Annotated in this window: 101 protein-coding genes, 1 pseudogene and 1 riboswitch (2 of these 103 cut by a window edge); of the genes and pseudogenes, 39 read left to right on the forward strand and 63 right to left on the reverse strand. The window is 39.4% G+C overall.

The window, feature by feature from the left end; genetic code table 11:
• From F968_RS02830 to prfB, 3 genes are all read right to left on the reverse strand, one after another.
• Positions 1-609: the 5' portion of an alkene reductase gene (locus F968_RS02830; RefSeq protein ID WP_004790031.1), read on the reverse strand. The gene continues 450 nt to the left of window position 1, outside the view; only the first 609 of its 1,059 coding nucleotides appear in the window; it begins with the start codon at positions 607-609; its stop codon lies off the left edge, out of view.
• Positions 610-637: 28 nt separating this feature from the next.
• Positions 638-940, reverse strand: coding sequence for an ArsR/SmtB family transcription factor (locus F968_RS02835; RefSeq protein WP_002121891.1), 303 nt, complete (start codon positions 938-940; stop codon positions 638-640).
• A 221-nt stretch (positions 941-1,161) separates the two neighbouring features.
• A protein-coding gene (gene prfB / locus F968_RS02840; protein ID WP_107880456.1) for a peptide chain release factor 2 occupies positions 1,162-2,257 on the reverse strand; the annotation gives its coding sequence in 2 pieces (ribosomal slippage) (positions 1,162-2,184 and positions 2,186-2,257; 1,095 coding nt in all).
• Positions 2,258-2,649: 392 nt separating this feature from the next.
• Here prfB and F968_RS02845 point away from each other — a divergent pair.
• The gene (locus F968_RS02845; RefSeq protein WP_004790036.1) at positions 2,650-3,417 is read left to right on the forward strand and encodes a putative porin; all 768 of its coding nucleotides are present in this window, start codon (positions 2,650-2,652) and stop codon (positions 3,415-3,417) included.
• Positions 3,418-3,466: 49 nt separating this feature from the next.
• On the opposite strand, the gene recJ is transcribed toward F968_RS02845, so the two are convergent.
• The 5 genes from recJ to F968_RS02870 all read right to left on the reverse strand — a co-directional run bounded on the left by recJ (position 3,467) and on the right by F968_RS02870 (position 9,779).
• Positions 3,467-5,167 (reverse strand): single-stranded-DNA-specific exonuclease RecJ, encoded by a 1,701-nt coding sequence (gene recJ / locus F968_RS02850; RefSeq protein WP_004790037.1) that lies wholly within the window; start codon positions 5,165-5,167, stop codon positions 3,467-3,469.
• Positions 5,168-5,824, reverse strand: a complete 657-nt coding sequence (gene pdxH / locus F968_RS02855; protein ID WP_004790039.1) for a pyridoxamine 5'-phosphate oxidase — start codon at positions 5,822-5,824, stop codon at positions 5,168-5,170. It lies immediately after the preceding gene.
• Between the two features lie 10 nt (positions 5,825-5,834).
• Positions 5,835-7,172 (reverse strand): phosphoglucosamine mutase, encoded by a 1,338-nt coding sequence (glmM, locus tag F968_RS02860; RefSeq protein WP_004790041.1) that lies wholly within the window; start codon positions 7,170-7,172, stop codon positions 5,835-5,837.
• Positions 7,173-7,320: 148 nt separating this feature from the next.
• Positions 7,321-8,787, reverse strand: a complete 1,467-nt coding sequence (gene guaB / locus F968_RS02865) for an IMP dehydrogenase (RefSeq protein ID WP_004790042.1) — start codon at positions 8,785-8,787, stop codon at positions 7,321-7,323.
• Positions 8,788-8,981: 194 nt separating this feature from the next.
• Positions 8,982-9,779 carry an oxygen-binding di-iron domain-containing protein gene (locus tag F968_RS02870; protein ID WP_004790044.1) on the reverse strand — a complete coding sequence of 266 codons (798 nt, stop codon included), beginning with the start codon at positions 9,777-9,779 and terminating at the stop codon, positions 8,982-8,984.
• Between the two features lie 227 nt (positions 9,780-10,006).
• On the opposite strand from F968_RS02870, the gene F968_RS02875 reads away from it, so the two are divergent.
• On the forward strand, positions 10,007-12,145 hold the full coding sequence (locus F968_RS02875) for a TonB-dependent siderophore receptor (RefSeq protein ID WP_004790047.1): 2,139 nt from the start codon (positions 10,007-10,009) through the stop codon (positions 12,143-12,145).
• Positions 12,146-12,205: 60 nt separating this feature from the next.
• Here the strand turns inward: F968_RS02875 and F968_RS02880 are convergent, their stop codons facing one another.
• From F968_RS02880 to F968_RS02900, 5 genes are all read right to left on the reverse strand, one after another.
• A complete protein-coding gene (locus tag F968_RS02880; protein WP_003654075.1) occupies positions 12,206-12,781 on the reverse strand; it encodes a TMEM165/GDT1 family protein in 576 nt (191 codons plus the stop codon).
• A gap of 15 nt (positions 12,782-12,796) precedes the next feature.
• Positions 12,797-12,982, reverse strand: a riboswitch (yybP-ykoY riboswitch).
• 28 nt (positions 12,983-13,010) lie between these two features.
• A complete protein-coding gene (locus F968_RS02885) occupies positions 13,011-13,289 on the reverse strand; it encodes a hypothetical protein (protein WP_004790051.1) in 279 nt (92 codons plus the stop codon).
• A 149-nt stretch (positions 13,290-13,438) separates the two neighbouring features.
• On the reverse strand, positions 13,439-15,415 hold the full coding sequence (locus F968_RS02890; RefSeq protein WP_004790053.1) for a 2-oxo acid dehydrogenase subunit E2: 1,977 nt from the start codon (positions 15,413-15,415) through the stop codon (positions 13,439-13,441).
• Between the two features lie 2 nt (positions 15,416-15,417).
• Positions 15,418-18,135, reverse strand: a complete 2,718-nt coding sequence (gene aceE, locus F968_RS02895) for a pyruvate dehydrogenase (acetyl-transferring), homodimeric type (RefSeq protein ID WP_004790055.1) — start codon at positions 18,133-18,135, stop codon at positions 15,418-15,420.
• Positions 18,136-18,384: 249 nt separating this feature from the next.
• Positions 18,385-19,077, reverse strand: a complete 693-nt coding sequence (locus tag F968_RS02900) for a M23 family metallopeptidase (protein ID WP_004790057.1) — start codon at positions 19,075-19,077, stop codon at positions 18,385-18,387.
• Positions 19,078-19,184: 107 nt separating this feature from the next.
• Between F968_RS02900 and F968_RS02905 the strand changes: the two genes are divergently transcribed.
• Positions 19,185-19,625: a DciA family protein gene (locus F968_RS02905; protein ID WP_004790058.1), complete on the forward strand. Its 441-nt coding sequence runs from the start codon at positions 19,185-19,187 to the stop codon at positions 19,623-19,625.
• 97 nt (positions 19,626-19,722) lie between these two features.
• Here F968_RS02905 and lpxC read toward each other — a convergent pair whose 3' ends face one another.
• The 8 genes from lpxC to gshB all read right to left on the reverse strand — a co-directional run bounded on the left by lpxC (position 19,723) and on the right by gshB (position 28,958).
• Positions 19,723-20,625: a UDP-3-O-acyl-N-acetylglucosamine deacetylase gene (gene lpxC / locus F968_RS02910; RefSeq protein WP_004790060.1), complete on the reverse strand. Its 903-nt coding sequence runs from the start codon at positions 20,623-20,625 to the stop codon at positions 19,723-19,725.
• Between the two features lie 110 nt (positions 20,626-20,735).
• Positions 20,736-21,911 (reverse strand): cell division protein FtsZ, encoded by a 1,176-nt coding sequence (gene ftsZ / locus F968_RS02915; protein ID WP_004790062.1) that lies wholly within the window; start codon positions 21,909-21,911, stop codon positions 20,736-20,738.
• Positions 21,912-22,075: 164 nt separating this feature from the next.
• Positions 22,076-23,338, reverse strand: coding sequence for a cell division protein FtsA (gene ftsA, locus F968_RS02920; RefSeq protein ID WP_004790064.1), 1,263 nt, complete (start codon positions 23,336-23,338; stop codon positions 22,076-22,078).
• A gap of 60 nt (positions 23,339-23,398) precedes the next feature.
• Positions 23,399-24,253 (reverse strand): cell division protein FtsQ/DivIB, encoded by an 855-nt coding sequence (locus tag F968_RS02925; RefSeq protein ID WP_004790066.1) that lies wholly within the window; start codon positions 24,251-24,253, stop codon positions 23,399-23,401.
• Between the two features lie 2 nt (positions 24,254-24,255).
• Positions 24,256-25,182: a D-alanine--D-alanine ligase gene (locus F968_RS02930; RefSeq protein WP_004790068.1), complete on the reverse strand. Its 927-nt coding sequence runs from the start codon at positions 25,180-25,182 to the stop codon at positions 24,256-24,258.
• Between the two features lie 36 nt (positions 25,183-25,218).
• Positions 25,219-26,667, reverse strand: a complete 1,449-nt coding sequence (murC, locus tag F968_RS02935) for a UDP-N-acetylmuramate--L-alanine ligase (protein ID WP_004790070.1) — start codon at positions 26,665-26,667, stop codon at positions 25,219-25,221.
• An 11-nt stretch (positions 26,668-26,678) separates the two neighbouring features.
• Positions 26,679-27,776 carry an undecaprenyldiphospho-muramoylpentapeptide beta-N-acetylglucosaminyltransferase gene (gene murG, locus F968_RS02940; RefSeq protein WP_004790073.1) on the reverse strand — a complete coding sequence of 366 codons (1,098 nt, stop codon included), beginning with the start codon at positions 27,774-27,776 and terminating at the stop codon, positions 26,679-26,681.
• A gap of 237 nt (positions 27,777-28,013) precedes the next feature.
• The gene (gene gshB / locus F968_RS02945) at positions 28,014-28,958 is read right to left on the reverse strand and encodes a glutathione synthase (RefSeq protein ID WP_004790074.1); all 945 of its coding nucleotides are present in this window, start codon (positions 28,956-28,958) and stop codon (positions 28,014-28,016) included.
• 160 nt (positions 28,959-29,118) lie between these two features.
• On the opposite strand from gshB, the gene F968_RS02950 reads away from it, so the two are divergent.
• Positions 29,119-29,331, forward strand: a complete 213-nt coding sequence (locus tag F968_RS02950; protein WP_002122004.1) for a DUF1737 domain-containing protein — start codon at positions 29,119-29,121, stop codon at positions 29,329-29,331.
• 229 nt (positions 29,332-29,560) lie between these two features.
• Complete coding sequence (locus F968_RS02955) at positions 29,561-31,750, forward strand: TonB-dependent receptor (protein ID WP_004790076.1); 2,190 nt, start codon at positions 29,561-29,563, stop codon at positions 31,748-31,750.
• Between the two features lie 226 nt (positions 31,751-31,976).
• Here the strand turns inward: F968_RS02955 and F968_RS02960 are convergent, their stop codons facing one another.
• Positions 31,977-32,171: a hypothetical protein gene (locus F968_RS02960; RefSeq protein ID WP_004790078.1), complete on the reverse strand. Its 195-nt coding sequence runs from the start codon at positions 32,169-32,171 to the stop codon at positions 31,977-31,979.
• 232 nt (positions 32,172-32,403) lie between these two features.
• A complete protein-coding gene (gene pyrE, locus F968_RS02965; RefSeq protein ID WP_004790081.1) occupies positions 32,404-33,054 on the reverse strand; it encodes an orotate phosphoribosyltransferase in 651 nt (216 codons plus the stop codon).
• Between the two features lie 38 nt (positions 33,055-33,092).
• Here pyrE and F968_RS02970 point away from each other — a divergent pair, with 38 nt between their 5' ends.
• Entirely contained in the window at positions 33,093-33,917 is an 825-nt protein-coding gene (locus F968_RS02970) for an exodeoxyribonuclease III (RefSeq protein ID WP_004790082.1), read from the forward strand.
• Positions 33,918-34,372: 455 nt separating this feature from the next.
• Positions 34,373-34,723: an arsenate reductase gene (locus F968_RS02975; protein WP_004790084.1), complete on the forward strand. Its 351-nt coding sequence runs from the start codon at positions 34,373-34,375 to the stop codon at positions 34,721-34,723.
• Positions 34,724-34,761: 38 nt separating this feature from the next.
• Here F968_RS02975 and F968_RS02980 read toward each other — a convergent pair whose 3' ends face one another.
• Positions 34,762-35,199, reverse strand: coding sequence for a DUF2147 domain-containing protein (locus F968_RS02980; RefSeq protein WP_002121971.1), 438 nt, complete (start codon positions 35,197-35,199; stop codon positions 34,762-34,764).
• Positions 35,200-35,351: 152 nt separating this feature from the next.
• Here F968_RS02980 and F968_RS02985 point away from each other — a divergent pair, with 152 nt between their 5' ends.
• A complete protein-coding gene (locus tag F968_RS02985; RefSeq protein WP_004790086.1) occupies positions 35,352-36,263 on the forward strand; it encodes an alpha/beta hydrolase in 912 nt (303 codons plus the stop codon).
• A gap of 174 nt (positions 36,264-36,437) precedes the next feature.
• Positions 36,438-37,631 carry a GGDEF domain-containing protein gene (locus F968_RS02990; protein ID WP_004790088.1) on the forward strand — a complete coding sequence of 398 codons (1,194 nt, stop codon included), beginning with the start codon at positions 36,438-36,440 and terminating at the stop codon, positions 37,629-37,631.
• Here F968_RS02990 and dsbD read toward each other — a convergent pair.
• From dsbD to F968_RS03010, 4 genes are all read right to left on the reverse strand, one after another.
• Positions 37,626-39,452: a protein-disulfide reductase DsbD gene (dsbD, locus tag F968_RS02995; protein ID WP_004790090.1), complete on the reverse strand. Its 1,827-nt coding sequence runs from the start codon at positions 39,450-39,452 to the stop codon at positions 37,626-37,628. The genes F968_RS02990 and dsbD overlap by 6 nt on opposite strands.
• An 18-nt stretch (positions 39,453-39,470) precedes the next feature.
• Positions 39,471-40,238, reverse strand: a complete 768-nt coding sequence (locus tag F968_RS03000) for a transporter (protein ID WP_004790091.1) — start codon at positions 40,236-40,238, stop codon at positions 39,471-39,473.
• A gap of 12 nt (positions 40,239-40,250) precedes the next feature.
• Positions 40,251-40,796 carry an ankyrin repeat domain-containing protein gene (locus tag F968_RS03005; protein ID WP_004790092.1) on the reverse strand — a complete coding sequence of 182 codons (546 nt, stop codon included), beginning with the start codon at positions 40,794-40,796 and terminating at the stop codon, positions 40,251-40,253.
• A 153-nt stretch (positions 40,797-40,949) separates the two neighbouring features.
• On the reverse strand, positions 40,950-41,300 hold the full coding sequence (locus F968_RS03010) for an HPF/RaiA family ribosome-associated protein (protein ID WP_001019316.1): 351 nt from the start codon (positions 41,298-41,300) through the stop codon (positions 40,950-40,952).
• Between the two features lie 252 nt (positions 41,301-41,552).
• Here F968_RS03010 and puuE point away from each other — a divergent pair, with 252 nt between their 5' ends.
• The 5 genes from puuE (at position 41,553) to F968_RS03035 (ending at position 45,680) form a co-directional block, all read left to right on the forward strand.
• Positions 41,553-42,518, forward strand: coding sequence for an allantoinase PuuE (gene puuE / locus F968_RS03015; protein ID WP_004790093.1), 966 nt, complete (start codon positions 41,553-41,555; stop codon positions 42,516-42,518).
• A gap of 100 nt (positions 42,519-42,618) precedes the next feature.
• Entirely contained in the window at positions 42,619-43,122 is a 504-nt protein-coding gene (gene uraD / locus F968_RS03020) for a 2-oxo-4-hydroxy-4-carboxy-5-ureidoimidazoline decarboxylase (protein WP_004790094.1), read from the forward strand.
• Positions 43,119-43,442: a hydroxyisourate hydrolase gene (uraH, locus tag F968_RS03025; RefSeq protein WP_004790095.1), complete on the forward strand. Its 324-nt coding sequence runs from the start codon at positions 43,119-43,121 to the stop codon at positions 43,440-43,442. The genes uraD and uraH overlap by 4 nt, the downstream gene beginning before the upstream one ends.
• A gap of 24 nt (positions 43,443-43,466) precedes the next feature.
• On the forward strand, positions 43,467-44,834 hold the full coding sequence (locus F968_RS03030) for a nucleobase:cation symporter-2 family protein (RefSeq protein WP_004790096.1): 1,368 nt from the start codon (positions 43,467-43,469) through the stop codon (positions 44,832-44,834).
• A gap of 120 nt (positions 44,835-44,954) precedes the next feature.
• A complete protein-coding gene (locus tag F968_RS03035) occupies positions 44,955-45,680 on the forward strand; it encodes an outer membrane protein OmpK (protein WP_004790097.1) in 726 nt (241 codons plus the stop codon).
• Positions 45,681-45,732: 52 nt separating this feature from the next.
• Here the strand turns inward: F968_RS03035 and hpxO are convergent, their stop codons facing one another.
• Positions 45,733-46,890: an FAD-dependent urate hydroxylase HpxO gene (gene hpxO, locus F968_RS03040; RefSeq protein WP_004790098.1), complete on the reverse strand. Its 1,158-nt coding sequence runs from the start codon at positions 46,888-46,890 to the stop codon at positions 45,733-45,735.
• Positions 46,891-47,089: 199 nt separating this feature from the next.
• On the opposite strand from hpxO, the gene alc reads away from it, so the two are divergent.
• The gene (alc, locus tag F968_RS03045; protein WP_004790099.1) at positions 47,090-48,100 is read left to right on the forward strand and encodes an allantoicase; all 1,011 of its coding nucleotides are present in this window, start codon (positions 47,090-47,092) and stop codon (positions 48,098-48,100) included.
• Complete coding sequence (locus F968_RS03050) at positions 48,097-48,600, forward strand: ureidoglycolate lyase (protein ID WP_004790100.1); 504 nt, start codon at positions 48,097-48,099, stop codon at positions 48,598-48,600. The genes alc and F968_RS03050 overlap by 4 nt, the downstream gene beginning before the upstream one ends.
• 103 nt (positions 48,601-48,703) lie before the next feature.
• Here F968_RS03050 and F968_RS03055 read toward each other — a convergent pair whose 3' ends face one another.
• From F968_RS03055 to F968_RS03065, 3 genes are all read right to left on the reverse strand, one after another.
• Complete coding sequence (locus F968_RS03055) at positions 48,704-49,498, reverse strand: SDR family NAD(P)-dependent oxidoreductase (RefSeq protein ID WP_004790101.1); 795 nt, start codon at positions 49,496-49,498, stop codon at positions 48,704-48,706.
• 458 nt (positions 49,499-49,956) lie between these two features.
• Entirely contained in the window at positions 49,957-51,840 is a 1,884-nt protein-coding gene (gene parE, locus F968_RS03060; protein ID WP_004790102.1) for a DNA topoisomerase IV subunit B, read from the reverse strand.
• Between the two features lie 14 nt (positions 51,841-51,854).
• Positions 51,855-52,436, reverse strand: a complete 582-nt coding sequence (locus F968_RS03065; RefSeq protein WP_004790103.1) for a YqiA/YcfP family alpha/beta fold hydrolase — start codon at positions 52,434-52,436, stop codon at positions 51,855-51,857.
• Between the two features lie 210 nt (positions 52,437-52,646).
• Between F968_RS03065 and F968_RS03070 the strand changes: the two genes are divergently transcribed.
• Positions 52,647-53,990: an alpha/beta fold hydrolase gene (locus F968_RS03070; RefSeq protein ID WP_004790104.1), complete on the forward strand. Its 1,344-nt coding sequence runs from the start codon at positions 52,647-52,649 to the stop codon at positions 53,988-53,990.
• 32 nt (positions 53,991-54,022) lie between these two features.
• Here F968_RS03070 and F968_RS03075 read toward each other — a convergent pair whose 3' ends face one another.
• Positions 54,023-54,706 (reverse strand): hypothetical protein, encoded by a 684-nt coding sequence (locus F968_RS03075; RefSeq protein ID WP_004790105.1) that lies wholly within the window; start codon positions 54,704-54,706, stop codon positions 54,023-54,025.
• 139 nt (positions 54,707-54,845) lie between these two features.
• Between F968_RS03075 and F968_RS03080 the strand changes: the two genes are divergently transcribed.
• Positions 54,846-55,502 carry a haloacid dehalogenase-like hydrolase gene (locus F968_RS03080; RefSeq protein ID WP_004790106.1) on the forward strand — a complete coding sequence of 219 codons (657 nt, stop codon included), beginning with the start codon at positions 54,846-54,848 and terminating at the stop codon, positions 55,500-55,502.
• A 135-nt stretch (positions 55,503-55,637) separates the two neighbouring features.
• Here the strand turns inward: F968_RS03080 and F968_RS19525 are convergent, their stop codons facing one another.
• The 6 genes from F968_RS19525 to gshA all read right to left on the reverse strand — a co-directional run bounded on the left by F968_RS19525 (position 55,638) and on the right by gshA (position 64,867).
• Positions 55,638-56,324, reverse strand: coding sequence for a hypothetical protein (locus tag F968_RS19525; protein WP_004790107.1), 687 nt, complete (start codon positions 56,322-56,324; stop codon positions 55,638-55,640).
• 6 nt (positions 56,325-56,330) lie between these two features.
• Entirely contained in the window at positions 56,331-58,691 is a 2,361-nt protein-coding gene (locus F968_RS03095; protein ID WP_004790108.1) for a hypothetical protein, read from the reverse strand.
• Complete coding sequence (locus tag F968_RS03100; protein WP_034596125.1) at positions 58,688-59,251, reverse strand: hypothetical protein; 564 nt, start codon at positions 59,249-59,251, stop codon at positions 58,688-58,690. Before F968_RS03100 ends, F968_RS03095 begins: the two co-directional genes overlap by 4 nt.
• A gap of 11 nt (positions 59,252-59,262) precedes the next feature.
• The gene (locus F968_RS03105; protein ID WP_004790110.1) at positions 59,263-62,592 is read right to left on the reverse strand and encodes a type VI secretion system Vgr family protein; all 3,330 of its coding nucleotides are present in this window, start codon (positions 62,590-62,592) and stop codon (positions 59,263-59,265) included.
• Between the two features lie 165 nt (positions 62,593-62,757).
• Positions 62,758-63,273, reverse strand: coding sequence for a disulfide bond formation protein B (locus F968_RS03110; RefSeq protein ID WP_004790111.1), 516 nt, complete (start codon positions 63,271-63,273; stop codon positions 62,758-62,760).
• Positions 63,274-63,289: 16 nt separating this feature from the next.
• Positions 63,290-64,867: a glutamate--cysteine ligase gene (gshA, locus tag F968_RS03115; protein WP_004790112.1), complete on the reverse strand. Its 1,578-nt coding sequence runs from the start codon at positions 64,865-64,867 to the stop codon at positions 63,290-63,292.
• Positions 64,868-65,035: 168 nt separating this feature from the next.
• Here gshA and F968_RS03120 point away from each other — a divergent pair, with 168 nt between their 5' ends.
• The 5 genes from F968_RS03120 to F968_RS03140 all read left to right on the forward strand — a co-directional run bounded on the left by F968_RS03120 (position 65,036) and on the right by F968_RS03140 (position 70,178).
• Positions 65,036-65,575 (forward strand): DUF924 family protein, encoded by a 540-nt coding sequence (locus F968_RS03120; RefSeq protein ID WP_004790113.1) that lies wholly within the window; start codon positions 65,036-65,038, stop codon positions 65,573-65,575.
• A 59-nt stretch (positions 65,576-65,634) separates the two neighbouring features.
• Positions 65,635-66,198, forward strand: a complete 564-nt coding sequence (locus tag F968_RS03125; RefSeq protein WP_004790114.1) for a CC0125/CC1285 family lipoprotein — start codon at positions 65,635-65,637, stop codon at positions 66,196-66,198.
• A gap of 13 nt (positions 66,199-66,211) precedes the next feature.
• Positions 66,212-67,522, forward strand: coding sequence for a DUF445 domain-containing protein (locus tag F968_RS03130; protein WP_004790115.1), 1,311 nt, complete (start codon positions 66,212-66,214; stop codon positions 67,520-67,522).
• 28 nt (positions 67,523-67,550) lie between these two features.
• Positions 67,551-68,705, forward strand: a complete 1,155-nt coding sequence (locus F968_RS03135; RefSeq protein ID WP_004790116.1) for a pyridoxal phosphate-dependent aminotransferase — start codon at positions 67,551-67,553, stop codon at positions 68,703-68,705.
• A 105-nt stretch (positions 68,706-68,810) separates the two neighbouring features.
• Positions 68,811-70,178 carry an MATE family efflux transporter gene (locus F968_RS03140; protein WP_004790117.1) on the forward strand — a complete coding sequence of 456 codons (1,368 nt, stop codon included), beginning with the start codon at positions 68,811-68,813 and terminating at the stop codon, positions 70,176-70,178.
• A 56-nt stretch (positions 70,179-70,234) separates the two neighbouring features.
• On the opposite strand, the gene F968_RS03145 is transcribed toward F968_RS03140, so the two are convergent.
• Positions 70,235-71,068, reverse strand: a complete 834-nt coding sequence (locus tag F968_RS03145; RefSeq protein WP_004790118.1) for an SDR family NAD(P)-dependent oxidoreductase — start codon at positions 71,066-71,068, stop codon at positions 70,235-70,237.
• A 212-nt stretch (positions 71,069-71,280) separates the two neighbouring features.
• Between F968_RS03145 and F968_RS03150 the strand changes: the two genes are divergently transcribed.
• The 3 genes from F968_RS03150 to phoR all read left to right on the forward strand — a co-directional run bounded on the left by F968_RS03150 (position 71,281) and on the right by phoR (position 74,285).
• The gene (locus F968_RS03150) at positions 71,281-71,952 is read left to right on the forward strand and encodes a TetR/AcrR family transcriptional regulator (RefSeq protein WP_004790119.1); all 672 of its coding nucleotides are present in this window, start codon (positions 71,281-71,283) and stop codon (positions 71,950-71,952) included.
• A 254-nt stretch (positions 71,953-72,206) separates the two neighbouring features.
• Positions 72,207-72,917 (forward strand): phosphate regulon transcriptional regulator PhoB, encoded by a 711-nt coding sequence (gene phoB / locus F968_RS03155; protein WP_000650776.1) that lies wholly within the window; start codon positions 72,207-72,209, stop codon positions 72,915-72,917.
• Positions 72,918-72,926: 9 nt separating this feature from the next.
• Positions 72,927-74,285 (forward strand): phosphate regulon sensor histidine kinase PhoR, encoded by a 1,359-nt coding sequence (gene phoR, locus F968_RS03160; protein WP_004790120.1) that lies wholly within the window; start codon positions 72,927-72,929, stop codon positions 74,283-74,285.
• A gap of 68 nt (positions 74,286-74,353) precedes the next feature.
• On the opposite strand, the gene F968_RS03165 is transcribed toward phoR, so the two are convergent.
• Positions 74,354-75,550, reverse strand: coding sequence for an alpha/beta fold hydrolase (locus F968_RS03165; RefSeq protein WP_004790121.1), 1,197 nt, complete (start codon positions 75,548-75,550; stop codon positions 74,354-74,356).
• A gap of 243 nt (positions 75,551-75,793) precedes the next feature.
• Here F968_RS03165 and F968_RS03170 point away from each other — a divergent pair, with 243 nt between their 5' ends.
• A complete protein-coding gene (locus tag F968_RS03170; protein WP_004790122.1) occupies positions 75,794-76,555 on the forward strand; it encodes an AcfC family putative adhesin in 762 nt (253 codons plus the stop codon).
• Positions 76,556-76,627: 72 nt separating this feature from the next.
• Here F968_RS03170 and F968_RS03175 read toward each other — a convergent pair whose 3' ends face one another.
• The 5 genes from F968_RS03175 to pncB all read right to left on the reverse strand — a co-directional run bounded on the left by F968_RS03175 (position 76,628) and on the right by pncB (position 81,878).
• Positions 76,628-77,047: a hypothetical protein gene (locus tag F968_RS03175; RefSeq protein WP_004790123.1), complete on the reverse strand. Its 420-nt coding sequence runs from the start codon at positions 77,045-77,047 to the stop codon at positions 76,628-76,630.
• Positions 77,048-77,177: 130 nt separating this feature from the next.
• Positions 77,178-78,398, reverse strand: a complete 1,221-nt coding sequence (locus F968_RS03180) for an acetamidase/formamidase family protein (RefSeq protein WP_004790124.1) — start codon at positions 78,396-78,398, stop codon at positions 77,178-77,180.
• Positions 78,399-78,818: 420 nt separating this feature from the next.
• Positions 78,819-79,670, reverse strand: a complete 852-nt coding sequence (gene asd / locus F968_RS03185) for an archaetidylserine decarboxylase (protein ID WP_004790127.1) — start codon at positions 79,668-79,670, stop codon at positions 78,819-78,821.
• A complete protein-coding gene (locus F968_RS03190) occupies positions 79,667-80,515 on the reverse strand; it encodes a sulfurtransferase (protein ID WP_034596127.1) in 849 nt (282 codons plus the stop codon). Before F968_RS03190 ends, asd begins: the two co-directional genes overlap by 4 nt.
• A 148-nt stretch (positions 80,516-80,663) precedes the next feature.
• Positions 80,664-81,878 carry a nicotinate phosphoribosyltransferase gene (gene pncB / locus F968_RS03195; RefSeq protein WP_004790131.1) on the reverse strand — a complete coding sequence of 405 codons (1,215 nt, stop codon included), beginning with the start codon at positions 81,876-81,878 and terminating at the stop codon, positions 80,664-80,666.
• Positions 81,879-82,046: 168 nt separating this feature from the next.
• Here pncB and dtd point away from each other — a divergent pair, with 168 nt between their 5' ends.
• Positions 82,047-82,490: a D-aminoacyl-tRNA deacylase gene (gene dtd, locus F968_RS03200; RefSeq protein ID WP_004790134.1), complete on the forward strand. Its 444-nt coding sequence runs from the start codon at positions 82,047-82,049 to the stop codon at positions 82,488-82,490.
• Between the two features lie 43 nt (positions 82,491-82,533).
• Here dtd and F968_RS03205 read toward each other — a convergent pair whose 3' ends face one another.
• From F968_RS03205 to serB, 3 genes are all read right to left on the reverse strand, one after another.
• Positions 82,534-83,013 carry a hypothetical protein gene (locus F968_RS03205; protein ID WP_034596105.1) on the reverse strand — a complete coding sequence of 160 codons (480 nt, stop codon included), beginning with the start codon at positions 83,011-83,013 and terminating at the stop codon, positions 82,534-82,536.
• Between the two features lie 251 nt (positions 83,014-83,264).
• Complete coding sequence (gene aciT / locus F968_RS03210) at positions 83,265-83,600, reverse strand: ciprofloxacin tolerance protein AciT (protein WP_004704819.1); 336 nt, start codon at positions 83,598-83,600, stop codon at positions 83,265-83,267.
• A gap of 409 nt (positions 83,601-84,009) precedes the next feature.
• On the reverse strand, positions 84,010-85,233 hold the full coding sequence (serB, locus tag F968_RS03220) for a phosphoserine phosphatase SerB (RefSeq protein ID WP_004790139.1): 1,224 nt from the start codon (positions 85,231-85,233) through the stop codon (positions 84,010-84,012).
• A 59-nt stretch (positions 85,234-85,292) separates the two neighbouring features.
• Here serB and F968_RS03225 point away from each other — a divergent pair, with 59 nt between their 5' ends.
• From F968_RS03225 to glmS, 8 genes are all read left to right on the forward strand, one after another.
• The gene (locus tag F968_RS03225) at positions 85,293-86,600 is read left to right on the forward strand and encodes a hypothetical protein (RefSeq protein WP_081399455.1); all 1,308 of its coding nucleotides are present in this window, start codon (positions 85,293-85,295) and stop codon (positions 86,598-86,600) included.
• Positions 86,601-86,838: 238 nt separating this feature from the next.
• Positions 86,839-87,960 carry a bifunctional 3,4-dihydroxy-2-butanone-4-phosphate synthase/GTP cyclohydrolase II gene (gene ribBA / locus F968_RS03230; protein ID WP_003654193.1) on the forward strand — a complete coding sequence of 374 codons (1,122 nt, stop codon included), beginning with the start codon at positions 86,839-86,841 and terminating at the stop codon, positions 87,958-87,960.
• A gap of 11 nt (positions 87,961-87,971) precedes the next feature.
• Positions 87,972-88,442, forward strand: a complete 471-nt coding sequence (gene ribE, locus F968_RS03235; RefSeq protein ID WP_002119264.1) for a 6,7-dimethyl-8-ribityllumazine synthase — start codon at positions 87,972-87,974, stop codon at positions 88,440-88,442.
• 3 nt (positions 88,443-88,445) lie between these two features.
• Positions 88,446-88,895: a transcription antitermination factor NusB gene (gene nusB / locus F968_RS03240; protein ID WP_004790142.1), complete on the forward strand. Its 450-nt coding sequence runs from the start codon at positions 88,446-88,448 to the stop codon at positions 88,893-88,895.
• A gap of 16 nt (positions 88,896-88,911) precedes the next feature.
• On the forward strand, positions 88,912-89,829 hold the full coding sequence (gene thiL, locus F968_RS03245) for a thiamine-phosphate kinase (RefSeq protein WP_004790143.1): 918 nt from the start codon (positions 88,912-88,914) through the stop codon (positions 89,827-89,829).
• The gene (locus F968_RS03250; RefSeq protein ID WP_004790146.1) at positions 89,807-90,322 is read left to right on the forward strand and encodes a phosphatidylglycerophosphatase A family protein; all 516 of its coding nucleotides are present in this window, start codon (positions 89,807-89,809) and stop codon (positions 90,320-90,322) included. The genes thiL and F968_RS03250 overlap by 23 nt, the downstream gene beginning before the upstream one ends.
• 15 nt (positions 90,323-90,337) lie before the next feature.
• Positions 90,338-91,702, forward strand: coding sequence for a bifunctional UDP-N-acetylglucosamine diphosphorylase/glucosamine-1-phosphate N-acetyltransferase GlmU (gene glmU / locus F968_RS03255; protein ID WP_004790147.1), 1,365 nt, complete (start codon positions 90,338-90,340; stop codon positions 91,700-91,702).
• Positions 91,703-91,714: 12 nt separating this feature from the next.
• Positions 91,715-93,553 carry a glutamine--fructose-6-phosphate transaminase (isomerizing) gene (glmS, locus tag F968_RS03260; RefSeq protein WP_004790149.1) on the forward strand — a complete coding sequence of 613 codons (1,839 nt, stop codon included), beginning with the start codon at positions 91,715-91,717 and terminating at the stop codon, positions 93,551-93,553.
• A gap of 243 nt (positions 93,554-93,796) precedes the next feature.
• Here the strand turns inward: glmS and F968_RS03265 are convergent.
• Positions 93,797-94,091 (reverse strand): annotated as a pseudogene (locus F968_RS03265) (hypothetical protein).
• A gap of 1,034 nt (positions 94,092-95,125) precedes the next feature.
• Between F968_RS03265 and F968_RS03270 the strand changes: the two are divergent.
• Positions 95,126-96,337, forward strand: coding sequence for a hypothetical protein (locus F968_RS03270; RefSeq protein WP_004790153.1), 1,212 nt, complete (start codon positions 95,126-95,128; stop codon positions 96,335-96,337).
• Positions 96,338-96,398: 61 nt separating this feature from the next.
• Here F968_RS03270 and murI read toward each other — a convergent pair whose 3' ends face one another.
• The 10 genes from murI to hutC form a co-directional block, all read right to left on the reverse strand.
• Positions 96,399-97,199, reverse strand: coding sequence for a glutamate racemase (gene murI / locus F968_RS03275; protein ID WP_004790155.1), 801 nt, complete (start codon positions 97,197-97,199; stop codon positions 96,399-96,401).
• A gap of 23 nt (positions 97,200-97,222) precedes the next feature.
• Positions 97,223-97,861, reverse strand: a complete 639-nt coding sequence (locus F968_RS03280) for an HAD family hydrolase (RefSeq protein ID WP_004790157.1) — start codon at positions 97,859-97,861, stop codon at positions 97,223-97,225.
• A gap of 98 nt (positions 97,862-97,959) precedes the next feature.
• The gene (locus F968_RS03285; RefSeq protein WP_004790158.1) at positions 97,960-99,786 is read right to left on the reverse strand and encodes a DUF885 domain-containing protein; all 1,827 of its coding nucleotides are present in this window, start codon (positions 99,784-99,786) and stop codon (positions 97,960-97,962) included.
• Positions 99,787-100,038: 252 nt separating this feature from the next.
• Positions 100,039-100,959: a formimidoylglutamase gene (gene hutG, locus F968_RS03290; RefSeq protein WP_004790160.1), complete on the reverse strand. Its 921-nt coding sequence runs from the start codon at positions 100,957-100,959 to the stop codon at positions 100,039-100,041.
• Positions 100,956-102,176, reverse strand: coding sequence for an imidazolonepropionase (gene hutI / locus F968_RS03295; protein ID WP_004790161.1), 1,221 nt, complete (start codon positions 102,174-102,176; stop codon positions 100,956-100,958). The genes hutG and hutI overlap by 4 nt, the downstream gene beginning before the upstream one ends.
• Before the next feature lie 51 nt (positions 102,177-102,227).
• Positions 102,228-103,640 carry an amino acid permease gene (locus F968_RS03300; RefSeq protein WP_004790163.1) on the reverse strand — a complete coding sequence of 471 codons (1,413 nt, stop codon included), beginning with the start codon at positions 103,638-103,640 and terminating at the stop codon, positions 102,228-102,230.
• Positions 103,641-103,704: 64 nt separating this feature from the next.
• The gene (gene hutH / locus F968_RS03305; protein ID WP_004790166.1) at positions 103,705-105,243 is read right to left on the reverse strand and encodes a histidine ammonia-lyase; all 1,539 of its coding nucleotides are present in this window, start codon (positions 105,241-105,243) and stop codon (positions 103,705-103,707) included.
• An 87-nt stretch (positions 105,244-105,330) separates the two neighbouring features.
• Entirely contained in the window at positions 105,331-106,998 is a 1,668-nt protein-coding gene (gene hutU / locus F968_RS03310; RefSeq protein WP_081399456.1) for a urocanate hydratase, read from the reverse strand.
• Positions 106,999-107,258: 260 nt separating this feature from the next.
• Positions 107,259-107,834 carry a HutD/Ves family protein gene (locus F968_RS03315; RefSeq protein ID WP_004790169.1) on the reverse strand — a complete coding sequence of 192 codons (576 nt, stop codon included), beginning with the start codon at positions 107,832-107,834 and terminating at the stop codon, positions 107,259-107,261.
• Positions 107,831-108,583 (reverse strand): histidine utilization repressor, encoded by a 753-nt coding sequence (gene hutC, locus F968_RS03320; protein ID WP_004790171.1) that lies wholly within the window; start codon positions 108,581-108,583, stop codon positions 107,831-107,833. Before hutC ends, F968_RS03315 begins: the two co-directional genes overlap by 4 nt.
• 353 nt (positions 108,584-108,936) lie before the next feature.
• Between hutC and F968_RS03325 the strand changes: the two genes are divergently transcribed.
• Entirely contained in the window at positions 108,937-110,049 is a 1,113-nt protein-coding gene (locus F968_RS03325) for an acyltransferase family protein (protein ID WP_004790172.1), read from the forward strand.
• Between the two features lie 32 nt (positions 110,050-110,081).
• Here the strand turns inward: F968_RS03325 and zigA are convergent, their stop codons facing one another.
• The 3 genes from zigA to F968_RS03340 form a co-directional block, all read right to left on the reverse strand.
• Positions 110,082-111,347, reverse strand: a complete 1,266-nt coding sequence (gene zigA / locus F968_RS03330) for a zinc metallochaperone GTPase ZigA (protein WP_081399457.1) — start codon at positions 111,345-111,347, stop codon at positions 110,082-110,084.
• 148 nt (positions 111,348-111,495) lie between these two features.
• A complete protein-coding gene (locus F968_RS03335; RefSeq protein WP_004790177.1) occupies positions 111,496-112,173 on the reverse strand; it encodes a D-Ala-D-Ala carboxypeptidase ZrlA in 678 nt (225 codons plus the stop codon).
• 165 nt (positions 112,174-112,338) lie between these two features.
• Positions 112,339-113,727 carry an amino acid permease gene (locus F968_RS03340; protein WP_004790179.1) on the reverse strand — a complete coding sequence of 463 codons (1,389 nt, stop codon included), beginning with the start codon at positions 113,725-113,727 and terminating at the stop codon, positions 112,339-112,341.
• Positions 113,728-114,084: 357 nt separating this feature from the next.
• Here F968_RS03340 and fahA point away from each other — a divergent pair, with 357 nt between their 5' ends.
• A protein-coding gene (gene fahA, locus F968_RS03345; protein ID WP_004790181.1) for a fumarylacetoacetase crosses the window boundary here: on the forward strand, positions 114,085-115,343 show its 5' portion. Its footprint extends 49 nt past the window's final position; the window shows 1,259 of its 1,308 coding nt (coding positions 1-1,259); the start codon lies at positions 114,085-114,087; the stop codon falls past the right edge of the window.

Consider the following 115,343-nt stretch of genomic DNA (forward strand, 5'->3'; position numbering starts at 1 on the left):
TGCACGGTTTTCAACAGGACCACCGTATTCGTCATCACGTTGATTCGTATTACTTTGAAGGAACTGGTCAATTAAGTAACCATTCGCTGCGTGTAATTCAACACCATCAAAACCAGCTGCTTTAGCTAATTCTGCTGAATGTTTATATTGAGCAATAACCTCTTTCACTTCTTCAAGTGAAAGTGCGCGTGGCGTTACATACGGACGTTTAGGACGTAATAAACTCACTTCACCCGCAGGTTGAATTGCACTTGGTGCAACAGGAATATCACCATCTAAAAGTTCAGGATGCGAAATACGGCCAACATGCCAAAGTTGAGCTACAATTTTTGAACCTTGAGCATGAACTGCCTCAATAATTTTATTCCAAGCTTGTGCTTGCTCTTGTGACCACAATCCTGGAGTTTCTGCATAACCCACAGTTTTTGAACCAATCACTGTTGCTTCAGTCAAAATAAGACCAGCATTTGCACGCTGTTGATAATATTCAACCATTAAATCATTCGGTACTCGGCTTTCACCACTACGCGCACGCGTTAATGGAGCCATTACCAATCGATTTTTGATTTCAAAATCACCAACCGTTAAGGGAGTATTGAGTTCAGCCATAGTCGCCTCGACTTACACTTTAATATCGTTAAAGTGTTTGTTTTAAATGTTCGATATATTGCTGAATCAAAGCTTCGTTACGTGAAAAATAAGACCATTGACCATATTTTTGGACCTGAATCAGACCCGCCTGTTGTAAAACAGACAAATGATTCGACATTGTAGACTGTGCTACTTTGCCCAATCGTTCAATATGACCTGCACAAACACCCTTCTCAAAACTACCACCACACTCTTCCACTGGTAAATAATGCGCAGGTTCTTTCAACCATTGCAAAATCTGCCGACGTAGCGGATTGGAAAGGGCTTTGCTAATTGCATCAATATCCATAGGCTCAACACGTCTTTTAAACGAACAAAGCTTTATTCAGCATTTCGAAAACATCATATCGCATTTTTGCGATATTCATATCTATTTTTTTCGATATTCATATCGCATTTTTTCGATTAAGATTCGAAGGCTGAATTGCTTTGCCGTTTTAATCGCTAAAAATCCAAGAGTTCTACATATTCATAGATGAACTGTATTTAAACTAAAAGTTCAGCAGACTCTTATAAACCTTGTTTTAAGCTCGCCTCAATAAAGCGATCAAGGTCACCATCAAGAACAGCACCTGTATTAGAATTTTCAACGCCCGTACGTAAATCTTTAATACGTGAATCATCTAATACATATGAACGAATTTGGCTTCCCCAACCAATATCAGACTTCGAGTCTTCTAGAGCTTGAGCCGCTTCATTACGTTTTTGCATTTCCAATTCATACAAACGTGCACGTAACTGTTTCCATGCATGGTCACGGTTAGCATGTTGCGAACGCTGGTTCTGACACGCCACCACAATACCTGTTGGAGTGTGGGTCAAACGTACTGCCGAATCGGTTTTGTTAATATGCTGACCACCTGCCCCAGATGCACGGTAAGTATCGGTACGAACATCAGAAGGATTAATATCAATTTCAATATTGTCATCAACTTCTGGTGAAATAAATACCGCAGAGAATGAAGTATGACGGCGGTTACCACTGTCAAATGGTGATTTACGAACTAAACGGTGGACACCTGATTCTGTGCGTAACCAACCGTAGGCATATTCACCTTCAACACGAATTGTTGCAGATTTAATACCAGCGACATCGCCATCAGATACTTCCATAAGCTCTGCTTTGAAGCCATGACGTTCAATCCAGCGCATATACATACGTAAAAGCATAGATGCCCAGTCTTGTGCTTCGGTACCGCCTGAACCTGATTGAATCTCGACATAGCAAGGATTAGGGTCCATTGGGTTACTAAACATACGACGGAATTCAAGTTTAGCCAGTTCATCTTCAGCAGCACTAAGCTCTGACTGAACATCTTCAAGCAAGCTTTCATCATCAGCTTCTACAGCCAAATCTAACATCGCTTTTGCATCTTCAAGTTGTGTTGACAACCCATCCAATACATTAATAACGTTTTCTAGTTCGCCCTTTTCCTTCGCCATCGCCTGAGCACGGCTTTGATCATTCCAAATCGCAGGGTCTTCTAACTCACGTAAAACTTCTTCTAAACGCTCTTTTTTCAGATCGTAGTCAAAGATACCCCCGTAGTGTTTGGCTACGATCAGTTAAGTCTTTCAATTGGTTTAGATAAGGATTAATTTCCACGCGAGTGTTCCCATAAAAGCAGATAAACAGTCGATTATTTTAGCATAGCTGCGGTTATCTTCGAACCTGCTTTGTATTTCTCATTATATTTCGCTCATCTAATTTCTAAATTTTCTTCAGTTCATTTTAAGCTTAACCGGTAACATCCTCATACAAAATTGGGTACTTTTACAGCATTTTTTATGATCTACACAAAATATCCTCAATTTTAATAAAATTAAACATTCTATATTTATATTTTAAAATCAAATATTTAAGTTAAACATATTTACAAAAAAAGCACATAGTTACAGTGCGGTTACTTGTGCAAGATTGACGCTACCCGATTTTCCTCTAGACTAAAAGTTGTAACAAAACATTTATAAAATCGCTTTTTAGAGGGGAGAGATTCCATGAAAAAACTAGCAATTGCATCAGCTCTTTTATCTGCACTCGCAGTAAGTGGCGCAGCAAACGCTTACCAAGCTGAAGTTGGTGGTTCTTACAATTATCTTGATCCAGACAACGGTAGCAGCGTAAGTAAATTCGGTGTTGACGGGACTTATTACTTTAATCCTGTTCAAACTCGTAACGCTCCACTTGCAGAAGCAGCATTTTTAAGCCGTGCAAGTAATGTTAACGCACTTATCAACTATGGCGATAACAGCGGTACTAAAGATACTCAGTATGGCGTAGGTGTTGAATACTATGTTCCTAACTCAGATTTCTACCTTAGCGGTGATGTAGGCCGTAATGAGCGTGAAATTGATAACACCAATATTGATAGCAAAGTAACTACTTATGCAGCTGAAGTAGGTTATTTACCAGCTCCAGGTTTATTACTTGCACTAGGTGTTAAAGGTTACGACGAGAAAGACGGTAAAGACGGCGCTGATCCAACAGTTCGTGCTAAATACGTAACTCAAGTAGGTCAACATGACGTAAACCTTGAAGCGTTCGGTGCGTTTGGTGACCTAGACGAATATAAAGTTCGTGGTGACTACTACATCGATAAAACTTTAAGTCTTGGTGTGGATTACTACAATAACGACTTAACTGATAAAGATGAATTTGGTATTAATGCTAAAAAATTCTTGAATCAACAAGTAAGTCTTGAAGGTCGTATTGGTTTCGGTGACAACGATAACACTTATGGTGTTCGTGCAGGCTACCGCTTCTAATCTTAACCAGAAGTTTATAAAAAAATCCGCTCAAATGAGCGGATTTTTTTTATTGGTTTAAATGCACAATACGCAATTGTAAATTTACATTACCCTTAAATACATTACGGTCAATCTCATAGACCAAATGAACTTCATCTTGCATAGGATTAAATTCAAATCGTCCAGCGGCATTAAAAGCAATCGCATCAAAAGTATATTGATCAAGAGCCAATCTAAGTTTTAAATGTGTTTCTTTAAGCCAGCGATAATCGACAACTTTAAAATGTCCTTCAAACTGAGGAAAAGGGAATTTTTGCCCCCATGGCCCAAGCTGCTCTATCCAATCCAATGTGTCTAGTTGCAAAGCCGAAGCTGGTAATTCCCCATCTGTCCATAAAGTAGCTTGAAACAAAGATTCTTCCATAGCTGCAACACAGGTAGTGAACACTGTTTTAAAAGCATCAAAATTTTCTTTACGTATCGTTAAACCTGCCGCTGCTGCATGTCCACCAAAATGGCTCACCAATTCGGGATGTTGTTCAGCAACCTGTTCAATCGTATCTCGAATATGCACCCCATCAATTGAACGCGCAGATCCTTTAATATGGACACCATCTTCATCTGGTGCAAAGACAATAGCTGGTCGATGAAACTGTTCTTTTAAACGCCCTGCCACGATCCCAATCACGCCTTGATGCCAGTTTTCTTCGAAGAGCACCAGAGCTGGGGGAATATCTTCTTTTGAGAGCTGCAAATTATCTAAAGCAGATAAAGCTTGTTGCTTCATCTCTCCTTCAATTTGTCGCCGCTCTATATTCAACTGATTTAATTGTTGAGCAATCGGGTAAGCTGTTTCCATAGAGTCTGCTAATAAACACTCTATACCGATTCGCATGCTCTCCATACGCCCAGCAGCATTAATACGTGGACCTAAAACAAAACCTAGATCTTGTGCACGCAAAGACGACGCCTCTCGGCCAGCAATATCCAACAGTGCCAATATTCCAACTCGACATTGATGTTGCTGAATCCGCTTCACGCCTGCATCCACTAAAATGCGGTTGTTATAATCTAATACAGCAACATCCGCATAAGTTCCCAAAGCAACCAAATCTAGATATTGAGTGACTTTGCTTGTGCTTTTACCTTGTCTAGTACGTAAACTTGCCAAATTAGCCAGCACATAAAATGCAACACCAACACCAGCAAGCGCCTTACTCGGAAAATCACAGCCTAATTGATTTGGATTCACCACCGCCTCTGCTAGAGGCGTTTCTTTTGTTGTTAAGTGATGATCGGTAATAATAACTTGCATGCCGAGAGCATGGGCTGTATCAACTCCAGCATGGCTGGAAATTCCATTATCAACTGTAATTAATAAATCAGGTTGATAAGTTTGATGTGCAAGCTCTGCAATTGCAGGGGTAAGCCCATAACCGTATTTAAATCGGTCTGGAACTAAATAGTCGACTTGTGCTCCCATATCACGAAGCACCAATACCATTAACGCTGTGCTGGTTGCACCGTCAGCATCATAGTCGCCAACAATAACAATCTTTTTCTGTGCATCAATAGCTTGATCTATTAATGCCACAGCTGTCTCTAATCCCTTGAGCTGTGGGGCCAATAAATTCTTAAGCTTTAATTCTAATTCCTGTTCAGATTCTACTCCACGCCTTGCCAAAATTTCGGCAATAAACGGCGGCACGCCCTGAAATTGTTCAGGGCGTGTCAATAAAGGTCTTTGTTTAATTTGTATTTTTGTCATTTAAGGCATCAGTCGGTGCAGCGTCCATTGACCGTCGATTTTTTCATAACTTAAGCGGTCATGTAAACGATTTGGTCGTCCTTGCCAGAATTCATAATAATCTGGTTGTAGACGATAACCGCCCCAGAATTCCGGCTTGTCAAGCACTTCACGGCTTTCAACTTGCTGTTGTAAGTCTTGAAAACGTTGCTGTAACAGCTCTCGGCTTTCAATTTTACCACTTTGGGGGGTACTGATATGCGCTGCAATCTGGCTATCACGTGGTCGTTTAAGGTAGTATTCTGTAGATTCTTGCTCAGCAATTTTAACTACGCGACCACCCACTCGCACCTGACGTTCTAGACTTGGCCAGTAAAATAATAATTCGGCATATGGATTTTCTGCCAAATCAATACCTTTTTGACTGTCATAATTCGTATAAAAATCATAACCAGCTTCTGTGGCCCCACGTAACAAAACTGTTCTAACATGAGGTCTGCCCTTTGCACTTGCAGTTGCTAATGACATTGCATAGGGTTCATGCAAATTGGCTGCTAGAGCATGATTAAACCAACCAAGAAACTGCTGATGAGGGTTAGATTCAACCTGCCCCTCATGCAACTCACCTTGCTCATAACTTAAGCGTAATTCACTTAAATCTTTAATGACATCACTCATGTCATGCACCTTATGCGACTTGTGCTTGTGAACGAACTGAATCAGCTAAATGCTGAGCTAAAGCTTTCACCTCTTGCTCATCATCACCTTCAACCATGACACGAATCACCGGCTCTGTTCCAGACTTACGAATCAAGATACGTCCACGGCCTTTGAGCTGTGCTTCCGCTTTATCAAATTCAGTAACCAATGCCGGAATAGAATACGGATCAAGCATTTGTTCTAAACGTACGTTCAAAAGAACTTGTGGAAATAATTTAAAGTCTTGAACCAATTCATGAAGAGCCTTATTTTGCTCGACCATTACTGTCAATACTTGAAGTGCGGCGATAATGGCATCACCAGTCGTACTCTTGTCTAAAGTTAGAATATGACCAGAAGGTTCACCACCTATCACCCAAGCATTTTCTTCTAAAGCCTGTAATACATAGCGGTCACCGACTTTTGCACGAACAAAGTTAACGTTTGCTTTTTCAAGTGCAACTTCAAGTGCCATATTACTCATGACAGTACCAACAATACCCGCTGGCTTATTTTGAGCTTGAGTCGCCAAAATATATAAAATATGGTCGCCATCAATTAAGTTACCAAACTTATCCACCATCACAACGCGGTCAGCATCACCATCAAAGGCAATACCTAAATCTGCTTCGTGCTCAACTACTGCTTTTTGTAAGTGTTCAGGATGTGTTGAACCACAGCTCTCATTAATATTTAAGCCATCTGGTTCATTATATAAAGCAACAACTTTTGCCCCTAACTCACGGAAAACTGAAGGCCCGACGCTATATGCAGCACCATGAGCACAGTCCAACACAATCTTTAAATTATTTAAATCAAAGTGGTAAGGGAAAGTAGATTTACAGAATTCAATATAGCGACCATTTGCATCATTTACACGAACACTTTTACCTAAGTTTGCAGTGTCCTCAATGAATAAATCTTTTTCTAATTCCTGATTAATCTCTTCTTGCAATGAGTCTGGTAACTTTTTACCTTCGCTTGAGAAGAATTTAATCCCATTATCATAATATGGATTATGCGATGCAGAAATAACGATGCCTGCATGCGCATGTAAAGCACGGGTAAGATGTGCAATTGCTGGTGTTGGTAATGGACCAAGTAGATGAACATATACGCCAGCAGCGTTTAAGCCTGCCTGCAAAGCAGATTCTAAAATGTAACCAGATAAACGAGTGTCTTTTCCTAATACAACGAGTGGTTTATTTTTTGGACTCGTTCGTTTTAATACCTTCCCTGCAGCAAATCCGAGTTTTAAAGCAAACTCTGGAGTAATAGGCATTTGCCCAAATTTTCCACGAATACCATCCGTTCCAAAATAACTCATAGCTTATCTCATTCTTACGCCACTTCAGGGTGGCTCACTTCATATATGGCAATTCCGCCATATTTCTTTTCGTTAGATTTACTTTACACCAAAAACAAAAAGCCGTCAGTGTAATGACGGCTTTCTTCATTGTTTTGGTTACCAAAATCTAACCAACACGATAGTTTGGAGCTTCTTTAGTAATCGTTACATCATGAACATGTGACTCAGACATACCAGCTGAAGTAATTTTCACAAATTTCGCATTTTGGCGAAGATCTTCAATCACAGCAGAACCGGTATAACCCATCGATGAACGTAAACCACCCATCATTTGATGAACGATGTTACCCATTGGGCCTTTATATGGAACACGGCCTTCGATTCCTTCTGGTACTAATTTCTCAGCACCCGCTTTTGAATCTTGGAAATAACGATCAGCAGAACCAGTTGCTCCCGCCATTGCACCTAATGAGCCCATACCACGATATGCTTTGTAGTAACGACCTTGGAAAAACTCAACTTCGCCCGGCGCTTCTTCAGTACCTGCAAGTAATGAACCAACCATAATCGTACTTGCACCCGCACCGATCGCTTTTGCCATATCGCCAGAGAAGCGGATACCACCATCTGCAATTAAAGGAATTTGATCTTTTAGTGCGCTAGCAACGCTGTCAATCGCAGAAATTTGTGGCATACCAATACCTGCCACAATACGTGTTGTACAGATAGAACCAGGACCAATACCTACTTTTACAGCATCTGCACCTGCATCTAATAATGCTAATGCAGCATCACCAGTTGCAATGTTTCCACCAATCACTTGTACTTGAGGGAAGTTTTGTTTCACCCAACGTACACGTTCAATTACACCAGCTGAGTGACCATGTGCTGTATCAACAACAATTACGTCAACACCAGCTTCAACCAATGCTTCCACACGACTCGGTGTATCAGCACCTGTACCTACCGCAGCACCAACACGTAAACGACCAAGGTCATCTTTACAACTGTTTGGATAGCTTTCAGCTTTGCGGAAGTCAGTCACTGTAATTAAGCCTTTAAGTTCGTTGCTCTCACCAACGACCAAGACTTTTTCAATACGGTGTTTTTGCAATAATGCTTGAATATTTTCTTTAGATTCGCCTTCACGTACAGTGACTAAACGATCTTGACCTGTCATGATGTTGCTAACAGGTTGTTCTAAATTAGTTTCAAAACGCGTATCACGGCCTGTCACAATACCAACAACCTTGCCGTCTTTAACAACAGGTACACCGCTAATGTTATTAGCAGTGGTAATTGCAATCAGTTCACGTACTGTAGTTTCAGGCGTTACAGTGATAGGGTCTTTCACCATACCCGCTTCGAATTTCTTTACACGGCGTACTTCTGCAGCTTGAGCAGCAATATCCATGTTTTTGTGCAAAATCCCGATACCACCATTTTGTGACATCGCAATCGCCATACGTGACTCAGTCACTGTATCCATTGCAGCTGAAACTAATGGGATATTTAAATGAATGCCGCGAGTTAATCGTGTCTTTAAAGAGACATCTTTTGGGAGAACAGTAGAGTAGGCAGGAAGTAATAAGACATCATCGAAGGTTAGCGCTTCTTGAACGATGGTCAGCATAACAATCTCACTGGTAAATTCCGTGAGCTATTATAAACAAATTTCAATGCAATTTTCATATTATCTTTGCCTTTTTCAGCAATAGATGTAGAGCTGCTCTAAATAATTCCCACTTATTATAGTTTTAACGTTATTTTTTAACCCATGTTTTTGCAACCCAGAATTTTATCTGGGTTGATCATTAGACATCATATTTAGGCAGGACAACTAAAAACTTGTTCTGTCATCAAGTCAACACCACAAGGTAAAACCTCAATCCAGTCCAAAAACTGATTAATCATTACTTTGCCAATAAATGGACTGCCATGCTGTGGAACAATCATTTCAATGTCCATCTGGCGGACCATGTTTACCCATAAACGGATAACCTTATTTGAACACATATAGCGTTGGTGAAAAGCTTTCATTTTCAGAACATGCGTATCGAAATCTGTTAAAGGTTGATTAGCATCCTCAACAATCGAAGCGCCCATATCACCAGAAAATAAAATTTTGGCGACTGGATCATAAAACTGAAAATTACCGACCGAATGTAGAAAATGTGCAGGAACCACCACAAGCTTTGACTCCCCCAATTGAATAACTTGGCCACGGTCAGGCAATTCAATAAGACGGTCTTCCCAATTCCCTTTCATACGTTCACTCATAAATGAGGAATTTAGGTGCGGTAGAAAACGTGCCCATAATTTTGACGCCACAACTTTAGCATCGGTATAGACCAACCAGCGTGGCATTGAGGTAATAATGTCCGGATCCTGATGCGAAGCCATCACATAGTCCAGATTTTTCAAACGCGTATATTTATTTAATTCCATCGTTAATGGAACATAGGTTAAATCGCCACCCGGATCGATTACAGCAGCGCGCTCATGATCAATAATTAAAAATTGATTGGCTTGGATACCTTCCCCTTTGACCAAACTGGTAAAACTAATACATTTATGTACGCCATTATCAAATAATATCTGCGATGTTGTTTTTTCAAACCCCATACAACTCCCCAAAAAAACTTTAAATATTAGATATTTTTATATCCATACTAAAATAAAGGGATTCTATAACTCTTGCAATGAATTGCTTTATTTTTCTCATAATATTTTAAAATAGCTTTTGCTTTTCTTATTTTATAAATGAATCATAATGTTATTTAAAATTAACCCACAATAAATTAAAATAATTCTCATTATCAGTTTTATCTTTTGCGCTGTCTAGGCCTCCCATGAACCAAGCACCTTATTTTTCAAGCTCCAAAATATTGTTAGCAGTTGCTATTTTTAGTTCGATGACAGCAAGTCATGCTGATGAAACAGCAGAACAACAAAATTCAACCAGTGTGCTACCCACAATTTCTATTCAGGCACAAAAAGAACCCACCTCTCCCTATGTCGCAATAAAAGCAGCCTCTGCCTTAAAATCAGATGCCCCCTTATTTAAAACTGCTCAGTCGGTTTCGGTAGTGACCCGCGAACAGCTCGACCAAAAACAAGCAAAGACTCTTGCAGATGCAATTGAAGGTGTTGCAGGTGTCGGTGCGGGAAAACTTGGTCGTCGTGGTTGGGATGATTTCATTATCCGTGGACAAACTTCTTCTGATCAAATTTTTATAGATGGTTTACGCCAAGCTCAGCAAAACACCTTTGTTGCCGCAGAAATATCAGGTATGGATCAGGTCCAAATTTTAAAAGGCCCAGCTTCGGTTAATTTTGGATTAGTACAGCCAGGTGGTATGGTCAACTTAGTGACTAAACGCCCTCAAGCTGAAAGCTTTGCTCGGGCCACTATGACTTATGGCAGTTATAATCTTAAGGAAGGGACATTCGATTTAAACTATAGTCCAAATAATACTGAAAAAGGCGCATTTCGTTTAAATGGTCGTATCTCTGACCAAGATGACCCAACAGATTATGTGTATTTTAAAAATTACTACATCTCCCCCTCTTATAATTTCGACTTAGGAGATAACACTGACCTCTCTGTCATCGCAAGTTATCAGCACCGCGAATATATTCGTCAGCAAGGCTTGCCTGTGATTGGAACATTAAAAGACAATCCTAATGGAAGTTTGCCTAAAGACTTATTTATTGGTGAACCGAGTTATGGAGCTTATGATGCTGATGTCTTCCGTACAGGTTATAACTTTAGGCACGCTTTTGATAACGGTTGGGAATTTAAGCAAAATTTTGCAATTCAAAAAACAGAAATGATTGGTCCTGCGGTATTTTATAACGGTTGGACCGATAAAAACTATACAACACTTAAACGTCAAGCTCGCTATCAGGATGTTAGTAACCTAAGTTTCTCAATCGATAATAATGTCCAAAAGACTTTTCAGATTGCTGATATGGCACATCAGATAACGATTGGACTAGATGGTCTACAAGACAAAAATGATTATCTAAATAATCGCTGTACTGCCACAAATTTAAATCTCTATTCACCACAATACGGCACTACAGTTACTTGTCCGGAAAAAGCCACAAACCATGATATTAACCGCCTAAAGTATATGGGGTTATATTTACGTGACCGTATTGAGATTAATGACCAACTTGTTTTAAATCTCGCAGGTCGCCAAGATTGGGCTCAAACACAAACTGTAGATTTAGTTAAAAATACCAATACAAAAAAATCAGAAGAGGCTTTCACGGGTAACGCCTCATTGTTATATACAATTAATGATATAGTGGCGCCTTATGTCAGCTATGCCACCTCGTTCTTCCCAACTAGCGGCTCAGACTCTGCCGGAAAGACTTTTGATCCTGAAAAAGGTAAACAAGTTGAAGTTGGAATGAAACTACAAAGTCCTGATCAGCGGATACAAGGTAGCATTGCCTTGTATGATTTAAAACGTCAAAATGTTTTAGTCAACGATCCAACTACTACTAATACTACTTTCAAAATACAGCGCGGTGAACAGTTAACTCGCGGTATTGAGACTGAGTTAAATGCAGATGTATTAGAAGGCTTAAAATTAACGGCTGCATATACCTACACCATTGATGCTGAAATTAGTAAAGATGCAAACTCAAGCAATGTAGGAAAAGCACTCGATAATATTCCTGAGCATGCTTATAGCTTGTCAGCACGTTATAAATTTGACCCAGAATCAAAACTTGGTTGGTATGTTGGCGGTGGATTCCGTGGCGAAACATATAAAACTGTCGATGGCTTAGATATCCACATTCCGGGCTATACAGTCTTTGACACTGAAGCTGGCTATGACGCTGGACATTGGGGTGCTCAACTTGCGATTCGTAATTTATTTGATAAAGATTACTATGCAGGTGCCTTAAATGAAAATATGGTGACTTTAGGTAATCCACGTCAAATTAACTTCACAGTGAAATTTAACTATTAAAATAATTCACAAAAAAACGCACTCAATTCGAGTGCGTTTTTTATGGTAGCTTTAAATGCTTTAGAAGAAATAATGCTGCACTAAAGTAGAGACACCTACAATTAAGAAAATAGCAGCACCAATTTTATGGATAAGTGAGATAGATAAACGTTCAGCTAATTTATTACCAATAAATACAGCTGGTGCATTGGCAATCATCATACCTAAGGTTGTACCTAACATCACCCAGAAAATGCTGTCATAACGTGCAGCTAAAGCAACTGTCGCAATCTGAGTTTTATCACCAATTTCTGCTAAGAAAAACAGGATAAAGGTTGCACCAAAAACACCAAATTTTTGCCATCTATTAATGCTATCTGTTTCATCATCTAGCTTATCTGGAATAAGCATCCAGAACGCCATACCTATAAAACCACCCGCAAGTACCCAAACTAAAATTTCGGGACTCAAAACGGTTGTAATCCACTGCCCAAGCACAGCAGAGATACCATGGTTAATTAAAGTTGCTAAAAGAATCGCAATGAGAATAGGGATTGGCTTACGGAAACGTGCAGACAGTAAAAGGGCCAACAATTGAGTTTTATCACCCATTTCAGCTAGGGCAACAATCGAGGTAGAAATCAGAAATTCTTGCATATCGTTTCTCTGGCTAGCATAAATGCCCATGACCTACCGCTCCTGCTAGCCAAATATCTGCAGAGTGGTAAATCAAAGGTCTTGCCAACTCGGAAACGATGAGACGTTTAAGCTATGATGACCATGTTCTGTTGAACAATTATGTTGATCATCACCTATTCATTCAGAAATGAATAGCGGCTACTCCCCAATGAAGTATGTGTTTATTATATTCGAGCAGTTCTATTTTTCAAACAAAAAATTTTATCCATGCCCACACTAACAACCGACCTAAGCCCAATAGTAAGGCTAAACAAATACTTAAGTTAATAAACCCAAAATTGTTAATGCCTGCTACATGCTGTGATTGAAATTCAAATGGCAAAATAAGCATTGCTACAAATACTTCCAACCCCATTGCAACATAGGTCATCCATTCCCAAGGAAAGTGTAAAACACTGATCCATACCCCCATTAATAAAAATACAATCAATAGGATTGGTACCATGATTTTTAAAAAACCCGCCATTTATTATTTCTCCTTTACCTAATAACGAGAAATTTCTCCCCTCTCTCGATAATTCATATCTAATCTTTAGATTAACCTAAAACCAATTAAATTAAATACCAAAATAAAAACCCCGCCGAAGCGAGGTTTTAATGATTCATTTCAAAATATTAGATTAATAAAGTACGAATATCTTTAAGAAGTTTCGTAAGTTTATTGGTAAAGCGAGCAGCATCTGCACCATTAATTACACGGTGGTCATAAGACAACGACAACGGCAACATTAAGCGTGGATCAAAGTCTTTACCATTCCAAACCGGTTGCATCGTTGCAGGTGAAATACCCAAAATCGCAACTTGCGGCCAGTTTACAAGTGGTGTAAATGCTGTACCACCAATTGCCCCTAAACTTGAAATGGTAAAATTCGCACCTTGCAAGTCTTTCGGTGTTAATTTCTTATCACGTGCTTTTTGACCTAACACACCCAATTCAACTGCAATTTGCTTAATTGATTTTTGGTCTGGGTTACGAAGTACTGGCACAGTTAAACCATCAGGTGTTGCTACCGCAATTCCCATATGGATTTCATTGCGCAAGAGCACTGATTTACCGTCATCAGATAGATGACCTGCGAACTCACGCTCTTCTTTCAACAAATACGCAACCGCTTTGATAATGAATGCCATAATCGTCAGGCTGATACCTTCTTTTTTGAAGTTGCCTTTCAGCTCATTACGCCAATCTTCTAACTCAGTAATGTCAGCCAAATCAAACTGGGTGACTTGCGGAATAAAGTTGTTCAATGACAATTGCGGAATTGATACTTGCTGCAAACGCGTCAGTACTTTTTCTTCCACGCCACCAAACGCAGTGAAGTCAGGAAGCTTTGGCAAACCTGAAACTGCTGGTGCAGCCGCAGCTACTGGAGCCGCTTGTGGTGCAGTTAAACGAGTCTTCACATAAGCAAAGATATCTTCTTTAATCACACGACCATGTTCACCAGAAGTTTTAACTTGTGATAAAACCACACCAAGTTCACGAGCAAGCTTACGAACAGCAGGGCCAGCATAAACTTTAGCGTTTTCAGCTTCTTGCTCTTTCGTTAACTTATCACTACCAGAAACTGGAGCAGATACAGCCTGAGTCGGAGCAGGAGCTACCGCTTTAGGTGCTGAAGCTTGTGCTGCCAGAGCCGCTACTTCTGCTTTTGGCGCTGGAGCTGCCGCAGGCGCTTGGCCTTCAGCTTCAATTGTTGCAAGTAATATACCTTGTGAAACCTGTTGGCCTACTTGCAAGTGAATCGCTTTCACAACGCCAGCAACAGTACTTGGAACTTCAACAGTCGCTTTATCTGACTCAACCACAACAAGGCTTTGGTCTACATCAACTTTATCGCCAACTTGTACCAAAATTTCAGCAACAACTGCTTTATCTACACCCAGATCAGGAACGTTAATATCAACTGGACCAGATTGAGTAGCAGCTGCAGCTACAGTTTCTTGTTGAACTGGTGCAGGCGCTGCCGCTGGGGCTGCTGTAGAAGCAGGAGCTTCAACTGGCGCACTTGATGCAGATGTTGTTTTCACTTTAATGAGCACAACACCTTCTTTAACTGTATCGCCTTCTTTAACTTGAATGCTTTCTACAGTACCAGCAACACTGCTTGGCACTTCTACAGTTGCTTTGTCAGATTCAACAACAACGATGCTTTGCTCAACATCGATTTGCTCGCCAACTTTTACTAAAATTTCACCAACTAGTGCTTTTTCAACACCAATATCTGGAACTTGAACTTCAACCACTTGGCTAGTGGTTGCAGCTGCTGGTTGTGCAGCAACTTGTGGAGCTGTAGCAGGTACTTCTTTTTCAGCTGCTGGTATAGGTTTTGCAACTTCTTCTGCTTGAGCTACAGGTGCAGCACCCTCAGCTTCAAGTTCAAACAATACCGTACCTTCAGTTACGCTATCGCCTTCTTTGATCAAGATGCTTTTCACTACACCTGCTGAAGTGCTAGGCACTTCAACAGAGGCTTTATCTGACTCAAGCAAAACAAGGCTGTCATTTTCAGCAATGCTATCGCCAACTTTTACCAAAATTTCAGCAACAACTGCTTTATCTACGCCAATATCAGGGGTCTTAATTTGCATGCTTAGTTCCCCTCACCTGTTTGCGCTTCATGGTATTCAGCAACTGCTTGAACTTCTGGATGTGCTTGTGGAGCCCATGCCACTGGACGATCAGTATCTAACTCAAAGTTAGAAATTGCATCTTTAACTAAACGTGCATCGACCTCACCTTCGTCAGCTAATTTTTTTAAAGTAGCAACAACGATATGTGCAGCGTCAACACCAAAGAAACTACGTAAGTTAGCACGTGTATCTGAGCGACCATAACCATCTGTACCCAACGCAACAAATGGACGACCATCTGGCAGATAAGCACGGATTTGTTCGCTATAAGCACGCATATGGTCTGTTGCTGAAACAACAATACCTTCTGTACCACGTAACTGTTTAGATACCCAAGACTCTTTTACTTCTTCAGTAAGTGGGTGTAAGCGGTTGTATTCTTCACATGCCATACCATCACGCGACAATTCATTGAAGCTTGTTACACTCCAAACGTTTGAATGGATTTGATATTCATCACGTAAGATTTTCGCAGCTTTGATCACTTCACGAAGAATTACACCTGAACCAAGTAATTGAACAGTTGCTTTTTCATCTTTTTCGAACAAGTACATACCACGTTTAATGCCTTCCTCAGCGCCTTCAGGCATTGCAGGATGCTCGTAGTTTTCATTCATTACAGTTAGATAATAGAACACACGCTCTTGGTTCACATACATACGTTGTAAACCGTCATGTACGATTACAGCTAATTCGTAACCGAAACATGGGTCATAAGATACACAGTTTGGAATCGTGTTCGCCAAGATATGTGAATGACCATCTTGGTGCTGTAAACCTTCACCGTTCAATGTAGTACGACCAGCAGTTGCACCTAACAAGAAACCTTGAGCTTGTGCATCGCCCGCAGCCCACGCAATGTCACCAATACGTTGGAAACCAAACATTGAGTAGTACATGTACATTGGAATCATTGGCAAGTTATTCGTTGAATAACTTGTTGCCAACGCAGCCCATGCGCTCATGGCACCAGCTTCGTTAATCCCTTCTTGAAGCATGTGACCATCACTTGCTTCACGGTAATGCATTAACTGTTCTTGGTCTTCTGGGGTATATTTTTGACCGTGAGCAGCATAAATACCAAGCTGACGGAACATACCTTCTAAACCAAATGTACGTGCTTCATCTGGAACGATTGGCACTACGCGGTCTTTAATTGCTTTTTCTTTAAGTAAAGCAGCAATTAAACGAACCATCACCATAGTGGTAGATTGCTCTTTACCACCTGAACCGTTTAATACTGCATCAAATACAGATAATTCAGGAATCGCTAAAATTTCACTCTCTTTACGACGTGCAGGTAGGTAACCACCTAATGCTTCACGACGCGCCTTCATGTACTTCATTTCTGGAGAGTTTTCACTTGGGCGATAGAATGGAAGCTCTTCTAATTTATCATCTGTAAATGGTAGGTTAAAACGGTCACGTACATATTTTAGAGAGTCGATCTGCATTTTTTTGATTTGGTGAGTTTTATTCACCGCTTCAATTTCTTCAGACAAACCATAACCTTTAACAGTTTTCGCAAGAATAACTGTTGGTTGACCTTTGGCTTTCATTGCTTCTGCGTAAGCAGCAAAAACTTTATAAGGGTCATGACCACCACGGTTAAGATTATCGATGTCTTCATCGCTTAAATCTTTTACAAGTTCCGCAGCTTCTGGATACTTGCCAAAGAATTTTTCACGTGTATATGCACCACCTTTCACTTGATAGCGTTGGTATTCACCATCAACAGTTTCTTCCATTACCGCTTTTAAAGCGCCTGTGTTGTCTTTTGCAAGTAGCGGATCCCAATGACGGCCCCATACCACTTTAATGACACGCCAGCCCGCACCACGGAATAAAGATTCCAATTCTTGAATGATTTTACCGTTACCACGTACAGGACCATCTAGACGCTGTAAGTTACAGTTAACAACCCAGATCAAGTTATCAAGTTTTTCACGACCAGCAAGTGAAATTGCACCAGTACTTTCTGGCTCATCCATCTCACCATCGCCAAGATAAGCCCAGACTTTACGATTTTCTTCTTTGATCAAGCCACGGTTCATCAAATACTTTTGAATGTGTGCTTGATAAATTGACATAATTGGACCAAGACCCATTGATACAGTTGGGAATTGCCAATAGTCTGGCATTAAATATGGATGTGGATAGCTTGGTAAACCGTTACCGCCAACTTCACGGCGGAAATTACTTAACTGTTCTTCAGTTAAACGCCCTTCAAGGAATGAACGTGCATAAATACCAGGAGCACAGTGTCCTTGGTAATAAATCATATCTCCGCCAAAGTTATCACTGTTTGCACGGAAGAAATGGTTAAAACCTACGTCATATAATGTTGCACTTGATGCGAAGCTCGCCAAGTGTCCACCTAAATCATCACCTGTTTTATTCGCACGAAGTACCATTGCTAAGGCATTCCAACGAATCAATGCACGAATACGGCGTTCCATATCTTGGTCGCCTGGCATTGCAGGTTGTTCTTCAACAGAAATTGTATTTAAGTAAGGTGTATTGAGACGTTGAATTGGAACATGCTTAGCAATTGCTTGTTGGTAAAGTTTTTCCAATAAGAATGCTGCGCGCTCAGTTCCCATATGTTGTAAAACTGAATCGAATGCATCTTGCCACTCTTGGGTTTCTTGTGCATCGGAGTCACCGTAAAACGCCATAATTCACCTGTTCCTTGTTCTTTAATCTACTTTGTATTTTTACCACGTTTTACCCCTCTCTAGTTATTGCCACGGGTGAATGTGAGGGGGGTCTATTATTTTCTGAATGAATAGTCATTGACCGAGCATTAAACAAAATAACAAAAAAACGCCAATAATGGCGTTTTTTTATACAATCTTTACGTTAAAAAAGGTTTAGGCTAATTTCGGATTCATAAATTTAATAACCTTAACTTTTTAACTATGCTTTTAAGGAAGCATCGCCAAGTAAGTAGTTGGATTCTTACGTTGACCATCTTTTACTACTTCGTAGTGCAAATGTGGGCCAGTACAGCGACCAGTACAACCTACATTAGCAATATGCTCACCAGCAGATACTTGGTCGCCTACACGTACCATTAAGCGCGAAGCATGAGCATAGCGTGTTAAGTAACCATTCCCATGGTTAATTTCAACATATTGACCATAGCCAGTACCCCAGCCAGATTTCGTTACAATACCTGGGCCTGTTGCATAAATTGGCGTGCCACTCGGAGCAGCCATATCTAAACCACCATGATGTTCTGCACGACCACCCATGGTGCGACCACCGAAGTTTGAAGAAACTCGTACAGTATCAGGAAGAGGATGAGAAACTAACCAAGAGTAAGCATTTGAAGAAGAGGTATTAAAAGAATTCTTTGCGCTCGCATTGCCATATTTTTTTGCGAGCGATTCATTGTTGAGCTCAACCGGTTTTTGGCGTAAGGTCACTGAAACTTTCGCACTTGCCGGAAGATCTAAATCATCAGGATGGGTGTATGAACCTTGAGATAATGTTTTTGATAGTTGTTCCAATCGATCTGAATCAGTAGATTGGTTAATTGTTTGATAATCTGCAAAAGCAACTGATGCTGCCGAAGCGGCAAGTGAAAACGCTAATAAAATACGACGCGTGTGCATAAAAACCTCTTGAAACTGTTCTTACTCAAGTTCCTTATGATCTCTTCCTTGATATCAATCGAAATGAACGCTTAAGATGAAGACAAGAATCTATCAGAGAATGATCCATGTCTAAACCCGATAACGTTTTTCAACAAACCGGAAAACACATAAAAACAGGAAACCTTACGTTTCTAACAACGCAAGTCGCGCAATGGCAAAGACTTACGAAAATAATCCAACCCTTATTGCCCCAACCGGAACAATGGCAGGTCGTGTGTTATCAAAATGGTTCTTTAATCATTACTGGTGAAAATCAGGCGATGATTAGTCAACTCAGTTATTTACAGAACCAATATGTATCTAAATTATCTCAACTTGAAGGGTTAAAAGACTTACAAAGAATTCAGGTTCGCTTGAGAAATAAAAATACTCCAAATCCACCCTCATCTGAGCCCTCTAAACCCATCCCCCCGGAAACACAAGAAATGTTACGTAGTGCAGCCGACTTTGTGAGCGACCCTAAGCTTAGCCAAGCTTTACTACGTTTGGCAAGCAATAAAAAATAATGAGCTTTCTATTTCTTAATTAGAATCGTTCTTGTTATGTGATAATAATCACACTTTGCAATGTTACAATATAACGTAGCCAAGTAAAGACAATGACTTATGTCACACTGACATATGGAATTGGACATTCATTCTCGTCATTAAATGTTACAATTTCATAATTACTCGGATCACTTTGAACATTGCGTAACAACTGATTATTTAAAGCATGTCCCGATTTATAGCCATCAAACTTGGCAATAATTTGATGACCAAGTAAATACAAATCACCTACTGCATCCAAAATCTTATGTCTCACAAATTCGTCAGCGAAACGTAAGCCTTCTTCGTTCACAACCCCTGTATCATCTACACCAATGGCATTATCTAAACTTGCACCTAAGGCTAAGTTATTTGCTTTGAGGTAATCTAGATCTTTCATAAAACCAAAAGTACGAGCTTCACTGACCTCATATACAAAAGTTTCAGTAGAAAAGTCGATAGTGGCAGATTGATATTCTTTAGCAAATGCCGGATGGTCAAAATCAATTGTAAAATTTAACTGGAAACCATTATGTGGGCTAAAAATCGCTTTTTTATCATCTATTAGTGCTTCAACTGGTTTTAATATTCTTATAAATTTTTTCGGCGCATCCAGCTCACGCAATCCACCCTGCATTAACAGGTAAATAAATGGACCGGCGCTTCCATCCATAATCGGAACTTCGGACGCAGATACCTCAACAATAAGGTTATCAATTCCTAAACCTGCAATTGCGCTCATTACATGCTCAATCGTTCCAACTTTTATATCTCCAATCACTAAATTGGAGCACATAAAAGCTTCTTGAATGAGCAATGCATTTGCATGGATTTCAACGGGTGGGTCTAAATCGATACGACGAAATACAATACCTCCATCCGCGGTATGTGGAATGAAATTGATCATCACTTTTTGACCGCTATGAAGACCTATTCCACTCGCTTTTACCACACGATTGAGAGTACGTTGTTTCACCATGCTTTGTAACTTCTTTTTTAAAACCGCTATACGTTAGCATATTTAGTCATTGATCAAAAACAAAAAAAGGCAGTGTTTAAACACTGCCTTTTTTAAAATTTAATAATTTTTTACTTACGTTGCTGATTTTTCAAGTAATCTTGAATACTCATCGGAGAAGAACGCGGAGAAGAACTTGCGTTGCTGCTCACTTCATTGTCTGCATTTTGACGCTTATTAATAGCAGGAACGTCATCTTCATCAACAGATTGAGCTGCTTGAGACGTTGCATGACTTACTGTATTACGTTTTCTCGGTTCTGCATCTGCTGCATTACGAGTTAAACCAGTTGCAATTACTGTTACACGTAATTCATCACGCGCATCCGGATCAAATACTGTACCGTAGAAAATTTCACCTTCATCAAGGTCAACAATCTGGTTCACAACATCAGTAATGATTTCAGTTTCGCGTAGAGTAATATCATCACCACCAGTAATGTTAATCAACACACCTTTAGCATTAATAATATTTACGTTATCAAGCAATGGGCTACGAATAGCCTGTTCAGCTGCTTGACGTGCACGATCTTCACCACGACCTAAACCAGCACCCATCATTGCGTAACCACGAGTACTCATTGCAGTTTTCAAATCGGCGAAGTCAAGGTTAATGTGACCACGGTTTACAACAAGGTCAAAGATACTACGTACAGCGTTTAACAATACATCATCAGCTTTTTTATAAGCATCTTTCATTGAAATATCGCCATATACGCTAAGTAAGCGTTGGTTCGGGATAATAATCAATGAATCAACATGGGCTTCAAGCGCTTCAATACCGCGTTCAGCAGATTTTAAACGGCGGCGGCCTTCAAAGTTAAATGGAGTTGTTACAACACCAACAGTCAAAATACCCATTTCTTTGGCAACTTCAGCCACCACAGGAGCCGCGCCTGTACCCGTACCACCACCCATACCAGCGGTAACGAATACCATATCCGTACCTTCAAGATGGTGACGAATAATTTCACGGCTTTCTTCTGCTGCAACTTGCCCAACTTCAGGGTTAGCACCAGCACCTAAACCACGTGTACTTTGCTCGCCTAACTGAATTTTGAAAGGTGCATTCATACAGTCTAGTGCTTGTTTGTCTGTATTGGCACAAACGAATTTAACACCTTGAATATCAGACTGCACCATATGTTGAACGGCATTACCGCCACCACCACCTACACCAAATACAGTGAAACGGGCTTGACCGTTGCCATCGTTTAGTTCATCTTCTATAAATTCAAATGAGGCCATGACCTTTAGGGTTCCTAATACATTATGGCAGTCACTTCAGCCCGTATACTGCCTTGATTTTCAAAAATAACTAATTTTAAGAATGCTGTGCAATACAAACCTTGTCAAGTACAGTGGTTTTCTCTTACAACTTCCTAACAATTCTACCAATAAATCCATACATCCTAAAAAATGGCTTTTAGCTTGCTATTAAATGCATTCCAGCCATTTACCATTCGCTCCCATACCGAACGGTCATTTGCCTCTTCAGGCTCTTCAACAGCTTCTTGCAACTCACTTTGGCTAAACATGAGCAAACCAGCTGCTGTTGCATACATCGAACGACGTAATGCTGCCTGATGTTGATCATCAGCATAAACCTGTAACGGCGGATTACCCAAATGGGCAGATACCCCCAACATACGGCGAGCTAAACTCACCATACCTTCGATTTGACAAGCATCCCCTGTCAACACTACACCATGGTATAAACCATGAATTGCACCGCTGTTTTCGAGCTCATCGCGAATCTGGCTAAAGATCTCTTCATAGCGGGCAATAATAATTTCTGACAACTCAATTCGACTAATAGTTTGAGGGCCATCAATTCCTTCTACCTGAATCATGTGATCTGGCTTAACAGCACTTAAATCAACACAACCATACAGAATTTTAATACGCTCAGCTTCTTCTGTTGTAGTTTGCAATACAGCAGCAATATCACGCGTAACGTGCTCACCACCGCGTTGCAATGTACGTGCCAGAGCCAAACGTCCATCTAGATAAACCGCAAGATTGGTAATGCCTGCGCCAATATCGACCAGACAAACCCCATACTCTTTTTCATCTTTAAGCAAGCTTGCCTCAGCGGTTGCCAGACAAGATACCACCATTTTTTCAACCCCGATATTTGCACCTTTCATAGCGCGATCAAGGTTTTGCATAGTCGCAATCGGCATCATCATTAACTGATAATGTCCGGTCATACTATGGGCAGTCATATTAATTGGATTCTGCACCCATTCAGCAGAATCACCTAATTCAAAGCCTAACGGCACTGCACTTGCTAAATAGTAATCAGAAGTCACATGACTTGCTTTTGCCAATTCTAACGCGCGCACGACTTCATTTGTTGTAATAACATGTGCAGGATTAGCAACTGGTGTGCGGCCAGAGGCATAAAAACTTTGCAACTCGGTACTCGGAATCGATACCCATGCGCTATGAATGCGACATTCGGCCATATTTTCCGCTTCAGCGACAGCATTTTTAATCGCAGCGATAACTTTATCGAGGCTTACGATTTTTCCTTTATTCATGCCACGATTGCGAGCAGTTGCCATACCGATAACTTGAATGTTATCCGGCGCATGAATTTTTCCAATCAAAACTGAAACTTTATGCGTCCCAATGTCAATCGCAACAACTGAGGGAACAGCTTCATTCATCACTCATACCATTTCTTTGTTGTTTAATACCAGGCAAATTGCCTATTTTAAAGCCACGTATTATGGCTTTGCTTTTGTTCCACCTGCAATGCTTGTGTCATCAATCGTTACAACAAACTGACCATTCACAATTTTAGGTGGTGTTGCGTTCTTCCATTGAATAGATAATCCATTACGATATCGCAAATCAATGGCTGAGATTTTCGGCCACACTTGTTTTAAGTCAGATTGTGCCAGATGGCTTAAACGTTGCAACTTATTCATTGTTTGATCTTGGTCAACAATAATTCGTAAACCTGAGTCAAACTGCATAAACCAAGTCATTCGCTCCGTCAGATATAACTCTTTTAGACGCAAATTGGCAGGATGGAATAATTGATTGATTTCATTATAGCGTCGCATCATCATTTTCGACTGGCTTACCGGACCATGGAGTAACGGAAGCTCAGGATGAATAGTCGGCTCTGCCTCACTGAATACATCGCCTCCATCGCTTAACAAGCGACCTGTTCCCCAACGGGCGATGGCATGTCGAGGCATGACACGAACACGAATACCATTGGGCCAAGCACGAGAAACGACAACTCGGTCTACCCACGAAATTTCTAATGTTTTATCTCGAATCTGTTCTAAATCAGATGTGAAATAATTCGCTTTTATAATTGGAGCAACATGCTGCATCACTTGTTGGGTTTCAACTGAAGACGTCGATCCCACAACCTCTAGCTTTGCAACTGTTGCATCTGTAATAACTTTATATAGCCCATAAATTCCGACTGCCAGCACTACAAAAGCAATAACCAACAGCACCCATCCACCAGCATTTGCAAGCTTCTGCTTACGTGTAGGTGGTTTATCATGAATAGAGGTGATGGCCGCACGTTTACGGCGCATGGAAGCCGGAAGTTGTGCCATATTTAAGCCGTACCTTCCAATGTTTGCTCAAGAATGGCAACACACAATTCATCAAAACTATAGCCAACAGCTTTCGCAGCTTTTGGAACTAAAGAATGGCTGGTCATACCTGGCACAGTGTTTACTTCTAAAAGCCAAAAATTACCCTGCTCATCCTGCATCGCATCAATACGACCCCAGCTTTCTGCACCAACTGCCTGAAAAGCGCGTAAGCACAATGCTTGAAGGCTCTTCTCTTCTGTCTCACTGAGACCACAAGGAATACCATACTCTACATCATTACGTTGATATTTCGCTTCATAGTCGTAGAAAGCAACGTCTGCTGGTGGTTGTAAACGAATAACCGGTAAAGGCTGACCATTTAGGAATGAGATTGTAAATTCACGACCTGTGATCCACTTTTCTGCCATCACAACAGCATCGTGCTGAGTCGCCTTCTCAATTGCAGCAGCAAAGTCTTCTGCTTTCTCAACCTTACTCATGCCGACACTTGAGCCTTCATGCACAGGTTTGATAATTACCGGTAAGCCTAACTCAGCAATCACCGCATCTAAATCTGTTTCTTTAGTAATAATGCGATATGGCGCTGTAGGTAAATCACTACCTTGCCAGATTTGCTTGGTTTTGACTTTATCCATGCCAATCGCAGAACCTTGCACACCTGTTCCTGTATAAGGCAGATTTAACCATTCAAGCACGCCTTGAATCTGGCCATCTTCACCACCACGACCATGTAATACAATAAATGCACGATCATAATTTACAAGGTCAGTCACACTGCGGTCTTGCGGATCAAATGCTTCAGCCTGAACACCTGAACGCAATAAAGCGTCCAGAACTGCCTGACCACTATCTAAAGACACAGCACGCTCAGCCGATTTCCCACCAAATAGCACGGCAACTTTGCCGAATTTTGTAGCATTTGACACGTTTAAATCCTTAACCCGATAATTCAATATTTTTGTTTATTTCACATATAAATGGTGTTGTGCAAGTTCTACAGAAATTGCTCCCACGTTACCCGCACCTTGCGTTAATAACAAGTCATTTGGTTGTAACACATTTTGCATGATGTTTTGCAAATTACCTTCAACCGGATCAACCAAAATCGGTTCTACCTGTCCACGTAAACGAATACTACGCGCTAGAGTCCGACTGTCTGCACCTACAATAGGTTTTTCACCGGCAGGATAAACTTCCAATAATAATAATTGATCGACCTGAGAAAGCACTTCAATAAAGTCATCAAAACAATCGCGCGTACGAGAGTAACGGTGTGGCTGGAATAACATTACCAAACGACGATCCGGATGGCTCTGACGAGCCGCTTTAATAGTTGCTTCTACTTCTTTCGGATGGTGTCCATAGTCATCAACTAACTTAACGTTACCATCAGCAAGTTCGAATTCACCTTGCACTTGGAAGCGACGACCAACACCACTAAATCCTGCTAAAGCACGGCTAATTGCGTCATCGGAAACACCTTCATCAGTCGCAACACCAATCGCAGCCAAAGCATTTAAAATATTATGCAAACCTGGTTGATTAATCGTTAAACGTAGCGGCTCACGACCTTTACGCAACACAGTGAAGTGTGAACGCATACCATCTTGTTCAACATCAATTGCTCGAATGTCGTTGTCTTCATTAAAACCATAGGTAATGACCGGACGGCCTACACGCGGCATAATTTCACGAATGTTGGCGTCATCACCACAAACAACAGCCAAACCATAAAATGGTAAGTTATGAAGGAACTGTACGAACGTATCTTTTAATTTATCAAAGCTACCTTCATAGGTATCCATATGATCAGCATCGATATTCGTTACAATCGCTGCCATTGGTTGCAAATAAAGGAAAGATGCATCTGATTCATCAGCTTCAGCTACGATGAAACGGCTTTCACCTAATGCAGCATTTACGCCTGTACTGTTAAGTAAACCACCAATGACATAAGTTGGATCAAGGTTTTCTTCAGCCAACATAGTCGTTAAAAGACTTGTAGTTGTCGTTTTGCCATGTGTACCAGCTACAGCAATACCATGACGGTAACGCATAAGCTCACCTAGCATCTCTGCACGGCGTACGATTGGAGTACGTTGCTCAATCGCTGCTTTAATTTCCGGATTTTCTGGATCAATCGCTGTAGAAACTACAAGCACATTGGCATTTTTAATATTTTCCGCTTGATGGCCGATATAAACCTTGATGCCATTTTGCTCTAATTGTTCTGTAGTTTTAGATGCTTTAATGTCTGAACCGGAAATTTTATAACCTTGGTTACCCAATACCTCTGCAATGCCACACATCCCAGCACCGCCGATCCCCACAAAATGAATGTGTTTGATACGGCGCATTTCAGGCACTTTAATCAGTTTTTTTGCTTGGTTCGCAGCTGTTGATGGAGACATAGTAAATCCGATTACATTTTTTGGATAAGATCAACCACATGCTGAGTCGCATTTGGTTGGGCATGTTGACGCGCTTTCACTGCCATTTCTGTAAGTAACTGGCGGTTCATCAGCGAAGTGAACAATTCATTTAGAACATCTGGTGTCATAGTCGATTGCTGACAAATTTTTGCAGCACCGAAATCCGCCAGAAATTTGGCATTTGCAGTTTGATGGTCATCAACTGCTATAGGAAGTGGCACAAAAACTGCGGCCACACCTGCTGTTGCAACTTCTGTTACCGTGAGTGCTCCAGCTCGGCAAATAATTAAATCTGCCTCACTATAAGCCTTTGCCATATCTTCAATAAACGGCAAAACGTGTACAGTTAAATTGGCTGGCGCATCTGCATAGAGTGCTTGAGTTGCCTCAACTTGTTGCTGACCGCACTGATGAAAAATATTAAGTGGAACTTGTAATTTTTTTAATGCTGGAGGTAAGCGTTCATTGAGTGCTTTGGCACCTAAAGAACCACCAACAATGAGAATATTTAGAGGTTGCCCTGCTTGCGCGCGCTCATCATAACGCCACTTTGGGCTTAAAATATCTGTGATTTCATGACGTACAGGATTTCCTGTTGTAACGACTTTTCCACCAGCAGGAAATGTATTTGGAAATGCTTCACACACGACTTTAGCAACACGAGACAACTGCGCATTGGTAAAACCAGCAACCGCATTTTGCTCATGAATAAGTACAGGAATACCTAACAAACGTGCGGCTAAACCACCCGGACCCGCAACATAACCGCCAAAGCCTGCAACTGCATCAACTTTAAGCTGTTTCATATAACGCATTGCGCTTAAAGTGGCTTTTAAAATTTTAAAAGGTGCAGCAATTTTACGGACTAATCCATTGCCACGAACACCTTGAATATCAATTTGATATATTGGAATATTTTGATCTTTTAATAATCGGTTTTCCATACCTGTTGGCGTGGCTAACCATGAAACCTGACAACCTTGTTGTTGAAGTTTTTTGGCTACGGCGAGGGCTGGAAAAACATGTCCACCTGTACCGGCAGCCATCATCATGACATGTTTAGGTTTGCTTTGCTGTGAATCGGTCACGGTCTAATTCTTCAACTCAAAAAACAATGGAAATTGTCATCTATTTTTGTAGCCGTTTATTTTAATCCTAAAGCTTCATTAACGAAAAGCTAATTTCACTCGTTTATAACAGAAAGATGTGCTTTTTTGAAAATATGCCTACAAAGCTGTGGTGTATTTAGTATTGTTATTTTATTAATTCATATATTTTCAGGTGATTTCCCATAAATACCGCGGAAAACCACCTGAAATAACTCATTAAGCTGAACGTCCAGCTTCTACTACATCAAATAGATCGTCTGCAATTGATGTACCAAATTGAGCATCAATTTCGCGGATACAGGTTGGGCTAGTAACATTAATTTCAGTGACATAATTACCAATTACATCTAAGCCCACAAAAACTAAACCTTTTTCGCGTAAGAAAGGGCCAATTTTAGCAGCAATCAGCTTATCGTTTTCAGTAAGCGGACGCGCTTGGCCTAAACCACCTGCTGCCAAGTTACCGCGCACTTCACCATTTTGTGGAATACGAGCTAGACAGTAAGGAATAGGTTCGCCATTCACCATTAAAATACGCTTATCCCCTTCTACAATTTCAGGAATATAGCGCTGGGCCATAATTGGACGATTGCCTAGCTCTGTCAGCATTTCTAAGGTAGAACCAATATTTACACCGTCTTGGTATAAACGAAAAATTCCCATGCCACCCATACCGTCAAGCGGCTTAACAATCACATCACCATGTTCTTTAATAAATTCACGAATTAAACTTTGTTGTGATGTCACAAGTGTAGGTACTTGTAGCTCTGGAAATTGCGTTGCAAAAAGTTTTTCGTTGCAATCACGCAATGATTGAGGCTTATTAATAATCCATGAACCTTCACGCTCAGCTTGCTCAAGCACATAAGTCGTGTAGACAAAATTCATGTCAAATGGCGGATCTTTACGCATGAGTACTACATCATACGCCGCAATAGATTCTTTTTTCTTTTCGCCAAGCTCATAGTAATGATTGTAATCTTCAAAAACTTTTAATGGTGAAATTAGACCGTAAGCCTTACCTTGATCGATATATAAATCTTGCTGTAATGCATAACCTAATTCATGTCCACGACGGCTCGCCGCCCACAACATTGCCATGGTTGAATCCTTTTTAAGGTTTACGGTTTCAATCGGATCCATGACGACAAGTACACGCATGCTCAAGCTCTTCTTAAAATTTAAATTAGCATGAGTATAACTGAGATTTTTCACTGGTTTTTCTTAATTTCAGTAAAACATTATCCGTTATTTCTTGATCTGGAATTTAAGTAAATTCGGTTAAACTATATTCATAAAATATTATTTTTAAAGGCTAAAGATGAAACTTTATCGCTATTTAACTGGCCCTGATGACTCTGCTTTTTGTGCACGTGTGACTAAAGCACTGAATCATGGCTGGGAGTTATATGAGGCACCAACCATGACCTTTAATGGAACGCATGTCATTGTGGGACAAGCAATTTGCAAAACAATTGACGAGAATTATGATCCAGAAATGGATATTTTAGATGTTCTGAAAAATAACGCTTAATTCCAAGGGGGAGTTTTTATTGGTAAAAGCCCCTCTCCAAAACTCAATTAACAAGAAAAACTAATGAGTTAATTCATATTATCCGTTTAATTCCCCAATCATCTTTCTAAAAATCAGTTACTAAACAATAAATATGTCATTTTTAAAGGCAATATTACTTTTATTCTAAACAATTAAATGATTATAATTATCATTTATACTTTTATTTTTGTTAATTGATTTTATTTTTATGTTAAGAATTTCTATATCATCTCCCCAAATTAAGCGTCTTTTCCCGCTGAGCTTACTCAGTCTAATGATCTTGAATATTCAAGGTGCTTACGCAGAAGACTTGATTGACTCATCATCGAAAGTGGCAGCCACCATGCCTACCATAAAAATTGAGGCCATGAGTGAACTCGACCCAATTAAAAGTTATATCGACTATGACAAGGCCAATGTCACACGCAATGGTTTAGACAAAAAAGATATTCCTCAAACCGTTGATACCATTGATGTACAGAAATATAAAATTTATGGATCAAATGATTTAAGCGTTATGCTGCAAGGCACCCCTGGCGTATCAACCAGTTATGATATGCGCGGTGATGGCATCACGATTCGTGGTTTTGGTGCCGATACAGGTGATATTTACCGCGATGGCATACGTGAAAGCGGACAAGTACGTCGTAGTACAGCCAATATTGAACGTATTGAAATTTTAAAAGGCCCCGCTTCTGTTTTATATGGTCGTAGTGCTGGTGGCGGGGTTGTGAATATGGTGAGTAAGTTCGCCAATTTTGACTCTAAAAGTTCAGTTGGTGCGTACGCAGGTTCTTACGACAACTACGGAACAACCGCTGACATCAACCAAGTTATTAATGACAATTTAGCAATACGTTTAACGGGAGAATATGGCGAGACAGGCAGCTTCCGCTCTGGTATTGAAAATAAGATTGAAATGTTTTCACCAAGTTTCACTTATAAAAATGACGATGGAACACTCACTTGGACCACGCAATATACTTATGACAAATTAGGTCGTATACCTGATCGCGGACCATCACATGACATTCTGCCTGCGGGAACTTCAATTAAAATGGGATTTGCCCAAGACGGCGATTATGTTGATGATATTTTGCAAGTGGTCCGTACCGATGTGAATTATCAATATGCGCCTGATTGGAACTTTCACTGGGCGGCAAGTTACCGACAAGCAGAACAGAACTTTGACCACTTTTATTTTGGAACTTATTGTGGGTTAGATGGAAAAAACTCAAAGGATGAGTCTTGTACTAAAAAAGGTTACATCGACCAAATTTACTACTGGCAACAAACCAACAATAAGACCACCACCAATACATTTGATATTAAGGGCAAGTTCAAAACAGGCCAGCTTGAACACCAAATTATGGTAGGTACAGACTGGACTTATGAACAGCGAGAGCCACGTCTAGCCAATAAAACTCAAAATGGGTCAGCCATTTATGGTTACGTTAATCCAATCACTGGTGAACGAGAGTACAGCCGTGGCAATGGCCCATTAAAAATTAGTCAGCATAACTATAATGAAGGCACAACTTACGGCATATTTATTCAGGATTTAATTGGTCTAAATGACCAACTTAAACTGATGATGGGTGTCCGCTACGACTACTTCGATTTTTCAACCACCAACAAGTTAACTAATGAACACCGTAACGTAAAAGATGGTAGCTTTAGCCCAAATGTTGGTTTGGTATGGCAACCGCTTCCTGAACATAGTTTTTACACGTCTTACTCTAAGAGCTTTGCACCATTTGGCGGACAAATGGGTGTTAACCAAGTCACTGGAAGCACCGATGTCACAAAAATGGATAAAGAACCTCAATATAACGAGCAATACGAAGTTGGGGTAAAAAGTGAATGGTTAGATAATCGTTTAAATACTCAATTTTCTGTCTTTGATATTCGTAAGAATAATATCCGCTATAAACCAAATCCTAATGAGCAACCAGAAGTATGGGCAACTGCGGGTCAGCATCAATCTCGTGGTCTCGAATTTAGTTTTATTGGCCGTGTACTTGATAATGTCTTTGTCCGTGGTGGTTATGGCTACACAGATGCAAAAGTAAAAGAAGATAAACAAAAGCCTGAGCAAGAAGGCAACTATTTAGCCAACACATCTAAAAATACGGGTAATTTATTTGTTCGTTATTTACCAACCGAACAGTGGTATACAGAGGTGGGGGTAACCTATGTCGGGTCTTATTATCCAAATCTTAATAATCAAGTCAAAATGGAAGGCTTCAACCGTGTCGATGCGGCGATTGGCTATAGTGCAGACCCTTGGAATGTCACTATTGCAGTGAATAACCTAACCAATAAAGAGTACTGGCGCTCAGACAGCATGCCAGGCACGCCACGTAATGTGTTATTGCGTTTGAATTATCAGTTTTAAGTAAGTATTAAAAAGGCATACCCCTATTTAGAGGTATGCCTTTTTATTTTTTAGATACCGTATTTCTCACGATAAGCTTGCATATTTGCTAGGGCTTCTGTTTCGCAATTGGTGATGACTAAACAAGATCAACAAGACAAATTGGGCATGACGTGGGATGTAAAAGATTTTAAATAAATAAAATTATAGGATTTCGCATAAGGTCCCATTATATTAAATGGAAAACTTAATCCGTTGAGTTTTCACAGTTCAGTAACATACATTTTCCATCAATTTTACTAACTAAGCTTATAGGTTTAGATGTTTCTCCATCATCAAAAGATAGCTCAACTAATAAATTTTGATCCTCGAAAGATTCTAATTCTTTAATTAATTGTTTGATACTTTTGCCCTGTATTATCCACTCTGGCTGTTTAGTCATATTATTCCCATCAATTAAATATTTCTAAAATTAACATAAGACAGCTTATACAAAATACTTTAAATTTTCATTTTAACATCAAAATCTTAGTCTAATCCGTTCTAGGTTTCAGCGCATTGGAACAGTTTTTTTATGATTGTTCACGCTCCACCACCATTATTTAACCAACTCAATAATTTGATTAAATTATAAAAAAAGGAAGCCATCGCTTCCTTTTTTAAATTATTAAAAATTAGATTCCATACTTTTCGCGATAAGCTTGCATATTTGCTAGCGCTTCTTTTTCGCCTTTTGCCTCTAAATAATCCATTAAATCTCTCATGGTAATCAGTGCGTGCACAGGAATTTCTAATTCTTTTTGAACTTCTTGAATCGCAGAAAGCTCACCTTGGCCACGTTCTTGACGATCTAATGCCACCAAAACACCCGCAATAGTTGCGCCAGCATTTTTCAAAATCGTTACAACTTCACGAATCGCTGTACCTGCGGTAATTACGTCATCAATAATCCAGACTTTTTTACCTTCAACAGCAGCACCAACTAAAACGCCACCTTCACCATGATCTTTTGCTTCTTTACGGTTAAAGCCCCATGGCACACTTTTGTTATGGACTTGCGACAGAGCAACAGCAGTCGCGGCTACAAATGGGATCCCTTTGTAAGCTGGTCCAAAAATCACATCAACATTTTGGCATTGTGTTAATTTATCAGCATAGCCTTGCGCTAAAAGAGATAAAGCTTCACCATCGTTGAGTAGGCCTGCATTAAAAAAATAAGGACTCACGCGTCCAGATTTTAAAGTAAACTCACCAAATTTAAGCACACCGCGTGATAATGCGAGTTCGATAAATGCTTGCGGGTGAAATGACACAGGCGTTGTCATGAGGTGCTCCAAATTCACAATTGAGGTTAAATTTTCGCATGATACCAAAGGATCAGTATCCAAGTGATGTAAAAATTCTTCGAGTCGTTTCCATTAACGTAAATGGCTTACGTTCTTCAGTAACGAAAGGCTTACTTGAATGGTTAGAACAATCAGATGCCGATGTCGTATGCATGCAGGAAAGCCGCATTACCCATGAACAATGGACTGAAAAATTTAGACCCGAAGGATGGCATACCCATCTCTTTCCAGCAGAGCGTGCAGGTTATGCGGGGACTGCGATATATAGCCGCCTACCCTTCGTCTCGGTTAAAGATGGTTTAGGGTTTGAGCTGGCTGACAGTCAAGGCCGCTTTATTTCTGCTGAATTCGATTTAGGTTTGTCACATCCGGTACATATTGCGTCATTATACTTACCTTCGGGCTCAAGTGGTGAAGAAGCGCAAGCACGTAAAGATTTATTTTTAGGTGAATACGCAAAAATCTTGAAACAATGGCGTGATGAGAATAAGTCAGTCATCATTTGTGGTGACTACAACATTGTTCATAAACGAATTGATATCAAAAACTGGTCAGGTAACCAAAAATCATCTGGTTGTTTACCACATGAGCGTGCATGGCTTGACCATATTTATGATGAACTTGGCTATGTTGATACATTCCGTATCGTTCGCCCAGAAGCAGAACTTTATTCATGGTGGTCAAATCGCGGCCAAGCTCGTGCAAAAAATGTAGGATGGCGTATTGACTATCATGCATGCTCACCAGACTGGAAAGCACGCACAACCAACGCTTGGGTCTTTAAAGATCAATGGTTTAGCGATCATGCACCTGTCATTATTGACTATAAAATTCAAGAGTAAGTGAACGAGTGTTCACTTGCATTGTCGTTTTCGCTTACAGCATATGTCGTTTTTGAGTATTTTTCTTACACAGCTTTAACGGCATTATAGCCCCACGGCACAAGGACGCAGTCAGGATGACGCAAAAGGATAGGACGCCGTAGGAAGATAAAATAAACTTATGATAAGTTTATTTGCAAGGATGTGACATTGGACGTTGAAATGAGACCCGCATGATCAGGATGATTAAATGCGGGTTTTCTCTTTTTTAGTCTCTTATTTTTTGCGCTAAGTTCTTTTAGTTTTAACTTCTTCTTATTAAGCTCATTATTACCTTGTCTTATGACAATAACATGACATTTCTTTTTCGATTAATCATTAATTTTCATTTGTTTTAAAAGTATGGGTATAAAGTAGTGCTTAAAAGCTTTTTGGGTTAGGCTGTGTGCTCTCTCTTTTTGACATGGTCCGATAAAATGTTAAAAATTTATGGAATTAAAAACTGTAATTCAATGAAAAAAGCATTTGATGCTTTGCAAGCCAAAGGTTTGAGCTACGATTTTCATGATTATAAAAAACAAGGCATTGATGTAGATACTCTAAAGATCTGGTTAAAAGAAATTGGAAAAGATACAGTTCTCAATAAAAAAGGCACGACTTGGCGTAAGCTATCAGAAGAAGAACAAAATCGTGCTTTAAGCAGTGAGGATCACCTTATTGAAGCACTTATTGCTCAACCAAGTTTGATTAAAAGACCTGTTTTACAAACCGCTCAAGGCTTCATTGTAGGTTTCGATGAAACCATCTATCAAAATATTCAAGCATAAAAAAACGAGCCATACGGCTCGTTTTTTTATTAAAACTTTTAGTTCGCGCGAATCCATGTTTGGTTACGACCAAGTGCAGAAACGCCAATATAACCACGTAATTTAAGCTTTTTACCGCCATCGGTTAACTCACCTTTCAGTTTGTAAGTTTTACCAGATTTTGGGTCTAAAATCGTACCGTTTTCATAACTGTTACCACCTACATTTTTTAAATTATGTACAATGGTGACACCTTTAAGTGGTTTGTTTTTATACGGACCTTCACATTTTGTACAAGCGTTTTCTTCGCCCGGTGTCAAAATGTTTTGAATGGTTGCAGTTAAGGTTCCGTCCTTCTGTTCCGTAAATTTCACTACGGCTTTTGGCTTGTTGGTCTGATCATCAATCGTTTTCCATACCGTTCCATTGAGTGAATCAGCCGCATTGGCAAATGCAGCCATACCAATGAGTCCTAAAGCTAAAGCAATCTTTTTCATTTTTGTAATATCCTTGGGTCTTTCAAGATTTTTAGTATTCAGAAGTCGCAAAGATATTGCAATTTTTGAATGTGACTGTTTCGTGTAACCTTGTAATCTTGCAAAATAAAATTTACAAGAAAACAAGAAACTAGCATAAAAATGGATGCTCTATGAATATATCAAATGTTTGGAAATATTATTTTACAGAAACTTTTCTTAAAACAACAATTCGCAAGCCAAGTCAGCTAAATTTGCCGGCTACCGCCTTACGTCCCGTTCTAGATCAGATGTGTCGTGCTTTCCCACGACAAAAAAATGTTTCTGTACGCCCAATTCGGTTAGCAGGCATTAAAGGTGAAGAAATCAAACCACAAGATTCTGCCACTCAACTGATTTTTCACATTCACGGCGGCGCTTTTTTTCTTGGCAGTGTCAAAACACACCATGCTTTCATGACGGATTTAGCTGCCCGTACTCAAATGCAGATTATTCATGTGGACTATCCACTTGCACCAGAGCATCCTTATCCTGAGGCAACTGAAGCTCTATATGACATCTATCAATCTTTAGTGGTACAAGGTATTCAGCCTAAAGATATTATTTTATCGGGTGATTCATGCGGAGCGAATTTAGCGCTAGCACTTTGCTTACGTTTAAAAGAACAACCTGAGCTCATGCCAAGTGGTCTTATTTTATTATCTCCATTTTTGGATTTAACACTCACGAGTGAATCTCTCAGATTTAATAAAAAACATGATGCCTTACTCTCTATTGAAGCGCTGCAAACAGGAACTCAATACTATATAGGCAATCATATTGCAGCTGATGACCCACGTGTTTCGCCTATTTTCGATGACTTGCATGGCCTACCGCCTACTTTGGTTCAAGTCGGGTCTAAAGAAATCTTATTAGACGATGCCAAGCGTTTTAGAGAAAAAGCTGAAGATGCTGGTGTTAAAGTGCAATTCAAACTTTATACAGGCATGTGGCATAACTTCCAGATGTTTAATGCATGGTTTGATGAGGCAAAACAAGCATTGGCAGATATTGCTGAATTTGCTCACGAACTTGATAAAACTTAATTTATCTATAAATGATGTGGAGAGTGAACAAAACTTTTCGCATCATCTTCTTTATAAAAAGTCATCATCTATAAAATGAAAATCATGGTATGTTTAAAATATAAATTATTTAAACAATCCAATTTTAGGATGGTCTAACAAAGAGGCATCTATATTTAGGAGCCCTTACATATTATGAAAAGTCGTTTAATCACTCATCCCATACATAGAATAAAACAGGTGATAATCGATTTCATTCACCATAATCACATCATTAACTGGACGCCGCTACAAAAAAGCGCACTGATGCTGACACTTGCCGGTGCAATGAATTTCAGTTGGATTTTATGGAAAGGCTATATTTTAATTACACCAAGTGTCTGGCAATGGACTCATTTACCCTTGGTTGAATCACAGATTTGGCTTAATTTATTTACCTTATTTTTATTAATTATTTTAATTATTCCCTGTTATCGCTACAAAAATGATGAATGGGCTCAAAGAGTTATTCCTTTCATTAGCGTTCAGTTCTTTGCACTCATGCTATGTCACGATGGATATTTAATTGGCAGTATTAGCCCGGCCACTATGGTCGGTTATGTGGGTACGATTGGGGTAGGCCTAGTGTTATTTAACCGTAAAATCGTTTATAGCGCCCTTGTGCCTGCGACAATCATTTTAACGGTATGTACGTATTTAGGTATGATAGGTACTTTGCCTTATGCTCCTCTATTTAATTTTGATGCCATGGACCATGCTCAAACCAATTCATTTTGGTTGGGAAGTATGGCTTTTTTTATTATGCCGATCTTACTGGCTTGTTTTATTTTATTTGAAATATTACTTACACAATGGCGTCAGCGGGAAACCTACATTCAACGTTTAAGTCAAATTGATCCATTAACTAATGTATTAAATAGGCGTAGTTTAAATACGTATTTAGAGTCCTTACATCAACAGCAATTTGATTATGCAGTGGTACTTCTCGATATCGATCATTTTAAAAAAATTAATGATATATACGGGCATCACCAGGGTGATCAAGTCTTAATTGAAATTGCTCAATGTCTTTCTGAGAACTTGCGTAACGAGGATATTATTGGTCGATTTGGTGGAGAGGAGTTTATTTTATTACTCCCCCACACCGATATTATTCAAGCAGAGAAAATTGCTGAGCGTTGTCGTCTTGCTCTGCAAGAACTACCTGTTTGTAGCGCTCAAAACAATCCTATTCATATTAGTGCAAGTTTTGGAATCAGCAGTTCAGCTTTTGCAGAAGATCCTTATCTTGTTATTCGACAGGCTGACCAAGCACTTTACGCTGTAAAAGCTTCAGGACGTAATCAGGTACGTACATTTCATCAGAATGAAGCTGCTAATACACTATGATTCTTTTAGTTTTGCCAAACTCGCAAGTTGCTGTAAAAGCTCTTGCTGACTAAAAGCACCAGTTAAACGTAAAGCACGAATCTCTTTTTGCTCTGGGTTTAAAAATAAGTAGGTCGGTGGTCCTAAAATATTCCATTGTTTGAGTAACGCTTCATGCGACTGATCATAGTGACTCAAATCAAGCTTAATTAAATAATAAGGTGCGAGAGCAGACTGAACCTCAGGTGCTTTTAAAATACGGTGCTCAATCGGTTGGCAAGCAACACACCAATCTGCATATACATCAACCACAATAGCCCGATCAGTAGGCGCTGCTGCTAAAATCTTTTGGAAGTCTGCCGCGCTAGTCGCAACATGCCACTCGGTCATGTGGTCAGAACTTTGCAAAGTTCGATTTTGAATATGTTGATATTGATTATAGGCTACAAAAGGGGTAACGATTAATAATAAGATCGCATAGAGCCACTGTAGCTGCCCTTTTTTCCAGAAAAACTGATAAACAGCATAGGCTATAAAAGAGAGACCTAGCACTAGACTAAGTACTTGCATCCCCCAATCTGGCAATAAAGGACGAATAAAGTAGAGACTTAAACCCAACATCAGAAAAGCAAAAATTACTTTAATCTGATGCATCCAATCTCCCGCTTTAGGTAAGAATTTTGCACCTAAAATGCTCACAAGCAATAAGGGAATTCCCATTCCAAAACCTAAACAGAATAAAAGCAAAGCGCCTTGCCATTGGTTTTGTGTTTGAGAAATAAATAATAAAGTTCCAGCGAGAGGTGCAGTCATACAAGGACCGACCAAGAGTGCAGAAACCACACCCATGACTCCAGCACCGACTAAAGTGCCGCCTTGTTGCATTGACTGAATACGATCAAGTCGGTTTAACCATGTTTGCGGTAAACGAATTTCAAACAAGCCAAATAGGTTCAGAGCAAATACGATAAACAACAAACTAAAAGCAATTAAAGTCGCAGGCTGTTGTAACCAGCGCTGGAAATTTAAGCCTGCTGAAGAAGCAATTAAACCCAAGCCTGCATAGACCAATGCCATGCTACACACAAAAGTAAGTGCAATGGTCCAAGCCTTTAAACCTTTATGTTCTCGAATAATCAGCGAAGTTAAAATAGGCAACATCGGTAAAGAACATGGTGTAAATGCGAGCAACATGCCTAAACCGAGAAATAACAAAACCCCATACCAAAGTGAGTGTTCAATTAGCTTAGCAGACCAAATCTGATCTTGCGCAATTTGTGGCGTGGCTGGATCAATTACTGCCTCTGTGCCCTGCTCTTTTTCTAAAAGTTTTGAATCTGAGGAAGTGTCGGATTGAGTATTTGCCAAATCGAGCAATCGTTTTGGTGCTGTTCCTGCTTGGTTTTGTACACCGACCAAGCCATCTGCATCAGTTTGAAATTCAATAGTTTGTGGCGGATAACAAATACGATCTTTGGCACAGCCCTGCCAAGTCACACTATAGTGCTCTGAAGGTTTTGTTTTAATTTTGAAATTAACTTGATGGTAGTAAACCTGACTTTGCCCATAATTTTCATCATATTGGGCAATTGCTTTAGGTAACTTTAAAGCTAAAGGTTGAGTACCTTGTTGTACGGTAAATTTATGCTGATATAGATAGTAATTTGGCTGAATCTGCCAAGATAAACTCGCAGTATGCGGCTCAGAAGATTCAACCGAAAATGAAAAAGCTTGTTCGGGCGAGAGCAGCTTATCTTGTGCGGAAACCAACTGGCTAAACACACAAACAGCAACGGTTAGAAAATAAAGAATTCCCTGATGAATAAGCTTTTTCATTAACATAAATTTAAATTGCTTCGATTAGAACAAGAACGCCACGCCTAAGCCACCATTGTAGCTCTTGTCTTGACCCTCTAAATCGACCCCGATACTTGCGTCAAGCTGAGTACGATTATTTACAGCGTAGACTAAACCTGTACCTAAACCGTATTCATAGTCTTGGCTTTCAGCTTTACGGTAAATGAATTCAGAATATCCAGAAAGTTTACCGGCAATCTTATAATTGATTGCTGGAATTGCAGTCACAGCCCAGTCACTATTTTGCACTTCGTAACGCATAGTAATTGAGGTATCAATCAAGTCATTATATTTATAAGCTACTGCTGAGCTTAGGCTATAAATATCATCATGCGCAGTAAATTCATCATTACCAGTTGCAATGACAGCTTGAGCTAACACAGCCATTGATAAGTTTTCATCATCTAGATCAATTGCTTTTTTCAAACCGATGCTTACATCACCAAAGCCTGAATTGTCAGTTTTTTTACCAACACGTTTGGTTTGAGTCCATGCTGGACCTTGCCAACCTAATTGTAACTCTAAGCCATCAGCCAAACCTGTACGGAATAGCATATCTTCACTTACAGTTACGGTCTTTTCTTTAACGCCATCAACAGTCGACTCTGTATAAGTCGCGCTAGGTAAACCCTGTTCCCAAGCTAACTTACCCACTGGTGTAATACCTGTTCCGAAGCCTGCTCCAGGACGGTCAAAGGAAAATTCTGCTGCGAAAGTACTTCCAGCAGCAACAGTTGTAAGGGCAAAAGTTAAAATTTGTACTATTTTCATTTTAATGTCCAATCAAGTAGTTAATTCTTTTGTCATTTTAGCCCCATGACGGCGCAATAATTCTAATGTTTCACGCTCTTCTTCAAGTGATTCTGACCAATCTATTTCATCAAAATCACAATCAAAGAACAACTGACTGATTGAAGATAAAACGGTGAGTCCTTCTTCATCACGTGAGTTTGGATCAACTTTTTCATCGAGTAAACGTTGAACAGCTGGAGCACATGCCGAGCTTGCTGCATCCCATAATGGACCATAAAACTCTTCTGCATCCCAAAGGTGTACATTTGCTTTGGCTTGAATTAGGGCTTCAAGAATATCGAGATAAACTTGTAACGCTTGTTGCTTCTCTTCTTTTGATAATGGTGTACCTGCTTCATAAGCTTCCGATACATTTTCCCACCATTTAAAAATTCCGTCACAGATAATTGATACAGGTGGCCCTTGCTCCGGATCAATAAAGTTCGGATCAAGTCCGTCAGCAAGTAATTTCTGCACTTGCGCGAGTTCTAATTCTTCTATGGCTTTAATTAAAGCTTGCTGCTGGGTGGTTAACATGACCATCTCTCAAAAATATATTAGGGCTATTATGCCTAATCTCTTCTCCAGATTTTAGAGGTTGATTGCATCGCATTGCAAACCTAATGTTGTGAATAGTTTTATTTTCATCAAATATAAAAAAAGCCCCGAAGGGCTTTTTAGCATTTTCAATTAAACTTCATCATCAATGAATTCTGGTTGCCCACCTCTCGGGTGTTCTTTTTTCTCAAAAGTATGTTCGAGGCTACGTTTTAATTTTTCAATCGCGCCATGAATTGAAGCGTCAATATTTCCTGCTTTATGGTGCACTGCAACCGGTTTTAAACCTGAAGGACGCGCTTCAATCATACAGTGGATATCTTTGTCACCACCTTTGTCCCCATTTTCATCACTAAAATGAACCGAAAAATGCGTAATACGTTCGCTATGACGTTGGAATTCTTGAGTAAGTTCTGCACGTACATAAGTAATTAAACGTTCGCTGTTATGGATGTTTTTATCTGTGCGGATTTCAATATTCATAAATACCATCCTCTCTTTCTTACTGTGGATCTTTTCTATGCAAAACTTTTTTATGTTGGCATGTTTTAAGCATGCATGAACTGACTTCAATTGTACATTTTGATGGTGTAATGGTTTGTTATCTCCTGACTTAAACGTACTGGTTTTAATTTATTTTGAAGATCTTCATATCTTCAATATCAGTCCATCTATAAAAATATGCAAGCTGATTTTTTAAATTTTTATGAAAAATTGAACAAAAGGAGAGCAATCGTGTCCAAATCTTATCTATCTGGAGCCGAGCTCATTGAGCAAATTCAAAAGTCTCCTTATTCACGTGATTTGATCGGTTATCACGGACAGCCTCCACAAGTTAAATGGCCTAATAATGCCAAGATTGCAGTGCAATTTGTTCTTAATTATGAAGAAGGTGGCGAAAAACATATTGAGCACGGCGATGAAGGCTCAGAACAGTTTTTATCGGAGATTATTGGCGCTGCAAGTTACCCAGCTAAACATATGTCGATGGACTCGATGTACGAATATGGTTCACGTGCTGGTTTTTGGCGCATTCATAATGAGTTCCAAAAGCGCAAACTTCCAATGACTATTTTTGGAGTTGCAATGGCACTCGTCCGCAATCCTTATATTGTAGAGGCGATTAAGCAAGCTGATTATGATGTGGTTTCTCATGGTTACCGTTGGCTTCACTATCAAGATACTGATATTGAGTTAGAAAAACAGCATATAGAACAAGCGTTATCTGTTTTAGAAAACTTGTTTGGAAATAAAGTGATCGGTTGGTACACCGGACGTGATAGCCCTAATACACGTCAATTACTTGCAGAATTCCCGCAAATTCAATACGACTCTGATTATTATGGCGATGATCTGCCTTTTTGGACGACTCTCACCAATGCTGCGGGTGCGGCACGCCCTCATCTGATTATTCCGTATACTCTGGAATGTAACGATATGAAATTCTGCTCTCCGGGTGGATTTAATAGTTCAGAACAATTTTTTCAATATTTAAAAGATAGTTTTGATGTGCTGTATGCAGAGGGAGAAAATGCACCAAAAATGATGTCGATTGGAATGCATTGCCGTATTTTAGGGCGCCCAGGTCGTTTTAAAGCACTACAAAAGTTTCTCGACTACATTCAAATGCACGATCGAGTCTGGATATGTAGTCGTCAAGACATTGCTGAACATTGGTATAAAAATCACATAACTAAATAATTGATTTTTTAATTTTCCAAATTCATAAGCCAATCATGAACGCCTCTTGGCACTGTTATTGCTAAAACTCTATATCACGACAACGAGTTTAGGAATAACAGTGTTTTTAGCCGAGTTTAATCAAGCCCCACCCGAACAACTTAAAACTTTGTTAAAAAACTGTGTCCACATTCCAGCATGGGCCGAGAAAATCACTTCAAGACGTCCCTATTCATCAAAAGCATCTCTTTTAGAGCATGCAGAAAATTTAAGTCAAATGTGGTCATGGCAAGACATTGAAACTGCTTTAGCAACCCATCCAAAAATTGGTGAACGACAAGCAAAAAAACAACTCAATGCAAAAGAGCAACATTTTTCAAATCAGGAACAAGCTGGCATTTCTTTAGATGAACAAACGCAACAAGCGCTGATACAAGGCAACCTTGATTATGAACAAAAGTTTGGCTTTATTTTTCTAATTAAAGCAGCGGGCCTCAGTAGCGATGAGATTTTAAAAAAGCTACGCGAACGTTTACAACATGACTTAGCTATCGAAAAAGTAATTGTACATGAGCAACTCTCAGCGATTGCTCTATTACGTCTATCTCAGGAAATACAAGCATGATCAGCACTCATATTTTAGATACGAATTTAGGCAAACCAGCTGCACACGTAGAAGTGAAGTTGTTTCATGCAGAAACCCACGAGCTGATTGCAACCGCAACCACTAATCCAGACGGTCGAGTGGCTGATTTTGGAATAACAGACTTTGCAAAAGGTGCTTATCAACTTGAATTTGAAATTGCACCTTATTTTTCATCTCAGCAAATAAAAACTTTTTTCCCACGTGTTTGTATTCAGTTTTTTGTAGAAGACGTCAATCAGCATTATCACATTCCATTACTGATCAGCCCGTTTGCTTACTCCACTTATCGCGGTAGTTAATTCAAATATAAATAGGAGAAAAATATGAATCATCAGCAAAAAAATGCGATTTCTCCAGAGCATGAATATTTAGGAATTTCCAAAAGTTTTGCTTACGGCTTACAGCATGTGCTGACCATGTATGGTGGCATTGTAGCCCCGCCACTCATTATTGGAACAGCCGCTGGCTTAAGCTCAGCACAAGTCGGAATGCTCATTGCAGCTGCCCTATTTGTCGGGGGATTGGCAACACTGATACAAACAATCGGAACCAAATATCTAGGCGCAAAACTACCTCTGGTACAGGGTGTGTCTTTTGCGGGCGTGGCAACTATGGTTGCCATTATCACCACTGGTGGCGGCTTACCTGCTGTCTACGGTGCGGTGATTGTCGCATCTCTGATTGGACTGTGCCTTGCACCTTACTTTTCAAAAATTATTCGGTTTTTCCCACCCGTTGTGACCGGATGCGTCATCACGATTATTGGGCTATCTCTGTTACCCGTTGCGATTCGTTGGATGATGGGTGGCAACAACAAAGCACCTGACTGGGGTAGCGTAGAAAATATCTCTTTAGCCTTACTAACCTTAGGTATTGTGATTGTTCTAAATATGCTGCCGCAAGCAAGCATTCGCCGCCTATCGATTTTATTGGCTATTGTTGCTGGTACCACCCTCGCTTACTTTATGGGTTTTGGTGATTTTAGTCAGGTGAGCTCAGGCGCATGGCTCCAATTCCCACACTTATTTGCATTCGGTTTACCGACTTTCGAGCTCAGTGCAATTTTATCGATGCTAATCGTTACCTTAGTAATTATGACGGAAACCACAGCCGATATTATTGCTGTCGGAGACATTGTAGGAACTGAAGTCGATTCAAAACGTATCGCCAATGGTGTTCGTGCAGATATGTTCTCAAGTGCTTTTGCACCTATCTTTGGTTCTTTCATGCAAAGCGCTTTTGCCCAAAATGTTGGACTGGTTGCCATTACAGGTATCAAAAGCCGCTTTGTCGTGGCAGCAGGTGGTGTCATTCTGATTATTTTAGGTCTACTACCTATTATGGGTCGTTTGATTGCAGCGATTCCAATGCCCGTACTTGGTGGTGCAGGTTTGGTCTTGTTTGGGTCGGTTGCAGCGAGTGGAATTCGCACTTTGGCAAAAATAGATTATAACGATCAGAAAAATTTAATTATTGTTGCAACCGCTTTATCAGCTGGGATGATCCCAATTATTAACCATGAGTTTTATGCTCATTTCCCAGTTTGGGTACAAACTTTGTTCCATTCGGGCATTAGTTCAACTTGTATCTTTGCTATCTTGTTGAATTTATTATTTAATCATTTACCTTCATTTCCTAGCTCGCGCACCCCACATTTAAGCCAAACAATAAACACAAGAAATACTCATTAAAGATTTAGTTTTTAGCGCCCCACTTCGGTGGGCTTTTTTTAACCGTTGATCAAATTTGGCTTCATTTTTGCTTAAGACCCTGTATCCTTAGCGTGCTTTATTTGGGGGGAGATCATTTAAATGCAATTAAAGCAACTTGCGGCGACTTGTGCCTTGTTATCTGCAACTGCCATGGTTCAGGCAAAACCAATTTGGCAAGATTTTAGCGTGACTGGACTTTATGGTGAAAACTATGAAGTTGTAGATGACAAAGAAACCACGATTACTTTGGAATATGCAGCGAAAGTTAAATACGCTGATGTATTTTTCTTCATGGACCACATGCGTGGTGAAGACGATCATAAAAGTACATATTTTGAGTTATCACCACGTTTAAGCTTAGGCGAAGTGTCAGGCAAAAAACTGGCGTATGGTCCGATCAAAGATGTACTTATTAGTACTACTTGGGAAGGCAATAGAGAAAACGGTAACAACTTCAACAATTTCTTGTATGGTTTTGCAGTTGACTTAAATATCCCATATTTCCAATATGCGAATTTAAACTTCTACCGTGCGGATAATGATAAAACCGATGACGATTATCAAATGACATTCGTTTACGGCGTTCCATTAAAATTAGGATCTGAAGATTTCTTGGTAGATGGTTTCCTTGACTGGTCAACTGCTGAAGGCGACCATGCCAGCGAGTTGAACTGGACAACACAATGGAAATGGAATGTAGGTAAACACATTTCTCCTGACACACGCCTATATCTCGGTATTGAGCACTCTGTGTGGAATAATAAATTCGGTATTAAAGGTGCAGACGAAAATAACGTCAGCGCATTGGTTAAATACCACTTCTAAAATTATGATTTAGAAGATAAAACAGCAAGGAAAATTCCTTGCTGTTTTTGTTTTAATCGAGTGGATTACCCACAATATTGCTAATAATCCCCTGCATAATATGTCCACCTTGTTCACGGCGTAATTCTGCATACCACGCTTGTGTAACGCTTTCATCTTTCATATGGGTCACATCACAGCGTTTACGCGCACGAAGTACCAACTCATTTGCACGTTCATTGCGCTTATTTTGATAGCGACGTAAAGCATCTTCGACACCTAAAGTGTTTATTTGCAGAGAACGCGCTAAATAAATCGCATCTTCCATCGCTTGGCAACCGCCTTGACCAATATCAGGTGTCGTGCTGTGTGCAGCATCACCTAAAATCACTACACGACCTTTATAAAATTGTGTAAACGGTTCAATGTCATGGATTTCGACCCGATTCGTTTTTTGTGGGTCTAAGCGTTCAATGAGCTGCTGCACAGGTTGACACCAATCAGCAAAATATTGTTTTAAAAGTTTTTTATAGTCATCTCGATTATTGTCTAAACCTGCTGGCAAAGGCACATCTAAAAAGAAATAAAACTTACCATCCGCAACGGGCATTAAAGAGGCGCGTTTACCTTCCCCCACATAAGTCGTCCATTGCTCGGCTGGCGCTAAATCTTCAGATATTTCAACTAGGCCATTCCAGTTCACATAACCCGCATAACGGCGCTGTACTTGTTGTCCCAACACATAGGTCCGTGTAAGTGAGTGAGTACCGTCAGCCCCAATTAATAGATCAGCTTGCGTTGAACTGCCATCTGCAAAATGAACCTCAACATAATCAGCTTTGTCTTGAAGGCTAACCATTTTTTTGCCTAAATAAATCTGCTCTCTGCCAAATTCATCCATCAGCATATTTTGTAAATCAGCACGTGCAACTGGATAAGGTCTTTGCCCTACTTCTTCAATTAATGGCAGTAAACTGAATTGTGTCATCACATCTCCAGTTAGACCATCCACATAGGCCAAATCATCCATTTGTCCACCAAGTTTGGCGATTTTGTCAGTTAATCCCAGATAGTTTAGACATTTCACACCATTCGACCACAGCGAAATTGCAGCTCCGACTGGAAGAATCTTTTCAGTTTGCTCAAAAATACGAACTTGGTGACCAAATTTTTTTAATGCAATGCCTGTGGTTAGACCTCCCATTCCCGCACCAATAATCACCACATTCATAACATGCTCCTATAGATATTCACCTATAGAGTGCTTATGCTAAAAACATGCCATCCTTCAAAATTTATTTAGCTTTTCCACAAAACTGGCATGTACCATGCTTATATATTTACGTGTAAAACTCGTTTCAGCACGCTCCGTGTTGGCGCAGTTTTAAATGAAAAATCATGTTTTTAACAAGAAATACGGATACTCCATTATGGCAATATTGCACGCTCCAGCATTTGAACTTCCTGAAATTTTGAATACGAAAACCAATTTGGCCGACGCCCGAATTGGTGCACAAATCATTGAGTGTTCAGATGATTTCTTTGCAGAAGCAAAGCGTATGCTGCAATTTGAAGCACCTATTTTTGTTGAAGATAAATTTGATGACAACGGCAAATGGATGGACGGTTGGGAAACACGCCGAAAGCGTCACGCAGGCTATGACTGGTGCATTGTGAAGCTTGGTGTGACTGGAAAAATCAGTGCACTTGATATTGATACCAGCTTTTTCACAGGAAATTATCCAGCATCTGCATCATTAGAAGCATGTTATGCACCAAATGGTGACCTTACAGGGGCAAAATGGGAGAGTCTTTTAGGAAATACAGAACTCGGCCCAAGCCAGCATCATATTTTTATGGTCAATAATGATGCACTTTTCACTCATATACGCCTCAATATTTTCCCAGATGGTGGTATTGCTCGTTTACGTGTCTATGGAGACGTTCATATTCAGGTGACTGATAGCGAGCAAACTCTTGATTTATTGGCCCTAGAAAATGGTGGGCGTGTAGTTGCCTATAGCGATGCTCATTTCGGACATCCACGTAATTTGATTAACCCAGGCCGTGGCATCAACATGGGCGATGGATGGGAAACCAAACGCCGTCGAGCTCCGGGTTATGACTGGTGTATTCTTGCACTCGGTAAAAGCGGGAAAATTGAGAAACTTGAAATTGATACGGCTCACTTTAAAGGGAACTTCCCTGCTGAGGTTTCTATTCAGGCGGTTTACCTTGAAAATGCAACCGATGCACAGCTAATTCCACAAAGTATGTTCTGGTCTTACTTACTAGAAACTCAACCAATGCAAATGGACCATATTCATGAATATGTAAATGAGATTTTACAGCATGAAAAAATCTCTCATATTCGTATTAACATGATTCCAGATGGTGGTATTAGTCGTGTTCGTTTATGGGGAAAAATTGCCAAGTCATGATCATGAATAATGTCCAAATTCAGCCCTTAACGATTGAGAGTTTTCAGCCCTTCGGAGAAGTTATTTGTTGTGACGGGCATAACTTTTTTCATATTAATGATGCTCACACCGAGCGCTACCACGCGCTCGTTGAAACTGAAGTTGAAGGGGAAGCAAAGGCAGGAATTAGTATTTTCCGTAATATTAAGGCCAGTATACTACCTCTGGAAATTTCAATGCTAGAGCGCCATCCAAAGGGGTCTCAGGCATTTATTCCATTACAGCAACAAAAGTTTTTAATTATTGTCGCGCCCGCTTTAGACGAGAATACTCCTGATATTTCAAAGCTATGTGCTTTTATCTCAGACGGTAAGCAAAGTATCAATTATCGGGCAGGCACATGGCATCATCCGTTGCTTACCTTTGAGGCACCAAGTGATTTTGCAGTGGTCGATCGAATTGGAAGTGGAGCGAATTGTGATGTTTTTCAATTTCCACAGGCTATAAAAATTACGACCTAAATTAAAATAGACAAATCTGTCTATTTTAATTTAGTGATCAAAATGCCAATGGTCACATAAGAACAGAATAATACACTTCACATGCCAATCTAAATTTTGAGTATTACAGAATGGAACGGAAGGTTCCGCCTTCAACACGAACTGCTGCACCATTAGATGCTGATCCCAAGGGACTTGCTAATAACGCAACCATTGATGCGATTTCATCAGCTTCAATCATTCTTGCAATCAATGAGCTTGGACGATATGTCTCGAAAAAATGTGCTTCAATTTGTTGATCTGTCATGTCGGGACGAGGAGCAGTTTGACGCAAATAGTCCATGATACCTTCGGAACGTGTTGCAGAAGGAAGTACGCTGTTCACCGTAACTCCTGTGCCTTTTGTTAACTCGGCCATTCCACGTGATACAGCCAATAGAGCAGATTTACTTACGCCATAATGCACCATATCTGGTGGTGTGAATGCTCCTACCTCACTCGACATAAAAATCACTCTTCCCCAATTATTTTCTAACATTTTTGGAAAGTAGTGACGAGATAAGCGCACACCTGACATAACATTCACATTAAGCATATGCCACCAGTCTTCGTCTGTAATCTCAGTAAATGGTTTAGCTTCATAATATCCTAAGTTATTTACCAAAATATCGGTGTAAGGATGTTGTGAAATTAATGTCTCAACTCCCTCTGATGTACTAAGATCAGCTAAAAACCCACTTACTTTGCCCAAGGGAGCATTTGCTTCAATCTCGGCTACCGCTGCCGCCAATTTGTCTTGGGTACGGCCCGTAATGATGACATCAGTTCCTTCTTTAGCCAGAGTTTTGGCAATTGCTAGTCCGATGCCTGCTGTTGCCGCAGTTACAATAGCTGTTTTACCTTTCAGTTGGAGATCCATAGCTTTTTCCTTTTCATATTTAAAGATGGTGTGCAGGCGCTTTAATCATTCTTTGGCTATACCAGATCCAGCCAATTTCTGATCAAGGACCTATTAGCGATGAGTCACCACATAAGATGTAAAGAGAGCTAAAGTATTACTAAATTCCCTTTCATCCTGTTCCAATACGTTTTGCAAATTAATTACATAAATCCATGGAAAAACTGAGATGACTTAAACACCATAACGATGATTTATATGAAGTGTATGGTTAGCAGCAGAGGGGATAAACAACCGACAAAGGAAAACATTTGTTCTTTAAAGAACAGAATAAGACAGCTTTTTTAGAAGTATGGCCATCAAAAGATAAAGGACATAGCTAAAACTAGAAAAACACTTATAAATTAGTTATTTGAAATAAAGTATATTAGTTGTCAGGTGCAGGATAATTTTATAAAAAATTATCCTGCACACTTTAATTAAACAGTGATATCAGCTAGGTTACCCTTCTGCTCAAGCCACTGCTTACGATCTGCCGAACGTTTTTTCGCAAGTAATTTGTCGAGTAAACCTGCTGTAAAATGGGCATCATCAAGATCTAATTGAACCAAGCGGCGTGTATTAGGATCCATCGTCGTTTCACGTAGCTGAATCGCGTTCATCTCACCCAACCCTTTGAATCGGGTAATTTGCGGATTACGATTACCTTTAATATTTTTCAAAATAGTTTCAAGTTCATCATCATCAAGCGCGTAATGGACATCTTTGCCAATGTCGATACGGAACAATGGTGGCATTGCCACATACAAATGTCCTTCTTCAACCAATGCTGGAAAGTGTTTAACAAATAAAGCGCAAAGCAAAGTCGCAATGTGTAAGCCGTCCGAGTCCGCATCGGCCAAAATACAGATTTTTCCGTAACGTAGTTCAGATAAATCATCACTGCCAGGGTCTACACCAATGGCAATCGCAATATCGTGAACTTCTTGAGAAGCTAATACTTCATCTGAAGAAACTTCCCATGTGTTTAAGATTTTTCCACGAATTGGCATGATAGCCTGAAAGTTTTTATCACGGGCTTGCTTGGCACTACCGCCCGCAGAGTCACCCTCGACAATGAATAGCTCACTGTCTTCACGCGTTTGACCAACACAGTCTGCCAATTTACCCGGCAATGCAGGGCCAGAAACAATCTTTTTACGTTCGACTTTCTTCGCTGCTTTTAAACGACGACCAGCTTTAGAAATCGCCATTTCTGCCAATTGCATGGCAATTTCAGCATGTTGGTTTAGCCAGAGTGCGAAAGCATCTTTCGCAATATTTAAAACAATATTAGATGCTTCCCGACTCGAAAGACGCTCTTTGGTTTGACCTGAAAACTGCGGTTCTTGGAACTTGAGTGATAAAATATAGTTCACACCATCCCAAACATCTTCTGCCGAAAGTTTAAGGTTACGCGGTAACAAGTTACGTAGCTCACAGAACTCACGTAATGCCTCGGTTACACCTGAACGTAAACCATTCACATGAGTACCGCCTTGCGCGGTTGGAATCAGGTTGACGTAACTTTCTTGAACCTGCTCACCGCCTTCTACATTCCAACAAATTGCAAATTCACACGCCGCACGGTCTGCCTGACCATTACTCACAAAAGCGGGATTTGGCAAAATTTCGCGGTCTTGTAATTCATCCATCAAATAATCGACGAGGCCATTTTCAAATTGCCATTCGATTTTTTCATCGTTAATTTGATCGATATAGATAATTTTTAAACCAGCCGCTAAAACAGCTTTGGCTTTTAAGTTGTGTTTAAGTGCTTTTAAAGCAAATTTTGGACTATCAAAATATTTCGCTTCAGGCCAAAAATGTACCGTTGTACCTGTCGCGCGCTTTGGTGCCTTGCCTTCTAGCACGGCTAAAGGTGCTACGGGTTCACCTTGCTCAAAGGCCATTTGATATAGGTTACCCTGACGTTGAACTTCGACCTCAACACGTGTTGATAAAGCGTTTACAACTGAAATTCCCACACCATGCAAACCACCTGAAAACTGATAGTTATCGGTACTAAATTTACCGCCCGCATGCAGCTTGGTCAGAATGATTTCGATACCACTTTGGCCATATTCAGGATGAATATCGACTGGCATACCACGGCCGTTATCTTCAACAGACAATGAACCATCTTTATAAACTGTGACACATATTTTGTCGGCATGACCCGCTAATGCTTCATCAACAGCATTATCAATAACTTCTTGGGCTAAATGGTTAGGTCGAGTCGTATCGGTATACATCCCTGGACGACGACGAACAGGGTCTAAACCAGAAAGGACTTCAAGCGATTGAGCCGTATATTGTGTCACGTTGTACGTTTTCCTTATTTGATGGTGTGCGCAAAGAATTCGATCACTAACGGTAATTTTTCTTCAAAATCTTCCATAGCATGATTGCCATGAGCATCCGTCAAAATCAATGAGGATGGCGTTGCAGCACTATAATAGCGTTGTGCTTGACGATAATCCAAAATTTCGTCGCCTTGTTGCAACAAGACGAGTATTTTGTCAGCATTTTCAGGTTGTTTCAGTTCCAGTTGTTGTAATTGTCGCAACTGAATATGGTCAATTGACCATTGATCATTCACCACATAGGGCATGCTTTCAACTTGAAAGAGCTCATCAAACAACTTCCATGGTTGCATAGCAGGATTAATCAGTACAGCCGGAATATTATATTTCGCGACAAAATATGTCGCAAAAAAACCGCCGAGACTACTACCGACTAAAGCTACGTCTTGCAACGATTCAATCAGCGCTGAAACTTGCTCTACCACTAGATTAGGAGATCTGTTTAGGTCTGGCAAATGCACATTTATGCCTAATTCGCTACAATACTGCTTCAGGCTTAGCCCTTTAATTGAAAGAGAGCTACTATTAAAGCCATGGAGGTAGATAATATTCATATATTTCCCTCTAAATTGAGAATAAACTCACATTTTTGTTCTCAGTTTGTATATAAAAACACTATTGTCAGACAAGAAAAACCACTCAACTAACCATTCATCAGTATTTTAAAAACATGTGTTATTTAAACTACTAAGATGGAAACGTTTACTGCCGTTGATAAAAAGTACAGCTTAAAACGTCGGTTATAACGTATATGGGGAAAAGATATGCCGAGCTTAACACCACTACATGAAACTTATTGTAAATGGGATCGTACGCCACCGAGTCAGGCGGACGTACTAGAAGGTTTAGCTCAACTGTTCAGTACCAGCTTAAATGGTGTACATGAATTAATACAAGTTATTAATATTGAAGTATTAAAAAATGCTTTTGGTGTAAGCACACAAAATGCAAAAAACTTTCAAAAAAGACCATTTGTGCAAAAAGCATATCAATTTTCTTATGGCGCTTTACAAAAATACGGTAGCTGTTTTTTAGCGCCAAGCTTACGTCATATTATTGAAAAATATCCTACACTTCACGAAAAACCACTCACCCCAAGCCTACATTTTTTAGTCGGAATTTTGAATGGGATTTTTGGGGATTATCTACTTAAACAGCATAGCCCCCTCGCCTTACCCATGGTGCTATACGATCACTACGGTGCAATCCAGCAAGGAGAGCTTGCAGGTCGTATTGTGATTTTGGCTCATGGTTTATGTATGAACCACCTTACTTGGTCAAATGCACATTATGGCGGTATTGGGGAGCGTCTGTTAGCCCAGCGTGACCATAACACGATGCTGTATTTAAACTACAATACAGGTCGACGCATTTCAGCCAATGGACGCAGTTTTTCAAATTTATTAGAAGATTTGGTACAACGTAATCCAAGAATTACCAGTATTGATATTATTGGCCATAGCATGGGAGGACTAGTTGCTCGTAGTGCCCTTTTTTATGGCAAACAAAATATGTATCAATGGATTCATATGGTCGAAAATCTAGTATGTATTGGTTCTCCACATCATGGCGCAGTCTTAGAGCGTTTTGGCTTTACCATACAAGATAAACTTGGGGCCTTCCCTTTTGTAGGTTTACTCGGTCAACTGGTTAATATTCGTAGTAATGGCATTTTAGACTTACGCCATGGTAGCGTTCGTGATGACGACTGGGAATATATGGATGCCCGAATTGGCATGATGGATGATAACCGCGCTCCTGCTCCACTGCCTTCCCATATCAATACCTTTTTAGTAGCAGGGACCTTAGAATTTGAAAAAGTACGCAACAAAGCGTTGACCGTAATTGGCGATTACTTGGTGAGTGTGAAAAGCGCGCTAGGTGAACACCCTAATCCACGTTTTCAGCTCAAAGTTCCAGACTCACATAAAGCCGTGTTTTATGGATTAAATCACTTTGAAATTCAGTATCACTCGAGTGTCGCGGAGCAGATTACTCGCTGGCTATATCCTAATGTTAATGATTATGTGCAAGAAGGTATTCAAACCCATATTATTGATATGCCGAACTATACGCTCGAAGATTTAGAAGGAATTGTAGAGACGTAAAAAAAAGCCCAACTTAAGTTGGGCTTTTTTAATTAATTAGCTTTTGTAGCAGGAAGAGCCCCTATTGTTTCGCATCCTAAAGTAGAAGAAATACATTTTAAGTTACTATTAAAAATAGTTTTGACAGATTGTATTTTCCCTGTTTTATAAGATTTTATATTTGCTAAATAAATATATTGTCCTTTTTTTGAATCATAAGTTAACTGATCTCCTTGTAAGATATCTGTCGCCTTACTTTTATCCTCACTATCTGAATTTAAAACGGGTAGTTCAATAAATTTATTATTTATAAAATTATAAAAATATGCATTTGCAGTGAAATTTTTATATGGTTCTTTGACATAGTCTATATTACTACTTTCCCGAGTTCTAAAAGCCACAATATTTTTATCATTATATAATAAAGTAAAATTAACATTTGACTTTAGGGGAACTTTACTTTCAAAAACATTATACACTTCTCTCTTGTTTAAAATTTGAACTCCGTACTTTTTTAAAGAATATTTAATCTCTTTTTTGGTTTTTTCAATATCACCGAAATCTGTTAATTTAATTTTTAAATTAGGATTGATAACCGTATATTTGTTATAAGTATCTATATACTCTATAGGTGAATTTATTTGTGTAGAATCTTGCAAATAATCATTGAAATTATCTACATTTGCAAATGTGTTACTCGAAAGAACCAACAATAATAAAAAGCAAAAATTTTTCATTAGATGAGTTTATAAATAATAAAATCAAAACATTATAACAAAATTACAATAAAATATTTTATAAATTTATAAAGTGAATATTAAAATATTTCTTTTAAAAAACTAATTCTTATCACTATCACTAAATTTAGAGAAATATATGAAGGAAATCGTTGTTTTTGACTTGGATGGGACATTACTTTCGGGTGACTCTACAAAGGCATGGTTAACAGATAAATTGAAATCTAATCTTCTCAGATTTATCGCTGCAATTATTGTTAGTCCGATTGCTTTACCTCTTATGAAATTCAAGAAATATAAATCTAAAGGTGCTTCATTGTATTTGTGGATTGCAACGTATGGTGTGAATGAAGAAGAATTAGAATACAGTTTTAAAAATTTTTCCAATAATATCAAAGATATTTCTTCTGATTCATTATATTGGTTTGAGCAAGGAATAACTGAAGTTAAAGATCATTTAGCACATGGAAGGATTGTGTTTATTGCCACGGCTGCACCAGAAAAGTTAGCGAATGTTTTACTAGAGTCCATCAATCTAGATGTACAAATTATTGGTACTCCTTTGCAAAAGAAACTAGGAGGATGGATAAGTGGGATACATTGTAGGTCTGAAGAAAAAGTAAGAAGATTGAATAAGCTTGATATCAAACAACCTTGGTTTGCTACATATAGTGATGATATTGAAGATGACTTACCTATTTTGATGGGCGCCAAACTCCCCTATTTAATTAACGGGGATAGCAATAATATTAAAAATATGAAAATTAACAATTTAAAACCATTAAATTGGGTCTAAACTATGATATGAATATTGTTTATATCAGCTTTCTAAAGACTAAATAAAGATAGTATAGGCACTTTTAGTAATAAAAGTGCCTATACTATTTAAATTAAATTTTCATTTATTACGAATATTATCAGATAATTTTCATTAATTTTCTCTATATTTATTTCTTAAATCCAACAAACCTTTACTATATATTTCTTCATTTTCAGTGCATGATGCTTGTAAGTTCATATCTAGGTAAGTATAACGATGTAACAACTTTTCTTCATTATTGTGCCCTCCAAAAATATTAAAATGTGCACCTTCACTTGAAAAACATTCAGTTATAATGTTAGGAATTCCATCGCCGATCAAATCAACTCCTCTAATTTTATTATTTTTATATAAAATCTGATCCTTATTTAATTCAAAGCCATAGCCTCGAACTAAATCCTTACTTCTTATATTAATATTATAAAAATAGTTAGGCTCATCTGTAACAATAGTTAATTTTGAAACACAATCAGAATCATCATTTTTCAATACTGGTGTTACGATATCATATTTAATTTTTTCATCATCTTTATAAATAATTACTATATCTTTATTAAGAGGTTTTTCACTTATAATACATCCTTCATCAGGATCTAATAATAAATAAATTTTATTGTCTAGTTTTTCCTTAATATCCTTACTAATCTTCAATTTCTCTACTGTAGGTAGATTTTCTTGTGACTTCTCTTCTATTTTTTGCGGTTCAATAGGTTTAGCATGAGTAATATCACTCAAATGTTTAGTATCACAAGCACTTAAGCCCAATAAACACATACCTATTAATATTTTGTAAATCACTTTTACCTACCTACCTGTGTGTGACCAATGAGGTGTATCTTTGCTGCCATACCAAATAACACCATGTTTTTTGCCTAATTGCGTTAATGTTGCCCAACTTGTAATTTTTATACTTTCACCATCAATAACAACAACCTTTCCAATATAATTAGATATTCTCATATCTACCGCCATTTTACTGTTATGGTTTGAGGATCCTGGTTTGCCCACAGGATTCTTACCTATACCATATTTTTGATACATTGCTTTTGCGGCTTTTACTGCTTCAGTTTTATTTCCATTATGTGTCCAATCAATATTTACTCCAGGGAAACGAGGTACTTTATCTACAGCAATTTCTCCCCTAGCTATCGCTGTAGAGTAATACATTAAATAACTTCTTTTATCAGGACGCCAAGTTGTATTAATCACAACACCAATACCAGCATTTTTCATACCATTAATAAATTTTGTGGCGTTTGTTCTGAAAGGCTCAGCTAAATCACTTAAGCTATTACTTTGTAAGAACAAGCTACACCAATCCACTCCACTAAATTTTAGTTGAGATGAATCTGATTTATTAACATTAATAGATATAGGTTTCATATCTTTTTGTAATACTACTTGGGTCAATAGGTTAGTATTTTCAAATATTTTTATTGTTTGTCCGGCTTGACCCTTATGTATTTTTGTACCTAGACCGCTAACACCGCTTATATGAGAGTTTTTATTTCCTTTATACTCAATTATATATTCACAATTACTAACTAATTGCTTAGTTATTTTGTCATAAGTTAAAATTTTAAACTCTATATCACTATTATCTATAACAATAGTTTTAGGATGGCCTTCTGTACTGGTTTTTACTTTTTCATCTCTCTTAGGGGTAGAGTCATGAGTTTCAACTGGCTTATCAACTGGTCGCTTATGTTTAGCTGAAGGAATTGGTTGTTTAGATTGAGATATTTCTACAACTTTAGTCCCTGTCTTTATATTTTTTGATGCTTGCTCTATTGCTGAGGAATCAACATCGATAACACGAAGTGATTTATTTTTATCAACTTTGATAGTTAATAAATTCCGTTCATCTCTTAATTTATAATTTAGTTCGAATCCTGGCATTGCACTAACAGTTATCTTTCCATTACCATCAGTCTTTTTTTGCTTTATCTGGTTTCTATATTTTTGAATTAAATTCAAATTTGTTATAGGTTTTTTTGTATCGCTATGTCTGAACAAAATATTAAAAGTATGTAAATTAAGCTTTACAGTCTTTTCTCCCATACCTTCTTGTGCTGTAAAACGAATAATTTCTTGTTTTGAGTCCAGCCCACTAATTAAGACTACAATTTCTTCACCACTTAATGCTGCTAAGTTATTTTCAATACCATTAGCGCCCACATTATGCTGCTTTTCAGCATTTTTATATTTCAGAAAGTAAGAAAAATTTGGAATTACCTTATTTTCGCTATCTATGATCTTAATACTAAAATTAACGTTTTTTTGTTTAGTATCCTTCTCTCCGACTTCTGTGTTTTTTTCATTATTTACTTCAGCTTGAGTATCTTTTTTTATAGATTCTTGCTTTTGACTAGGTGATGCCTGTTGGTTATGTATATCAGTTTGAGATTTTACTCCACTACTACCACTTGCAACGACTATAACCGAAGAATGATTTTTCCCATCAGCAATTAATAAAACTTCTTTATTGTTATTATCAACTACTTGAATACCATCAATAGTAAATCTTGCTCCCCAACCATCTTGCACAAGAAATGATCTAATTTTACCTTGATTATTAGTAACCAAATTACTTAACGCTGGTACTGCTTTTGTTTTCTTGTACCCAATACTTACACTAGACTTAACAAGTACATTCGCACTTCTATCAACAAATTGGACATAGAAACGTGATGTGCCTTTATATCTATACCAACGCATATCATCATTTTCTGTTCCTTTTAGTTTTACTTCTTCAGTCAAGGGACTTTTAGCAAAATCTGGAACTAGTGAAGTATATTTTTCTGGATTTTTCTTATGTAAAGCTGCTTGAGCTTTAGGGCTAAAATATAATACAACTCCATTTGTTATATCCTCCTCCTGTCCCTGATAAATTGCTGATATTGCTTCAATAATATCTTGCGTATGATCAGATATATTCCCAGAATGCATTTCTGTCACAGCTTTTTTAAAAGGTGGATTTTTATCAGTAATAGCATCGAAATTCTTTTTTAAAATATCACTGACATTTCTTGCATTAATCCATTCTCCAAAACCAATCCTATTTTTTATACAGTGTGCCACAACTTTCCAAGTGGTTGGACTACATCCTCCAGCCTCTCCTGCCACCGTCCCAACGAACTTTATAAATTCTTCTGAATAACTCATTTACTGTTACTTCCACAAGGATTTTGGATTTTCTTTTTAAACAGAATTTCACCATAATCATTTGCAATTAAATTAAGATCTCCAGCATTATCAAATTTAGACATCTCACTAAAATCACTGTAATAATTAAATTTTGATGGAAGAATATTGAATTTCTTATCACTTAGGTCTATTAAAATTTTTCTATTATTAGTGAACATCTTTTTTGCATATATTTTCTTTTTACGACTATCACTTTCTATAATACATTTAGACTTAATATCAAAACTAATCAACTCCTCAGTATAGTCTTCCTCATGTTTTCCAATAAAGTAATGCCCTACACAAGGTGAGCCACATGAACTTACTACATGAAAGATGTCTTCACTAACTTTTTCAATATTTGGTGATTTTATATTACGTAATAAAATACTTTTTTTACCATTTACTGTTAGCACAACATTACAACTTGTCTCATATTCGTCTGTACACTGCGAAATAAGATTAAAATCTTCTTTTGCATAACTTTTCAGTGAAAATAAAACCAAAAAGAGGCAAGCTATATTTTGTTTATTAAACATCATTAATTCTCCTAATCATTATGTGTATGTTCATGGTCAATTCCACACCCACAGCCATTGATCTCGTCACCATCTAGTGGTTCAGCTTCCTGTTCAGGAATTAGCTCTTTAATTTCTGTTAAATAAGCTCCTGGTACTAAAGCGAGTTCTACATTATCAATAGAGTCACTATAAACTCTCGCACTGCTTTCTTGATCAAATTCATATACAGCTTCGATTTTCTTAGAGTGATTAATCAGTTTATATTTCATATTTTTTAATATCTTAGTATCAAATATCTCACTTAAATCAAATCTCATACTGTACATCCCTGTTGCCGGCATTTTCGGCAACTCAGCATTTACTGTTGCCCCACCCATAAACAAATGCTGCCCAGCTTTACTTTTAAACTTACCGCCTGTTGTTGAAAATACGCCATCCGCATTAATTTTGAGCTGCGACCCACCTGCTGTTAATACAATTTCTTTTGGACTGGTAAGCTCGATTTTTTCTTCTGTAGAAATGAGCTTAATGACCTTCTTGGCAATCGCTTCAATAGCATCATCTTGCGCTTGTAGTTCGAGCTTTCCTTTTGCTGCATAAGCGCGGAAACCCTTTTGCGCGGCAAACAAACTAATTTTGTCTTGTGCATGCCCAATAATATTTTTCTGTGCGCTTAAATTAATTGAACCGCTGGCACTTTCAGCAATATCTTGTGAAGCTTGCAAAATAATATTTTCAGGTGTCGTCAAGGCAATGCCATTTGGCGATGCTAATAACATAAGCGCTTGTCTAAAAATTTTGCCTTGTTCTTGCTGTTGAGTATCGGAACTGCTTTCTAAACCTTGGGTATAACCTTCCATAAAGCCTTGCAAAGAACTTAATGCTTTAGAAGGTGATACTTCTAATTTACTGCCTTTACTAAACGTTCCACATACACTCATCATGTCAAAGTCTTTGGTCTCAACATTGGCTAAGACTTTTCCGACCTCTTGAATACTCTCAAATGGTTTTTTATGAATGCGATCTTTAATGCTGGCAAGTTTACCTTTAACGATGTCAGCTCCATGTTCTTCAATGTTTTCGATGAACGCTTTTAAATTTTCTACTGCATCTTTGGCATCGGTAAAGAAAGCATTAAATTCATCTACAACGCCTTTTGCATTGCCGCCTAGTGCGCCAATATCTTGGATAAAGCCGCCACAGTCTTTTAATGCGTGAATAGGGTCGTTATTAATGCCTTCCTTAAATAGGTTTACCGTACTATTTAATGCCTGCCCTGTGGTTTTTAGCTCAAGAGACTGGATAAATTTGGGTAATCGATTAATCACATTCAAAGCATCAGTTTGTTGCTTGGCCGCAACCTCACTGAGCATTTTCATGCTGTCATAACCTTGTGAAAGTAAAGATTGTGCTTGTGCTGCCTCTAAATGGTCTGCAATCGCCTGCTCTTGTGCATAGGTACTAATGAGCATGCCTTTACCCGCACGCACAGCTCCCCAAGCGTCTGTTCTCAACTCAAAGCCTTCCCCTCGACCTTGGCTCGCCTCTTGTTCTTTCGGATGGCTTAAATTACCCAAATTCAGCTGTGTTGCCGCATGACTACTTTGTAGTTGAGTACTGATTTGTCCGGTTGTGTCATCAAAGCGTAATTGGTTAAAACCACTACCGCTGATTTCCTGACTGCGAATCCCGCTTAGTTTTTTAGTATCAGGAAGCTGCCCTTTTACATCGAACTTGGTTGGCGAACGCTGCGCTTCATGGATACGCCCTGTCACGAATGGACGGTCAATATTGCCATCAAAGAAGTCTATGACAACCACTTCACCAATACGTGGTAAAAACCGTGCTCCATAACCTTCGCCAGCCCAAGGAGTCAGTACATCAACCCAAGCCGAGTCAGTGTCGTTGTCATTGCTACCTGCACCACCGTCATGTCCATGATCATCACTACGGGTAAATAGAAAACGTACTTTGATACGCCCCCATTCATCGACATGAATAGTCTCTCCCTCTGGCCCCACGACTTTCGCTCTTTGTGGGTAAACAATTGGTCGGTGCTGTTCTGGATTATATTCAGGTGCAGTTTTAATTTGACGGCGTATTAAGGTCAGCTCATTACCTTGACGCTCAATATCATCATAACCATGTTTATCCCAACGACTTTGGGTTAACAACTGGCTAACATGCTGATGCAAATCTTTCGGTAGGTTATTTTGGTTATAGAAATTTTTAGCAATAATCAGGAACTCTTGATCAGCCCCATCATGCTGATCAATTTCAGGATGCTCCTGTAGATTAAACCAATAACCAACTTGGCTATCACGGACACTACTATAGGCCTTAAAGTATTTGGCCTGACTCGCATACATATTCGTGAAGTGCTGATTTAATTTCTCTAGCTGATTACCACTTGAAGCAGTAGCCTGATCTTCCCCTTTTAAATCTTGCATCCAAGCTGGGCTCATGTGCCATGCTTGTTCAAGGCTCAAACTCGCTGAATCAAACTGCTCTGAATGTATGTGTGTAGTAATAACTGAACCTACACCTTCTTCTTGTGCAAGGGCATCGGGTTGCCAGCGCTGTACATGTACCGCTGTCGGTTGCAAACTTCGTACTGCAACAAAACCAGTAATGCTATCTTGATATTCAGTTGCGCTACTTCTGTGATAGCGAATACTACGACGCGCTAAAGCCTGATACTGGCTATTGTCATCAATTAATCTTAGTTTTTGAGCTTGTATTGGCGCAGTAAAATGCGGAACAAAAAGCTCTAACTCATCAATGAGCCAACTAACACCTTCACTTCGCCATAAGCGCGTAAGAAAATCATAGTCAGTCTCATTGTGTTGCATGGTGAAAGGTCGAATATCATAGTTTTGACTTAACCCACCCAAGTCAAGACTTAAACTCGCAGCAAACAGTGAACTTTTTTCTTGCCACTCTTTAAATAGAACTTCGGTAATTTCTACGATACTTTTATTCATAAAAACACGACTATTACGGCGCTTGTACCATAAATTTGTCGCATCTTTTAAGGTCAGTTTATAAAGCGTTAATGCGCCATCACTCTGACCATAACTAGCTTCGGTCACAATACCTGTAGTTCGAAATAATTGACCTGCATCAGTGACCTGATCAACAGCAACCTGTACCCCTATAAACTGCTTCAATGCAATTTGGGCACTCGTCGAAAGACAAATTAACTCAGCTTCAATTCCCCCATTTAGCTGGTGTTGGCCTTCGATACGCTGTAAAAAAATTTGGTTATTGAGTAGTTCATTAGAAAATTGCACGTGAATCGCGCGTTTCTGTGCACTTAACCCTATTTTTTCTAAAACATTAAAGATATTAAAAAACATTTTTTATAATCATAAGGATATATAAACGGCTGCACTTTATAAAAAACAGACCTATCTGTCTATATCATTATTCTTTTTTTCAATTTGTTTTTTTATAGTTTGATTAATTCTAAAACAATAAAAAAAGCCCAACATAATATTGAGCTTTTTTTAATCTGTTTAAACTTACTTTTTAGCAGTCTTAAACACTGGATAAAAACGGAATAACTGCCATAAACAGACCAGTAAGAGTAAAAGGAAATAAACCAACGACCAAACTGGTAAAGACTGACCTAAAAAGGTCCAGTCAATAGCTGCACACTCACCTGAACCAGAAAGCACTTCTTGCAAAACTGCTTTCATAGGTAAAGCATCAATTAAATAATTTAAACCCGGTCCACAACTCGGTACTTGATCTGCTGGTAGATGCTGTATCCACACATGACGCCCTGCCACGCCGACTGACCATAAAATTGCGATGCCAGCCAAAAAAGCATAAAAGCGTTTAATCGCATTGGAAACTGGGTTATGCAAAAAAGCGACGAGCGCCACAAAACCCATCGCCATTAAGCCAACACGTTGAAAAATACAGAGCGGACATGGCTCTAAACCTTTTACATGTTCCAGATACAACGCAAAAGACATGCCGACAATACTTGCTAAAACAAGTAATCCACTCACCAAACGGTAACTTAATCGCATGTAAAACCTCGTTTTATTATCGATATTGTTCAAGATATTGATCAAAACTGACCTGAGTATCTTGCTCAAGTTGTTCTTGCTGCTGTAACGACTGTGCAGCCAATTGTTCAAAATGTTTCAAGGTTTCCACACTAAGCTCATGCTCTTCATAACTTTCAGCATGTAATTGCGCCATGTGGCTACCAAAACTCCAAGTTCCACCATGTTTTAACGTATCGTCAATAACATGGGCAGATAAAGTCTCATCAACTTCATCAATTCGTGCTTGCATGATCGCTAATGCTGAACCATACAAGTCCGTTGCGTAGGTCTGATCGAGTAGCTGTGCACAATCTTGCATTTTTGCAATATATAAACGTGCCCAATCTTCGATATGATATGACCCTGTTAAATCAGTAATGGTTGCGTTCGGCGCTCGACCTCGGTTTACCACCTCGGTCTGATTTTTCTCAACCAAGTCTTGCTCAGGGCCTAATAGCTCTGGGCTATCACTTAGCAAACAATAAAGTGCTAACACTTCAAGGAAGCCTGCCGTTGTTTCATCAACACCAATTGCCGAATATGGGTTTACATCAACAGCACGTAACTCAACATATCCCACCCCTCGATTTTTCAAGGCTTGAGACGGTGTTTCACCTTTTTGAGGCACCTGTTTTGGACGTACAAGACTGTAATATTCATTCTCAATTTGCAAAACATGATCATTGATTTGCAACGGCTCACCAGAGGCATCATTTAACCCTAAACGGCTAAATGGCGGGTAAGGAGAATGAACGGCTTTTTGTAAACCATCCAGATAACCAGTCAAATTGTTGTAGTGAATACCTAAACTTTTTTGGGCTGAGTTTTGATAGCCCAATCGTCCCATGCGCAAAGCTGTAGCATACGGTAAATAGTATGAACCTTTGATTAAAGGCAACAACTGATGTTTATGTCCAGTTAAGAAACAACGACATACTGTTGGGCTGGCACCCACTAAAAACATAACTAACGGTGTTAAACGGATAAAATTACGAATAAGACCAAAATAACGATGGCTACGATAATCCTGCAAACTTAATGATTTTAATTGTTCGTCAGTTTCATGAGCTTGTAGCTCAGCAAAAAGTGTATCTGGAAAAGATAAATTGTAATGCACACCTGAAATGGTTTGCATACGGCGACCATATCGAATTCCCAGCCCACGGCGGTATAGTGTTTTAAAACGACCAATATTAGAGGTGCCGTATTGTGCTAGACGAATCCGTTCTTCATTGTCATCTAACATACATGGCATAGACAGCGGCCAGAGTTTCTCACCATTTTCTAAATGACGATGCACAACCGCATGAATATCGGTAAGCTCATTCAAAGCTTCACCAATGGTTGGCTTAGGTGATGTAATAAACTCCATTAATGCTTCTGAATAATCAGTCGTAATTTGTGGATGTGTTAAAGCCGAACCCAATGCCTTTGGATGTAACTCTTGTGATAAGAACCCATTACTTTGCATACGTAGGCTTTCACGCTCTATTCCACGTAACATGCCTTGTAGTAGCGACGAATCCACCCAAGCAGGAATAACTGATTGAGAGGGTGTAGTGGGTTGACTCATGCATTTGCTCGCTTATTAAAGATCACTATATACAAAATCGTGAGATGATACGGCTATTTATATACTCACATCATTCCAGTTTGGCAATTTTTATCACAATCTTGTTATTTAAGACACGAAAGAATTGTGATTTTATTGAAGAATAATTGCTAAAGAGTTGTCAATATCATGAACGAACAAGACATTTTAAACTTTTGGTTTTCTCCTGAACACCGTTCACTTTGGTTTGCAAAAAGTGATGATTTTGACAAAAAAATTCGTGAAACTTTTTCTGACGTTCATCGACAGGCAACTCAAGCAGAACTCTGGTCTTGGCGAAAAACAGCTGAAGGCCGTCTGGCAGAGATTATTGTACTAGACCAGTTTTCTCGCAACATTTATCGTGATCAACCCCAATCTTTTGCCTACGACAGCTTGGCATTAGCTTTGGCACAAGAAACGATTAGCTTGCAACTCGATGCACAGCTTAATCCAGAGCAACGTTCTTTTTTATATATGCCGTTTATGCATAGTGAATCAAAATTGATTCATGAGTTTGCCTTGAAACTCTTTCAACGCCTTGGCAATGAAATTAATTTAAGTTTTGAGAAAAAGCATAAAGTTATTATTGATCGCTTTGGACGCTATCCTCATCGAAATACTATTCTCGGACGTGTTTCCACGCCAGAGGAAACCGAATTTTTATTAGAACCGAACAGTAGTTTTTAAAACTTCTTAATTTTTAATGCTGAGTCATCTATTTTTTAATGCTCAGCTGGGAGTTCATCATGAAATATCTCTCTCTTTGTTTAGCCTTAGGCACTGCCTTAACTTTAACTGCGTGTGCAACGACTCCAAGTAAACCAAGAACCTTTGATCAGCTTGGCCAGTTTTCAGCATATCCTCTAAATGCCCAAACGTTCCGTATTAGTTTTCAAGCCGACCCCAATATGAGTTATGGCAGAGCTGAAGAAATTACCTTAGTGAAAGCGGCACAAACGACGATACAAAAAGGTTTCCGCTTTTTTAAAGTGCAAAATGATCCAAGTAATCAGAGCCAGAAACCGCCACGTCAGGCTGTGGTTTATCCATCAGCTCCAAGCTTTTACCCATATGGTTATGGTCGTCGCTACCCAGGTTTCTGGCATGATCCGTTCTATGATTACCCACAAGTGGTCAATATCGACCCTGTTCAAGTGTCGTATACTATTGAATGTTATCGGGATCAAAAGCAGGCTCCACAGGATGCTTTTGATGCAACCTTGATCTTGAAATCAATCGGACAAAAATATGGATTGAGTCCGACAGGAGAGCTGTTGCCACCGCCTGAGCCTCCAGTAAAACAAAAATGAATAGGATAAATTTATGAACATGGCAGAAGAAGTTCACCACGTGCCCAGTCTTAAACGTAGTAAATATTTTGCTACTCTGGCGCTTATTATTGTCGTTGTGCTGTGGATTGCACTGATGGTGGCTGATCGTTTTCTGCCAGAGTACACAGGTTTTATTCATATTTTAATGTTAGGGGCAGAAGCCGGTGTAGTCGGTGGTTTAGCCGACTGGTACGCGATTACGGTTCTGTTTCGGAACCCATTTGGTAAGTTACCCATTCCTAAGTTTTTACGCGACCACACCGAAATTATTCCGCGCAACAAAGCTCGCATTGCAGAGTCAATGGGCCGTTTTGTACAAGAAAATTTTCTTTCACCTCAAGTAGTCGAACGAAGCTTAGAAAAAACTGACTTAAGCCTTGCAATTGGTCAATGGTTAGCAAGCCCACAAAACAATACCCAAGTGGTGCAGCTCATTCAGCAAACCGTACCGAAAATTTTTGAGTTTGTTAGCCAAGATCAAATTGCCAATTTTGTGCAAAACAATAGTGTGCAATGGGTGCGTAATACTGAGGTCAATAAACTCGCAAGTGAAATGCTACGCGCGGTATTGGAAAATGATTTCCACCAAGACGTCTTACAGCGTGGACTCGATATCGCTCATGAATGGGTGGTACAAAACCCAGATAAAACCCGTGAATTAACCCGAAAAATGTTTAAAGCACTTGGTGTCTGGTCACTTGCAAAAGGCGCAAGCTGGATTGGTATTGATGTTCAACAACGTACCATCGATTCACTGGTTGAAAAAGTAGAATCGATGCTGGCAGACCCTGAACACCCATGGCGACAAGAAATTGAAACCATTGCCCACTCTCTCATGCTTGAGCTGGCAAAACCAGACAGCGTTGCTAGCCAACGTCTCAACAGCGGTAAAGATGCCCTTCTAGATAGCCCTCAAGTTCTCAATTTTATCAGTGGCGCTGTTACGATTTTATGTAATGCCATTAAAGAAGATTTAATGAAAAAAGACTCTGGCATTGCAATGAACCTAAGAGCTGCTATTCAGCAACTGGGTGAAAATCTTGTTCAAAATGCCAAAGTACGTGAAGTGTTGAACAAAGAAATGACAGGACTTGCGCTGACTTTTACAGATCAATATAGCCATAAAATTATCCGTTATGTGAGCGAGCGTATTCATGAATGGGATTCACGTGAAATGATCGGAAAAATTGAAAATGAAGTCGGTGGCGACCTACATATGATCCGAGTAAATGGCGTTGTAGTCGGTGCATTTATTGGTTTAACCCTCGGTGTAATTCGGGCAGTGATCGAATCAATTTTATAACTTTAAATATTTTTAATAAGAGAACAATATGCTACAGCTACAGTCAAAATTAGCCACTCAAGGTGTGACTATTTTTAGTACCATGACGGCAATGGCACATCGTTTAGGTGCTCTTAACCTGTCGCAAGGCTTTCCAGATTTTCCGGCGCCACAAGCCTTACTGGAAGCTTTATCTCAGGCGACTTTAGCTGGGCATAATCAATATCCACCCGGCGATGGTATTCTCGGTTTACGGGAACAGCTCGCTTTACAATTTCAGCAACGTGACCAACTTCAACTTGATCCTGTAACGCAAATCACGATTACTCCCGGCGCAACCATTGCAATTTTTTGTGCCATACAGGCCTGCATCAATGCAGGTGATGAAGTCATTATTTTTGACCCAAGTTACGACAGCTACGGCCCTTCTGTGCAGTTAGCAGGGGGTAAAGCAGTTCATATTGCACTTGAGGCACCTGACTTTAAGGTGAACTGGCAGCAAGTTAAAGATTTGATTAATGACAAAACCCGTATGATTGTGGTGAATACTCCCCATAATCCAACAGGTACCATCTGGGCAAAACAGGATTGGTTAGAGCTTATTGCACTGATTCAAGATAAAAACATTGTGGTTTTATCCGATGAAGTCTATGAACATTTAGTCTTTGATGGTCAACAACACTTCAGTGCTTTGCATTTTCCAGAACTCAGAGAGCGTAGTTTTGTGATTGGGTCTTTTTGCAAAACCTTTCATGTGACGGGCTGGAAAACAGGTTATTGTGTTGCTTCACCTGAGCTAATGCGTTTATTTCGCCAGATTTACCAATATGCGAATTTCTGTGGCACGACACCTTGTCAGATTGCCCTAGCGCAATATATGGAGCAACATCCGGAACATATTCAAGAGCTTTCGCAGTTTTACCAAACTAAGCGAGATCGTTTTAATCAAGCAATTCACAATAGCCGTTTTTTACTAAAACCATCTCAAGGTACTTATTTCCAAAATCTTGATTACAGTCAGATTAGACCTGACTTAAACGATGTAGAAATGTGCCAGTTTCTTGCGGAGCAACATAAAATTGTGGCTATTCCTGTTTCAGTTTTCTATCAGCAAGCGCCCGAGTCTTTACGTCTGATTCGATTCTGCTTTGCTAAAAATGATGAGACATTGCAAAAAGCAGGAGAAATCTTGAATGAATGTTAATAAATTTAGAAACTTAGCATAGTAAAACACTACAAGAAATTTCACCTAAATATGCTAAGTTGAATGTCTGCCCCGCTCATCAAAGAGATGGGCGATGGAGAACACATGCCACCAAGACAGTCTTTAATTCACCAGCAAAATCTATGGAAAACGTTTTTCGTTTTCTTGCTCCCTCTCATTGCAACCAATATTTTGCAAAACTTGTCGGGAACGATTAACACCATCTTTGTTGGCCAAATGATGGGAGTTGATGCGATTGCTGCCGTCTCGGTTTTTTTCCCTATTTTATTCTTGCTTCTCGCTTTTATTATCGGGATTTCAACAGGTACTACAGTTTTAGTAGGGCAAGCGTGGGGCGCACAAAATATAGAAAAAGTCCAAAGTGTGGTCGGTTCCACCCTGTTTATGACACTGATTGGTGGGGTAATTACTGCGATTATCGGTGTGTTTTTTGCCCACGATATTTTAGAGTTATTGGGCACAGATCCAAAGGTAATGCATCTTGCTTTGCCTTATGTGCAATGGATGCTGGCGGGTAGCCCGCTTCTGTTTGTTTATATTATTTATACCTCAATTTTACGTGGTGTAGGCGACAGTACCACGCCTTTACTTGCATTGGCTTTAACCAGTGTGATTGGCTTAGTGATTACCCCGATATTGCTTAAAGGTTATTTTGGCTTACCCGCCCTAGGAATTATTGCTCCAGCAATTGCAACGATCACGGGTTATGTTGCTATCTTAATTTTTCTGGCAATTTATCTGAACAAGAAAAATCATCCACTTCGGCCGAATCGTCAGCTTCTGCAACATATCCGTCACAATCCAGAACTAAGCAAAATCATTTTACGCTTAGGTGTCCCAACTGGTATTCAAATGATTACCACCTCAATGGCTGGCTTGGTTATTGTTGGGTTGGTTAACCATTACGGATCGCATGCAACAGCAGCGTATGGTGCGGTAAATCAGGTGCTCAATTACATCCAGTTCCCTGCCTTATCAATCTCAATTGCAGCTTCAATTTTTGCAGCACAAGCGATTGGTGCTGGCAAATCAGATCTGTTAGCACGAGTAACCCGCACAGCTTTGGGAATGAACTTTTTATTTACAGGTACCTTAATTGCACTTGGCTATCTATTTTCAAAATATTTAATGGCTTTATTCATTACAGACCCAACTGTAGTCGTGTTAGGGCAGCAACTTTTATTTATTGTGCTTTGGGCAATTTTATTCTTTGGTGCGGGTGCCATTTTTGCATCTATCATGCGTGCCAGTGGAACTGTGACTGTCCCGATGCTCATTAATATTTCTGCTATTTTGTTTATTGAAATTCCATGTGCTTACTGGTTTAGCTCAATGTGGGGGCTTAAAGGGATCTGGGTTGCCTATGCCTTGGCATTCGTTAGTTTATGTATTATTCAAGGCTTGTATTACCAATTTATCTGGAAGAAAAAGAAGATCAAAGTTCTTATTTAGAACTAACTAGACCACATAAAAAAAGCCATCATTTGATGGCTTTTTTCGTTAAAAAATTATTTCATTAATTTGGTCACAATGGTTGAAGCACGTTGATATCCTGTTGGGAATAAACGCTGGAATGCATCAAGAATTTTTGCATCACTACCAATCAATAAACGGCGTTTATTTTTTAATACCGCTTGTAAAATTTGACGAGCTGCTTCTTCAGGTGGGGTACGTAGTAGCTTGTCAAAGTTTTGAATTGATTTCGTCGGATCCATACCCAAACTATTCAAGCTATCACTCATTTTTGCAGATTTAGCAATGTTGGTGCGGATTCCGCCCGGATGTACGCACAACGAGCTTACGCCACTTTTTTCAATATCTAACTCTTGGCGTAATGATTCAGTAAAACCACGTACAGCAAATTTAGTCGCGTTATAACCAGATTGAGTCGGTTGAGCAGTTAAACCAAATAGGCTCGAGATGTTAATAATGTGCCCATCTTGAGTTTGCTTAATGAACGGTAAAAACTCTTTAGTTCCGTACACCACACCCCAGAAGTTAATCCCAACAATCCACTCTAAATCTTCGTAGGTTGCACCTTCGACAGTTGAGCCTAACGCAACACCAGCATTGTTAAAAATCAGGTTAACAGAACCATGATCTTGTACAGTTTCTTGTGCCCACTGCTTTACAGCTTCACGATCCGACACATCAAGCTTTTTGGTAGTAACCGTAATATTGCTGTACGGTTTTAAAAGCTCGACAGTTTGTTGTAATCCTTTTTCATTAATATCACTCAACGAAAGATGGCAGCCCTGTTTTGCCAAAAGAATTGCTAGCTGTTGCCCAATGCCAGAACCTGCGCCCGTAATTGCAGCGACTTTGTTTTTAAAATTTTTCATTGTCCATCCTTTGTTTTTCGATATTTGCACAACCGGTTCATTGCATGTGCAGTTCAGACATCTTCAATATAATTTTGACAATATCCATTGTCAATATAGTACACTGTAATTTCAGATAGAATGGCACAATTCTTCTGAGGGCTTTATCATAGTAAGCATATTTGGCCAAAACCTATAAATTAGGAAACCATTCTTTAGGAAACGACTTATTTATGGCGACTAACGACTCAACCAGTAAAAAGAAAACAAAAAGTGTGAGTAAAGAACGTCAGTTCAAAGGGTTATCTCTATCTGAACGTAAAGAGGCGCGCCGTGAAAAATTGATTGAAGCAGGTATTGCGACCTACGGAACACTCGGTTTTTTTTCCGTGACGGTAAAAGATGTATGCCAAGAGGCAAAACTCACAGAACGTTATTTTTATGAATCATTTAAAAAGAGTGAAGATTTATTCCAAACAATCTTTTTAAAAATGATTGAAGAATTACAGCAGAACTTAATGCAAGCCGTGATTAAAGCTACCCCCGATCCAGAAAAAATGGTCGATGCTGGTTTAAGAGCACTGCTGACAACATTAAAAGACGACCCAAGATTAGCTCGTATTGTCTATGTCGACGCAGTTTTGGTACAAGAGTTACATAATCAGGCCACTATTCAAGAAACACTTGCGCAATTTGATCGCATGATTCAAGCCTTTGTTATGCTGACCATGCCGCAAATTCAACACCACGAAAATGAGCTTTCTTTAATCGCAACTGGTTTGAATGGATACGTCACTCAAATTGCGATTCGATGGGTCATGGGAGGGTTTGAACAGTCTCTTGAGCAGGTTTTAACCGCATGCCGTATCGTTTTCTTATCTTTATTAGCGCAAGTTTCAAAATAATATTAAAGTTTTTTGACAGACATAAATACGCTAAACCAGTTAAGCTATTCAAGTGATAACCTATTGAATGATTTTAAGAAAATTAAAGCTTTCATGTCACAATTTGGTCATACCTTTGCCTTGGTTTTGTCACAAATTATTGCTAAATTTAATTTTATAGACTTTTCTGCAATGAAATTGTCATAATTAATCTTTGTAATAAGCCTGTCATAACTACAAAACGGTTCACCGTTAAATCTATAGGATATTGCGCTGTGAAAGATGACTATATTTTAATTGTCGATGATGAGCTTCCTATTCGCGAAATGATCCATACTTCTTTGGACATGGCAGGCTTTCAGTGTTTACAGGCAGAAGATGCCAAACAGGCTCATCAAATTATCGTCGACCAACGTCCGGCGCTTATCTTGCTTGATTGGATGTTACCTGGAGGCGTAAGTGGTGTCGATTTATGTCGCCGCTTAAAACGCGATGAGAACTTAGCAGAAATTCCAGTGATTATGTTGACTGCTCGCGGAGAAGAAGACCACAAAGTACAAGGTCTTGACGCAGGTGCAGATGACTACATGACTAAGCCTTTTTCAACACGTGAACTGGTTTCACGTATCAAGGCAGTTCTGCGTCGTGCTAATGCATTAAGTGGCGAAAAAACTATTGATGCCAATGGCTTAATTCTTGATCCTGTAAGCCAACGTGTTAGCTTTGGCAACAGCATTTTAGATATGGGTCCAACTGAATATCGCTTACTTGCATTTTTTATGACCCATCCAGAGCGTGCATATACACGTGCCCAGTTGCTCGATCAGGTGTGGGGCGGTAATGTATATATCGAAGACCGCACTATCGATGTGCACATTCGCCGTTTGCGTAAAGTTTTAGAACCTTTTGGTGTAGACCGATTTGTTCAGACTGTGCGTGGAACTGGCTACCGTTTCTCAACACGTGCAGATTTAGCCGCAGGTTAACCAAGATTTATGTATGAACCCTACCCCGTCCCCGAACAGGTACGTGAACAAAAGCTTTCCCGCTACAGTAGTTTATGGACGTTCGCCAAACAAGATTTACGGCTCTTATTATTTTTTCTAATTATTGCCGGTTTAGTCGGTTTAGGCCTTGGGTATTTCTGGAGCTGTATTTTTATCGCCTTCGTGGTGTTTTTTACACTCCAGTTGCGTTCTTTATATCTGGTCAATGACTGGATTGCGAATAAACCTTATGACGTTCCTCCAAATCTTAATGGGATTTGGGGGGCATTATTATTTAATGTCTACCGTGCTCAGCGCCAAGAACGAATTGTTCAGGCGGAAATGGTCGGTTTAATTGATCGAGCTCAGTCTTCGTTAGTTGCGCTTGCTGAAGCCGTTGTTTTAATTGATGACCAACATCAAATCGAATGGTGGAACCCTGCTGCCGAACGCTTGCTAGGGATCAGCCCTCTCGATCGTGGTCGTAACTTATTAACGATTTTACGTCAGCCGACCTTTATTGAATATTTTAACAATATTGATCAGGCACCCGACGGGATTAAGCTTCACTCAAATTTTGATGATGACCGATATGTACAGGTTAAGCTCACACGATTTGGTGGAGAAAGTCGCTTATTGGTGGCTTACGACGTGACTCGTATGCACAACCTTGAGCAAATGCGTAAAGACTTCGTCGATAATATTTCGCATGAACTTCGTACGCCATTAACGGTGCTCAGTGGTTATATCGAAACCTTTACCGATCAGGAAGATATTAGCCCACGCTGGAAACGTGCATTTGATCAGATGCAATCACAAACCAAGCGTATGAATGCGTTGGTCAATGATTTACTACTGTTATCGAATTTAGAAAATAATAAGAAAATCGCAAAAAACCAGATTATTGAAATGCCGAGTTTAATGAATCAATTGTTTGATGATGCTCAGGCCTACAATGCCGATTATGGACACACGCTCAATTTACACATTGATAGCCACTGTGACCTGATTGGTTCAGACATGGAAATTGCCAGTGCGTTTAGTAATTTAATTACCAATGCTATCAAGTACACACCAAAAGGCGGAACTATTACCATCGGTTGGCATGATGATGGTGAACATGCTTACTTTAGTGTGCAAGACACAGGCATTGGAATTAACCCTAAACATTTGCCACGACTAACTGAACGCTTCTATCGTGTTGACAGTGACCGTAGTCGCCAAACAGGTGGTACAGGTTTAGGTCTTGCGATTGTAAAACACGTGCTGATGCAACACGGCGCGTATTTAGATGTGCAGTCTAAAGAAAACGAAGGATCAACATTTACCGCAGTTTTTCCGAAAGAAAGACTATATAACATGACCTAAAATTATCCTTTGTACATATAAAAAGCCGACTTATGAAAAGTCGGCTTTTTTGTATTAGTTAAACCAATTTACTTAAAAGTAGAGCAATACGATTTGCTCTGGTTTTTCTCTATGACATTTAAAAAGTTAGTGGCAAACGTATTGCTCTGGCGTAATGCATCGCGGTGATCTCCGCCATCAATCGTTTGATATATAGTTGGTTTTTTTAATTTACATAGCTGCTGATAATAAGCAGATGTGCCTCTAGGGTCGACTAAATGATCTTTAGAACCCTGAACAATCATTAATGGTACGGTAGGAACCATATTTTCAATGGACTGTTGTTTTAGATAAGCCAAAAGAGGTTTTAAGTCTGCATCGGCTTTAAATATGCTCGCAGGAGATTTCTTCATATCAGATTGAAGTTCAGACAAACAGCGACTGCGTGCCTGAGTTAGCACAGTGTTCATTTCCGAACTGACTAAGTTTTCAGGAACAATGCTTGGTTCAGCTGCTTGTGCTCCTAATAACACAATCGGGAAAAAAGCAGCCACACTAGGTTCTGGGTTCGGATTAGTTTTCACATATTCCGCAATACCTTCATATTGATAACCGCCTGGCGCAAGAGCGATGGCCCCTTTTAAATCTAGTTCAGGTGCATCGTTTTGACCATAGGCAGACACTGCAATTGCCGCAGCTCCGCCTTGACTGTGCCCCATCACCAACCATTGTTTATTAAAATTTTTGGGCTTAAGCAAATGTAATGCACGCACTGCATCGACTACCGTATGCAGTTGGCTCTTTGCATTCATATAAGGATGTGCCCCTAAAGTACCTAAGCCTTGATAATCAGGTGCAACAACTGCATAACCACGTGCAAGCCAACCATCTAAAGCTTTAGAAGCAACTTCCTGATATGAATGAACTGGCCCACCCACATAATCACCCGAAGGTGCACAAGTATCGGCAACTCCAGTCGTGCCATGCGCCCAAGCGAGTATTGGCCAGCCATTTTTTGGCGGAGTGCCTTTCGGTAATAAAATAAAAGCCGATGCCACAATGGGCTCGCCCTGAATCCCTCGACTACGATAATTAACTAACAAACGCTGATCAGCATGAGGAAATAAATCCGTCACATCTTGCCGTTCTAGAGACAGTATTGAACCCGGTTTGTCGCTCACAATTTGCTTACCCAAATCTGTAATGGGAGCAGCCATAGCAGAACCAGACACCAAACAAGCGCTGCTAAACAAAATTTTTAAAAAAGAATTACTTTTTCTAATCAAGGGATTACTCCTCTATTATTTACATTACATCTATTTAAATAATTAATTTATAAAATATAAATTACCATAAAATCTTCTATATTTATATTTAACTCAAAATAATTTACATTTATATATAAACACTTAAAATCTAATTAGAATATATTTTAAAGAAATGTATTATAAATATCGTTGCAAAAATTAATCCAATTTCAATAATAAAAAATATATGCTGATATTTTCTTAATTACTATAGCGATTAAAATGTCAAAACAATATAAATTTATACCATACCTGATTTGTCTTATTCTCGGTTCTCTACCCATCCATAGTTTTGCAGACGTAGAAGTGTATGGTCCTGGTGGGCCAGCACCTGCCATGAAAGAAGCCGCCAAACAATTCAGCAAAAAAACGGGGATAGCAGTCCATGTGACTTCTGGTCCAACTTCTCAATGGTCTGACAAAGCGAAACTTGATGCCGATGTTATATATAGTGGTTCTGAAGCCATGATGTCTGATTTTGAAAATGCTTTTTCTGAGCAAATTATAAAAGACTCGGTGGAACCTTTATATTTACGCCCAGCAGCGATTTTAGTACGCAAAGGAAATCCTAAAAATATTAAAGGATTTAAAGATCTAGCTAAACCCAATATTAAAGTTTTAGTTACGCATGGTGCAGGTCAAGTCGGTATGTGGGAGGATATTGCGGGTAGAACTGGCAATATTCAATTAACCAAATCTGTTCGAAAAAATATTGCCACCTATGCAGCCAATACAGGTATTGCCAAGAAAAACTGGGAAGAAAATAGCAGTTATGATGCTTGGTTAGTTTTTAATATTTGGGGAATTAGTAACCCAGATGTTGGACAAATTATCCCTATTGAACCAGAGCTGGTTGTCTATCGTGATACAGGTGTTGCCTTAACCAAACATAGTTTAAAAGATGCTGAAGCTAAACGTTTTGTAGAGTTCTTATCGTCTCAGCAAGGTCATACTATTTTCAAAAAATATGGTTGGACAAAATAATTAAAAAAGGGAGCGTAGCTCCCTTTTCTTTTTTAAAATTATTCACTCTAGTTCACCTAGAATATATTCATTTCAAATTAAATATACTCCAACGGCATATAAACTTCCCAATATGAGACAAAAGGCTGAACTGATATACCAAAATAAATCACTATTACCGACAAATTTTGACTTTAACCATGGAAAAGCCAGACCACGGATAAGAAAAACCGCTGCAACAAGCGACAAAATAAGTTTAGTAAATGGTAATAGCTGTATTCCCTTTGCTGCAAAGAAAGCATAAGTAGCACATACCGTTAGAATTAATCCCACAGCTATAGCTGTAAAATTAGGATACCAATGCCCTCTTTCCACCATCTGAACAATACTTTTCCCGGCCCCTAAAAACCGAAAACCATTTGCCCCCCAGAACACACAAACAAAATGAAGTAATGCGGCACAGAATGTTAATAATGCAGCAATATAAAGTAGAGCGTTCGGAAGTGAGTGCATTAGATTTTATACTAATAAATATGTGTGATATTTATTATACTCAATTATAAAATATATAAAACTTATTAATAATCAAAATGAATTTAACTTGGTATTTAATATTTTAAATACCAAGCTCAGGTAATCTCAATTATTTACTCTCAAACTCTTTAAAATCAGCTTTTCTGATTTTTGCATGAATCCCTTTAGTTTTATCTACAACTTGTGAAACTTCAAAATCAGTTGCGGCACTTAAATATGCATAAGCCGTTGCTTCATCAATACCATATTCTTGATTTAAGAAACGAATAGCTTCACGTTTAGATTTTTTCATGGCTTCATCTAAATCTTCATCAAGTCCCGGTGTAATCCAAAACTCAGCATTTTCAGCTAAAGGTTGTTTTAACTCTTTACCCGGTATTTTATCTTTACCTGCTTTGAGCAAGGTAAATTTTAGGGTCGCACGTGCTGAAGCTTCTAGTGCAGTTAATGCAACTTCACCATCCCCTTGCGCAAAATGACTATCACCCGTATAGAATAATGCGCCTTTGACCTGAACAGGATAATAGGCTGTTGAACCTGCGCCTAGTTCATTAATATCAATATTTCCGCCATACATCGCAGGTGGTACAGAATGCACAGGCTCAGAAGTATTGGCTGCTACCCCCATGATTCCCATAAAAGGATAAAGCGGGAAACGTATTGATTTACCAGATTCTGTTTTTAATACACCTTCATATTCACCTTTAGCATTTTTTTCAATTGGTGTGAAAATTGAGACATTTCCATAGCGTTCAGGGTGCTCAGCTGATGCATTTTCTTGCTTTGCTTTTTTAGGAAATTCCCCGACTAAAGCACCTTTACCATGTCGATTTGAAATAACACCGTAAGGTACACGCGGCTCAACTTTAAGTACCTCAACTTTCAAAATATCACCGGGCTGTGCGCCTTCAATTGCAACAGGACCTGTCACAATATGTGGCCCATCTTTATGAAAATCATGCTTTAAATTTGACTGCGTAATTGTTTTTGCATCTTCCAAGATTTCATTAGATTTGACTCCTTTCGATTGAAAGAACTTTTCAGCATTACGCCCTTGGTCTTCAAGCAAACCTTCATGAGAAACCGTATCAAATGTCACCACACTACCCGACGGAACGGTAAGGACGGGTTTGGCATCCCGATTCGGTAAATAACCCCATGTAATGGTATTTAAAGTAGATGGAACGTAATAATTACCTTTATATTCGCCACTTTGAAGTTGAGTAGGCTGTTTTGAAATTTGATTTAAAACTTTAAAATCATTGGCATGAGTGAGTGAAATACAAAGTACAGATAAAACCGAAGCTGTCAGGCGTTTAACTTTTAACATGATTTCAGAACCTAAAAAATATGAAAATTACAGTAAGGTCCTGAATAGTTAGCAAGCATTGTGCCAAGGCTAAAGGTTGTGCAATATCTAAAAAGCACATCATATTTATAAAATTAAATAATTTTTTTAGATTTAACCACTTATCTTCAAATAGAATTAAAATTACAACTTAAGTCTAACTTAAATATTTCTTTCTATTTTTATTTATTAATTTTCAATCATATTAATATTTTTGCTCTCTTCAGACACATATTTATAGATTAGCTTCTATAATGTTCTATTTCAGATCACTTAATAATAATTATATTTCCATATAATATAAACACAGTTATATATTTTACGTTTATATAATTTAAATCAAAAAAAACCCTGAATAATTAAAGTCAGGGTTTATTTATCTTATAGGGGTTATATCGTTTACTAAACTGTATGACCCATGCGCTCGCCCATTACAACTACAGACTCAGCTTTAAAACGTTGTTCCCATTCGATCTTATCTTTTTCAAATAAAATAACTGCGGTAGAACCTAAATAAAAACGTCCAAGCTCAGCACCTTTCTCTAGCTTTAACTGATGATGCTGTAATTCGATACGACCTGAAGGTTTCACTTTACCTGTTGCAACAGTTTCAATACCAGCAACAATCATTGCACCCACTAACACAACAGCCATACGGCCAAGTTCAGTATCAAACAAACACACCATGCGTTCATTACGGGCAAATAGTCCCGGTACATTTTCAGCAGTTACCTGATTTACCGAAAATAGCTCACCCGGTACATACAAAGTTTCAGTTAATGTACCTGCAAACGGCATATGAACACGGTGGTAATCGCGTGGAGATAGATAGACTGTCGCAAACTCGCCTTCTTGAAACGGCTGAGCAAGTTGTGGGTCGCCAATGAGTTTCTCTACAGAAAAGCTTTGGCCTTTTGCTTGAAATACTTCACCCGCAGTAATTTTACCAATCTGAGAAATAGCACCATCAGCTGGAGACACGATGCTATCTGCATTTTCATCAACTAGACGCACGCCATCTTTTAAAGCACGAGTAAAAAAGTCATTAAAAGATTTATATTTTAGTGCATTGCCTTGTTCAGCAATCGATAAATCAATCCCATATTTGGTTTTAAATGCATGAATAACAGCAGTTTTCACAACTGGATTTTCACTCGCAGCAACTTTACCTACCACACGGCTTAATTGATGCTGTGGTACAAGGTTTTGTGCCTTAATAAATAATTCTTTTTTTAATCGAGATGTGAAACTCACGACGGTGATTCTCCAGTAATAATAGGACTATCGAGGCGATTGCCCCATTCACTCCACGCACCATCATAGGCTTTGGCTTCCCAGCCCAAGAGCCTAGCCAAAATATAGGCCAAACCGGAACGGTGATGTGACTGGCAGTACACAACTACAGGTTGCTGTAAATCGAACCCAAGTTGTTCAAGGCGCTGCCGCGTGCGTTCAAGCGGATGCAATTTTAGATGATTTTCACGATTAAGTGCAGTACTCCATTCAAAATGGAGCGCATTTGGAATGTGACCGCCGCGTCGCGCTGCTAAACGGATCCCACTATATTCATCACTCGTGCGGCAATCCCACAATTGCACATTTTCTTGCTCAACTTGCTTGCGCAGCTCTTCATAGTTCACTCGGAACTGAGCAGCATGCGATAAATCAATCTGAATTAAGTCTGCAACAGGAGAAACTTTTTCGACTTCGGCTGTGGTTGGTAGCCCTGCTCCTAACCATGCATGGATACCGCCATTAATTAAACTGGTACGAGTGAATCCTAAGCAATGCAAATTCCAGATTAAACGCCCAGCCCATGCTCCGCCTTCATCATCATAAACCACGACATGATGATTAGGTGAAATATTCAATTTTTCAATCAGTGCTTGCAAACCTGCTTCATCTGGCAAAATGCCAGTAGCTTCTTCATCTTGAGCCACCAACCATTTCGGCTGTAAGTGAATAGCATGAGGGACATGGAGTTGTTCATAAACCGATGCACGGCTCAAATCTACAACGCGAATATATTCATTGCCTAAATAAGGCACTAACTCTTCTGCTTCTATTAATAAATCGAGTTTAAAATCTGGAGGTGTCATCGTCATGGTTACTTTTTATACCAGCTTATTTCCAATCTTAGCATAAGCATATATCTAACAAACTCTGATTTTCTGCAACTCTTTAGCAGAAAATCAGATATCAGCATTCTTACTTTTAAAAATACAAAATAGAGAGACTATTTATTACTTAAACCACTTCTTCAAGTTCTTCGATTTCAAAAACCTGACGTAAATAAGCCAAGAAAGTATCGTTATCAGTCATGGTTTTACCGGGACTATCAGAGATTTTCGCAACCGACTGGCCATTACATTCAACAAGTTTCAACACAATATTGAGCGGCTTTTGTCCCATATCATTAGTCAAATTAGTTCCAATACCAAAACTCACCTGAAAACGATCTTTAAAGTATTGATGTAATTCCCATGCTTTTGGCAAATTAAGACCATCGCTAAAAGTCAGCATCTTAGTTTTGGTATCAATTTTTAATTTACGATAATGCGCATAGGCCTTATCCCCCCATTCGTAAGGGTCACCACTATCATGGCGTAAGCCATCAAAGAGTTTCGCAAAATACAAATCAAAATCTCGCAGGAACGCATCCATACCAACAACGTCAGTCAAAGCAATTCCTAAGTCTCCGCGATATTCTTGAACCCACGTCTCTAAAGCAGCTTTTTGAAAGTCACGCAGACGTACATCAAGGGCCTGAAAAGCTTGTAGGAATTCATGAGCCATGGTCCCAATTGGTGTAATGTTTAACTCTTTTGCGAGCAGGACATTACTTGTACCACGGAACACATTTGGCACTGTTTTATGAAAGGCTGCTACAACATGTTTTTGCCATACGAAGCTATAACGGCGACGTGTACCAAAATCAGAAACTAAGAATGGAGGATCATTCGGTTTTTGTGTTTTTTCAAATTCCTGAATCAATTCAAGCTTAGCCTTTAAACGGCGCTCGCCTTCAGCCCATACTTCATCGGTTTTGATACGACTAAAATAAAGTTCATTTACAATTGCCAATACAAAAATTTCAAACATCATGGCTTGGACCATCGGACCTTCAATATGAATATCCAAACGACCTTCCGTATCGATGCTAGCTCGAATAAAGCGTCGCTTCAGTTGAAACAGTTCTAAGTAATCGACAAAGTCACTTTTTATAAAGCGTAATTTACGTAAATATTGAAGCTCGTCTTCTTTATATTTGAGGTTACATAAATGGTCGAGTTGCTCGTTTAAATCATCCAAAATATCTACTAGTGGATAGACAGTATCTTCTAAATTTCTACAGCGGAAATGGTAGACACTATGGGTTTGCGGGAATTTATGCAAAACCACTTGTAACATCGTAAATTTGTACAAGTCTGTATCTAGTAAAGAATGGATAATTGGAGACATAGTCAATGATTATTCGCTTGCTTCTTAGCATTAAAGCATATTTTTATAAATCAATTGCGAGCTTTTAGACCATTGTTGCAATTCCATGAAATTTCCTTTTAAAAATCATTTAATTTAAATTCTGCTAAACTAAATCAATTCAATTAATTGCAGAAATTTGCTTTAACTATGCGCGCTTTAATACAACGAGTTCTTGAAGCCAAAGTGGTGGTTGACGGTGAGACTACTGGTGAAATCCAACACGGACTACTGGTTTTTTTAGGCATTGGCCGTGATGACACTTTAGCAATTGGCCAAAAGCTTATTGATAAGATTTTGAAATATCGAATCTTTGATGACGAACAAGGCAAAATGGGTTGGAATGTCTCTCAAGCAAATGGTGGAATCCTGCTTGTTTCACAGTTTACCCTGATGGCCCAAACGCAAAAAGGTTTACGTCCAGATTTTGGTCCAGCCATGCCACCACCAGATGCCAAAGCTTTATATGAACAGTTAGTTGAATATGCCCATTCACAATTTGAAAAAGTTCAAACCGGCATTTTTGCAGCCGATATGAAGGTTCATCTCATTAATGATGGTCCGGTGACGTTCAATCTAGAAGTCGAAGCATAGATATAAAAAAACTCCCATTTGGGAGTTTTTTTATATCTGGCGATTAACGACCAGTTTTCTCTTTAATAAAAGCACGTGCCTGACGTACTTTCTCTTTAACTGGTTTTGGCAACTTAGGTGGAATGAGTCTAGCCACTTGGTTAAACCAAACAAGTAGGCTGAAGTCTCCTTCCATCTTAATACTGCCGTTTTGCATGCCTGTCATAAATGCAGTTGGGTCACCTTTAATCAAAGTTTTTACACCCTGTTCGCTATCTGCAAATTGCAAGATAAAGTCAGCTTTTTCAGCTGCGCCTGCAACAGTATCGATCTGTCCATTATGAATAATGATCTGACGTGCAACACCTAAGTCCGTACCAATCTGAATACGGAAAGCGCGGTCATGAATCAATTCAATAAACTTAGGGCTAGTACGTGCCAATTGCTTCATACGCAGCACTAAACCTGCTACCAATAAATCTAACGGGTCTGTACTGACATCAACGAGAGGTAACTTGACTACAGGTATAGAAGAAAGTTTCATGAACATTCACGCCTATTGTATTTTTATGAAAACTTTAGAGCAAAACTCAGCAAGGACATACCATTGCTTGTGTTTTGTGCATCAACTGATAATTTTTAGCTGGCAACGCAATCTAGATGAAACGTCAACAGACGCGTCTATCGTAGCATAACTGGCTATTTTTTAATAAATGCTTTGTATAATAAAAATCACGTTTCGTAAATAAAAAAGGCATGCTGTGCATACCTTTTTACCGTTAGATAACAATTTAATTATCGGCTAGAACATTGCTGCTGATCATCTTCATATACTGGCGTGTGTTCTATATATTGGCGATTTGCCAAAGCCTTTTGTGCCTGTTTATCCTCACGTAACAAAACAAATGTAACCATTACCATCGCTAGACTTAGTGCAGTTAAATAACTATATGTGACTGGCATTTCAAAAGTGACTTGAACTCCAAAACGGACCACTTCCAATAGCCCCCAAAAGAACATCCCTGCAAGCATAAAACCAAGCCAACGACGGTAAGGAGAAAAGAAAACAGCAACAAGCGCGACAGCGATCAAGCTGAATCCGGCGATAGCGGCAAAATTCGCTGTTACCATAGAAACCTCCGTCTTAATGAAAACGTCTAAAAAGATTCGGTCTTAAAAACCCGACCTCATTCCAAAAACAACTTTAATTCATAATTTGTGTTGAAGCTTAGGATGCATTATGGATGTTTTTTTTTAGAAAAAAAGACCCGTTTTTTCTTAATGCGACATACTTTGTCGCAACATTCTTTTGTCATTACATTTTTGTAAAATTCAAAAAGTTCGATTCCCTATATGGCATCAATTCTGGCGTGTCATTACAAAAAAATATGCTGTTTTTAAGGATCAAAATAAGTTTTTTTCAGATTTTTTTATTGCCTTTTTTCTGTGCAAAATTCTGTCATAACTTGCTTGTTTTTATGACTATTCTGCATAAAAAAAGCGCTACTCTGAAGTAGCGCTTAAAGCTTAGCCCTATAGGTTAAGCACGGTTTAAATCTTTGTCATGCATACCTAATAAATACAGCACGCCATCTAAGCCTACACTTGAAATAGCCTGATTTGCATTTTGACGAACTAACGGTTTAGCGCGATAAGCTACACCTAAGCCTGCAATAGCAAGCATTGGCAAATCGTTTGCACCATCACCTACTGCCATCGCTTGCTCTAGAGAAATACCCATTTTATTTGCAAGTTCGCGTAATAACTCAGCTTTACGAGCGCCATCAACAATTGCGCCTTTTACTTCACCTGTTACGAAACCGTCTTGCACATCTAAGATGTTTGCATGAACTTCATCAATACCAAGCTTGCCTTGTAAATATTCAGCAAAATACTGGAATCCACCAGATAAAATTGCCGTTTTATAACCAAGCGCTTTTAAAGTCGAGATCAGGCGTTCTGCACCTTCAGTAATGGTTAAACGCTCTGCAATTTTAGGTAGAACAGCAGCATCTAGCCCTTTTAATAATGCAACACGTGCGCGGAAGCTTTGCTGGAAATCAAGTTCACCTTGCATTGCTCTTTCAGTAATTTCAGCAACTTGTGCGCCTACCCCTGCTTCAATCGCTAACTCATCAATCACTTCTTGTTCAATGAGTGTTGAGTCCATATCAAAACAAACTAAACGGCGGTTACGTCGATAAGCGTTGTCTTCTTGAACGGCAACATCAATATTTAATTCGCTTGAAAGAAGTAAACATGCTGCACGCATAGCTTGAGCATCTAGAGTTGGGCCACTGCTTAAACCAAACTGTACACATGCACGACGTGGGAATGCGCTATCCTTTTCAAAGTCGACACGGCCTGATAAACGGGTAACCGTTTCAATGTTAAAGCCTTGGCTAGACACAATTTGTGTAACCGCTTGTAAGTGTGCAGCAGTGAGTTCAGGGGCTAAAGCCGTGACGATATAACGAGTACGACCACCTTCAGTTACCCATTGATCGTATTCTGCGCCTGTGATTGGTTTAAAGCGCACTGTTAAGCCAATATCATGTGCTAAAATCAGAATTTCTTTCATTGCCAATGCAGTCGCAGTTTCATTATCGGAAGCGACTACAATGCCTAATGTAAGTTGATTATGAATAACAGCCTGACCTACATCCAGTATTTGCAATGAATGTACGGATAGTACTTGCATTAATCGGGTAAACTGGTTTGGTTGGTCTGGTCCTAAAAAGGATATAAGAATGATTTCTCGCATGAATTGACTCTAGTCTGAGTGACAACTATTGTAAGAATCATAATCGAATTTCAATATAATTGCCTTGGAAGTTTAACTTGATTGCGCCTAGACAAGGGCTATTTGCTAGCCTACTGATCGTTAGTTTTGCATTGCATACCTTTTTAATGGTGATTGCAACGACACACCAGCTTAATGAAAACCGTGCGAGTCAAGGTCAGCTCATGACTAGTCAACTCGTGGCCGACAGCTTATCTGAGCTAGAACCTGCCAATACGGTGTCTTTAGCTCTGATTGCCAATCGCTATGCGACCAATCCAAGCGTTGCGTCTATTCGCATTCTTGATGCCAACAAACAAGTACTGGCAACGAGTGGAATTTCAAAAACTCGCCAAGGTGAGATTTTTGCTCGCGATGCTTTGCAAAACGAAAAGAAAGTAGGCTCTATCGAGGTTACGCTGATCCAGCCAAGTATTGGCGAAATTTTGCGCACACAATGGCTAGCAATCTTAGCATCTCTGTTTTTGCATGTTTTATTATGGCTTGCCTATCGCGCGATTGCTCGCCCAACCCGTAGCGAATACTTGGCACGCATTAATGAAGAAAACCGCTTGAAACATGAAATTCAGCAATTAACTCAGGCGCTTGCATTAGAAAAACAAAATACGGTGACATTGGTTGCCCAAGCTCAGCAACAAGCTAAAGCTAAACCAGCGCTTCGCCCACAGCCAGAGAAAACTTCAGAGTCCGCAGATCAACATACTTTGGCACTCAATATCCAGTTTTATGACCCTAAACAGTTATTAAACAGTGTTAACCAATCGGTATCTGTTCCGTACTTTAAACTCTGTCAGCTCTTTTTAAACAAGAGTATTGAGTTATGCGTGAAGCATTACCAATTGAAGCTAACAGATATTGAAGTGGTAGATGAGTTTAATGCCGAGGGCGCGACACTCGCGATTTCAACCTCGCATACGCATGCTGTAGAGTGTTTACTCATGATTGGAACTGTCTTCCAACTACTCTCAGACGTTTTATATAAACGTTACCGCGAAGATAAACGCTTTGCGCTGCAAACCCGTAGCGCAACGTGTAATGCTGTAGAAGCAATGCAAATTGATGCGAAAGAAGCGGCTCAACGTTTAGCACAGCATCTTCATGCGAAAGAATCTGCTTTATATCTTGAAAATGATCAACTCAAGGCAATTCAAGACAGCTATCAACTTGTTGCAATGCCAAACCCAAGCAATGTGATGACTCGTCATGCATTTATGATCAATGGCATGAATGCAGAGTGTGCTGAACTTGCTCAAAATATCCGGACAGAAATTTTGATGGGAAAAAAATCAATCCCACAAAATGATAGTCCAAGCAGTGCAGCTTCATAAAAAATAACTGCGCATATCAGAACCTAGCCTCTTGGCTAGGTTTTTTATTTAAATTCATTGTTTTTATTTTAAATTATTCCATTTTCTTATGATTTATTTGTATAAATAAAGCTGGATCTATTCTATCTCGATGCAAAGTTGGATAAATCAGAATCATAGGCAAAATTATCTAAACAGCGTAAACTATGCAAAATTTATTAAATAGAAATTGTCTAACGACAAAAAAAGGTGAGAGCGAATGCCGCTGAGTCGTGTTGAAGATCTTGTCGCCGATATTCGTGCAGGCAAAATGGTTATCTTGATGGATGACGAAGATCGCGAAAATGAAGGTGATCTTGTCATTGCAGCAACGCATGTTCGTCCTGAAGACATTAACTTCATGATTACCCATGCACGTGGTCTAGTTTGCTTAACGTTAAGCCGTGAGCGCTGTAAGCAGTTAAACCTTCCGTTGATGGTTGACCAAAACGGTGCTCAGCATAGTACAAACTTTACCTTATCAATCGAAGCCGCTGAAGGTATTACGACTGGTATTTCAGCAGCAGAGCGTGCACATACAATTCAAGCTGCTGTCGCAGCGCATGCAAAGCCAAGTGATATTGTGCAACCGGGCCATATTTTCCCGTTAATGGCACAGCCAGGCGGTGTTCTACACCGTGCGGGTCATACCGAAGCGGGCTGTGATTTAACACGCTTAGCAGGTCTTGAACCAGCGTCTGTCATTTGTGAAATCATCAATGAAGATGGCACAATGGCACGCCGTGCAGATTTAGAAATTTTTGCCGAGAAGCATGGCTTAAAAATTGGTACAATTGCGGACTTGATTCACTACCGCATGACAAATGAGCAAACGGTTGAACGTCTGGATCAAAAAACCATTCAAACAGAATATGGTTCATTTGAACTCTATCGTTATCGTGAGATTGGTAACCCAGACATCCATTTGGCTTTAGTCAAAGGCGAGCCAAAAGAAGGTGTTACAACAGTACGTGTACATGGTTTCAGTCCAATTCGCGATTTACTTAAGCTAAATAAAGCTGATGGTGAACCTGCGTGGAATCTAGACCGTGCACTACAGACAATTGCAGCGAGTGATCGCGGTGTTTTAGTCTGGATCGGGCAAGATCATTTGCAAGACTTGGGACCAGCGCTGGATGATTTAAACAAGCCGAAACCGGTGAAATCCAATGCAGCACTTTCACATCAATATCAAACCATTGGTGTAGGCGCTCAAATTTTGCGTGACTTAGGTGTTGAAAAAATGAAGCTTCTTAGCTCACCATTACGTTTCAATGCTTTATCTGGCTTTAATTTAGAAGTAGTGGAATATGTCACTGCTGATCAAATCACAACGAAATAATCGAGGTTGCTATGGCAATTCGCCGTATTGAAGGTTTATTACATCTCGCAAGCGAAGGTCGTTATGCGATTTTAGTGGGTCGTTTCAACAGTTTTGTTGTTGAACACTTATTGGATGGTGCAATCGACACATTAAAACGTCATGGTGTAAATGAAGATAACATTACTGTTATTCATGCTCCTGGCGCATGGGAACTCCCGATTGTTGCTAAAAAATTAGCTACATCAAATCAATTTGATGCAATCATCGCACTTGGCGCAGTTATTCGTGGTAGCACACCACACTTTGACTTCGTAGCTGGTGAATGTGCAAAAGGTTTAGGTGTAGTTGCGTTAGAAAGCAGCTTGCCTGTCATCAATGGTGTATTAACTACTGATAGCATCGAGCAAGCCATCGAACGTTCAGGTACAAAAGCAGGAAACAAAGGTAGCGAAGCTGCTTTAACTGCAATTGAAATGGTTAATTTATTAAAGGCAATTTAAAGCATGTCTCAAACACTGCAAGCCGCTTATGCAGCAAAACGCAAAGCACGTCGTTTTGCTGTACAAGGTATTTATGAGTGGCAAATGAGTCACAATCCTGTACATGAAATCGAAGCACGTACTCGTGCTGAAAATGCCATGCACAAGGTAGACTTAAATTACTATCACGAACTATTAACGCAAGTGATTGCACTGCGCGATGATCTTGATGCATTACTCATTCCGGTACTTGACCGTGAACTTAGTGCACTTGATGGTGTAGAGCTCGCAACCTTACGTTTAGGTGCTTATGAGTTACGTGATCATTTAGAAGTACCTTATCGTGTAGTTCTTGATGAAGCCATTGAACTCGCCAAACACTTTGGTGGAGCAGATAGCCATAAATACATTAATGGCGTTTTAGATCGTTTAAGTTCAACACTACGTAGTGCTGAAAAACAACAAGCAAACTAATAGGTTTGAAGTTGATATGGCTGAGTTTTCTATTATTGACCAATACTTTAACAGACAATCTTATACAGATGTCACCTTAGGTATTGGAGATGACTCAGCCTTAGTCACCCCTCCTCAAAATCAACAATTGGTGATCTGTGCAGATACGCTAGTTGCTGGTCGTCACTTTCCTCTGAATACCTCAGCGCATGCAATTGGCTGGAAAAGTGTGGCTGTTAATCTTTCAGATATTGCTGCCATGGGTGCTAAACCGCATAGTATTTTACTTGCGTTAAGCCTCCCTACCATTGACCATGAATGGCTCGAAGGATTCAGTCAGGGTATCTATGACTGCTGTAATCAATTTGGCGTTGCTCTCATTGGTGGAGATACGACCCAAGGTCCACATCTGACCATTACTGTGACAGCTATGGGCTGGATTGAAGCTGGACAAGCTGTGTTACGTTCAGGTGCAAAAGTTGGTGACTATGTTTGTGTGAGCGGTCAAGTTGGTGATGCAGCATATGGTTTACAGCACCTAGGTCATCCATTACAAAAAAGACTAGACTACCCGACGCCACGTTGTCAGCTTGGACAACTGTTAAAGGGCCTTGCTTCTAGCATGATTGATATTTCTGATGGATTAGCACAAGATTTAGGTCATATTTTAAAAGCGTCAAAAGTCGGTGCTCGATTATTTTTAGAAAAGTTACCGATTGATTCAACGCTAGAGAAACTACCAGAACAGCAGCGCTGGCAATATGCGCTAGCTGGTGGTGATGACTACGAATTATGTTTTACAATAACACCGCAAAATTATGAAAAACTTTTGCAAAAACAACTAGACATTAAGATTACAATGATCGGACAGATCGTTGAGCAAACACAACTAACTTTTGAGCATTTGGGTTCGGATTACCCATTGCAAATTCATGGATACCAACACTTTGCATAAGCCGCCGATTCATTTTAAAGACATGTCTTGGTTCAACCGCTGCATCGTTTTCTGTGGAGTTGGTTTCGGATCTGGTCTCGCACCTAAAGCCCCGGGTACTTTTGGCTCTGCTTTTGCCCTACTCTTCGTTCCGATCTGGTTATCGCTTGGATTTAACTTAAGCTTAATCGCGATAATTATCATGTCTTTGGTCGGGATTTATATTTGTGGACAAACAGCAAAAGTCATAAATGTACACGATGATGGTCGAATTGTGTGGGATGAATTTGCAGGGCAATCTATTACCTTTCTTCCTCTCATTTACTTACAACAAATGAATTGGATGTGGGTGATTGCAGGCTTTATATTATTTCGAATTTTCGATGTTTGGAAACCTTGGCCTATCCGTGTTATTGATCGTCAAGTACACGGTGGTTTTGGTATTATGCTTGACGATATTATTGCCGGTGTATGGGCTGCTCTTTGTACACTAATTATTATCCATTTGACTTAATCATTAGAGTTATACATGTCAACTACTGTCATTATTCTTGCTGCTGGCAAAGGAACGCGTATGCGTTCTCAGCTTCCTAAAGTATTACAACCTTTAGCAGGTCGCCCACTATTAGGGCATGTCATTCAAACAGCAAAACAATTACAAGCTAAAAATATTATTACGATTTATGGTCATGGTGGTGACCGCGTACAACAAACATTTGCCCAAGAAAATGTTCAATGGGTTGAGCAAGCAGAACAACTTGGTACAGGTCATGCAGTACAAATGACCTTACCTGTACTTCCTAAAGAAGGTGTTTCACTGATTTTATCAGGCGATGTGCCATGTATTAATGCAAATACGCTACAAAAATTATTAGATGCATCGACCCAGACAGGAATTGGCTTAGTTACGCTCACTGTAGATGATGCAACAGGTTATGGCCGTATTGTGCGCCAAGATGGCAAAATTCAAGCCATTGTTGAACATAAAGATGCAAACGAAGCACAACGTCAAATTAAAGAGTTCAATACAGGTATTTACTGTGTTAGCAACGCAAAACTTCATGAGTGGTTGCCTAAACTTTCAAATGAAAATGCGCAAGGCGAATATTACCTAACAGACATCGTTGCAATGGCAATTGCAGATGGCTTAGAAGTTGCCTCTGTTGAACCAGAGCTTGCTTTTGAAGTTGAAGGTGTTAATGACCGCTTACAACTTGCAGCTTTAGAACGCCAGTTCCAACAAGAGCAAGTCAAAAAGCTAATGCAACAAGGTGTAATGTTCTTTGACCCTGCACGCTTTGATTTACGTGGTTCTGTAAAAGTTGGACAAGACGTTCGCATTGACATCAATGTTATTATTGAAGGTGAATGTGAGCTTGGTGATTTTGTAGAAATCGGCGCGGGCTGTATTTTAAAGAACACCAAAATTGCAGCAGGCACTAAAGTTCAGGCCTATAGCGTTTTTGATGGCGCAGTTGTTGGTGAAAATGCTCAGATTGGACCATTTGCACGTTTACGCCCAGGGGCTAAATTGGCAAATGAAGTGCATATTGGCAACTTTGTGGAAGTTAAAAACACAACGATTGGACTCGGTAGTAAAGCTAATCATTTCACCTATTTAGGTGATGCAGAAATCGGTGCTGAATCAAATATTGGGGCAGGTACTATTACTTGTAATTATGACGGTGCAAATAAACACAAAACCACTATTGGCGATGCCGTTTTTATCGGTTCTAATAGCTCGCTGGTTGCCCCGGTGACCATTGGGAATGGCGCTACAGTTGGTGCGGGTTCTGTGATTACGAAAGATGTAGCTGAACAAAGTCTCTCCTTTGAACGTGCGCAACAAATTTCTAAAGCAAATTATCAACGTCCCCAAAAGGTTAAAAAATAAGAGGATTGAAGTATGTGTGGTATCGTCGGAGGCGTTGCAGAGCGTTGTGTAACCGAGATTTTAATTGAAGGTTTAAAACGTCTTGAATACCGTGGTTATGATTCTGCGGGTGTTGCTTTACTAAATAATCAACAAATTTTACGTGAGCGCCGTGTAGGTAAAGTTATCAATCTTGCTGATGCTGTTGCTGAACACCAACTTACAGGGGCTATCGGCATTGCGCATACACGTTGGGCGACCCATGGTAAGCCAACTGAAAATAATGCTCACCCACACATGTCTGGTAAGGTTGCTGTTGTACATAACGGCATCATTGAGAACTACCAAGAGCTAAAAGATGACCTTCAAGCGTTAGGTTATGTTTTTACTTCTCAAACAGATACTGAAGTTGTTGCACACTTAGTTGCTGAAGCTCTAAAAAGCACAGATAGCCTTTTAGATGCTGTTGAAACTGTTGTACCTCAGCTTAAAGGTGCTTACGCGCTAGGTATTATCCACAGCGATTATCCAGATGAACTCATTACTGTACGTGAAGGTTCACCTTTAGTGATTGGCGTAGGTATTGGTGAAAACTTTATTAGTTCAGACCAACTTGCCCTTTTACCAGTGACAAACCGCTTTATGTACCTAGAAGAAGGTGATATTGCACGTCTTACACGTACTTCAATTGAAGTATTTGCAAATGGCGAACGCGTTGAACGTCCAGTAAGAGAGCTTGATGCAACCGTAAGCAGTGCATCAAAAGGTGAATACAAACACTACATGCTCAAAGAAATTTATGAGCAACCAGAAGCAATCAAGCAAACTATTTCTCAAGCGCTTGATGGCAATAGCTTGCGTGATGATTTCTTGAAAAATGCTGATGCAGATTTCAACAAAATTCAAAGCGTACAAATCATTGCTTGTGGTACAAGTTACCACTCAGGAATGATTGCGAAATATTGGTTTGAACAACTGATTGGCGTGCCTTGCCAAGTTGAAATCGCGAGTGAATTCCGCTATCGCACCCCTGTAATTGTTGAAAATACACTTTATATCTGTATTTCACAGTCAGGTGAAACTGCTGATACTTTAGCGGCACTACGTGAAACTCAAAAGCGTGCGAAAGCAAACAATATCGATATTCAGACTTTGACTATCTGTAACGTTGCGACGTCTTCAATGGTTCGTGAAACTGATCATCACTTATTGACTCTTGCTGGTCCTGAAATTGGTGTTGCTTCAACTAAAGCGTTCACGACTCAGCTCGCTGCGCTTATGTTGTTAATCTTGAAAATTGGTCAAGTGAAACAACGTATTAGCCCTGCTCTTCTTGAAGAAATTACACGTGAACTATGGCACAGCCCGAAAGTTATTCTTGATACGCTTAAACATGATCCAGAAATTTTGCGTTTGTCTGAATTATTCGTTGAAAAAAATCACTGCTTATTCTTAGGCCGTGGTACGAATTATCCAATCGCATTAGAAGGCGCATTAAAGCTTAAAGAAATTTCATATATTCACGCAGAAGGTTATGCGGCTGGCGAGTTAAAACATGGTCCATTGGCACTTGTTGATAATGAAATGCCAATCGTGATTCTTGCTCCAAATGATGAAATGCTTGATAAGCTAAAATCAAATATGGAAGAAGTTCAGGCACGTGGTGGTGAATTATTCGTTTTCGCTGATGAAAATAGCGGAGTGAATGAAAAAGATCGTCAACACGTTGTACATATTCCAGCAGTAAATGAATGGTTAGCTCCTATTGTTTATAGCGTACCAGTTCAGTTATTGTCTTATCACGTTGCTGTATTACGTGGTACAGACGTTGACCAGCCACGTAACTTGGCGAAATCAGTAACTGTAGAGTAATAATCAGACATGCTATCTATGCCATACATGGTCTAGATCGCTTCTGTTGATTAGAAAGCCCGATATGCATTAATTGCCTATCGGGCTTTTTTATTGCGTTCATATCGCTACAAAAGCGCTTTTACGTGAAAGAAAATCTAGTTTGATAGTAGAGAACTCCCCTAGGACCCTGTGTCACAACGGACTTTTACTTTTGCGCTGATTTAAAGTTTGAGAGATCATTGCGACACAGAGATAAAGGAGCTAAGCGAACTTAGCCCATTTGAGTTTTGTCGCAGCGTTGAATGCTGCTGAACAAGTTAGGGGCAAAGTCCTGTGGGAGAACAGGACTTTGCAAACTGGTGTGTTTTAAACGTTGTACGGTTTGAGGTGAATACACCTGCGCAAGCTGTTGGCAAATACAATTGCAACTGGCTTGCATGTGTTCACCTGACAAGCAAATTCTTTTAAATTCCTGCTGAGCATTGGCATCATCATTTGTAATACCGTAAGCACCGACCACAAGGTTTAAAAACAATATAAATTTATGAAGTTTCATATTATTCTCATGATTATTTATATCTTTAAATAAAATAAAAATATTATTCGTTTAAATATTAAAATAATTTTTTAAATAATAGTTAATCCTCCCATAAAAATAGGAAAATAAAATAATTTATATTTTAAAATAAAAATAATTTATAAATTTAAAAAATCAGGATATAGAAAACCCAAATTTTAAATAAATAAAATAGTTAAATGAGAGAGAAAATGAGTTTAAATTGTGGCATGGCCAACTCCTTAAAAATGGAGTCCTACCACCAAATCACCGTCAATTGATTAGGGTGGCAGAACGAAAGAGGGTTGACAGACTGGTGCCCATAGAGACCAGCACGCACGGGGCGTCCCCCTTCCGTCCTACCGCAAAGAAAGGGGACGCAAGGGTCTAACGACTTATAGTAGAACTATAATCCGCTATGGGGACTTACGGTCTGTCAAAACCGTCTGGCAATGTAGGCCAGCAACGAGATAATAATCGGTATAATAAAGAACGTCAATTTATTTTAATGAAAAAGTTTAAATATAATAATTTAATTAATGTTTAAATAATATTATTCTCTTTATTATATTTATGTCTTTAAATTAAATTTAAAATATAAAATTTGGTTATATATATTTAGTTAATAAAATAGATTAATCGTTAATTCTAATTTAACAGTCTATATAAATATATAGAGAGATGTTGCCCGATCATGTAACTTGGCTAAGTCAGTAACTGTAGAATAATTTAAAAATATCGTGTTACGAAAGTCACCTTTGTTTTGATAATTCATCTATTAAAAAGCCTGATATGTCTTTGAAATACATACTGGACTTTTTTATTACGTTCATGAAACTTTAGAAAATAGTGGTATCTTCTTCTTAAGATATTCTAATAAATACAACTAAATCAATATGTTATATACAAAAACCAACAAAAACACTTGGATTTATATGTGAAAAATTATGGTATAAATCACGCTTCGAAATTTGCCTAATAACTATAAATTTCGACTACTACAAAAACTTTCTAATTATAAGGAGCAACTCATCATGGCTAATGGATTTCCAGGCGGAAACTTTAGAATCGTTAACAAAGAAACAGGTGCATGTATCGCAAGCGCATACGGTGGACAAACCCATGGCTTACAAGATGCTGTAACTGCACGTGGTGAAACGGGTCAGTTAGCCTATTCTCATACAAATGACCGACTCTTTACGGTACATGACAAGGTTAAAAACATAGACGAAGAGCTTTGGTATTTTGACAGCCAAGACTATCGCAGTGGTCGAGAAAATAAGCTTTATAACAAAGTTAAAGATATCCGTTCTAGTTGGGTGCTCGGTGCTCATGTTGAAACAGATGCGATTGCATATAAATTATTTGATAAAGACTTAGAGCATTTCCTTAGTCTTTTACCAAAGCAAGATGAAGAAACAATCGCCCACTTAAAAACCAGTGATTGTCTTGATATTGTTCATTTATTACAGACATTTATTTATAGTAACGGCGAAGAAACGATTAAATCGGAACTTGTTGGTAAACTCGATGAGACTAAGCTGAACGAATATTTAAATGCTGTACTCGCTCATGAGTCAATTCGTCGCATCGAACAAAAGTTCTATGAATATGCTGCCTCTCCTTGGCTCTTTTTAGATATTCCTGAACTTAAAGGTTTGTCTGAAAATCCTTTCGCTCAGCAGAATGAACAAATCTATAAGATCATTCTTGCCTCTGTACAATTAGATGTCTTGGATCAAAAAGATTGGACTACAAGATCAGAGTTCCGATTGCATTTACGCCATGACAATATCGATGCTCTACTCAAAAATATGAAGAAAGAGAGCATGGCGGAGCTTCATGGAAAAGCATATAAAGAATATGAAAATACTCAAGACCTCAAAAAAGAAGCCGTAAAAGTCCTTCTAGAGCTTAGAAAAGCACTAGATTTACATACGAATGAAAAAAATATGGATACGGTCAAAAAGATTTTAAAAGTCAGCTTAAAATCAAATGAGTCTTTTGAACAATTGCAAACAGCGTTAAACAGTACCAATGGTAAAGAAATAAAACCAGTTAATTGGCATAGTGGCAATGTTTTCTTGCAAGGCGCGGGTCGCCAGTACCAAACTAACTGGGCATTTGAAGATGGTTATATCTTTGTAGAAGGCCAACCAGATGCTGTACTAACGCATCTCTGGGGTTCATCGGTAGGTATTAGTCAACGATCTAATGACCCAAAACAGCGCTGGGAATTGAAATAAGCTTAATTTGAGCTAGAACATAAGATGGTAAGAGAAAGCTCTCTTACCATCCTGATGAAGTTTATATTGCGATATCTTTTACTGGTAAATGCTTACCTAACAAAGAAAAACTAACGTCTGCAACTTCCAACGGGTCTGAACTGGTCCAAATAATATGATTTCCCTCATTTGGACTTTCAGAACTTAAATCATATCTATTTAATTGGCGCATTAAATGTGCGGTAACTGCTTCCGAAGGCTCAATAATTTGGATATCACGACCAACAATTTCTTGAATCGTAGCTGAAACAAATGGATAGTGTGTGCATCCCAAAATAATCGTATCAACTTTTTGCTCGACCAGCGGCGCCAAAATATTTTTTAAATAATCCTTAACTTCCGCTGTATGTGCTTTACCCGTTTCAATTTTTTCGGCTAAGCCAATACAAGGCACCAAAGAGACTTTAATATCTTGCGCATACGTTTCTATTAAACTTTTTAAGTTTTTTCCCTTCACCGTGGTGGCGGTTGCCAAAACAGCAATATGCTTACTTTGTGTGATGGCTACAGCAGGTTTTACCGCGGGTTCTATGGCAATAAGTGGCACATTAATTTGCGCTCTAATCGTTTCAATTGCTACAGCCGTCATGGTGTTACAAGCAACCACAATCGCTTTGCACTTCCCGTCATTTATAAGATTTGAGATTAAGTGAGTGGTTCGTGAAACAATCCAGTCACTTTCCCTGTCTCCATAAGGGACATATTTCGAGTCTGCAAAATAGATAATATCTTCATTCGGAAGAGCCTGACGAATGTGCTTAAAGAGAGACAGCCCACCTAAACCTGAATCAATCATTCCAATCGGGTTGTTATTGTTATTCATGGTTGGTCCTGTATTTCATGTATTTAGAAAAATTCTTTCATGGTTGCCAAGTCTGTTAGCACGACTTTGGGCTGAATGGTTTTTAATTTTTCAGCCGATGTATAACCCCAACCTACCGCAGCAAAATCAATACCTGCTTCATGTGCAGCTTCGCCATCCGTGGTTTGGTCGCCGACATAAATTGCTTGGTTTTTACTTACATCCAAAATGTTGAGAACACGCTTAATTCGCTTCGCTTTGCCAAATATAGACGAGCCGCCATCAATATGGCTAAAAAGCTCACAGAGTTCTTTACCAAGTACATTTTGACAGTTTTCTTTAGAGTTTGAAGTAATAATTGCGAGCGTATACCCTTGCTTATGCAGTTCAATTAAGTGGTCCCGCATGCCTTCAAATAGATGAATTTCTTCATCTCTTTCTTTCATTAGCTGAATAAAATCTTTCGCAATCCAAGGCAGTTTCCACCTAGAAACATTCATCTCTTTCATAATTTCTTTTGGTGAAAGATGTTTGTACTGCTCTACTTCATGTAGCCCTACAGATTTAAACTTATACTTTGCGGAAAGTTGATTTAAAACGCTTAGAAAAAAATGAAAGGAGTCGACTAAGGTACCATCTAAATCAAAAATAATAGCCTGATATTCTTTTAGGTTTTTTTCCATTTCTAATTTCGAAAATATATTTTTTATTATTATATTATGTTTTCTATCGGTTTTTAAATCAGGCCCAACGAGGACCTGACCTAAATTTCGAATTTATTTTAAGCTGCCGCTTTTTGTTCCTTAATCCAATTTTTAATACGTGCATCCAGAATATTTAATGGCAATGTTCCTGCATTTAAGATCATGTCATGGAACGCTTTGATATCAAAGCGGTCTCCAAGCTCATGTTTTGCTAACTCCCGTAGCTCTAAAATTTTGAGTTGCCCCATCTTATAAGCCAATGCTTGGGCAGGAATAGCAATATAGCGATCTGCCTCTGCCTGAATATCAGGTTCATCTAAAGCTGAGTGTTCACGCATAAAATCAATCATTTGCTGACGGGTCCACTTTTTATAATGCACGCCCGTATCAACCACTAACCGACAAGCACGGAACAACTCGCTCGAGAGTCGTCCATAATCTGAAAGCGGGTCTTTATAGAAACCAACATCTTTACCCAATTGCTCTGCGTAAAGTGCCCATCCTTCAATGTAGGCGGTGTGGTTGGGTTGCTTTCGAAACATCGGCAAATTTGGTAGGTTTTGGGCAATATCAATCTGCATATGGTGCCCGGGAATTGCCTCATGGTAAGCGGTCGCTTCCATTGATATTTTTGAACGTTCAGAGAAGTCGCCAGTATTTACATACACCTGTCCGGGACGTGAACCATCAGGCGTGCCTTGGTGATACTCCGCACCTGCCGCTTCTTTTTCTCGATATTGCTCTACAGGCAAAACTTCGACTTTATTTTTGGGTAATAAACCAAATAGCTTCGGTAATTCTGGTTGCATTTGGGCAATATATCCGCGATAAATCTCTAAAATTTCTTCACGAGATTTGGGGAAAACCGTAGGGTTTGTTTTTAAGGATTGTTGGAAACTTTTTAAGTCGTTGAAACCTTGTGCTTTGGCAATTTTCAGCATTTCCGCTTCTATACGAGCAACTTCTTTTAACCCAAGCTGATGAATATTTTCAGGGCTTTCAGAGGTTGTCGTATTATCTTCTACATAAAAACGATAGAGCTCGTCACCGTTTGGCAAGCTCCAGATACCCACGTGTTGTCGTCCATAGGGTAAGTAATCTTTCTGAATAAACGTGCCGAGTTTTTGATAAGCAGGGCGAACATTCTGATCTATGGCCTGTAGTATTTCACGGCTTAAACGCTCTTGTTCTGCTTTCGAAATGTTTTTTGGAAATTGCTTTAATGGCGAAGCAAACACACTGTCTTTCCCTGCTGGAGTTGCAATGCTATCAATCTGCTTTGCCACTTTTTCAAGTAAATATTTCGGTGGTATCAAACCATCTTTTTGTCCTTGTTTTGCTAACTCAATCCCTTGATCAAGAATAAGAGGGATTTGTTTTAAACGAGCAATATAGTCTTGATATTGTTTAGCATTATTAAATGGAATCGAACTAATGAATCCCGGAAATTGTAAATGCAGTCCCCACATTTGATTGAAAGGCATCTCATAGAGTTTCAAATCATAACTTTTAAGAGTCTCTTTCAACTGATAAATCATTAAGTCTTTATTTAATTGATCAGTTGCTGAAAATCCTGTGCTATCAATTGCTTCAAGACGTTTTAAAAAATTTTGAGTCGTTTTTTTATCTTTCTCGATCTGATTTTTTGAAACCTCGGTCCAACGATTGTTATAGCGTAAATCGCCTAATGTCGTTGCAGTTTCAGGATTATTTTTCAAAGTGTATTCCCACTGTTCTTGTAAAAGCTGGTTTAAAGCTTTCACCCGAACAGAGACATCACTGTTTTGTTTAGATTGTGATTTTTCGATGGTATTTGTATTTATTTCGGGGCTTGCAGCATCAGAAGAATGAGACATCCAAAATAAAACACTGATACAAGCAAAATGTAAGGTTCTGTTTTTCATTTAATTATCCAGAAATATTTAACGAAGTTTAAAATATAGACAAAACAAATTACGTGCCAAGCAGCCTATAAAATGGTGTAAAAATCGAGTATTTTTTAACTCAATGATTTTATAAATTAATTTTCTTTTTAATTAAATTATTTATAGTTGCTATCTTTATTCCGAATCTGACTTTAATTTACCAAAAAGTCAAAAAAAGAGCACATGAGCGATCTCAGTGCACTTTTTTATTTCTACATTAAAAATTGTTTCTCAAGAAAACAAATATTGATAAACAATATACGCAGCCAGTTTTGCTGTTCTATTGTCTAAATCAAATTTTGGATTGCACTCGGCAATATCTAAAAGTTTGATTTTTCCAGTCTCTTGAATATGCTTAAAAATTGCTTCAAAAGTGGCTAAATCAATTCCTTTTACAGCTGGTGCACTGACTCCGGGTGCAACCGCAGCTGCGAAGACATCTAAATCAATCGTAACGTACAAATAGTCTACTTTTTCAATAAAAGCATCAACTGCCGCGAGCACATTGTTTAGGTTAAAAATATTAACCTCATGATCACGTAAATATGAACAATTCAGCGCATCGGCTGTATCAAACAAAACTTTAGTATTGGCGTGGTTAGCGACCCCAATACATAAATAATTAAATTGTTTTTGATGCTGTTCTGAAAGTCGCGCTGCTTGTAAAAAAGGTGTTCCAGAGGTGGCATGCTCCGCTTCACGCAAATCGAAATGGGCATCGAAATTAATAATGCCTATTTTTTTATCTGGCGCGTGAGTTTGTACATATTGGAACAGACCGCTAAAGCTGCCAAACGCAACTTCATGTCCACCGCCCAATACAATCGGTTTTAAACCATTTTGTAGGCTAGTTGCGACTTGCTCAGCCAACTCGGTTTGGGCTTGCTCTAAATTGTCATATTCGCAGGTCACTGTACCCAAATCGACAATACTGACTGGACGATGAATAGGTAAATTGGCAAGCTGATTACGGATTGCATCTGGCGCATCGGCAGCACCGACTCGGCCTTTATTACGTTTCACGCCTTCATCAGAGCTAAAACCAATCAACGCAAATTCAGCATGTTGGGTTTTATTCATAATATGGTGAATACGTTGGTGTGCTTCACCCTCGCCATCATGGCGACCTTGCCATTTAAATGTGTGATTCATGTGACACCGTTTAAAAAAATAACTTCTTGTCCATGCTGAACGACTCGCTTCGGCAAATCTCCGCCCAGCCAGTAAACAATTTCAGATGGATGCTCAATATCCCAAGCCACAAAGTCAGCGACTTTACCCTGCTCCAAACTGCCGTGCGTTTGTTCTAAACCGAGCGCTTGTGCAGCATGAATGGTGACACCTGCTAATGCTTGCTCAGGCGTTAAACGGAATAACGTACTGCCCATATTCAGCATTAAACGTACAGAAAGTGCTGGAGATGTGCCCGGATTTAAATCACTCGACAACGCAATACGCACGCCATGTTTAATGAGGCTTTCAATCGGTGGATATTGTGTTTCACGTAATAGATAAAAGGCGCCCGGTAGTAACACAGCAACCGTACCCGACTCTGCCATTGCTTTGACATCATCTTCGGTCATGTACTCTAAATGGTCAGCCGACAAAGCATGATAACGTGCTGCCAAGCTTGAACCGCCGAGTGATGAAAGCTGTTCAGCATGAAGCTTAACAGGTAGACCCAATGATTGTGCTGTTTTAAAAACACGCTCAACCTGAGCAGGTGAAAATGCTAAATGCTCGCAGAATGCATCAACTGCATCGACTAAACCTTCAGCATGCAGTTTAGGCAGCATTTCCGTACAGATATGCTCAATATAAGCATCGCTTTGGTCTTTGTACTCTGGTGGTAAAGCATGTGCAGCTAAACATGTGCTTTTGACCGTCATTGGTAATTTTTCACCAATTTGACGGATCACACGCAGCATTTTGCGTTCATTTTCGTAATTGAGTCCGTAGCCAGACTTAATTTCGATAGTGGTTACACCATCTTGTTGCATACAGCGAATACGTTTAAGTGCTGAATTTAATAGTTGTTCTTCGCTGGCTTCTCGGGTTGCGCGTACTGTACTGGCAATACCGCCACCACTTGCTGCAATTTCAGCATAACTTACACCTTGCAAGCGTTTTTCAAACTCAACACTACGGTTGCCACCAAATACACTATGCGTATGACAGTCAATGAACCCTGGGGTTACCCAAGCGCCTTTTAAATCAACTGTTTCGGAATATGTGTCGGCAGGAAGTTGTTGTTGTTTTCCAATCCACTGAATGAGATGCCCTTCTGTGACAATTGCAGCATCTTCAATGTAGGAGTATTGCCCATTTTGCATGGTCGCAATGTGGCAATTCTGCCAAAGTTTTTTCATGAGCCTTTCCTCAAAACTGCCCAATAGTGAAACCATTGGGCAGTTCATTTGTTAGCTTTCTATCTCAACATTTTGCTGGATAGGATTACTTTCCTTTCCCAAGTTTTGCTGTGGTTTTACCCATATGCGATAAGCAATAGTTAAGAGTGCAAGCCATGCTATTCCGACATAAATTGCAGGACGTGAATCAGGGAAATAACCCATCATCACTAAAATAAACACCATGAAACCAATCGCGAACGCAGGTGCAACTGGCCAACCCCATACAGGGAAATCAAGTGCTTTAATTTCAGCAGTAGATAATTTACGGCGCATCGCAACTTGCGAAAGCAAAATCATGAGCCATACCCAAACCGTTGCAAAAGTGGCAATTGATGCAATGATCATGAATACATTTTCAGGAATTAGGTAGTTCAACACCACACCAATTAACAGCACACCAGCCATAACCACAACAGTCATCCAAGGCACACCATTACGCGATAACTTTTGGAAGATTCGAGGTGCTTGACCACGGTTTGCCATACCGTAAAGCATACGGCCAGCACCAAATACATCACTATTAATTGCTGAAATTGCAGCAGTCACCACAACAATATTTAGAATATTCGCGGCAGATTTAATGCCTAAATTTTCAAAAATTTGTACGAATGGGCTACCTTGGCTACCAATTTGATTCCATGGGAAAATCGACATCAAAACAAAAATGGTCAGTACATAGAAAAGTAAAATACGTACTGGAACAGCATTAATTGCTTTTGGCAAAGTGGTTTTAGGGTCTTGTGATTCGCCAGCAGTTAAACCGATAATTTCGATACCACCGAAAGCAAATACAACCACAGATAAACATGCAACTAAGCCTGCAATGCCATGCGGCATAAAGCCATCATAAATCCATAAGTTTTGAATACCCGGTACCACACTGCTATGGTCAGCGTGGAAGCCATAAAACATTAAGCCTATTCCACCTAAAATCATGGCAACAATGGCACTAACTTTAATGATGGAAAGCCAGAATTCGAGTTCACCAAAGACTTTAACGTGAATTAAGTTAATGGCACCCAAGAACATAATCAGAGATAAAATCCAGATCCACCGTGGTACATCGGGATACCAGAACCCCATATAAATACCAAAAGCGGTGACATCGGCAATCGCGACAATCACCATTTCAAAAACATACGTCCAACCCGTAGTAAAACCTGCCAGTGGACTGATGTATTGTGATGCATAGTGGCTAAATGAACCGGATACTGGGTTATGGACAGCCATTTCACCCAGTGCGCGCATAACGATATAAATTGCAATCCCTGCAACGATATACGCCAATAATACTGAAGGCCCCGCCATTTTAATGGCGGTAGCCGAACCATAGAAAAGCCCAGTTCCAATTGCTGAGCCCAATGCCAAGAAACGAATATGGCGGGTGTTCAATCCCCGCTGTAGTGTGGAGTTTTGTGACATTATAATCTCCAATCCTTGAGGAAATTTAGTTAGATTCGGCCACTCCATGTGACCGTTTTATCAATCACACTTCAGATAAACTAGGGAGTAGTTTTGGAATAAGTAACTCGTTTAAACAGCCACTCGAAAGTAATTCACTTGCTTGTTCAATATCAGGAGCAAAGAAACGGTCTTCACTGTAGTAAGGAACTTGATCGCGCAAGATTTTACGAGCTTGTTCAAGTTTAGGCGAGCTTTTTAAGCCTTCACGGAAGTCTAGACCCTGACAAGCGCCTAACCATTCGACAGCTAAAATGCCACGGACGTTATCAGCCATATACCAAAGACGTTTACCTGCATTCGGAGCCATTGATACGTGGTCTTCCTGATTCGCTGAAGTTGGCAAACTATCAACACTCGCCGGATGTGCAAGTGCTTTGTTATCACTCGCAAGAGCTGCTGCTGTCACTTGAGCAATCATGAAACCTGAGTTAACACCACCATTTGCAACCAAGAACGGTGGAAGCTGTGACATGTGACGGTCCATCATCATCGAAATACGACGTTCTGAAAGTGAACCAATTTCTGCGATTGCCAATGCTAAATTATCTGCCGCCATTGCTACAGGTTCTGCATGGAAGTTACCACCAGAAATCACATCACCTTGTTCTGCAAAAACAAGTGGGTTATCAGATACCGCATTTGCTTCAATTTCTAAAACTTCAGCAGCCTGACGGATTTGGGTTAGACATGCGCCCATCACCTGTGGTTGGCAACGTAAAGAATACGGATCTTGAACTTTGCTACAGTCTTCGTGTGAATGTGCAATTTCACTCGAATCCGTCAATAAGTCACGATAAGCCGCCGCCACATCAATTTGACCACGTTGGCCACGTACTTCATGAATACGGGCATCAAACGGTGAGCGTGAACCTAGCATTGCTTCAACACTTAAGCCACCACAAACTGTCGCAGCAGCAAATAAATCTTCAGCCTCAAACAAACCACGTAAAGCATAAGCGGTCGAAACTTGTGTACCATTTAGAAGTGCCAAGCCTTCTTTAGCAGCTAAAGAAATTGGCTCTAAACCTGCAATTTTTAAAGCTTCAACTGCTGGTAACCATTCACCTTTGTAGCGAGCTTTACTTTCACCAAGTAAAATCAAGGACATATGTGCAAGTGGTGCTAAGTCACCTGAAGCGCCTACTGAACCTTTAAGAGGAATGTGCGGATAAACTTCAGCATTAATTAAAGCCAACAAAGCATCAATCACTTTACGGCGAATACCTGAGAAGCCACGTGCCAAGCTATTTGCTTTCAATAGAATAATTAAACGAACCATTGCATCATCAAGTGCTTCACCTACACCTGCCGCATGCGAAAGAACTAACGAACGCTGTAATTGTTCTAAATCTTCAGGAGCAATCTTGGTTGAAGCAAGTAAACCAAAACCTGTGTTAATGCCGTAAGCTGTACGCCCTTCATTTACAATCTGTTCTACACAAGCCACGCTTGCGTTGATTGCAGCTGAAGCACTTTCATCTAATTTAACTTTAATCGGGTTGAGGTAAGCTTGACGTAAATCAGCTAAGGTTAATTTTCCCGGTTGGATCAGTAATTCCATGTTGGCTTCCTAATTTTTTGCACTATATTCTGCTGAGACAGTGCTTTTCACAATTGCAAAAAGCACCGCCAGTTCTTCCATGTATTTTTATTGCGTGATCATTGGCAAGTTTAAGCCTTGCTCTTTCGCACAGTTAATCGCAATTTCATAACCGGCATCGGCATGACGCATAACACCTGTTGCAGGGTCATTGGTCAGTACACGAGCAATACGTGCAGCAGCTTCATCTGTACCGTCACACACAATCACAACGCCAGAGTGTTGAGAGAAGCCCATACCTACACCGCCACCATGGTGTAGAGATACCCAAGTTGCGCCGCCTGCTGTATTTAACAATGCATTTAATAAAGGCCAGTCTGATACTGCGTCTGAGCCGTCTTGCATTGCTTCAGTTTCACGGTTTGGACTTGCAACCGAACCTGAGTCTAAGTGGTCACGACCAATCACAACTGGAGCTGATAATTCACCGCTACGAACCATTTCGTTAAATGCCAAACCAAGTTTTGCACGTAAGCCTAGACCAACCCAACAAATACGCGCTGGTAAGCCTTGGAAGCTAATGCGTTCACGTGCCATGTCTAACCAGTGATGTAAATGTTCATCATCAGGAATTAACTCTTTAACTTTGGCATCTGTTTTATAAATATCTTCTGGGTCACCAGAAAGCGCTGCCCAACGGAATGGACCAATACCACGGCAGAACAATGGACGGATATATGCAGGTACGAAACCAGGGAAATCAAAAGCGTTTTCTACGCCTTCTTCTTTCGCCATTTGACGGATGTTATTACCATAGTCAAATGTTGGAACACCCATTTTTTGGAAATCGAGCATCGCTTGTACGTGTTTTGCCATCGACTGTTTTGCAGCTTTTACAACAGCTTCTGGTTCAGTTTTCGCGCGCTCACGGTATTCATCCCAAGTCCAGCCTACTGGTAGGTAGCCATTGAGTGGATCGTGTGCACTTGTTTGGTCGGTTACCATGTCAGGACGTACACCACGGCGAACAAGCTCAGGTAAAATTTCTGCAGCATTGCCATGAAGTGCAATTGAAATGACCTTACCTTCTTTTGTATAACGATCAATACGCGCTAAAGCATCATCTAAATCAGTTGCTTGTTCATCTACATAACGGGTACGTAAACGGAAATCGATACTTGCTTGTTGGCATTCAATGTTTAAAGAACACGCACCAGCAAGTGTTGCAGCTAAAGGCTGAGCACCACCCATACCGCCTAAACCAGCAGTAAGAACCCAACGACCGTTTAAGTCACCGTTGTAATGTTGGCGGCCTGCTTCAACGAAAGTTTCGTAAGTACCTTGCACAATGCCTTGGCTACCGATGTAGATCCAAGAACCTGCTGTCATTTGACCGTACATTGCCAAAGCTTTTGCATCTAACTCGTTAAAGTGTTCCCAGTTTGCCCAGTGCGGTACAAGGTTTGAGTTTGCAATTAAAACGCGTGGTGCATCTTTATGAGTTTTAAATACACCAACTGGCTTGCCTGATTGAACTAATAAAGTTTCGTCAGTTTCAAGATTTTTTAGAGTATCTACAATTTTGTCGAAACATTCCCAGTTTCGTGCTGCACGGCCAATACCACCGTATACAACCAACTCTTTCGGGTTTTCTGCAACGTCCGGATCAAGGTTATTCATCAACATACGTAATGGAGCTTCAGTTAACCAACTTTTAGCCGTCAATTCAGTGCCGCGTGGCGCACGAATTTCTACATCACGAAATTTTGTTGTCATTGTTGTCACAGGCGGACTCCTTCCTTTGAGCTTACATCAGCAGAACATCACTTGTTTCTGCATTTGTATAGTAATGTATTAACTTGTATATACATCCATATACTACACAAATATTTTACGGCGTGAAGAGGGTTACTCATATTTTTTTAAAAAAATTGAATAAGCTTATGAATTAAATTAATTTATTTTTATATTAGGCATAAAAAAAGCACATATCTTTTAAATCGACATGTGCTTTTTAAGTCGTAAATAATGTCTTTTTATCGTTGAATTAACTCAATGACATAGCAACTTTTAAGATGTTTTTTTAGAAAACTGATTGATGTAACGCCAGCATTTCTCTCAATTTTTAGCGTCTCTTGAGTAGCAAGCTGAACGGAATGATCATCCACCTTTACTTGTGTTTCACCACCCTGATTAAAAATAAAAATCAGGTCTGCCGAGCTAATAAATACCTGCTCCACCACATCATTCAACCACTGAAAACGGGCATGAAACTTTGCAGGATCATAAATTAAATTTAAATCTCGAATTGCACCGTCTATCAGTTCACTTTGAACCTGACTCTCACCATGAAAAGCAAAAATATCGCCTTGGTTTAGCGTTTTGGCAGGAAGATCATCGACATGTAATACCATACCCTGTCCATCAAGAACGCTAATAATGCGTTGCTTATTGGGAAATAGCGAAAATGGACCAGAAGTGGTCACATCTGCCATCGAAATACGCCAATCGAAATCAGTTTCACCTTGGCTTCGAGCAATTTCTAAAGTAAAGCCAGCACCATTTTTCCAAAGCATTTTTGTATATTGATCTGCCCTGATCAACTCAATCATGGGTTAAATTTCCCTTCGAGATAATAGCGGCTACCCGGATAAATCAAACGTGCACTTGAAATCAATTGCTTGTTTGACCATGTACGGCGACGGATCAGTAAACATGGTTCAGCTTTAGTAATCTTCAACCATTTACACTCTTGCGGTGATGCTAAAACTGCCTCGACAATGTGCTCACCTTCTGAGACAGGTGCTTTTGCCATGAGGTAAGCATTTGGGGTAATGGTTTTAAAGTCTTGTTGTAAATAATCTGGAATGAGCGCTGCGTCGACTAAACGATCTTCGACCTGAACAGGTACATCATTTTCATAATGCACAATAATCGAGTGAAATAATCTTTGCCCTTCGCGAGTTTGCATTAACACGCTTTGCTCTGCATTTGCATAAATTTGTTCTAAGACTAAAACTTCAGCGTGGTGCTTATGGTTTCGTGCAATAATCTCATCGGCAATATTATTAATCTGAAAAAGTGCAGTTCGGCCTTGCCCTTCAGCTACGAACGAACCAACGCCCTGAATTCGAACGAGTAAACCCTCAGTCGTTAACTCACGTAGCGCACGGTTTACCGTCATACGGCTACAACCGAGTTGATTAACCAGTTCACTTTCCGAAGGAATTTTTTTATTTACAGCCCAAGTACCTTCATAAATTTTTTGTGAAATCAGCTGTTTTACGCGTTGATATAAAGGAACTGGACTATCAGCTTCAATCGAAAGCTCAGCATGTTCTTGTTTTGATGTTCTGGGCATAACAAATACTCAAAAAGGCGGCAGGCAAAAAGGTATTTTAGTTGACATGCTATGTATATACAACCACATACAACATGTTAATTTATGAATTAAATAGATTTTAAAAAGTTTAAAAAATAAACATAGCTCGATAAGAGCTAATTTAAAGTTTTATGTAGAGAAATTCAAATATATAAAGGCTTTATCAATATTTATTTAATAATTATTTCTGCTATGCCTTAGCTCAATTCAAGGATGTAAAAAGTATCGTCTTTTCTGGTTTACGAAATGCTGCTTAAAATTTTTATTTAAAATAACTGATCGATAGTATTCTTCTGCCACACAGTATATTAATAAAACTGGAAGCACATCGAATGCGTAATTATAAAATAGATATTCTTCGAGGAATGTCTATCCTTTTGGTTCTTTTACATCATTTTAATATTCCCTATAAACTTAAAGATACATGGTTAGGTTTTGATTTCTTAGGTGAAGCATTTAGCACAGTCATCGCAAGAAACGGAAATTTTGGCGTCACCATGTTTTTTGTAATTTCGGGTTTTTTAATTACCCATCACACCTTAAAAAGAGACAAACAATTTTCCGCAATTAACCTCAAACATTTTTATATCCGACGGGCAGCCCGTATTTTACCGTGTCTGGTTTTACTCATTTTAGGTGTAAGCATACTCGGTTCGTTTGACTTAAAACCCTTTATGAACCAAGCACCAAATGGTATTGAGGTTTCCTATCCCCTAACAATTTTTGCAGCTTTAACCTTCTGGATGAATATCCTGATTATTAAATTCGGTTGGGTAAACTATGCTTTAGGCGTGTTGTGGTCGCTCTCTGTAGAAGAAGTTTTTTACTTTGTTTTTCCATTATTGTGCCTGCTCACGCGTAGTAATAAGCTCTTTATTGCTGTACTGATTGGAGTAATTTTATATGGGCCTTATTTTAGATCTCTACATTTTGGAGAAGAAAGCGGCGCCTATTTATATCATTATTTTTCGAGTTTTGATGGTATAGCGATTGGCTGTTTAACTGCCATTTTTTCTCATACATATCGACCAGACTGGACTTATAAAAAACCTCTTTCGTGGTTGATTATTTTGGGCATGGTCGCTCTTTATTTATATGCACCAATTAAAGAAGTGAGTACATGGGGTATCAGCTTATTTGCTTTTGCCACAGGCTTACTCATTTTGTGTTTTCAGCATCCTTCCGAAACGCAAGCACAGAGTCTATTTACAAAAATCATGGTCTGGTTAGGGCAAAGAAGTTATGAAACTTATTTGTTTCATCTGGTTGTGCTGGGCCTTATGAAGGTTGCTTTTGTTCCGGCTCAAACCGACGCTAGCATCAAAATTATGCTTTTAATTGGCTATTTGGTTCTAACCTTTATTATCAGCGCAGCAATTGAGAAATATTATTCCACACCGCTTAACAGCTACATTCGAAAGATTTTCATTAAAGACAAATCATAAAAAAAGCCCCTTTAAAATAGGGGCTTTTTTAATTAAGCAATCAACATGGTTTCATCTTCTTGTTTAAAAGGATTAGGCCAGTTCTGCCAAGCTTGTGGTCCTAAAGCCATTTCTTTATCACTTAATAAACAACGGTCTAAGCGCTCTATTAAAGCTTGCTCATCCATTTGCATACCAATTAAAACCAGCTCCTGACGCGCATCACCTGTTTGAGCGTCCCAAACCTTTTTAATTTGTTCGATGCTGTCTAAGTCACTCGGCCAGTCTTCTTCTGCAACGGCGGCCCACCAATAACCTGCTAAGCCATGCCGTGCCATCGCACCCGCTTGTGACCATGAATAAGCCAATGTCGGTTCAGCAGCCAACCAGAAAAAGCCTTTAGAACGGACGACACCTGGCCATTCAGCTTGTACAAGATCATAAAAACGCTCGGGATGGAAAGGTCGGCGTGCGCGGTAAACAAAGCTACTAATGCCATACTCTTCAGTCTCTGGCGTATGCTCACCACGTAATTCTTTTAACCAGCCTGGCGCTTGTGCAGCTTCATCAAAATCGAATAGCTGTGTATTTAAAATTTTATCTAAAGCGATCTTTCCAAATTGAGCAATTTCAATTCGAGCACGCGGGTTTAGAGTTTTTAAAATCGCGATGAGTTGGTCTTGCTGAGACTGCTCAATCAGGTCAATTTTATTCAGCATAATCACATCACAAAACTCGATCTGATCAATAAGAAGGTCGACCACGGTTCGCTCATCTTCTTCACCTAGCGACTCGCCACGTTCTTGCAGGGAGTCGATTGAACCGTAATCTTTAAGAAAGTTAAAAGCATCGACTACTGTGACCATGGTGTCGAGTCGAGCAAATTCATTGAGAGAGTTTCCATCTTCATCTTCAAAAGTAAAAGTTTCTGCAACAGGCAGGGGTTCAGAAATGCCAGTTGACTCAATCACCAATTGATCAAAGCGTCCTTCATCGGCTAAACGTTTAACCTCAACCAATAAATCTTCTCGTAACGTGCAACAAATACAGCCATTACTCATTTCCACCAGCTTTTCATCTGTTCTTGAAAGCTCCGCCCCACCTTCGCGTACTAATGCCGCGTCAATATTCACCTCAGACATATCATTAACAATCACGGCAATACGGCGGCCTTCACGATTATTTAAAATATGGTTGAGTAATGTGGTCTTTCCTGCACCCAAAAAGCCAGATAAAACAGTGACAGGAAGCTTGGCAAATGAGTTGGCGATTGCAGTGCGCATGGCTTGATCTCTTTGAATAATATTTAAACTGATCATGGCTGACCATTTAAATATGGCCAGATCACAGGCGTAATCTATTTCTAAACCACAATAATGTTATGTTATAACATAACTATTGATCAAGTTTTTATTCCAGTTTTATTTAAGCCCATTCACTTAGTCTTTGAAAAAATTGCTTTTATAATTACTGACAAATCGAGGTTCTATAGTGATGGTCAGGTCCCCATGAACGGAATCCTTGGCTATCAATATGGATTTGTCCCGAAGCATAAACACCCAGCCCCATATTAAGTGCTTGGCCCTTGGTTTCCCAGAACTGACAAAGTTTAGTTTTGGTTTGTTGAATATTGAACTGGTCTAAATCGGTAGGCTGTTCTGGTCCAATTCGAAAATCAAGCGCTGCATTAAAGACATGTCGAGAAGCATCTGCGCCACCCGCACAGCGATTTAAAGATAAAGCTCGATAGGCCGAGGTCACTTCAAAATCGTTAATTACACCATCGTCAACTAATGCTTTTAAAATGCTAAGCGTCGGAACGATATTGGACCAAATCTCTCTTGGTGGCACCGCATAGGGTTCAACTCCACATTTTTGCCAATCGCGAGCCGAGCGTAATAACTCATAGTCTGGAACTAAATTGGCAAGCCCTTTTTGCTTAAGAAATTGCTTATAGGCTTGTACAGACTGTCCGTGATCTGCGGTTGCGATCCAAGCCACATAATCTTCAGGTTGCTGCTTTATTCTGACCACTGTTTTAGAAGGCTGAGGCAAAGAGTGAAAATGCTTAGAATCTGTTGGCTTGGGTGTTTGAGTACTACACGCTGTAAGAGATAATAAAATTAAACCTAAATAACGTTTCATAAATATGCTCTATCTTCGCCAAAAATGGGAAAACTGCTCATCATTAAATTGAGCAAATGTTATATTATAACAATAATAAAGTCCTTTAATTTCTGTAGTTAAATTTTAAAAATAAAAAAGGACGTATGAGATACGTCCTTTTGGTAAATACAACTTACGCTGTTATTAAATATCGGCTTCTACAGCAGTTAAAGACTGCTCAGCTTTTAGTTTGCGGCGTTTAAATTGATAAGCCACCATCAAACACAATATCCAGCCAGGAATCATCATGACCGCAACACGCATATCTGGTGTTAAAGACATCACAATTAAAATGCCCAACATAAACACGATGCACAAATAGTTGCTAAATGGATACATGAAGCTTGGGAACTTCGTTGTTTGCCCTTGGCGTTGCATGTATTTGCGGAATTTTAAATGCGTCCATGAAATTACAACCCAGTTAATCACAATGGCTGCTACAACCAACATCATGAGTAAACCAAATGCTTTTTCAGGGAAAATATAATTTAACAGTACACATAAAATAGTCACAGCAGCAGAAAGGATCACTGCATTGGTTGGAATACCACGTTTATTAATGTGTGCAAATACTTTTGGTGCATTTCCTTGTTGTGCAAGGCCCAATAACATACGGCTACTGCAATAACTTGTGCCGTTATAAACTGAAACCGCTGCTGTCAAAATCACAAAGTTTAATAACGTTGCAATTCCTTGGCTATCTAAAGAAGCAAATACCATCACAAACGGGCTACCGCCTTCAGCCATTTGATTCCATGGAAATAGCGAGAATAAAACAAAAAGTGTCGCAATATAGAAAATCAAAATACGGTAAATAATTTGATTCACAGCTTTAGGTAAAGTTTTATCAGGGTCACGTGCTTCAGCCGCAGTAATACCGAAAAGCTCAATACCACCGAAAGCAAAAATAATGACCGCCATTGCCATGACTAAGCCTTCAACACCAAATGGGAAGAAACCACCAAGTGCCCAAAGATTCGAAATGCTTGCTTGTGGACCTGCCGTGCCTGTTGCAAGCAAATATGAACCAAAACCAATCATTGCAAGAATCGCCAAGATTTTGACAATAGAAAACCAAAATTCCATTTCGCCAAAAAACTTAACATGCAGCAAATTAATGCCATTAATTAAGACAAAGAAGGTTAAAGCAGATGCCCACGTTGGGATTTGCGGCCACCAATATTGAATGTAAAGACCAATTGCGCTTAGTTCTGCCATACAGACGAGCACATTGAGTACCCAATAGTTCCATCCTGACATGAACCCTGCAAATGGTCCCCAATATTTGTAGGCAAAATGACTAAAAGAACCACTGACTGGCTCTTCAACCACCATTTCACCAAGCTGACGCATCATTAAAAAAGCAATAAATCCTGCAATGGCATAACCGAGGATGACCGATGGACCTGCTAATTTAATCGATTGTGATATACCAAGAAAAAGCCCTGTGCCAATCGCCCCACCCAATGCAATAAGCTGGATGTGCCGATTACTCAAACCATGTTTCAGGTTTCCTTGCTCTTGTGCTGACATATGATTATTCTCATCCGTGTCACGTAATTTTTTTCCAATAAATTACGTATATCATAAATTGATCAAACTTTCATAGATATTCATGAAAAAATAATTGCGTGACTTTTCTCATGACCGCGAATGAAAACAGAAAATACAAGAAATGACAATTATTATGAAATGTGTAATTAAATTATGTATTGCGTAATTTGGTGGATTCAGTATTATAGAGACATGAAGCAATTGGTTGTACTCGGTCTATATCAAACTCATAAGACAAAAGATGATCTAAACAAAGGTTAAAAACTTATTGAGTAGCTCAGTCCTAGACCGAACTTTTATTTGTAGAAGACCCGAGATAAAGACAAGGACGCGAAAATGGAACAAAAACTAAACTCTTTTATTGAAGTTTCACCTCAATCAGATTTCACTATTCATAATTTGCCTTATGGTATTTTTAGCAAAACAGCTGATGGCGAGCGTCAGGTTGGTGTAGCTATTGGTGATTGGGTGATTGATCTCGCTGCTCTTGAAAAGCACGGTCTTTTAAAACTCTCAGAACAAGACACATACTTTAACCAGCCTACACTGAATAAATTTATCGAGTCTGGCAAAGCCAACTGGTCAAAAGTCCGTAAGACACTACAGTCTCTTCTTTCAGTTGAAAATTTAACACTTCAAGAAAATGAAGCATTACGCCAAGAAGTTTTAGTTAAGCAAGACAGCGTTACTTTGCATTTACCTCTTCAGGTGTCTGGTTATACCGATTTCTATTCTTCTAAAGAACATGCGACCAATGTGGGTTGTATGTTCCGCGATCCAAAAAATGCCTTACTTCCAAACTGGAGTGAATTACCAGTTGGTTATAACGGTCGTGCTAGCTCTGTTGTAGTTAGTGGCACTCAAATCGTTCGTCCATCTGGGCAAATTAAACTTCCAAATGAAGAGCGCCCAGTTTTTTCTGCAACGCGTAAACTCGATTTCGAACTTGAAACAGCATTTGTTATTGGTAAACCAACGGGGCTTGGCCAGCCAATCTCGATTGAAAATGCGTGGGACCATATTTTTGGAATGGTATTACTCAATGACTGGTCAGCACGCGACATCCAGCAATGGGAATATGTTCCACTTGGGCCATTTAATGCGAAAACTTTTGCAAGTTCGATTTCACCTTGGGTGGTAACGCTTGAAGCACTTGAGCCATTTAAAGTTGAAGGCCCGAAACAAGAACCAAAACCACTGGCTTATTTACAAGAAAGTGTTGCCAATAGTTACGACATTAATTTGAGTGTTGAAATTCAAACCCCGAAATCTGCACAAGCTGATGTGATTTGCAAAACCAATTTTAAATATATGTATTGGTCTATGTCTCAGCAGCTCACTCACCACACCATTGCTGGTTGTAACGTTCAAGTTGGCGATTTAATGGGTTCAGGTACGATTTCAGGTTCTACACCAGACTCTTATGGCAGCTTGCTTGAGCTGACTTGGAACACCACCAAGCCTTTAACACTTGCTAATGGCGAAACTCGTGGTTTCTTGCAAGACGGCGATACACTCATTATGAAAGGCCACTGTGAGAAAAATGGTATTCGCATTGGCTTTGGTGAAGTTCGAAATACTGTGCTTCCTGCATT

The sequence above is a fragment of the Acinetobacter sp. NIPH 817 genome, from assembly GCF_000368405.1.
Taxonomy (GTDB): domain Bacteria; phylum Pseudomonadota; class Gammaproteobacteria; order Pseudomonadales; family Moraxellaceae; genus Acinetobacter.

Excerpts from the sequence above, each read along its gene's own strand:
- F968_RS02835 (WP_002121891.1), bottom strand. The coding sequence starts at position 940 with ATGGATATTGATGCAATTAGCAAAGCCCTTTCCAATCCGCTACGTCGG.
- F968_RS02845 (WP_004790036.1), top strand. The coding sequence starts at position 2,650 with ATGAAAAAACTAGCAATTGCATCAGCTCTTTTATCTGCACTCGCAGTA.
- recJ (WP_004790037.1), bottom strand. The coding sequence starts at position 5,167 with ATGACAAAAATACAAATTAAACAAAGACCTTTATTGACACGCCCTGAA.
- pdxH (WP_004790039.1), bottom strand. The coding sequence starts at position 5,824 with ATGAGTGATGTCATTAAAGATTTAAGTGAATTACGCTTAAGTTATGAG.
- glmM (WP_004790041.1), bottom strand. The coding sequence starts at position 7,172 with ATGAGTTATTTTGGAACGGATGGTATTCGTGGAAAATTTGGGCAAATG.
- guaB (WP_004790042.1), bottom strand. The coding sequence starts at position 8,787 with ATGCTGACCATCGTTCAAGAAGCGCTAACCTTCGATGATGTCTTATTA.
- F968_RS02870 (WP_004790044.1), bottom strand. The coding sequence starts at position 9,779 with ATGGGGTTTGAAAAAACAACATCGCAGATATTATTTGATAATGGCGTA.
- F968_RS02875 (WP_004790047.1), top strand. The coding sequence starts at position 10,007 with ATGAACCAAGCACCTTATTTTTCAAGCTCCAAAATATTGTTAGCAGTT.
- F968_RS02880 (WP_003654075.1), bottom strand. The coding sequence starts at position 12,781 with ATGCAAGAATTTCTGATTTCTACCTCGATTGTTGCCCTAGCTGAAATG.
- F968_RS02885 (WP_004790051.1), bottom strand. The coding sequence starts at position 13,289 with ATGGCGGGTTTTTTAAAAATCATGGTACCAATCCTATTGATTGTATTT.
- F968_RS02890 (WP_004790053.1), bottom strand. The coding sequence starts at position 15,415 with ATGCAAATTAAGACCCCTGATATTGGCGTAGATAAAGCAGTTGTTGCT.
- aceE (WP_004790055.1), bottom strand. The coding sequence starts at position 18,135 with ATGGCGTTTTACGGTGACTCCGATGCACAAGAAACCCAAGAGTGGCAA.
- F968_RS02900 (WP_004790057.1), bottom strand. The coding sequence starts at position 19,077 with ATGCACACGCGTCGTATTTTATTAGCGTTTTCACTTGCCGCTTCGGCA.
- F968_RS02905 (WP_004790058.1), top strand. The coding sequence starts at position 19,185 with ATGTCTAAACCCGATAACGTTTTTCAACAAACCGGAAAACACATAAAA.
- lpxC (WP_004790060.1), bottom strand. The coding sequence starts at position 20,625 with ATGGTGAAACAACGTACTCTCAATCGTGTGGTAAAAGCGAGTGGAATA.
- ftsZ (WP_004790062.1), bottom strand. The coding sequence starts at position 21,911 with ATGGCCTCATTTGAATTTATAGAAGATGAACTAAACGATGGCAACGGT.
- ftsA (WP_004790064.1), bottom strand. The coding sequence starts at position 23,338 with ATGAATGAAGCTGTTCCCTCAGTTGTTGCGATTGACATTGGGACGCAT.
- F968_RS02925 (WP_004790066.1), bottom strand. The coding sequence starts at position 24,253 with ATGGCACAACTTCCGGCTTCCATGCGCCGTAAACGTGCGGCCATCACC.
- murC (WP_004790070.1), bottom strand. The coding sequence starts at position 26,667 with ATGTCTCCATCAACAGCTGCGAACCAAGCAAAAAAACTGATTAAAGTG.
- gshB (WP_004790074.1), bottom strand. The coding sequence starts at position 28,958 with ATGCGTGTACTTGTCGTCATGGATCCGATTGAAACCGTAAACCTTAAA.
- F968_RS02950 (WP_002122004.1), top strand. The coding sequence starts at position 29,119 with ATGAAACTTTATCGCTATTTAACTGGCCCTGATGACTCTGCTTTTTGT.
- F968_RS02955 (WP_004790076.1), top strand. The coding sequence starts at position 29,561 with ATGTTAAGAATTTCTATATCATCTCCCCAAATTAAGCGTCTTTTCCCG.
- F968_RS02960 (WP_004790078.1), bottom strand. The coding sequence starts at position 32,171 with ATGACTAAACAGCCAGAGTGGATAATACAGGGCAAAAGTATCAAACAA.
- pyrE (WP_004790081.1), bottom strand. The coding sequence starts at position 33,054 with ATGACAACGCCTGTGTCATTTCACCCGCAAGCATTTATCGAACTCGCA.
- F968_RS02970 (WP_004790082.1), top strand. The coding sequence starts at position 33,093 with ATGATACCAAAGGATCAGTATCCAAGTGATGTAAAAATTCTTCGAGTC.
- F968_RS02975 (WP_004790084.1), top strand. The coding sequence starts at position 34,373 with ATGTTAAAAATTTATGGAATTAAAAACTGTAATTCAATGAAAAAAGCA.
- F968_RS02980 (WP_002121971.1), bottom strand. The coding sequence starts at position 35,199 with ATGAAAAAGATTGCTTTAGCTTTAGGACTCATTGGTATGGCTGCATTT.
- F968_RS02985 (WP_004790086.1), top strand. The coding sequence starts at position 35,352 with ATGAATATATCAAATGTTTGGAAATATTATTTTACAGAAACTTTTCTT.
- F968_RS02990 (WP_004790088.1), top strand. The coding sequence starts at position 36,438 with ATGAAAAGTCGTTTAATCACTCATCCCATACATAGAATAAAACAGGTG.
- dsbD (WP_004790090.1), bottom strand. The coding sequence starts at position 39,452 with ATGTTAATGAAAAAGCTTATTCATCAGGGAATTCTTTATTTTCTAACC.
- F968_RS03000 (WP_004790091.1), bottom strand. The coding sequence starts at position 40,238 with ATGAAAATAGTACAAATTTTAACTTTTGCCCTTACAACTGTTGCTGCT.
- F968_RS03005 (WP_004790092.1), bottom strand. The coding sequence starts at position 40,796 with ATGTTAACCACCCAGCAGCAAGCTTTAATTAAAGCCATAGAAGAATTA.
- F968_RS03010 (WP_001019316.1), bottom strand. The coding sequence starts at position 41,300 with ATGAATATTGAAATCCGCACAGATAAAAACATCCATAACAGCGAACGT.
- uraH (WP_004790095.1), top strand. The coding sequence starts at position 43,119 with ATGATCAGCACTCATATTTTAGATACGAATTTAGGCAAACCAGCTGCA.
- F968_RS03030 (WP_004790096.1), top strand. The coding sequence starts at position 43,467 with ATGAATCATCAGCAAAAAAATGCGATTTCTCCAGAGCATGAATATTTA.
- F968_RS03035 (WP_004790097.1), top strand. The coding sequence starts at position 44,955 with ATGCAATTAAAGCAACTTGCGGCGACTTGTGCCTTGTTATCTGCAACT.
- hpxO (WP_004790098.1), bottom strand. The coding sequence starts at position 46,890 with ATGAATGTGGTGATTATTGGTGCGGGAATGGGAGGTCTAACCACAGGC.
- alc (WP_004790099.1), top strand. The coding sequence starts at position 47,090 with ATGGCAATATTGCACGCTCCAGCATTTGAACTTCCTGAAATTTTGAAT.
- F968_RS03050 (WP_004790100.1), top strand. The coding sequence starts at position 48,097 with ATGATCATGAATAATGTCCAAATTCAGCCCTTAACGATTGAGAGTTTT.
- F968_RS03055 (WP_004790101.1), bottom strand. The coding sequence starts at position 49,498 with ATGGATCTCCAACTGAAAGGTAAAACAGCTATTGTAACTGCGGCAACA.
- F968_RS03065 (WP_004790103.1), bottom strand. The coding sequence starts at position 52,436 with ATGAATATTATCTACCTCCATGGCTTTAATAGTAGCTCTCTTTCAATT.
- F968_RS03070 (WP_004790104.1), top strand. The coding sequence starts at position 52,647 with ATGCCGAGCTTAACACCACTACATGAAACTTATTGTAAATGGGATCGT.
- F968_RS03075 (WP_004790105.1), bottom strand. The coding sequence starts at position 54,706 with ATGAAAAATTTTTGCTTTTTATTATTGTTGGTTCTTTCGAGTAACACA.
- F968_RS03080 (WP_004790106.1), top strand. The coding sequence starts at position 54,846 with ATGAAGGAAATCGTTGTTTTTGACTTGGATGGGACATTACTTTCGGGT.
- F968_RS03095 (WP_004790108.1), bottom strand. The coding sequence starts at position 58,691 with ATGAGTTATTCAGAAGAATTTATAAAGTTCGTTGGGACGGTGGCAGGA.
- F968_RS03100 (WP_034596125.1), bottom strand. The coding sequence starts at position 59,251 with ATGTTTAATAAACAAAATATAGCTTGCCTCTTTTTGGTTTTATTTTCA.
- F968_RS03105 (WP_004790110.1), bottom strand. The coding sequence starts at position 62,592 with ATGTTTTTTAATATCTTTAATGTTTTAGAAAAAATAGGGTTAAGTGCA.
- F968_RS03110 (WP_004790111.1), bottom strand. The coding sequence starts at position 63,273 with ATGCGATTAAGTTACCGTTTGGTGAGTGGATTACTTGTTTTAGCAAGT.
- gshA (WP_004790112.1), bottom strand. The coding sequence starts at position 64,867 with ATGAGTCAACCCACTACACCCTCTCAATCAGTTATTCCTGCTTGGGTG.
- F968_RS03120 (WP_004790113.1), top strand. The coding sequence starts at position 65,036 with ATGAACGAACAAGACATTTTAAACTTTTGGTTTTCTCCTGAACACCGT.
- F968_RS03125 (WP_004790114.1), top strand. The coding sequence starts at position 65,635 with ATGAAATATCTCTCTCTTTGTTTAGCCTTAGGCACTGCCTTAACTTTA.
- F968_RS03130 (WP_004790115.1), top strand. The coding sequence starts at position 66,212 with ATGAACATGGCAGAAGAAGTTCACCACGTGCCCAGTCTTAAACGTAGT.
- F968_RS03135 (WP_004790116.1), top strand. The coding sequence starts at position 67,551 with ATGCTACAGCTACAGTCAAAATTAGCCACTCAAGGTGTGACTATTTTT.
- F968_RS03140 (WP_004790117.1), top strand. The coding sequence starts at position 68,811 with ATGCCACCAAGACAGTCTTTAATTCACCAGCAAAATCTATGGAAAACG.
- F968_RS03145 (WP_004790118.1), bottom strand. The coding sequence starts at position 71,068 with ATGAAAAATTTTAAAAACAAAGTCGCTGCAATTACGGGCGCAGGTTCT.
- F968_RS03150 (WP_004790119.1), top strand. The coding sequence starts at position 71,281 with ATGGCGACTAACGACTCAACCAGTAAAAAGAAAACAAAAAGTGTGAGT.
- phoR (WP_004790120.1), top strand. The coding sequence starts at position 72,927 with ATGTATGAACCCTACCCCGTCCCCGAACAGGTACGTGAACAAAAGCTT.
- F968_RS03170 (WP_004790122.1), top strand. The coding sequence starts at position 75,794 with ATGTCAAAACAATATAAATTTATACCATACCTGATTTGTCTTATTCTC.
- F968_RS03175 (WP_004790123.1), bottom strand. The coding sequence starts at position 77,047 with ATGCACTCACTTCCGAACGCTCTACTTTATATTGCTGCATTATTAACA.
- F968_RS03180 (WP_004790124.1), bottom strand. The coding sequence starts at position 78,398 with ATGTTAAAAGTTAAACGCCTGACAGCTTCGGTTTTATCTGTACTTTGT.
- F968_RS03190 (WP_034596127.1), bottom strand. The coding sequence starts at position 80,515 with ATGACACCTCCAGATTTTAAACTCGATTTATTAATAGAAGCAGAAGAG.
- pncB (WP_004790131.1), bottom strand. The coding sequence starts at position 81,878 with ATGTCTCCAATTATCCATTCTTTACTAGATACAGACTTGTACAAATTT.
- dtd (WP_004790134.1), top strand. The coding sequence starts at position 82,047 with ATGCGCGCTTTAATACAACGAGTTCTTGAAGCCAAAGTGGTGGTTGAC.
- F968_RS03205 (WP_034596105.1), bottom strand. The coding sequence starts at position 83,013 with ATGAAACTTTCTTCTATACCTGTAGTCAAGTTACCTCTCGTTGATGTC.
- aciT (WP_004704819.1), bottom strand. The coding sequence starts at position 83,600 with ATGGTAACAGCGAATTTTGCCGCTATCGCCGGATTCAGCTTGATCGCT.
- serB (WP_004790139.1), bottom strand. The coding sequence starts at position 85,233 with ATGCGAGAAATCATTCTTATATCCTTTTTAGGACCAGACCAACCAAAC.
- ribBA (WP_003654193.1), top strand. The coding sequence starts at position 86,839 with ATGCCGCTGAGTCGTGTTGAAGATCTTGTCGCCGATATTCGTGCAGGC.
- ribE (WP_002119264.1), top strand. The coding sequence starts at position 87,972 with ATGGCAATTCGCCGTATTGAAGGTTTATTACATCTCGCAAGCGAAGGT.
- nusB (WP_004790142.1), top strand. The coding sequence starts at position 88,446 with ATGTCTCAAACACTGCAAGCCGCTTATGCAGCAAAACGCAAAGCACGT.
- thiL (WP_004790143.1), top strand. The coding sequence starts at position 88,912 with ATGGCTGAGTTTTCTATTATTGACCAATACTTTAACAGACAATCTTAT.
- F968_RS03250 (WP_004790146.1), top strand. The coding sequence starts at position 89,807 with ATGGATACCAACACTTTGCATAAGCCGCCGATTCATTTTAAAGACATG.
- glmU (WP_004790147.1), top strand. The coding sequence starts at position 90,338 with ATGTCAACTACTGTCATTATTCTTGCTGCTGGCAAAGGAACGCGTATG.
- glmS (WP_004790149.1), top strand. The coding sequence starts at position 91,715 with ATGTGTGGTATCGTCGGAGGCGTTGCAGAGCGTTGTGTAACCGAGATT.
- F968_RS03270 (WP_004790153.1), top strand. The coding sequence starts at position 95,126 with ATGGCTAATGGATTTCCAGGCGGAAACTTTAGAATCGTTAACAAAGAA.
- murI (WP_004790155.1), bottom strand. The coding sequence starts at position 97,199 with ATGAATAACAATAACAACCCGATTGGAATGATTGATTCAGGTTTAGGT.
- F968_RS03280 (WP_004790157.1), bottom strand. The coding sequence starts at position 97,861 with ATGGAAAAAAACCTAAAAGAATATCAGGCTATTATTTTTGATTTAGAT.
- F968_RS03285 (WP_004790158.1), bottom strand. The coding sequence starts at position 99,786 with ATGAAAAACAGAACCTTACATTTTGCTTGTATCAGTGTTTTATTTTGG.
- hutG (WP_004790160.1), bottom strand. The coding sequence starts at position 100,959 with ATGAATCACACATTTAAATGGCAAGGTCGCCATGATGGCGAGGGTGAA.
- hutI (WP_004790161.1), bottom strand. The coding sequence starts at position 102,176 with ATGAAAAAACTTTGGCAGAATTGCCACATTGCGACCATGCAAAATGGG.
- F968_RS03300 (WP_004790163.1), bottom strand. The coding sequence starts at position 103,640 with ATGTCACAAAACTCCACACTACAGCGGGGATTGAACACCCGCCATATT.
- hutH (WP_004790166.1), bottom strand. The coding sequence starts at position 105,243 with ATGGAATTACTGATCCAACCGGGAAAATTAACCTTAGCTGATTTACGT.
- hutU (WP_081399456.1), bottom strand. The coding sequence starts at position 106,998 with ATGACAACAAAATTTCGTGATGTAGAAATTCGTGCGCCACGCGGCACT.
- F968_RS03315 (WP_004790169.1), bottom strand. The coding sequence starts at position 107,834 with ATGATTGAGTTGATCAGGGCAGATCAATATACAAAAATGCTTTGGAAA.
- hutC (WP_004790171.1), bottom strand. The coding sequence starts at position 108,583 with ATGCCCAGAACATCAAAACAAGAACATGCTGAGCTTTCGATTGAAGCT.
- F968_RS03325 (WP_004790172.1), top strand. The coding sequence starts at position 108,937 with ATGCGTAATTATAAAATAGATATTCTTCGAGGAATGTCTATCCTTTTG.
- zigA (WP_081399457.1), bottom strand. The coding sequence starts at position 111,347 with ATGATCAGTTTAAATATTATTCAAAGAGATCAAGCCATGCGCACTGCA.
- F968_RS03335 (WP_004790177.1), bottom strand. The coding sequence starts at position 112,173 with ATGAAACGTTATTTAGGTTTAATTTTATTATCTCTTACAGCGTGTAGT.
- F968_RS03340 (WP_004790179.1), bottom strand. The coding sequence starts at position 113,727 with ATGTCAGCACAAGAGCAAGGAAACCTGAAACATGGTTTGAGTAATCGG.